Below are 111,446 nucleotides of genomic sequence, written 5' to 3'. Positions count from 1 at the left end.
AGGTGCGCGACATTGGCCCCTGCATCACGCCGATGGCCTATTTCTCCTCGTTCCACCTGGGCGGCTGTGCCGTGGCCATGGTCACGGCCTCGCATAACCCCAATGGCTGGACCGGCGTCAAGATGGGCTTCAACATGCCGCTGACCCATGGCCCGGACGAAATGGCCGAGCTGAAGGATATCGTGCTGAACGGCAAGGGCGAACCCAAGGACGGTGGCGGCTACGAATTCGTGCCCGGGGTCTGGGACGCCTATATGGACGACCTCGTCGGCGATTTTAAGATGTCGCGGAAGCTCAAGGTCGTCTGCGCGACAGGCAACGGGACAGCGGGCGCCTATGGCCCTGCCCTGCTGGAGCGGATCGGGGTCGAGGTGGTCGAAAGCCACAATACGCTCGACTACACCTTCCCCAATTACAATCCCAACCCGGAAGCGATGGAGATGCTGCACGACATGTCCGACACGCTGAAAGCTTCGGGCGCCGATCTGGCGCTTGGCTTTGACGGGGACGGCGACCGCTGCGGCGTGGTGGATGACGAGGGCGAAGAGATTTTCGCCGACAAGGTGGGCGTGATCATGGCCCGCGACCTGTCCAAGATTTATCCGAATGCGACGTTTGTGGCGGATGTGAAATCGACGGGTCTTTTCGCCTCCGATCCGGAACTGAAGGCCAATGGCGTCAAGGCGGATTACTGGAAGACCGGCCACAGCCACATGAAACGCCGGGTGCATGAGCTGGGCGCGCTGGCCGGGTTCGAGAAATCGGGCCATTACTTCATGGCCGAGCCGGTGGGCCGTGGCTATGACGACGGCATGCGCGTCGCCGTGGAGATCTGCAAGCTGATGGACCGCAACCCCGACAAACAGATGTCGGATCTGCGCAAGGCCCTGCCCAAGACCTGGTCGACCCCCACCATGTCGCCCTATGCCTCCGATACGGAGAAATACGATATCCTCGACCGTATCGTGGTGAAACTGGTTGCCAAGGCGGATGCGGGCGAGACGCTGGCCGGCCGTGCGATCAAAGAGGTCGTCACCGTGAACGGCGCGCGGGTGATCCTGGACAATGGGTCCTGGGGTCTGGTGCGGGCCTCGTCCAATACGCCGAACCTTGTTGTGGTCTGTGAAAGCTCCGAATCCGAGGCGGAGCTGCGCACGATCTTCAAGGAGATCGACGATGTGATCCGGACAGAGCCGGGCGTGGGCGATTACGACCAGACGTTCTGATCCGCCTCATTCGTGCGACATGAATTCAGAGCCGGGGCCGAAGGGTCCCGGTTCTTTTATTCCTGTTGGTTTTAAGCCACTTGGGAAAGTGGCCAAAGCAACGTCGAATGATTTGCAAGCCGTAGATCGAGGTCGCCGCAAAGGGCAGCGGTCGGCCGCGGGTGGACGCGAAGCGGCCGCCCAGTGGGGGCGGTCGGCCGCTGCCCGGCGTGCCGCCGGGCGGGTGACATGACCAGAGGACCCTGGAAATTTTTGTGACCCCACATGGACAGCGCCCTGCCCTGTCAGCTCTGCGTGGCCAGCTGGTAGCCCGGCCGGGTCACCGAGCGCACCGTGGTGATGGGGGCCTCGTCAATCCAGGTGGTCCGTTCGATGACCAGCAGGGCCGCGCCCTCCGCCACGGCCATCAGATCCGCCATGCCGGCATCCGCCATGATCGCATAAAGCCGGACATCAAACCGCGAATAGGGCTTGTTCAGCACCAGCCATTCATTGGCGCTTTTGCGGCTCAGATCGATGCCGAGGATCTCCGGCGCCGTCTCCAGACAAATCCAGCGGTCCTCGAAAATATAGGGCTGGCCATCTGACAGGTGGATCGCCTCGACATGCAGCATGTCCCGCGGGTCCGCCACATTGGTTGCGGCGAGGATGGCGCGGGGGGCCGCGACGACCTCCCGCTTCACCAGCTGATAGCCGTAGCGCCCGCCCTTCGCCTCGACCTCGCGCCGGGTGATCGGGATATCCAGCGTTGCACGAACGATGGGGTCGGGGCGCACGCGGGTTCCGCCCTTGCGCCGGCGCTCCACCATCCCGGCGTCAGACAGATCCTGCATGGCGCGCAGCACCGTAGACCGGGCACAGTTCAGCTCTGCCGCGATATCAACATCGCGGGGAAGCCTGTCGCCGGCCGCATACCGGCCCGTCAGGACCCAGTCGCGGATCACGTCTCTGACGTCTCTCCAGCCCTGTCTCTGGTCTTCCATCATCTCTCCTGCGGGCGCCTCCGGGCGGTTGAAGCTGTCCGTTTTGCTAGCGGCCATCGCCTGCAACCCTTGGCAAGCCCGGCTTTTCCAGCTTCGGGACATTGCCCGGATTGACATTTTAAGTACGTACTTATTATTGATATGAGCGATTCATTTCAAGGGCATCTCATGACCGGACGGCAGATCCTCAAAAATGCGACCATCGCCACAATGCAGGGCGCGGGCTACGGGCTGATCCGCGCCGGTGCGATCGTGATGGAGGGCGACAGGATTGTGTGGGTCGGCGTGGAGGCGGATTTGCCCGCGGGACTGACCGGGCCGGCGGAGGACCTCGGCGGTCGTGTCGTGACGCCTGCGCTGATCGACTGTCACACCCATCTGGTCCACGGCGGCAACCGCGCCAAGGAATTCGAAATGCGGCTGGAGGGGGCGAGTTATGAAGAGGTCGCGCGGGCCGGGGGTGGCATCGTCTCCACCGTTTCGGCGACGCGGGAGGCCAGCGACGAGGCGCTGCTGGCCCGCGCCCTGCCCCGGATCGACGCGCTGATTGCCGAAGGCGTCGCGGTGGTGGAGATCAAGTCGGGCTACGGGCTGGATATTGAGACAGAACTGAAGATGCTGCGCGTCGCCCGCCGGATCGGGACGCTCAGGCCGGTGCGGATCGTGACCTCCTTCCTCGGCGCCCATGCCGTGCCCAAGGGGGCAGCGGCCGACAGCTATATCGACGAGATCTGCATCCCGGCGCTCAAGGCCGCCCATGCGGAGGGGCTGGTCGATGCGGTGGACGGGTTCTGCGAAGGCATCGCCTTTGACGTGGCCCAGATGGAACGGGTCTTTGACGTCGCCAAGTCGCTTGGCCTGCCGGTGAAGCTGCATGCAGAGCAACTGTCGCATCTTGGCGGTACGGCACTGGCCGCGCGCTACGGGGCGCTCTCGGCTGATCACGTGGAATATGCGACGGCGGCGGATGCGGCCCTGCTGGCGCGGTCGGGCACCATGGCCGTCCTGCTGCCCGGCGCCTTCTACACGCTGCACGAGACGCAGAAGCCGCCTGTCGCGGCCTTTCGCAGCGAAGGTGTGCCGATGGCGCTGGCGACGGACTGGAACCCCGGGTCGTCGCCCATGGGGTCGCTGCTGCTGGCGATGAACATGGGCTGCACACTCTTTGGCCTGACCCCGGCAGAGGCTCTGGCGGGCACGACAACTCATGCGGCGCGGGCGCTTGGTCTGACCGACAGCGGCGTGATCGCGGAGGGCGCCCGCGCGGACCTCGCCGTCTGGGACATCGCCGACCCGGCGGAGCTGTCCTACGGCATTGGCATCAACCCGCTCTACCGGCGGTATTTCGGAGGCATGGCATGAGCCTTGTTCTTACCCCCGGCGCGACCGGGCTTTCGGTTCTGGAAACGCTCTGGCGGCAGAGTGGCGCTGTGACTTTGGACCCTTCGGCGCGGGCAGCGGTCGATGCGGCGGCGGCGATCGTGCGGGGTGTCGCGCAGGGCAACGTGCCGGTCTACGGGGTGAATACGGGCTTCGGCAAGCTGGCGTCGGTACGGATCGCGCCCGACGACACCGAAACGCTCCAGCGCAACCTGATCCTGTCGCATTGCTGCGGCGTGGGCGACCCGCTGGAGGCCGCGACGGTGCGCCTGATGATGGCGCTGAAACTGCTGTCGCTGGGGCGCGGCGCCTCGGGCGTCAGGTGGGAGATCTGCGCGCAGATCGAGGCGATGCTGACGGCGGGCGTGGTGCCGGTGATCCCCTCGCAGGGCTCCGTCGGCGCCTCGGGCGACCTCGCCCCGCTGGCGCATCTGGCGGCGGTGATGATCGGCTCGGGGGAGGCGCTCTACGGCGGTGTGCGCATGTCGGGCGGGGAGGCGCTGGCGCAGGCCGGGCTCTCGCCCGTCGTTCTGGGCCCCAAGGAAGGGCTGGCGCTGATCAATGGCACCCAGTTCTCCACCGCCTGTGCGCTGGCCGGGTTCTTCGGGGCGATTCGGATGATGCGCGCCTCCGTCGTGACCTCCTGCCTCTCGACGGATGCGATCATGGGCTCGACCCAGCCCCTGCAGCCCGCGATCCATACGCTGCGCGGCCATGCTGGTCAGATCGACGTGGCCTCTGCCATGTCGGCGCTGATGGAGGGCAGCGCGATCCGCGAAAGCCATCGGGAGGGCGATACCCGCGTGCAGGACCCCTATTGCATCCGCTGCCAGCCACAGGTGGTGGGTGCGGCGCTGGACCTGCTGCGGTTCGCCGGGCGGACGCTGGAGATCGAGGCGAATGCCGTGACCGACAACCCTCTGGTGACCGAGGACGGCATCTTTTCCGGCGGGAATTTCCATGCCGAACCCGTGGCCTTTGCCGCCGACCAGATCGCGCTGGCGCTGGCAGAGATCGGGGCGATTGCGCAGCGGCGCGTGGCGCTGATGGTCGACCCGACCCTCAGCCACGACCTGCCGCCATTCCTGACACCCGCGCCGGGGCTGAATTCCGGCTTCATGATCGCAGAGGTCACGACCGCCGCCTTGATGAGCGAAAACAAACATCTGGCGAACCCCTGTTCGACCGACAGCACGCCGACCTCCGCCAATCAGGAGGATCACGTGTCGATGGCCGCCCATGGCGCGCGGCGGCTGAAGCGGATGGTGGAGAACCTGTCGGTGATCCTCGGGGTGGAGGCACTTTGCGCCGCGCAGGGGATCGAGGCCCGCGCGCCGCTGGTCACCGCGCAGCCGTTGCAACAGGTCATGGCGGCGATCCGGGGCGTGGTGCCGGGGCTGAAGGAGGACCGCTACCTCGCGCCGGATATCGAGGTGGCGGCGGGGCTGGTGCGCGACGACCGGCTGGCCGTGGCCGCGGGGCTGGAGCTGGGCGCGTGAGTTTTCTGGAGATCACGCGCGGGGAGAGCCCGCTGGTGCTGGGCCTGCCCCATACCGGGACCGAACTGCCGGAGGATGTGGCGGCCGGGCTAAACGACACCGGCCGGGCGATTGCCGATACGGACTGGCATATCCACGAGCTTTACGCGGGGCTGGCGAAGGGCGTCACAACCGTCCGCACCCGCATCCACCGCTACGCCATCGACGTGAACCGCGACCCCTCCGGCGCGAGCCTCTATCCCGGGCAGAACACCACCGGGCTCTGCCCTCTGACGGATTTCGACGGGCGGCCGCTGTACATGGATGGGCATGAGCCGGACGAGAAGGAAATCGAACGCCGTCGCCTTGCCTATCACGCGCCTTATCATGCGGCGCTGGAGGCCGAGCTGGCGCGGGTCAAGGCGATCCATGGCTATGCGGTGCTTTATGACTGCCATTCGATCCGCTCGGTGATCCCCTTCCTCTTTGACGGCACCCTGCCTGATTTCAATATCGGCACGAATATGGGCCAGACCTGCGCCCCTGAGATCGAATCCGCCGTTCAGGATATCTGTGCAAATGCAGAGGGTTTCACATCGACCCTCAACGGAAGATTCAAGGGCGGCTGGACGACGCGCCATTATGGGCGGCCCACGGACGGGCTGCATGCGATCCAGATGGAGCTGGCCCAGTCGACCTACATGCACGAAAGCCCGCCCTGGGACTATGCGCCGGACCGCGCCGAAGCCCTGCGCCCGCATCTGAAAACCATCCTCGACACCCTGATCCGCTGGAGGCCCGCATGAGCGACCCGCGCAAGAACACCCGTGACGTCTATCCGCCCACCGGGACGGAGATCACCGCCAAAAGCTGGCTGACCGAGGCGCCGATGCGGATGCTGATGAACAACCTGCATCCCGACGTGGCCGAAAACCCGCATGAGCTGGTCGTCTACGGCGGCATCGGGCGCGCCGCCCGGACCTGGAACGATTTCGACCGCATCGTCGCGGGGCTGAAGGATCTGGAGGCGGATGAGACGCTGATCGTGCAGTCTGGCAAGCCCGTCGCCATCGTGCGCACCCACAAAGATGCGCCCCGCGTGCTGATCGCCAATTCCAATATCGTGCCGCATTGGGCCACCTGGGACCATTTCAGCGAGCTCGATAAGAAGGGCCTGATGATGTATGGCCAGATGACCGCCGGGTCCTGGATCTACATCGGCACGCAGGGCATCGTTCAGGGCACTTACGAGACCTTCGCGGAGGCCGGGCGCCAGCATTACGGCGGCGACCTGACCGGCAAATGGATCCTGACCGGGGGTCTGGGTGGCATGGGCGGCGCACAGCCGCTGGCCGCCGTCTTTGCCGGGGCCTGCTGTCTGGCGGTGGAGTGCAACCCCGACAGCATCGATTTCCGCTTGCGCACCCGCTACCTCGATGAAAAGGCGGAAACTCTGGACGAGGCGATGGAGATGATCCGCCGCTGGACCGCCGCCGGAGAGGCGAAATCCGTGGGCCTTTTGGGCAATGCGGCGGATGTCTTTGCAGAGATCCACGCGCGCGGCATCCGGCCCGATATCGTGACCGACCAGACCTCCGCCCATGACCCCGTCAACGGCTACCTGCCGCAGGGCTGGACCATGGCGCAGTGGCGCGAGAAGCGGGAGAGCGATCCGAAAGCCGTGGAAAAGGCCGCGCGGGCGTCGATGAAGGTGCACGTCAAGGCGATGGTCGATTTCTGGAACGACGGTGTGCCGACGCTGGATTACGGCAACAATATCCGGCAGGTGGCCAAGGAAGAGGGGCTGGAGAACGCCTTTGCCTTCCCCGGTTTCGTGCCCGCCTATATCCGGCCGCTCTTCTGCAAGGGCGTGGGCCCGTTCCGCTGGTGTGCCCTGTCCGGCGATCCGGAGGATATCTACAAGACCGATCAGGCGATGAAGGAGCTTTTCCCCGACAATGCCCATCTGCACACCTGGCTCGACATGGCGCGGGAGCGGATCAGTTTTCAGGGGCTTCCGGCGCGGATCTGCTGGATCGGTCTGGGCGACCGGCACCGGGCGGGCCTCAAGTTCAACGAGATGGTCGCGAGCGGAGAGCTGAAGGCGCCCATCGTGATCGGGCGGGATCACCTCGATTCCGGCTCCGTCGCCTCCCCCAACCGGGAGACGGAGGCGATGAAGGACGGATCCGACGCCGTGTCAGACTGGCCGCTGCTGAACGCCCTGATCAACACGGCGAGCGGCGCGACCTGGGTGTCGCTGCACCATGGCGGCGGGGTCGGCATGGGGTTCTCGCAGCATGCGGGCATGGTGATCGTGGCGGATGGTACGGAGGATGCGGCGCGGCGGCTGGAACGGGTGCTCTGGAACGATCCGGCCTCCGGCGTCTGGCGGCATGCCGATGCGGGCTATGAGGAAGCCATCGCCTGCGCCAAGGACCACGGGCTGCGGCTGCCGGGGATCCTTGGGAATTAGGGGGGGACCTGAGGCTCAGGGGGTGCGGCGGTCGCGGAAGAACTGCTTCAGCAGCGCCTCCGCCTCCTGCTCTCCGATCCGGTCGTAGACCTCTGGCACGTGGTGGCACTGGGGATGGGAAAAGACCCGCGCCCCATGTGCCACCCCGCCGGATTTCGGGTCGGAGGCACCATAGTAGACCTTGTCGATCCGGGCGGCGGCGATGACGGCGGCGCACATGGCGCAAGGCTCCAGCGTGACATAGATCGTATGTCCCGGCAGCCGCTCTGACCCCGCCAGGGCGCAGGCGGCGCGGATCACCAGCATTTCGGCATGGGCGGAAGGGTCGGAATATTCCCGCGTGCGGTTGCCGGCGCGGGCGACGACCTTGCCATCGGGCCCGACCAGAACGGCGCCCACGGGGACCTCGCCCCGCTCTGCCGCCGCGCGCGCCTCTGCCAGCGCCTCTTCCATATAGCTGATGAACATGGCCCTTGGTGCCGCAGGATCTGCGCTTCCGCAAGGCTGCGAAACAGGTTACTCCCCGGATATGACCGAGAGCCCCGAAAAACCCAAATCCAAAACGCCACCGGGCGACCGTATCGCCAAGGTTCTGGCGCGTGCCGGCGTGGCGTCGCGCCGCGATGCCGAACGCATGATCGCGGAGGGCCGGGTGAAGGTCGACGGCAAGGTGATCGAAAGCCCGGCGCTGAACGTGACGCCCAAGGCCAAGATCGAGGTCGACGGGCGCCCCATCGGCGGGCCGGAACCGGCGCGGCTCTGGCTTTATCACAAGCCCGCGGGGCTGGTGACGACGGCACGCGACGAACAGGGGCGGCCGACGATTTTTGACGACCTGCCGGCGGATATGCCGCGGGTCATGTCTGTGGGGCGGCTTGACCTCAATTCCGAGGGGCTGCTGCTTCTGACCAATGACGGCGGGCTCAAGCGCAAGCTGGAGCTGCCCTCCACCGGCTGGCTGCGGCGCTACCGGGTGCGGGTGAAGGGCAATCCGACCGATGCGATGCTGGAGCCTTTGCGCGAGGGGATCGTCGTTGACCGGGAGGAATTTCAGCCGATGCAGGTGGTTCTGGACCGCCAGCAGGGTTCCAACGCCTGGCTGACCGTGGGTCTGCGCGAGGGCAAGAACCGAGAAATCCGCCGCGCGATGGAGAATATCGGGCTGAGCGTCAACCGGCTGATCCGCATCTCCTACGGGCCGTTCCAGCTGGGCCCGCTGGCCCCCGGCGCGGTGGAGGAGGTGCGCCGCCGCGTGCTGCGCGACCAGCTGGGGCTGGAGGCCGAAGATGCCCCCGCCAAGCCGCGCCCGGTGCGGGCGGGGCGGGAGGACCGGCGCGGGCCGGGCAAGCAGGGAATGGGCAAGCCGGGGCCGGGGAAACCCGGTCTGGCTAGACCCGGCGCAGGCAAGGCCGGGCCGGGCAAGCCGGGCGCAAAAGCGGGCGGCAAGCCCGGCGGCGCGCCTGGCAAGGGTGGCAAGCCCCGGACGGACAAAACAACCGAGGCCCCGTGGGAGACCGGCGCGAAACCCAAGCTGACCCGCCGCCGCCCAAAGAAGGACTGACAATCAGACGCTTGTGGGCGTCCGAGGCTAGGCAGCCCGCAGCAATGGTGCTAGTCCTACTCGCGACCGGGCTTGTGAACCAAATTGATCGGGCCCATATCGACCGGATACGCCAGAACAGGGGGGCCGTATGACCGGAAGCGGATTGCAAAGGCTGGCATTTTTCCTGCTGGTCGCCTTGATGCTCTACGTCACGCTGACAGCGGCGGGCGTGTGATGGCGCAGCGGTTCGGCGGCGAATTCAGCCCTCAGGGATCCTCCAAACCCGACAGCGGTCAGCCCCCGCGCACCGGCCAGTTCAGCGGCGCCACGCGCACGCGGGCCGGGGGGCGGGTCAATCTTCTGTTCCTTGCGCCCTTTCCCCTGATCTGGAAGGCGTTTGTCTCCTCTCCCGTGCTGATGGCCAGTTATCTGGTTGGGTTCGGCATCCTGATCCTTGCCGCCTGGATGACTCGCGAGGGCATCAAGGCAGAGGAAGCCTATGCCGCGCGCAAGGTCGCCCGCCGGCCGGCCCTGCCGCGCAAGATCCTCGCCTCCGTGTTCACCGGCCTCGGGCTGGGAGCTGTCGGATTTGCCGGGCATGGCGTGGTGGAGGCGGTGATCTTTGCCGTGTTGGGCGGAGCGCTGCATTCCATGGCCTTCGGGCTCGACCCCTTGAAAAACAAAGGGATGGAAGGCGTCGATGAACATCAGACCGACCGCGTCGCCCGTGCGGTCGAAACGGCAGAGGGCCATCTGCAGGCCATGTTTGATGCGATCAAACGGGCGCAGGACCGTCAGCTGGAGGCCCGCGTGATCCAGTTCCAGTCGGTGGCGCGGAACCTGTTCCGGTCGGTGGAAAATGACCCGCGTGACCTGACAGCGGCGCGGAAATATCTGGGCATCTACCTGCAGGGCGCGCGCGATGCGACGGTGAAGTTTGCCGATGTCTATGCACGCAGCCGCGACGCCAAGGCGCGCGCCGATTACGAGGCGCTGCTGACCGACCTTGAGCAGAATTTCGCGGCCCGGACAGAAAAACTATTGTCCAACGACGCCGGTGACATGACCGTGGAAATCGAGGTGCTGCGCGAGAGGCTGCAGCGCGAGGGCATCCGCCCGGAGTAGTTTGACTTAGGCCGGGGTCCGGCCAATCGTATCGGAGAATTCAGATGTCCCAGAATATTCGTGCCAAGGCGGAAGAAACCCTCAAGGAGGTCGAGGCCGTCACCGCCGCCGTCCTGCCGGAGCCGAAACCGGCCGATGCGCTGGTGCCGCTGGCCGATGCCGATGCACCGACCTCGGCTGAGATCGAGAAGCGGCTGATGGAGCTCGACATGGGCGATACCGGGTCGATCGTGCGCTTCGGTTCCGGAGCCCAGGCGGAGCTACAGGAAATCAGCCAGGCCATGCTGCAGGACGTGCGCAACAAGGATGTGGGCCCCGCGGGCGACAGCCTGCGCAATATCGTCACCACGATCCGCGGGTTTTCCGTGTCAGAGCTGGACGTGCGCCGCGAACGCTCTTTCTGGGAGAAACTGCTGGGCCGCGCCGCCCCCTTCGCCAAGTTCACAGCACGGTTCGAACAGGTTCAGGACCAGATCGACCACGTGACCGAGGACCTGCTGAAGCACGAGCATACGCTGCTCAAGGATATCAAGTCGCTCGACCTGCTCTATGAAAAGACGCTGACCTTCTATGACGAGCTGGCGCTTTATATCGCTGCGGGCGAGGAAAAGCTGAAGCGGCTGGACGAGACCGACATTCCGGCCAAGGAGGCGGAGGTGAATGCCGTCCCCGAAAACGAACAGGTGATGAAGGCGCAGGAGCTGCGCGACCTGCGTGCCGCGCGCGACGATCTGGAACGCCGGGTGCATGACCTGAAGCTGACGCGGCAGGTGACGATGCAGTCCCTGCCCTCCATCCGGCTGGTGCAGGAAAATGACAAGTCGCTGGTCACCAAGATCAACTCCACCCTCGTGAACACCGTGCCGCTGTGGGAGACGCAGCTGGCACAGGCCGTGACCATCCAGCGCTCGGCCGAGGCGGCAAGCGCCGTGCGGGAGGCCAATGATCTGACCAACGAGCTGCTGACCGCCAATGCCAAGAACCTGCGCGACAGCAACAAGATCATCCGCGAGGAGATGGAGCGCGGCGTCTTCGATATCGAGGCCGTGAAACAGGCCAATGCCGACCTGATCGGCACGATCGAGGAAAGCCTGCAGATTGCCGATGAGGGCAAACGCAAGCGCGCCGCGGCAGAGGAAGACCTCAAGAAGATGGAGGCGGATCTGCGCGATACGCTGGCCTCGGCCAAGGCGCGCACGACCGGGTCCGGCGACAATATGGCGACCTCGGTTCCGGCGAGCTGACAGGGCTATGGGCGGCATGCGGAAATTCCGGAATTTTCCGCGGATTGCGGTGGTTTGCACTGTCGCATTGCTGGTGGCGGGATGCGAAACCGCCACCCCTGTCTCGCTCAAACCGCATGCCCGCCCGGACACGCTGACGCAGCCTGCGGAGGTTCCGGTCGTCAGCGGCCCCTCTGCCGCCAGCGAGAGCCTGCGCCAATATTACGCCGCCTTTGAGCAGGACCTGCTGACGCAGGGGCTGTTGCGGACGGATGGCGGTGGCGCGGATACGCCCTACACGGCGCGGCAACTTGCGCAGAACTTTGAAGCGATTGCGTTTTTCGATGAATATGCCCGCGGCGCCGGGCTGCGGGCGGGAAACGGCGCCCCCAGTTTTCTGCGGCGCTGGCCGGGCCCGGTGCGTGTCGGGGTTGAGTTTGGGGAGTCGGTTCCGAACGCAATCCGGACCAAGGACCGCGCCACGGTCAGCAGCTATACGGCGCGGCTGGGGCGCCTGACCGGGCATTCGATCACATTTGCGCCGTCCAACCCGAATTTTCATGTCCTGGTGATGGGAGAGGACGACCGGGAACAGGCGCTGCGTCGCATTCGCCAGATCGTCCCCACGATCTCTGCCAGTTCGATGGGCATTTTCGAACGTCTGCCGCGCGCCATCCATTGCCTCGTCGTCGCCTTTTCCGGGACCGAGAACGATGCGGCCTATTCCACGGCCATTGCCTTTGTCCGGGCCGAACATCCCGACCTGATCCGGCGCAGCTGCTATCACGAGGAAATGGCTCAGGGTCTGGGGCTGGCCAATGACAGCCCCTATGCGCGGCCGTCCATCTTTAACGATGACGATGAATTCGCCTTGCTGACCAGCCATGACGAGAAACTGTTGAACATGTTGTATGATCCCCGCTTCCGACCCGGCATGACGCTGGAAGAGGCGCATCCCATCGTCGTGCAAATCGCCGATGAGCTGATGGGCGGATCGAGTTGAGAGAAGGAGAAACGCTATGGGCATTCTGGATTTCCTGAGCGGTCAGTTCATCGACGTCATCCACTGGACGGACGACACCCGCGACACCATGGTCTGGCGGTTCGAACGCGAGGGCCATGAGATCAAATACGGCGCCAAACTGACTGTCCGCGAAGGCCAGTCGGCGGTGTTTGTCCATGAAGGGCAGCTGGCGGATGTGTTCACGCCCGGGCTCTACATGCTCGAGACGAACAACATGCCGATCATGACGACGCTTCAGCACTGGGACCACGGGTTCAAGTCGCCGTTCAAGTCCGAGATCTATTTCGTCTCGACCAACCGTTTCACCGATTTGAAATGGGGCACCAAGAACCCGATCATCGCCCGCGATCCGGAATTCGGGCCGGTGCGCATCCGGGCCTTTGGCACCTATTCGATCCGCGTCACCGATCCAGGCCGTTTCCTGACGGAGATCGTGGGCACGGACGGTGAATTTACCATGGACGAGATCAGCTTCCAGATCCGCAATATCATCGTGCAGGAATTTTCGCGGGTGATTGCCGGATCGGGCATCCCCGTGCTCGACATGGCCGCGAATACCGCCGATTTCGGCAAGCTGGTCGCCCAGGAAATCTCCGGCACGATCGCGGAATACGGGCTGTCCATCCCGGAGCTTTATATCGAGAATATCTCGCTGCCCCCGGCGGTGGAGGAGGTGCTGGACAAGCGGACCTCCATGGGGATTGTCGGCGATCTGAACAAATTCACCCAATATGCGGCGGCGGAGGCGATGACCAAGGCGGCCTCAAACCCCGGCGGCGATGGCGGCATGGGCGCCGGGCTCGGCATGGGGATGGGCATGGCGATGGCCAACCAGATGGCGCAATCGGGCCCCTGGGGCGCGCGGCCCGCAGCCGCCCCTGCCCCGGCGCCCGCCCCGATGGCGCCGCCGCCACCGCCCGTCGAACATGTCTGGCATATTGCCGAGAATGGCGCGACGCAGGGCCCGTTCTCCAAGGCGCGGCTGGGCCGGATGGTGACCGAAGGCGGGCTGACCCGCGACACGCTGGTCTGGACCGCCGGTCAGAACGGCTGGATGCGGGCGGAGGATGTGACGGAGCTGGCTCAGCTCTTTACCGTCATGCCGCCGCCCCCGCCGCCCCCGCCGGGTGCCTGACATGGCCGGGCCGGAGGTGATCCGGTCCGCCGATTGCGCCAACTCTCCGAAAAATGCGGCGGCTGAAGAGCTGGGGCTGGCCCTGTCCGGCGCACAGCCCCTGCTGCGGGAGGCGCTGTCCGATGGGGTGATCTGGGACCGGTCCGGAACATCCCTCAGCGGGGTGGAGGCCGTCGCCTCCACGGCGGAGGCGGTCACGCCGCCCCTGCGGATCCGGATCGAACAGGTCGTGACCCATGGCAAATCCGCTGCCGTCTCCGGCCGGGTCTGGACGGCCCCGGGTCAGGCGCTGCTCTTTTGCCATATGATCCGCTACACCAGTGCGGCCCAGCGGCAGGTGGCGCAGATTGTCAGTTTCGATCATCCTGTGCGGGACTGAACGCTAGCCGAGCGAGCCTTTCCACTGCATGAGCAGACGCAGCAATTCCCCGCTACGGGCGTAGAAGGCAGCGATATCGACGGATTGCGGCGCCTCCCCCCCGGAGCGCCGCGCAATCTGCTGGGAGACGCGGCCCGCCTCCTGCCGGACGGCGCTGTTGAGGCGCTGCACCCGGGGAAGGTAAAGATCGACCGCGCCGCCTTCCGCAATTGGGGTGACGGCACCGCCAAAGCTGAGGCGCGGTCCAGCCGTCCCGGCCGTGACGGCCTGCCCCTGATCCGTCGCGATGGCGGCAGAGCGGATGCGCTGCAGATAGGCGCGATGCGCCAGGATCGCTGAATCTATGTCTGTTCTGAGTTGTACCTTGTCCATATGTCACCAGCCTCACGTCCGGTTTCCAGACAGGATGCGCCCCGAATCTTTATATCTCGTGAACAGGTGCGGCGATTTCGTGGCTGGCCCGGGGTGGCAATCCCGGGACCCGGTGCTATCACTTGGCTGACACGCTGCCGGAGGGTCCCATGGCCGAAACAGACCACCGTTTTCCCTGCCCCAACTGCGGCGCCGATTACCGGTTCGATCCTGTAGCGGGCATGCTGCTGTGCGACCATTGCGGCAATTCCGAACCGCTGACTCAGACCGACGGCCCCTGGTCCGGCGCAATAAAGGAGCTCGACTTCCGCGCCGCCATAGAGGCGCGCCTGCCGGAGGCGGAGATCGAGGAGACGCGCGTCTCCCAGTGCCCCAACTGCGGTGCGCAGGTTGAATTCGACACCGACACCCATGCCAAGGAATGCCCGTTTTGCGCCACGCCCGTGGTCACCGGCACCGGCACGCATCGTCATATCAAACCCAAGGGCGTGCTGCCGTTTTCGCTGACCGAAAAGCAGGCGCATGATGCGATGGCGGACTGGCTGGGCGCGCTGTGGTTTGCTCCAAATGGCCTGAAGGACTATGCCCGCAAGGGGCGCAAGATGGACGGGATCTATGTCCCCTACTGGACCTACGACGCCGATACCAAAAGCCGCTATTCCGGGTCGCGCGGCACGGTCTATTACGTGACCGAAACGGTAATGCGCGACGGCAAGCCGACGCAGGTGCAGGTCCAGAAGGTGCGCTGGACGCCGGTGTCGGGCCGGGTGCAGCGGTTCTTCGACGATATCCTCGTGCTGGCCTCACGGTCGCTGCCGAAGAAATATACCGACGGGCTGCAGCCCTGGGACCTGTCGGAGATGAAGCCCTATGCCCCTGAATTCCTGGCGGGATTCCGGGCGGAGGCCTATCAGGTAGAGCTGGAGGAAGGCTATACCGAGGCCCGCCAGATCATGGACCGCACGATCGAGCGCGACGTGCGTTTCGACATCGGCGGCGACCGGCAGCGGATCCACGGGATCGAAACGCAGGTCTCTGCCGTCACGTTCAAACATGTGCTGCTGCCGGTCTGGATGGCGGCCTACAAGTTCCGGGGCAAGACCTACCGTTTTGTCGTCAACGGGCGGACGGGCCGGGTGCAGGGCGAACGGCCCTGGTCGGCCTGGAAGATCGCGCTGGCCGTGGGTGCGGCGCTGATCGTGGCCGGGGTGGTGGGCTTCCTCTATGCGCAGAACGGGGGCTCCTTTTGACGGATATCGAGATGCTGGAGCGGCTGCTGACGGCCCGCCATTCCTGCCGCGCCTTCCTTGACCGGCCCGTCGCGCCGGAGGTGGTCGACCGGATCGTCACCGCCGCCGGTCGGGCGCCGTCGTGGTGCAATGCCCAGCCCTGGCAGGTGATCGTCACGCGCGGAGAGGAGACGGAGCGGTTTCGCACCGCCCTGCTGAGCGCCGCCATGACCGAAGAAGAGGCGCCCGATCTGCCCGGCCCCGAGGATTACACCGGCGCGCATCGCGACCGGCGGCGCACCTGCGGCTGGCAGCTTTACGAGGCCGTGGGCGTGAAGAAGGGCGACAGGGAGGGGTCTGCCCGACAGGCGCTGGAAAACTTCCGGCTGTTCGGCGCGCCGCATACGGCGATTGTGACGTCGGGACGGGAGCTTGGCGCCTATGGCGCGCTGGATACCGGCGGCTTCATGATGGCCTTCTGTCTGGCCGCGCAGGCGCTCGGCGTGGCGACGGTGCCGCAGGCGGCGGTGGCCTTCCAGTCGCCCGCTGTCCGGCGGTTCTTTGACATTCCGGCGGACCGGCTGATCCTCTGCGCGATCAGCTTCGGCTATGAGGATGCGGATCATCCGGCGAATGCCTTCCGGACCGAACGCGCCGGGCTGGACGAAATCCTGCAGGTGCGCGGCTGATGCGGGCGGTGCTGCAACGGGTGACAGAGGCCTCGGTCACCGTCGAGGGAGAGGTCATCGGGCGCTGCGGACGCGGGCTGATGATCCTCGTCTGCGCCATGAAAGGCGATACGGAGGCCAATGCAGAGACGCTGGCCGCCAAGGTCGCCAAATGCCGGATTTTCACCGACGATCAGGGCAAGATGAACCTGTCGGTGCTGGATGTGGGCGGCGCGGCGCTGGTGGTGTCGCAATTCACGCTGTCGGCCGATACGCGGTCGGGCAACCGGCCGGGATTTTCGACCGCCGCCGGGCCGGAAGATGGCCGTCGCCTCTATGAACATTTCGCCAAGGCGCTGTCGGCGCAGGGCGTGCCGGTGGAGACGGGGCGGTTCGCGGCGGATATGAAGGTCGCGCTGGTGAACGACGGGCCGATCACCATCCCGATGGAATTCTGATCCCGGCGGGGATCAGAGCCGCGCCAGAAGCTCCTGCTTTTTCGCCTCGAATTCGGCATCGGACAGGATGCCGCCGTCACGCAGATCGGCCAGCTTGCGGATCAGGCCGATGATCTCGTCGGCGGATTGGGCGGGCCCTTGCGATGACGGGGTGGGGGCTGCGGCAGGTTCCGGCTCCGTGACCGCCGGTGCAGGCTCAGCCGGTGCGGGCGGAGCCACCTCCACCGGTGCCTCTTCCACCTCCCGCGGCTCCGGCCCCGGTGTGCCGTCGAGCGAGACGCGCGGCAGGTCGGCCAGCCGGACAAGGCCCAGCTGGCTGGTGAAGGTCAGGGACTGGTCGCCGCTCTGCTGCTGAGAGACGCCGCCGATCTGGTGGTCGCCGGTGTCAAAGACCTCTACCTGCCCGCCCAGATCAATGGCCAGCCGCCGCGTCTGGGGAAAGACCGCATAGCGCATATTGTTCTGGGACCCGGCGGAAGACGGCTGTCCCAGTTCCGCAGGCCAGCTGCTGCCCGTGCCCATGCCGGAGACAAAGAGGCTCACGCCGTCGGACTGGCTCTGGCTTTGGCGCGCGGGCGCAACGGCCCGATGGGAGGCCAGAACCTGCGACAGTTCGGAACAGAGCGCGTCGACCTTTGCCTTCAGCCCGTTGTTGAACATGTCGCCGACCATGATCATGCCGCCCTGCGACCACTGCCCCATACCGCCCAGATCGGGGTGGTTGAACTGCGCCTGCGTGCCATTGCCGACCACCAGCGCGGCCAGCAGCGTTTCGACCGCGCCAGCAGAGACGCCATGGCGCGCGGCGATCTCGGATACGAGTCTGGTGCCTTCGGGGGTGAGGCCGGTCATGGGATGATCCCTGTGCTGTCATGTCGGTTGCGTGGTCCGCGCCTATCACCGATCCCCGGCCACGGCCACCTTTATCCCTGCGACCGCAGCCTCCGCCGCCGTGGCGGGCTGACGTCCGGATAAAATTTCGCAACTTTTCGCGTCCGGAGCCGTTAACAACCAAGATTGATTTCACGAAGGACAGAAAATGAACCGGATTATCTACCTCGTTGGCCTGATCGTCATCGTACTCTTCATTCTGGGTTTCCTCGGCCTGCGCTGAGCCTGAGCGGGGCGAACAGACAAGTTCCGCCCCGACGTTGCCCAAACAATCGACACTGGACGGCACGCCCTTGCACAAACCTGCGAGGGCGTGCCGCGTTTCCGGCCTGATCTCATTCAGCCCGTTGTCCAGGGACCCGTGCGGCCATACATGAGCTGTAACCAGGTGAATCGCCGGGCCGAACACCGCAGACCAAAGAGTGCAGATGACCTTCCGACAGCGCCTCAACGACGTTCTCGACCGTGCCGCAACCCGCAATTTCATCACCGGTGTCATCCTGTTCAACGCCGTGGTGCTGGGGGTTGAGACCTCCGATACCGCCATGGCGCAGGCCGGCGGGCTGATTGTCCTGCTGGACCGTATCTGCCTGGCCATCTTCACCATAGAGATCGCGGCCAAGATCTATGCCCGCGGGCCTGCATTCTTCCGGAATGGCTGGAACATCTTTGACTTTGTCATCGTCGGCGTCGCCCTCATCCCGGCGGCGCAGGGGCTATCGGTGCTGCGGGCGATGCGAATCCTGCGGCTGTTCCGCATCGTTTCGGTCGCGCCGACGCTGCGCCGCGTGGTGGAGGGGTTTGTCAGCGCCCTGCCCGGCATGGCCTCCGTTTTTCTGCTGATGGCACTGATCTTCTATATCGCCGCCGTGATGGCCACGAAGCTCTTCGGTGATGCCTTTCCGGACTGGTTCGGGACCATCCTCGACTCGGCCTATACGCTGTTTCAGATCATGACGCTGGAAAGCTGGTCGATGGGAATTGTCCGGCCGGTGATGGAGGTGCATCCCTATGCCTGGACCTTCTTTGTCCCCTTCATCCTTGTGACCACCTTTGCCGTGGTGAACCTGATCGTCGGCCTGATCGTCAATTCCATGCAGGAGGCCCATGCCGAGGAGAGCAACGCCGCCACGGCCGATTACAGGGACGAGGTCATGCGGCGGCTTGACGCCATCGAACGGCACATGTCGGCGCAAAACAGGGCAGATCAGGACCGGGCCGGATGATCACCGGGCCTGTCGGAAATTGCGAACAAATTGGCGATATAATTACGCCGATATCAACATTTTCAGGATAAACGACACAGCCTACCTTTGGCTTATCGCATCACAGAGATGCTGTGACCCAAACATAGGACCCTGACATGAAACGCTTTTTCCTGACCACGGCGGCCATTGCCGCCCTCTCTTCCGCCGCTACGGCCGATGACAATGCCGCCGCCACGGCCGCCATGGCAGAGCTCGCCAAGCTGCAGGCCGACCAGGCCCGGATCGAGAAGAACCTCGAAACCTTCGACACGCTCGATTTCGAGGTCTTCTCCGGCCAGCAGTGGGACCGCCTGCATGAGAGCCATGCCGAGGATATCCTCGTGCACTGGCCCGACGGGCGCACCACCACCGGCATCGACGTCCATATCAATGATCTGAAGAACTTCTTCGTCTTCGCGCCGGACACCCGGATCGAAACCCACCCGATCCGCATCGGTCAGGGTGAATGGACCGGCGTTGTCGGCGTGATCGAAGGTACCTTCTCCGAACCGATGCCGATCGGCGATGGCCAGTTCATCCAGCCCACCGGCATGTCCTACAAGCTGACCATGGCGACCGTGGGCCACTGGACCGAAGAGGGCGTCATGGATGAAGAGTACCTCTTCTGGGACAATGCCGCCTTCTACAAGCAGATCGGCCTGTCTGAATAACAGTCCGGGACCCCGCCGGCCACCGGCCCCGCGCCGGGACCCGACCGTCAGATCGACCGCATCGCCCTACGGGTCATGCGGTCGATCGCGTCGATGATCGCAGTCGCAAAAGCGGCGGGGATGTCATGCCCCATCCCGTCGATCATCAGCAGCTCCGCGCCCGGAATCACCTCTGCCGTGTCCTGCCCGTGAACCGGCAGGATCAGCGGATCGTCCGTGCCATGGATGACCAGCGCGGGCAGGCTTAGCGCCGCCAGCGCCACCCGACGGTCACCCGCGGTGGCCATGGCCGCCAGTTGGCGCGCGCCCCCTGCGGGATCATGGGCACGGCGCCGCTCTTCCGCGATAAACCCGCGCTGTTCAACCGCGTCGAACGGCGCCCCCTGCCCCGCGATCCGCCGGGCAAAGGCGAGGGAGCGCTCCATATAGTCCTCCGGATCCGTCGCCGGGTCGGGGCGCGGCCCGGCCATCAGCGCCATCACCTCCGGCGCCGGTCCCGGCAGATGCGGATTGCCGGTGCCCGACATGATGGAGGTCAGGGTGAGGATGCGGTCCGGATAGCGACAGGCCATGATCTGGGCGATCATGCCGCCCATGGAGCGGCCGACGACATGGGCTTTTGCGATCCCCAGCTCCTCCATCAGCGCCACGACATCCGCAGCCATATCAGGCAGCGCATAGGGAAGCTTTGGAATACGTCCCTGCCGGAGCTCTTCGATCAGCGCGTCAAGAGGCGGGGCTGGCGCGCCGTCCAGATGCGGGGACAGCCCCGCATCACGATTGTCAAAGCGGATCACGCGGTAGCCCCGCGCCGCCAGCCCGGCGCAGAAGTGATCCGTCCAGCGGATCATCTGGGTGGCAAGGCCGGAAATGAGAAGGATCACCGGGGCGCCCTCCAACCCGAATTGCTCATGGGCGAGACGCAGGGGGGGCTGGGTCATTGATATGGTCCTGTCGGGCGCGTTTTCATCACCAGCTATTTATACCCGGGTAAAACTAACGCAAGAGGCAAATCCCATACGCAAAGAAAAAGGGCCGCCAGAGCGGCCCCTCATCGGGAGAAACAAAATTAAACAGACCGGGCAGACAGGCCCGTCAGACCGACACTTCGGCCATCAGCTCTTCCTTCGTCAGCTCGCCCTTGGTGCCGGAGGCCACGACCTCCCCCCGCCGCATGACGTAGAACCGGTCGGCCAGCCCGTAGGCGAATTCGAAATATTGCTCCACCAGAATGATCGCCATATCGCCCTTGTCGCGCAGATATTCGATGACCCGGCCGATCTGCTGGATGATATTGGGCTGGATGCCCTCCGTCGGTTCATCCAGCAGCAGGAGCTTGGGTTTCGTCAGCATCGCCCGCGCAATCGCCAGCTGCTGCTGCTGCCCGCCCGACAGATCACCGCCCCGCCGGTGCAGGAAGTCCTTCAGGATCGGGAAAAGCTCGTAGATCTCGTCCGGGATGAAATGTTCGGACTTGGGCAGGCAGGCATAGGCCGTCTCCATGTTCTCCTCCACCGTCAGCAGCGGAAAGATCATGCGGCCCTGCGGCACGTAGCCGATGCCCTTCTGCGCCAGCTGATGCGCGGGCAGACGGCCCAGATCCTCACCGTCGAGAAACATATTGCCCGACGACCGCGGATGGGTGCCCGAGATCGCCTTGAGCAGCGAGGTCTTGCCCACCCCGTTGGTGCCCATGATGCAGGTGACCTTGCCGGTCTCGGCCGTCAGGTCGATCCCGTGCAGGATTTGCGATTGCCCGTAATGGAGGGTCAGTCCGTCGACATTCAGCATCTCAGCGCCCCAGATAGACTTCGATGACCTGCGGGTTCGAGGTCACGTGATCGAGGGAGCCTTCGGCCAGGACCGATCCCTCATGCAGCACCGTCACCTTGCAGTCGAGGCGGCGGACAAATTCCATGTCATGTTCCACCACGACCACGGCGCGGGTCTTGGCAGCCTCGCGCAGCAGATCGGTGGTATGTTCTCGTTCCGCCAGGGTCATGCCGGCGGCGGGTTCGTCGACCAGCAACAGGCGCGGCTCCTGCGCCAGCAGCATGCCGATCTCCAGCCATTGCTTCTGCCCGTGCGACAGCTCGCCCGATTTGCGATTCAGCTCCTCCGACAGGCCAATCTCGGAGGCCAGCTCCTCCACCCTCCCGCGGTCCTTGAAGGTGGGTTTGTAGAAGAGACAGGGGAAGGAGCCGCGCGGGTTCTTGATGGACATCAGCAGGTTGGCATAGACCGTCTGATCCTCGAACACGGTGGGGCGCTGGAATTTGCGCCCGATGCCGGCCTGGGCGATCTTGGCCTCGTTCATTTTCAGCAGGTTGACTGATTTCTCGCCCCAGATGACCCGGCCCTCGTCGGGGCGGGTCTTGCCGGTCACGATATCCATGAACGTCGTCTTCCCGGCGCCGTTCGGGCCGATGATCGCCCGCATCTCCGCCTCGCCGATCTGGAAGGACAGGTTGCGGATGGCCCGGTAGCCGTCAAACGTGACCGAGACGCCGGAGACTTCTAGCAGAGTTGCCATCTCAGCGGCCCTCCTCTTCCATCAGCGATCCCTTGTCGGGACCGAAATCGGCGCCATGCCGGTCCGGCGCCATGCGCCCCTGCAGCAGGTCAAACAGCCCGCCAACGCCCTTGGGCGCAAAAAGCGTGACGAGCACAAAGCTCAGCCCCAGAAGCACCAGCCACCAGTCGACCCAGTCGATCCGGTAAAAGCCGAGGTTGATCGAGGGCACCAGCCCGCCGGTGAACCAGGTGGAGACCAGCGACACCAGCGCCGCGCCGATGACCGCACCATACAGCCGCCCGCGTCCGCCGATGGCGACCCAGACAGCGAGGTAGATCGAGGCAATCGGCGCCACCTCACCCGGGTTGATGATGCCCGCCTGCGGGTAATAGAGCGCGCCGGCGATGGCGGCGATAATGGCGGTGAAGGTGAAGATGAACAGCTTGTAACCTTCCACCGAATAGCCCAGGAACCGGACCCGCGCCTCATCGTCCCGGATGCCGCGCACCACCGATCCGAACTTGCCAGAGACGACCCAGGCGCAGATGAGGTAGCCCAGCCCCAGTGCCAGGGCGGAGGCCCAGAGGAACCAGACCGAGGTGACGGCCTGCGACGCCTCTACGCCGGGCAGGTTCTGCAGGCCCGAAAGCCCGTTGTTGCCGCGCAGCCCGCTTTCGTTCTGGAAGAGGTAGAGCGAGAGGGCCAGCGTCATCGCCTGCGTCAGGATCGAGAGGTAAACGCCGGTGACGCGGGAGCGGAAGGCCAGCCAGCCGAAAACCAGCGCGAGCGCGCCCGGGACCAGCACCACCAGCGCCAGCTGCGCCACGAGGCTGTCGGCGAAATACCAGATCGGCGGGAATTCCGACGAGCCCACAACCCCGAAGATCTGGGTGCCGATGGCATCGGTGACTTCCTGCGGGGTGGGCGGAATGGCCTGATTGGCCATGGATTGTGCCACGATGAGCTCGGTCCGGGCATACATCAGCCACATGCCGATCATATAGCCGCCCAGCCCGAAGAAGGCGAAATGGCCTAGGCTCAGGATGCCGCAATAGCCCCAGACGAGGTCCATGGCGATGGCGATGAGGCAGAGGCAGAGCGTCTTGCCCAGCGTCTTGACGAAGGAGGTTGAGATGAGGCCCGCGCCGAAGGCCTCGGACATGACCGTCACGCCGATGGTAAAGAGCGCGAGCAGGGCAAGGAAGATCAGCACCGAAGGGTTGCGCAGGATAAAGGGCCTGTTCATGGGCGCGCCCTCCGGGCCGCGTCGCCTGCGGCGGGCGGGGCGGGGGGGCGCTGCCCCCCGTCCTTCGGACTCCCCCCGGGATATTTACGGCAAGAAAAAGCAGAGGCGCCGCTGTCTTCATCTTGGCCGAAGTACTCCCGCCGGAGGCGGCGGAAAGTCGGGGCTTGCGCCGGGAGGTCTGGCGTGGGTGCGGCGTTGGCATTGGCGGGCGGGGGCGTGAGGATCATGGGCTTAATCTCCTGCGGCACGGCCCTTGAGGGCGATGATGCCGCGGGGGCGGAACTGGATGAAGATGATAATGAAGACGATCATGTAGGTCTGGGCCGCCAGCGTGTTCGACGGGTTGAACCATTCGATCCCCTTCTGCAGGAAGCCGATCATGGTGGCGCCCAGCAGGGTGCCCCAGATATTGCCGACGCCGCCGACAACCACGGTCATGAAGCTCTGCACGATGTATTGCTGCCCGAGTTCCGAGGTGACCTGCGCGTAAAGGCCAATGGCCACACCGGCAATCCCCGCGATGCCTGAGCCGAGGCCGAAGGTCATCATGTTCACACGGTCGGGATTGATGCCCATGGACGCCGCCATCTTGGGGTTCTGCGTGACGGCGCGGGTTTCCAGACCGAGGCGGGTTTTCTTCATCAGAAAGAGGAAGAAGCCGAGGAACACCAGCGCCAGCACGAAGATCGCCACCCGGATGTTGGAGATCGCCACAATGTCGTTCAGTGCCAGCTGCCCGTTCAGCCAGTCGGGCGAGGTCAGTGGCCGCGCCTGTGTGCCGAAGATGTTCTTGGCCAGCTGCTGCAGGGCAATGGAAATGCCGAAGGTCGCAAGCAGCGTCTCCAGCGGGCGGGAGTAGAGCCAACGGATCACCAGCCGCTCCATCGCAACGCCCGCCGCAAAGGTCACGGCAAAGGCCAGCGGGATCGCGAGGATGATAGAGACGGTATAGTTGGGGACGATCTGCTGGACCACATAGCCCGTATAGGCGCCCATCATGATGAATTCGCCATGGGCCATATTGATGACGCCCATCACGCCGAAGGTGATGGCGAGGCCGATGGCGGCGAGGAAGTAGATGGAGGCCAGCGAGAGCGCATCAAGCGAAAGGTCGAGAAACTGGTTCAGGCCGACACGCAATTCGATGGAGCGGAGCAGACCCTCTGCCGCTTCGGTCACGGCCGGGTCCTTTTCGGCATAAGCGTCGTAGAAGACGTGGGCGGAGAGCGCCTCGTCCACCTGTTCCACGGTAGCGGCGGGCTGGGCGATACCGGCCTGGATCAGATTGGCATAGGCGCGGTCGCGCTCGGCGGGGTTAGAGAGCGCCTCCACCGGGATGTCGCCGACGCGACCGTCGACGATATTGTCCTGCAGGGTCTGGCGCTGCGCGGCACTGGTCAGGCGCGGCGGGGCGAGATCGGCGCCAATGAGCAGGTCATAGGCGTCTTCGCGGGTGATATCTTTGCCGGGCTCCAGCTGCAGGGCGACATTGGTGCCATCGGGAATGGAGGGCGCTGCCGTACGGGAGGTGGCGAGGATCGGGTTCAGTCGGGCGCGGACGTCCAGCCCCAGATCGCCGCGGAAGGTCTCCATCGCGTCTGTCCGGGCCTCCGTCGTGGCGCCGTAGGCGATGGTCAGCAGGCGTTCGATGCGTTCCTTGCGGGATTTGATGGCCGGGTCGGTCTCATCGCCGATCGACTCGCGCAGGACCTCAAGGTGGCTTTCATTGCCATTGCGTTCCAGCGAGTCGAGCGCGGCGCGGCGGTTGGCCGGATCGGGGTCCGAGAGCTGGAATTTCACCAGGGCGGAGCCCAGAAGCGCCCGGATGCCGGAGTTCGGCTTGATCTGGTCCCAGCCGTCGTCGGGAACCTCGCCGATCTGCTCTCCGGTGGAGAAATCAAAGATGCGGAGGGTGTCGCGGTCGACCTCCTCGGCATAGACAAACAGGCCGGTCTCCTCGTTCACCCACATTTCGCGGGCTTCCCATTTTTCCAGCACCAGCTGGGCGCCCGGCAGGCCGCTGTCGCGGACGGCGGCGATGGCGGGTTCGATGGTTCTGCGGGAGGATTTGACGATCAGCTCGGACTGCTCTTGCAGAAGTTGCTGAACGGGCGCGGCAGCATCCTGGGATTGTGCTGCCGTGGCGGCAAACGTCAGCAGGGCTGCCGTCAGAAGGCGAAAGAACATGAGGGCCTGTCCGGGAAACCGTTCGGAAAATGGCCGGGGCGGAGAGGGAGGCGCCGCCCCGGCAGTTTGCGTGCAACTTTGATCCGGGAAGGGACGGATCAGTAGTTGGACTTCATCTGCACGCAGGTCTTGGTTTCGGTGTTGTACATGCCGCAGCCCAGCTCTTTCCAATCGGATTCGAGCACGGCGGATTCCGGCAGGAAGTCGGTCCAGGCATCGCCCGGAACCGGATCGGTTTCAGACACGATGTCGAACTGACCGTCTTCCATGATCTCGCCGATCAGCACCGGCTTGGAGAGGTGGTGGTTCGGCAGCATTTCCGCCGTGCCGCCCGTCAGGTTGGGGAAGGTCTGACCGACAACCGCATCGATGACCGGATCGGCATCGGTGGTACCGGCGGCCTCAACAGCCTGAACCCACATGTTGAAGCCGATATAGGTGGCTTCCATCGGGTCGTTGGTCACGCGCTCTTCACCGGCGAAGGCTTTCCATGCGGTGATGAATTCCTCGTTCTCCGGCGTATCGGCGGACTGGAAGTAGTTCCAGGCAGCGAGGTGGCCAACGAGGTTGGTGGTGTCGAGGCCCGAGAGTTCTTCTTCACCAACGGAGAAGGCCACAACCGGGATATCGTCGGCGGAAATGCCCTGTGCGGCCAGTTCCTTGTAGAAGCCGATGTTGGCGTCACCGTTGATGGTGGAGATCACGCCGACCTTTTTGCCGTCAGCGCCCAGGGCGACGACGTCAGAGACGATCTTGGACCAGTCGGAGTGACCGAAGGGCGTGTAGTTGACGAAGATATCCTCGGCCGGGATGCCCTTGTCCTTCAGGTAGCTTTCGAGAATGTTGTTGGTCGTGCGCGGATAGACATAGTCGGTGCCGAGCAGGGCGAATTTCTCGACGCCCAATTCTTCCAGGAAGTAATCGGTGGCCGGGATCGCCTGCTGGTTCGGCGCGGCGCCGGTGTAGAAGACGTTCTTGGAGCTTTCTTCGCCCTCGTACTGGACGGGGTAGAAGAGCAGGCCGTTCAGTTCCTCGATCACGGGCAGAACGGATTTGCGGGACACGGAGGTCCAGCAGCCAAAGATCACGTCCACGTCGGAGACGGTGATCAGCTCGCGCGCCTTTTCAGCGAAGAGCGGCCAGTCGGAGGCCGGGTCGACGACCACGGCTTCAAGCTGTTTGCCCATGACGCCGCCTTTTGCGTTCTGCTCTTCGATGAGCATCAGAACGGTGTCTTTCAGCGTGGTCTCGGAAATGGCCATGGTGCCGGACAGCGAATGCAGGACGCCGACCTTGATGGTGTCGTCCTGGGCAATTGCAGCGGTGCTGAGCACGATGCTGCTGGCTGCGGCGCCAAGAATGGAATTTAGAAATTTCGACATAAATCTTCCCCTCTGTCGACGTGCCTTTGGGATCTTCGGATCATCTGCCGAATGTCCCGGGGCACGCTTGTTTTGTCGCCCACATCTCCGTGCCAGCTGCAAATGCGAGGCTGGCCGCCCTGTGTGCGCCTGATCAGCTGTCATCAAAATGTCAGCCTCCGGTATACAGATCTGGGCTGGCCGCCAAAGTTTCGGATCAGGCGGTCAATTTTCTGGCAGAGGCAAGTATATTGCCCGAAAACTACGCAGGTCGCGGCAGCGGGGGCACTGGCGGGTGGCCCCCGAGCGATCAGGCCCAGATTCACGTCCTGTGTCGCCGGGGCCGAGCTGATCCGGTTATGGCTGACCGGGCGCAGATGGGACGAAACAGATCGGCCGTGGTCAGGCAAAGCCGCGACAGAGGCTCCGCCCGCCGTTCCCGTTATGCCGTGGTGCAAAGCGCGGTTTTCAGCGCCTCTGCACAGGCGTCGTCGAACCGGCGGCTCACCGGGCTGTCGGGAACACGGTTGCGGAACCCATGATAGGCGCCCGGCACCATGAGCAATTCACAGGGCACACCCTGGGTGACAAGCGCGGTCGCAAAGGCCAGGTTTTCCGGCGCAAAGAGGTCGATGTCGCCGGTGCCGATCCAGGTCGGCGGCAGGCCGGAGAGATCGGGATGACGCCCGGGGGCAGCCAGACCGGAGGTGCCCTCCAGCCCCGGCGCATGTCCCAGATAGCTCTGCCATCCGAACACGTTGCTTGCCGCTGTCCAGACGTGATGACGCGGGCCATTCCATGGACGGGTCGATCCGGTCCGGTCGTCCAGCATCGGGTAGATCAGCGCCTGAAACCGCGGCTGGATATCGCTTTCGTCCCGCAGGGCAAGCACCAGCGACGCCGCCAGACCGCCCCCTGCGCTTTCGCCCAGCACCGCAATCCGTCCGGTATCGATCTGCATGTCGCCGGCCTGATCCAGCAGCCAGCGCCAGACCGCCCGCATGTCATCCAGCGCAGCCGGAAAGGGATGTTCCGGCGCCTTGCGATATTCCGGGCTGACCACAACGGCGCCCAGATCCCGGCAGAGCTCTGCGTTGCGCAGATGGTTGCCTTCGGGCAGGCCATACATGTAGCCGCCGCCATGGCAGTGCAGTATCGCCGGCCCCGGTTCCTGCGCCGCCTGCGGCGTGTAGACCATCATCCGCGGCAGGCCCGGCACGCGGACTTCGGCCAGGTCGACGCCGGGCACATCGGCCAGCGGCTGGTATTGCGGCGGCTGTTCGCGCCGCATCCGGGCGATCTCGGTCAGGGTCATGTCGACCGTCGGGGTCTGGTCCAGCCCCTGCTGAAGTGTCGAATCAACGCGAAATTTCATTGCTCTCTCCGCCCCGGCCCCGGCGGCGTGACAGGCGGCGGGCCTTTCTGCGACACTGTCCGACGATCCTGAGCGCGTCAATGGGTCCCGCCCTGCCCTTTGTGGTCGCAAGCGTCGGCTTTCGAATGCCGGATGGCGCAGCTAGACTATCTGTCACAGGGAAACCTGAGGTAAACCGAAGTTAGTATTTTTCCGATCGGCAAGGAGCACCGCCATGAGCATCGTCGTATTCGACCCAGACAGCACCGATGATGTGGACTGGAGGGACCGGATGCGGCACCCGGCGGCGGGCGATCCCGAGGCCGGCATGTGGCTGTCGGATACCGAGCCGTCATTCATCGATGTGCGCAAGCTCTGCCAGGAACGTCTGACCCGGCTGCGCGACTGGATGAAGAAGGACGGCTTCGGCGGCGTGCTGCTGTTTGACCCCTACAACCAGCGCTATGCCACCGGCACGCGCAATATGTTCGGCTACTTCCTGCGCAATTCGACCCGCTATTTCTTCGTGCCGGTCGATGGCCCGATCATCCTCTTCGACTATCCGCAGAGCTATCACACCTCCGACACGGAAATGGTGGATGAGATCCGCCCGTCCAAGATCGTCTGGTCCTCGGTTTCCGGCGCGGATGAGGAAACCTCCTCTCCCTTCGCGCTCGAAGTGGCGGATGTGCTGAAAAGCTATGGCCAGGGCTCGATGAAGCTCGGCATGGACCGCTGTTCGCATATCCAGGCAGTGATGCTTGAGCAGGCCGGCGTCGATGTGCGCGATGTGGCGGGCGATATCCTGACCAAGGTGCGCGCGGTGAAAACACCGGAGGAGGTCAAATGCCTCGTCGCTTCCATGGCCGGGGCCGAGGCCGCCGTGTCGGCTGTCCGCGAAGCCATCAAGCCGGGCATTTCCGAAAATGAGCTCTTCGCCGTGATGTATGGCGAGGTGATCCGCCAGGGCGGCGAATTCATCGAAACCCGGCTGCTGAACTCCGGCCAGCGCACCAATCCCTGGTTTCAGGAAACCTCCGGCCGCAAGATCCGTCCCGGCGAACTGGTCGCGCTCGACACCGATACGATCGGCTGTTTCGGTTATTATTCGGACTTCTCCCGCACCTTCCGCTGCGGGCCGGGCAAGCCTACGAAGGACCAGAAGACGCTCTACCGCATGGCCTGGGATCAGGTGCAGCACAATATGGACATCCTCAAACCCGGCATGACCTTCCGCGAAGTGGCCGAGGCCGCCTGGAAGATCCCCGAGAAATACATGGCGCGCCGCTATACCTCCGTCATGCACGGCGTCGGCATGCACGGGGAGACGCCGTTTATCGCCCATATGGTCGACTACAACACCTATGGCCGGACCGGCGTGATCGAACCGGGCATGTGCCTGTCTGTCGAAAGCTATATCGGCGAAGAAGGCGGCAAGGAGGGCGTGAAGCTGGAGGATGAGGTGCTGATCACCGAGACCGGGATCGAACTGCTGTCGCGCTTCCCCTATGAGGAAGAGTTCCTCGACGGTCACGTCTGAGGATAGGCCCGATGCACGAACCCTTCACCCTGCCCCGTGACCGGACGGTTGTGCTGCCCATCGACCTGCAGGAGGAGCATCGGCGCGACGAACGCTACCTTGTCGATGGCTACGCGCAGGTGCTGGCCAATGCGGGTGCCCTGCTCGACACGGCCCGCGCCGAAGGCGTCGCCATCTGCCACGCCGCCTTCCGCCGCGACTTCGACCGCGTGCCCCCCCGCCCGCTGGAGCCGTTGGGCCCCGGCGGCGTGCCGGTCTTCTCCGACCCGGACAATCCCGATATCGCCATTTGTCCGGAGGTCGCCCCCCTGCCGGGCGAGCCTGTGCTGTGGAAAAACGACCTTTCGTGTTTCTCCGAACCGGAGTTCCCGGCGCTTCTCGGCACGCCCGACTGGATCGTGGTCTGCGGCGTCTGGACAGAGGCCTGCGTCGCCGCCACGATCCGCGATTCCATCGCGCGTGGCATCCGCGTGCTGCTGGTAAAGGATGCCGTCGGCTCCGGCACGGCAGAGATGTCGATGACCGGCGTGATCAACCTCGCCAACCGCCTCTATGGCGGCGCGGTCTGCGATACGGAAACCGCACTGGCCCTGCTCAAAGGCGAAGAGCGCCCGGTCTGGCGCCTCGTCGGCTCCACCCCGCTGCGCTACCAGGGCAGCGATATCGGGACGGTGTTCGACTTGCTCTGAGCGCCGGGGCCCTGTCCGGCCCGCCCCTTCATCTTTCCAGAAATACTCCGGGGAGTGGGAGGGGCAGCGCCCCTCCCGGCCCGGCGCCCTCCACGATCAGAGCCGCCTGAGCAGAAGAGGATATCCGCGCCACATGCCGTCGCATCCGGCGGCCCCCGCCTGACGGAGGGTCCGATCAGGCCGCCCGCGGCAGCCGGAAGCGATCCGCATCCGCCCCGGGCTCCAGCAGGCGGCGGAGCTTCGACAGCATCTGTGCCGCGGCCCGGTTCGCTGCGGCCACTTCGTCAGAGGTCGCTGCCCCGCCAAAGCCGCATTGGCAGAAATGCACAACCGTGCCGCCATCCTCAAACCGATCAAAGGTCAGCATAACCTTGACGCCGTTCGAGAATTCCAGCCGGATCAGGGTGTCCTCACGCGCCTCGGCACAGGTGACGACGATCGGCGTATCATCGACGCCCATCTGCCATGCGCTGGTGGCGCCGGTGGCGATCTCGCCGTCCAGCACCTGGGCGGGCCAGAAGCGTGTCAGCATGTCGATATCGGTAAATGCGAGATAGACCTCACGGCGCGGCCGCCGGATCGGCAGCGAAACGCGGGCGACGGCGATAGGTCTGACACAGTTCATAGAGTGGTCCTCCAAAGCGTATCTCGCCAACGCCGGGCCGGGCCGGCGGTTCCCGCCCGTCCGGAAAAACCCGGCTGTCAGTAAAGTGGATCAACCCCGAGGAATGCCATCAGCGCATCGGTCAGGCGCCGCCGCTGCGCCGGCATCCCGGCCAGAGATTGCGCGACAATGCCATAGACCCCCTCCGGTCGTTGGTGGACCAGCCGCGCGGCCAGCGAACACTCCGGAAAGGTCCAGGGGAGTTCTTCGTAGATCACGCCGATCCCGAGGGCGCCAAAATGAACGACCGCGGCGCGGGCCCGGGGGGTGTTTTCATAGTCACGGCGACCCGCAATCAGGATGTCGCCACCGACATCGGAGAGGGCCGCGCCGGATGCAGGCGCCGCAAACACCTGTCGCGACGTGGTCTCCTGCGGGTCCTGCGCAGTATCGTCTGGCGTGGCCTCGCGCGTCCCGGGGCGCAGGATGCTCAAAACCGGCGCACCCGCAGGCAGATGCTCCGTCAGCCCCCTGAGAACCTTCGGCAGCGGGGAGCCGACCTTGCTGCGACAGCTGCCATGCGCGCCCCGGCCCTCGAAGAGATCGAGCCGCGGATCCTGCCAGGCCAACGCCTCCGCCTCAGGCGCCTCCAGCGTCTCGGCGGCGACCAGCGTGCCGCCATAGCGCGACGCGGCATAAAGCGCCGTGTCAAAGGCGCTGTCGTCGTCATCGCGCAGGATGATCCAGGACGGGCCTGCGGGATGACGGGGTTTGCTGACGATGGTCAGCTCCCATTCCCTGGCCTTCGTCACAAACCTCTCCCGTCGCAGGCAGAGGTCCGGATCGGCCACAAAAGCATCCAGATTGCGCCGGATATCGGCATCGCCCGACAGGCCGGGATCAAGGCAGTCGTCGGTCTCTGATGGCGCGGGGGTCCCTTTGGTTTGCGCCGCCTCCCCGCTGTCCTCAGGTGACGCGGTGCCGGGCCGTGCGCGGGGCCGGATCTGACCGATGATCGCGCCCAGCTCTTCCTCCGGCGAATAGGGCCGGGCCGAACCGGCTGCGCCATCCCGACCGGCGGGCCGGGCCGCAGGCGATGGCGGCCGCAACTCGGACGGAAGGCCGGTGGCAGCCCCCGGCAGGTTCAGGGGCGCATCCGGCGCCCGGGCCGGGTTCTGATCCTCAGCTGCGTCCCCGTCCTGCGTCACGCCCTGTGGCCCCGATGCCGGCACTGTTTCCGGGCTTGCCCCCGGCCCCGTCCCCGTCCCCGACTGTGTCGCCGCGTCCGGGGCTGGCCCGGGTTCGGCCCCTGCCCCGGCCTCTGCCCGGGTAGCCGCGCCCTCCTGATCCGGGCCACGCCGCTGCTGCGGCGGCCTGATCCGGCCCAGGTCGTCCGTCGCGTCCGGCGGCACATCCAGTGGCGGCGCAGACGCCGCCCCCGGCACATCCTCTGCCGGATCGTCAGAGGGAAGATCGTCCCGGGTTTCCAGCAACGGTTGCGGTGTCCGCGACGGCGCAGGTGTTGGCGTGGTGGCCGGTCCGGGCAAGGCTGCCGTGCCCTGCTTTGGGAATAGTCCGGCGGCGGAACTGTCGCGCGGGCGGGCGTCCTCCTCGGTCTCTTCGGTCTCTTCGGTTTCGTCAGGCGCTTCGGGTTGCATCGGGGTCTGCGCCGGCCGGACCTGTTGCAGGCCGGGGCCGGGCTCTCCCTGCGCCGCCAGCCGGCCCGCCCCCGTCAGCCCCAGAGCGACGGCCAACAGCATCACCGCCACCGGTCCTGATACGCATCCGAATACCGCCTGCGCGGGACGGGGGGGATGGGTCTTGCTGGGCATCCGTGCGGCCGACTTTCTGACTGTCCGGAACGTCCGCATTCGATGACCTCGGACCGGGCAAATTCCATATTTATTGCAGCCGGGCGACATGGCCTGGGGACGTCCTCCGGTCCCGGGTGACGCGACTGCGAGTCGGAGATTAGAGATTTCAGCCGGTTCAGGCAAAGCCAAAGCGCGGCGGTTCGTCGTGGCGCTTTTTGCGGCTCCGGCAATCACCGAAAGGTAATCTCATTTACTCTCGTTTCCGTTTCCTGCAGCAATTTGACGCCCAAGCGAATGAAACGGCGGGAAACCGCTGGAACTCGGGGCCCGAGGCTCTACTGTCCTGCTGAATGATTTTTCCTCGGGACTCTCAAACATGCCGTTGATACCTGGCTTCGCCGTGGGCCGATCGGTCAGGATGGCCTTCACGGCCGCAGCCATGGCGCTTATCGCCCCGATGGCGGCCCTGCATGCCGCAGAGGTCACGCTCCGTATTCCCGGGGTCACGGCGGATGTGACAGACACTGCGCGCAATGCCTCGCTCTCCCGCGCGGCCGTGGACGAAGGCCGGACAGAGCCGCAGGATCTGGTGGCGGCGGCGCAGGCCGATTACCGCCGCGTTCTGGCCGCGCTGTATGAGAAGGGGTATTTCTCGGCCGCGGTGAACGTCCGGGTCGATGGCCGGGAGGCCGCGAACCTATCGGCCCTTCGTCCGCCAAGGCAGGTCGACCGGATCGAGATCGACGTGACGCCGGGCCCGCGCTTCCGGTTTTCGCAGGCCGAGGTCACGCCCCTGCCTGCCGGGACACCGCCCTATGACGGCTTCGCGCCCGGTGACACCGCCGGCACCGCAATCATGCGGGAGGCCGCCAATGCCGGAACCGAAGCCTGGCAGCAGGCCGGCCATGCCAAGGCCAAGGTCACGCAACAGGACATTACCGTCGATCATGCCCGCGAGTCGGTGGCGGCACGGTTCGGGATCACGCCCGGCCCGCGCCTGACCTTCGGACGCGCGCGCCTGTCTGCCTCCAGCGCCGACAGCAAGGTGCGGCCAAAGCGGATCCTCGCCATCGCCGGCATTCCCGAGGGCGAGGTCTATGATCCCGACGACATCGACACGGCCGAACAGCGGCTGCGGCGCACCGGCACGTTCAGATCGGCAGTGGTGGCCGAAGATGAAGCGATCGGTCCCGGCAATACGCTTGGCACCGAAATCTCGGTCGAGGACAGCAAGCCGCGCCGGGTCGGCGTGGGGATCGAGGTTTCGACCGTGGAGGGGCTGCGGCTGAGCGGCTTCTGGTTGCATCGCAATGCCTTTGGCGGGGCGGAACGGCTGCGGTTTGACGCCGAGGTCTCGGGGATTGGCGGCCAGACCGGCGGCATCGACTACAGCCTCGGAATGACGCTGACCCGGCCGGCGTTCCGGCATCCGGACGCACAGCTGACCTTTGCCGTTCTGGCCGAACATGAGGACGAGCCCAGCTACGTGTCCGACAATATCGAGGCAACCGTTGGTGTCGACCGTATCGTGAACGAACATCTCACGCTGACCTCTGCGGTCGGGCTGCGGTATTCCTATACCGACGATGCCTTTGGCACCCGGGATTTCACCCATATCATCCTGTCGGGCGGGCTAATCTGGGAAAACCGCGACAGCACAACCGACCCGCGGAAGGGCGCCTATGCCGAGGCGGAGATCAAGCCGTTCATCGGCGTCGCAAGTTCCAAGACCGGCGTGCGCACCACGGCAGAGCTGCGCGGCTACCGAGAGCTGGGGGAGCGGCTGGTTCTGGCCGGGCGCGTGCAGACGGGATCGGTCTTTGGCCCCTCCATCGCGGATACCCCGCCAAGTTTTCTGTTCTATTCCGGTGGCGGTGGCACCGTGCGCGGGCAGGGATACCAATCGCTGGGCGTGGGCAGCGGCGCCTCCAAAACCGGTGGTCGCAGCTACGCCGTCTTTTCCACGGAAATGCGGTTCGACGTGACCGATTCAATCGGCGCGGTGGCTTTTGTCGATTATGGATATGTGGCCTCTGACAGCCTTTACGAAAACGGCAACTGGCATGGCGGCGCCGGGCTTGGCGTGCGTTACAAGACGGGGCTCGGCCCGATCCGCGCCGACCTTGCCGTGCCGATCACCGGGAAAATCGACAGCGTCAGCCTTTATGTCGGGATCGGACAAGCGTTTTGAACATCATGAAACATGTCTTTGGCCCGCTTCTGGCCCCGGTTTTAGTGCTCTTTCTGGGCCTGTGTGTCGCGCTGTCGGCGGCGTCGGGCGTGCGCGCGCAGCAGGCCGATGACGGCGAGGGCTACCTGACACGGCTGTTGCAGGACACGCTGTCCTCGGCCGGACGGGAGGTCGACATCACCGGCTTCCGTGGCGCGCTGAGCTCGCGTGCGACGCTGGACCGGATGACCGTCGCCGATGACGAGGGCGTCTGGCTGGAACTGACCGGCGCCGTGCTGGACTGGAACCGCGCCGCACTTCTGCGCGGGCGCGTGGAGGTCGGGGAACTGACGGCGCAGTCGCTCAGAATTCTGCGTGCGCCGGTTTCCGAAGATACCAGCGCAGAGGCCTCGGGCTTTTCCATCCCGGAGCTGCCCGTCTCTATCGAGATCGGACGGCTGGGCATCGACCAGCTGATCCTGGGCGCGCCGATCCTGGGCGAGGAGGCGGTGTTCACCTTTTCGGGGTCGGCCAGCTACACCGACCAGATCGCCGCCGATCTGACGCTGGAGCGGCAGGATCGTGACGGGCAGATCACCCTGAAAACCGATTATGACACCGGCGCAGAGACGCTGAGCATCGATGTCACGGCCAATGAGCCGGCAGAGGGGATCGCGGCGCGCCTGCTGGACCTGCCGGGCCGGCCCGCGCTCGATCTTGAGATCTCCGGCGCGGGGCCGCTCGACGATTTCGCCGCCACGATCCGGCTTGCCTCTGACGGGCAAGACCGGCTGGCGGGTGATGTGACCCTGACCGGCCAGAGCGATGGCGGCCGTGATTTTTCGGCCGACCTGGGCGGCGACCTTACCGCGCTTTTGTTGCCCGAAGCGCGGGAATTTCTGGGCCAGAACGTCCAGCTGACGGCGCGCGGCAACAGCGCCGCGGACGGGGCGCTGCGGCTGGATCAGTTCACGCTCGACAGTGCCGCGCTGCGGCTGTCGGGCGCGCTGGCGCTGACGCCTGAGGGGCGGCCGGCCAGTTTTGACCTGACCGGCGATATCGCCGATGCCGACGGCACGCCGGTCCGCCTGCCCTTCGGCGACCAGATCGACCTGACCCGGGCCGAGATACGGGCGCAGTTCGACGCCGCCGTCTCTGAGGATGTGACGGCGAATGTGCTGGTCTCTGACCTTTCGGTGCCCGATACCACCGTGCAGCAGGCGCGACTGGCGCTGACGGGGCAGATCGTGACCGAGGGCACGCCCTCGGTCGATCTCGATGTGGATGCGGGGCTGGATGGGCTCAGCTTCAGCGATCCGGCTCTGCAACAGGCCGTCGGATCGGATGTCACCCTGACCGCGGGCGTGATCTGGACGGATGGTCAGCCGCTGACGCTCAGCGATCTGGACCTGCAGGGCGATGGCTATGGCACGCAGGTGGATGCGCTCTTTACCCGGGGCGACGGCACGCAGATCATCGACGCGCAGGGCCGGGCCGCCTTTGAGGATCTGTCGCGTCTGGCCGGGCTCGCAGGGACCGACCTGTCCGGCCGGGCCGATCTGGCCCTGACGCTGAATTACGATCTTCTGGGCGGAATGTTCGCGCTGCAGGCCAATGGCGGCACGACCGACCTGGCGCTCGGGATAGAAGAGCTGGACCGGGTGATCGGCGGCGATGCGACCCTCACCGTCGATGTCGCGCGGGACGAAGAGGGCACGCGGATCAACGACTTTGCCCTGTCGAACGCGCAGATCACCATGGCGGCGGATGGCGAACTGGGCAACGAGACGGGCCGGATCGACTACCGCGCACAGCTTGCCAATTCCGGCGCCTTCACCGGGGTGGAGGGCGGGCCGCTGTCCATCGCCGGGACGGTCATCCGCGAGGATGGCGATTTCCGGATATCGCTGGACGGCGGCGGGCGCGATCTGCGCACCGGGCTGGACCAGGTCGACCCGCTGCTTGAAGGGCCGGTTGCCCTGACTGCGCGGGCCAGCATCGGCGACCGGATCATTCTGGACATGGCAGAGGTGTCCTCCGCCGCGATGGCGGTGACCGCCGAGGGCGATCTGACCGAGGGCGCGCGCGATATCACCGCAACCGGCTGGCTGAACCAGAGCGGCATCCTCACCGGTGCCGGGCGCACCGGCGGGGCCGTTTACATCACGGCCCGCGCGGTGCAGTCGGGCGCGGATTACGATATTACGCTGACCGGCACCGGCACCGATATTGCCACCGGGCAGGACATGGTCGACGGGCTGCTGCGCGGCAAGACACAGGTGGAGGCCAGCGCGCGCATCGGCGACCGGCTGATCCTGAACAGCGCGGAGGTGCGCAATGACGCCCTGACCGCCCAGGCGGAGGGCGAGCTGACAGAGGGCGCGCGCGATGTGACCCTGACCGCGCGGCTGGCCAATAGCGGCCGAATCATGGGCGGCACCGGCGGGCCTGTCGATGTGACGCTGACGGCGAAACAGGACGGCACGGCCTATGACCTGAGCGTGGATGCCACCGGAACCAATGTCGCAATGGGTCAGGCCCTGGCCGACAGCCTGCTGCGCGGGCAGACCGTGATCGCGGCGCGCGGGCGCTACGACGACGGCGCGCTGCAACTGGACAGCGCCAGCGTCGACGGCGTGCAGCTGACGGCCCGCGCCTCCGGCCAGGTGTCGGCGGATGCGACGAACCTTGATTTCAGCGCACGGGTGGCCTCGCTTGCGGTGCTGGTCCCGCAGGCCCCGGCCGGGCCGCTCAGCGCATCGGGAACGGTGCGCCAGACCGCAAGCGGGGCGCTTGACCTGAATGTGACAGCCGAGGGTCCGGGCGGCACAAATGCCCGCATTGCCGGCCAGGTGAACCAGCCGGGTGGCGCGGTGGCGCTGACTGTTCAGGGGGCGGCGCCTCTGGCGCTGGCCAATCCGTATATCACGCCGCGCAGCGTCGTCGGGATGGCGCGGTTCGATCTGGCGATGAATGGCCAGCCCGGGCTTGAGGCGCTCTCGGGGCAGGTGGCGATCGACGGGGCCCGGGCGATCGACCCGGAAAGCGGCGTGGCGCTGGAGAATATCGCCGGAACCGTGCAGATGGCCGGCGGACGGGCGAATGTCAGCCTCTCTGCGGCAATGAACGGCGGGCAGCTTGCGATCTCCGGGCCGGTGACGCTGTCGGGCAATTACCCGGCCAATCTTCAGGCCCAGATCAGCAATGTCACCTATGAGATGCCCGGCCTCGCCTCGACGCGGATCAACGGCCAGCTTGCCGTCAACGGCGGCCTGGCCGGCGGCGGCACCGTGACCGGCCGGATCGGCCTGTCCGATACGGAACTGCGGATCCCCTCCGGCGGGTTCGGCGGGGTGGAGGCGATCCCGGAGATGCGCCATGTCAACGAAGACGCGGCCAGCCGCCGGACCCGGTCGCGAGCCGGTCTGATCGGCGAGGATTCGAATTCCGGCGGAGGCGGCTCGGGCGGGCTGAACCTGAACCTGCGGATCGAAACCGATACGTCGATGTTCCTGCGCGGTCGTGGCATCGACGCCGAACTGCGCGGCGGGATGACGGTGCAGGGCACGACAAGTGACGTTCAGCCGGTGGGTCAGTTCGATCTGGTGCGCGGGCGGATGAGCATTCTGACCAAGCGGCTGGATTTCACCGAAGGGCGGGTCCGGCTGGCCGGCGGGTTCGACCCGATTGTCCGGCTGGTGGCGGAAAATTCATCCGAGGAATACGTGATCCAGATTGCGGTCGAAGGCCCGGCCGCCCAGCCGGAGGTGATCTTCTCCTCCCGCCCCGATCTGCCGCAGGACGAGGTCGTGTCGCAGCTGTTCTTTGGTCGCGACATCAGCTCGCTTTCGGCCTTTCAGGCGGCGCGGCTGGCCGTGGCCATCGCCGAGCTGACGGGCAAGACCAGCGGCGGGCTGGTCAGCCAGCTGCGCGAAGGGGCCGGGATCGACGACCTCGACGTGTCCCAGACCGAGGATGGCGAGGCGGCGCTTGCGGTCGGGAAATACATCTCGGACAATGTCTATACAGAGGTCGAGGCGACCAGCGGCGGCAAGACAAGCCTGTCGATCAACCTCGACATATCGTCCAGCTTCACCGCCAAGGGCAAGGTCGACAGCGAAGGCGATTCCAGCCTCGGCCTGTTCTTCGAAAAGGATTACTGAGGCGCGCTGCCATAGGCGATCTGGTCATAGAGATGCCAGGTCGCATGGCCGAGGAAGGGCAGCGCCAGGAACAGTCCCAGGAAGGCCGGCAGTAGCGCCAGGAATGTCAGCAGCGCGATAAGGACGGCCCAGGCCAGCATCGGCAGAGGGGAGCGCGTGACCGTCTGGAAAGACGTGATCATGGCGGTGACAAAATCCACCTCCCGGTCCAGCAGCAGCGGCAGGGAGATCACGGTGATCATGTAAAGCAGCAGCGAAAAGGCCGCGCCCACAGCTGTGCCCACCGCCAGCATGGCCAGGCCATTGGGGGTCAGAAAGACCTCGGCCGAGCTGGAGATATTGGTCATGGTCGACAGCCCCAGGAAGAGCGCAAAAATCATATGCGCCAGGAAAAACCAGAACAGGAACAGAAAGATCACGATGGCGCAGATCGAGGGCAGCTGCCTGCGCGACTGATGCAGGATGACCGTCAGGATGGGGCGCGGGGTCAGTGGCTGGCCGCGTTCGATCCGGCGCGACACCTCGTAAAGGCCGACCGCCGCAAAAGGCCCAATCAGCGGGAAGGACACCGCCGCGAAGATGAGCCAGTAACTTTGCCCTGTCGCGATGGTGATCGCCGCCAGCGCCCAGCCGATCGCCACATAGGTCAGCGCAAAGAACAGCCCCCAGAGCGGGGCACGCCGCATGTCTGATGCCGCCCGCATGATGGCGGTCCGCAATGTGGCGAATGTCACCGGGGCTAATTCCGGCACGCCCAGCGGCGGTGCAACCTGATGAAGTGGTGTAACCGGACTATCCGACATTTGCTGCCCTCCCCTGCGCCACGATAGCAGAGCCGGGAAATCGCCCGGGATCAAGTGTTTGGCGCATGTATGTTTGCCGGTGCCGCGCCAGAGAGGGCCGCAGGGGGGCCATGGACGGACGGCGCCGCGCCTTTCGGTCGACAGGCCAGGCCGGGCCGGACCCACGCATTGCCTGTCGCACAATGTCCGGTAACGCCGCTCGCCGCGCCCCGCCCTGCCCTGTCCTGCCCTGTCGGCCTCTAGGCCTGGTCCCGCAGGGCCGGGCGTTTCCGGGGCCAGCCGGTTTCCGCGTGCCAGCCCTGCGCCAGCTGCAGCACCTCCAGATCGCCCTTCACGGGCCCGACGATCTGCAACCCGATCGGCATCCCCTCCGGCCCGAACCCGGCCGGGACCGCAACCGCCGGCAGGCCAAGAATGGAGGCCGGGATCACGCATTCCATCCAGCGGTGATAGGTGTCCATCGCGACGCCCGCGATCTCCTTCGGATGATCCCAGTCGATGGGGAAGGGCCAGCACTGCGCCGTCGGCATGACCAGCGCGTCGACCTCTGCAAACAGCTCCATGGCGCGGCGGAACCAGCGCGACCGAGTGGCGCTGGCCCTGAGGATATCCCCGGCCGAGAGCGCCCTGCCCTGCTCGATCTCCCAGATCGCGTCGCGCCGGAGCAGAGGGCGGTTCTCCGGCACGTCCAGCAGCGGCCCTTCGGACCCCGCAACGGCAAGGGACCGCAGATCGATCCAGGCCTGCCAGAGCGCCTCTGCCGGGAAAGGCGCGGGCAGCGGCACGATCTCGCATCCCAGCGCCTCAAAGCTCTTCAGTGCCGCCTCGCAATGCGCCAGCAGCCCGTCCTCCATCGGCCAGGCCCCGCCCCAGTCGCCGACCCAGCCGATGCGACGGCCCTTGAGGTCCGCCTTCAGACGGCCCGTCACCCGCGGCGCGTCAAAGGACAGCGGCAGGCGCGGATCGGCCCCCGACATCACGTCGAGCAGCTGGCCAAGGTCTTCTGGACTGCGCGCCATGGGCCCGGCCGTCGCGAGCAGATGCAGATAGAGATCGCCCTCCGATGATGCCGGCACGCGTCCCCGTGTCGGTCGGAACCCGTAGACATTGCCCCAGCCCGCGGGGTTGCGCAGGCTGCCCATCATATCGGACCCGTCCGCGACCCATTGCATGCCGGTGGCCAGCGCAACGGCCGTCCCGCCGGACGACCCTCCGGCGCTGCGCCCTGGTGCATAGGCGTTCTGCGTCGCGCCATAGACCGGATTGACCGTATGACTGCCCAGACCGAATTCCGGCGTGTTGGTCTTGCCGATGACTATGGCCCCCGCCGCCCGCATACGCGCCACAAACAGCGAATCCGTCTCCGCCGGCCCGGCGCCGGCGAAGAGCGGTGATCCGCGGCTGGTTGGAAGGCCCGCCGCATCCGACAGGTCCTTCACGGCCACGGGGATGCCATGCAACCAGCCCTGCGGCGACCGGGTGTCGGCGCTCCGCGCCTCTGCCATCGCCGCGTCGCGATCACGCAACGCCACAATGGCGTTCACGCCCGCGTTCACCGCCTCGATCCGGTCGAAGCAGGCGGCCATGACCTCTGCGCAGGACACCTCCCTTGCGGCAATCAGCTCCGACAGTCGGGTGGCGTCTAATGTGGTCAGGTCCATAAGTCGGCTCCGGTCTTTTTCATAATCTGCGCCCGTCGCGGCCGGAAGGAAAGCCCGGGCCCCGTCGAAATCCCTCCCGTCGCGTTTCGCAACAGGTGACAGAGGGCACCGCCCCGCCTAGGCTGATCCCAGCCGTCGCTGCTGGAGTATCCCGATGATCCGCCTGTTCCCCGCCCTCGCCCTCGCCCTGGCCCTGCCCGCGATGGCCGCCGCCGCCCCCTGCGGCAATACCTCCGCCGGGTTCGATAACTGGAAACGCGCCTTCGCGGCAGAGGCACAGCAGGCCGGGGTGGGCCCGCGCGGGTTACAGGCCCTTGCGGCGGTGCAATATTCCAACGGCACGATCGGCGCCGATCGCAAACAGACCGGCGTCAGATATTCGCTGAACGACTTCATGCGGATCCGGGGCGTCGATGCCATCGTCAATATCGGCCGCAAGAAAAAGGCGGCAAACCCCGCTTTCTATGCCGCGATCGAACAGCGCTACGGGGTGCCCGCAGGCGTCCTGCTGGCGATCCACGGCATGGAGTCGGGCTTTGGGTCGACCTTCGGCAAATACCACGTGCTCAGCTCCAATGCGACGGTGGCCTATGACTGCCGGAGGTCGGAGTTCTTCACCCGCCATCTGCTGGCCGCGCTGACGCTGGTAGACCGCGGCTGGCTCGACCCGAATGCCCGTGGCGCGGCCCATGGTGAGATCGGCCATACCCAGTTTCTGGCCGGCAATGTTCTGGCCTACGGTCAGGACGGTGACGGCAACGGCCGGGTCGATCTCTACAATCTGACCGATGCCATGGCCTCCACCGCCAATTTCCTGCGCCAGAAAGGCTGGCAGCCGGGGCAGAGCTATGCCGAGGGCAGCCGCAATTTCCGCGTCCTGAACAACTGGAATGCCGCAACGGTCTACCAGCAGGCCATCGCCATTGCCGGGGCGCGCATCGACGGCTGAGCCCGGCCCTTACCTGGCACAGATACCGGGCTCAGCCCCAGCCCGGCTCGACCGTCACCGACCAGACAAAGCGCATGGCCTCCTTCGGCGCCAGCGTCACCGTTCCGGGCCTGTCCTCGATGGCCGGCCCCGCACCCAGACGGGCGGCAATCCCATGCCAGGGCTCGATGCAGATAAAGGGCGCGCCGGGCGGCTGCCAGATACCCAGGCGCGGCAGGTTCTCCATCTCAAAGCGCAGCACGGGGCCGCGATCCGCCCCATAGCGCAGCACCGCCCCCGTCCCCTCTTCAAAGACCAGCGCATTGGCCTCGAACAGGGCCGGATCAAGCACCATTTCGCCACCCCGAAACGGCGAGTCCTCGCGCCCTGCCGTCAGCAATCCGTCCGACAGCCGTGTCACCTGCGGGGCCGCGCCGTTCTCCAGCACCACACGATGCGGCAGGCCCTCCGCCCCGGGCAGCGGCCAGCAGAAGGCCGGGTGAAATCCCAGACCGAAGGGCAGATCGACCTCGCCTGGATTGGCCACTTCCGCCGCCACGCTCAGGCTCGACCCCTCTACCCGATGGGTCAGCGACAGCTCGAAATCCCGCGGAAAGACAGCGCGCGTCTCGGCATCCGCCACCAGCCGATGCGTCACCTGGTCCGGCGCCACCGCAACCCGCTCAAAAATCCGGCGCCGGGCAAAACCATGCTGCGACATCCCGGCCCCGGCGCCGCCCACCGATATCCGGTCTTCCGGCGCCCGCCCCACAATGGGGAACAGAACCGGCGATCGCCCCCCCCACCAGGCCGCATCGCCATGCCAGAGCAGCGCCCGCCCCAGATGGCTCAGCGCCTGCATCTCCGCCCCCAGATCCGACACGGCAACACGCAGCTCCTGCGTGCCGATTTCGGTGATCTCCGGTTCCGCCATGACCAAATGCTCCTTCTGCCTCACCCGACCCTGCCACAGGCCGGCTGCCCCAGACCAGAGCCCCCTTCCTCTTGCCCAAAATATCCCGGGAGGTGCGGAGGGCAGCGCCCTCCGCTTCCGCAATCGGCCGCCCGCGCCCCGGCTCAGAACGGCATCGGGCGCAGGGGGGCATCTGAGTGACCCTCCCGCCGCCCCGCGCCCACGCGATCTCCGGAGGAGATCGCAGATATCCTGTGCGGCGCAGCCGCTCCGCTGGATCAGATCAGAGGGATCAGAAAAGCCCGATCAGACTGGCCCGGTCAGACTGGGGGCGTCAGTCTTCCGCCGTGGCCTCGGCGCGGGACTTGCCGGAGACATCCATGGCCAGCGTCGCCGCCATGAACCCGTCCAGATCGCCGTCCAGCACCCCCTGCGTGTCAGAGGTCTCATGCGCCGTCCGCAGGTCCTTCACCATCTGGTAGGGCTGCAGAACGTAGGACCGGATCTGGTTGCCCCATCCGGCGGAGCCCTTGGATTCATGCGCCTCGTTGATCGCCGCGTTCCGGCGATCCAGCTCCAGCTGGTAGAGCCGGGATTTCAGCGCCTTCATGGCGATGTCGCGGTTCTGGTGCTGCGATTTCTCAGACGACGTCACCACGATCCCCGTGGGATGGTGGGTGATCCGCACCGCCGAGTCGGTCGTGTTCACGTGCTGCCCGCCCGCGCCGGAGGACCGGTAGGTATCGATCCGGATGTCCGAGGGGTTCACCTCGATCTCGATATTGTCATCCACCACCGGGTAGACCCAGACAGAGGCAAAAGACGTCTCCCGCGTGCCCTTGCCGAAGGGAGATATCCGGACCAGACGGTGCACGCCGCTCTCGGATTTCAGCCAGCCATAGGCGTTGTGGCCCGAAATCTTGTAGGCCACGGATTTGATCCCGGCCTCGGCGCCGGCTTCTTCGGATTGCAGCTCCACCTTGTAGCCGCGCTTCTCGGCCCAGCGGACATACATCCGCTGCAGCATATTGGCCCAGTCGCAGGCCTCCGTGCCGCCGGCGCCGGCGTTGATCTCAAGGAAGGTATCGTTGCTGTCCGCCTCGCCGTTCAGCAGCGCCTCCAGCTCCTTCTCCGCCGCGCGGGCCTTCAGCGCCTTGAGCGCGGCCTCGGCATCGGCGACGACCTCCTCGTCCTCTTCCATCTCGCCCAGCTCGATCAGCTCGACATTGTCGGACAGGTCCTGCTTGATGCTGTCATGCACGGCGATCTGGTCGACCAGCGCCTGCCGGTCGCGCATCAGCGCCTGCGCCTTTTCCGGATCGTCCCAGAGGTTGGGGTCCTCAACCCGCGCGTTGAACTCCTCCAGCCGGTGCTGGACCGTCTTCCAGTCCATGCGCTGGCGCAGCAGCTCCAGCGATTTCTCGATGTCTGAGACGATGTTCTGGGTCTCTGCGCGCATGGTCCGTCCGTTCCTTGGCTCAAGTGCTGCGTGATAGCGCGAAGGGGCCAGACGGGCAAGGGAGGGGCGGTTCAAAAGCCGGTCATTCCCGCGCCGGACGGTGCACCGCGACCCCGGCCATCACCAGCACCACGCCCAGCCCCTCCTGCCAGGTGGGGGTCTGGCGCAGGACCAGCGCGCCGATCACCGCCGCCATCGCGGGCAGCAGCGCCAGCATCAGCGCGAAGGTCGCCCGCGGCAGCCGCGCCATGGCCAGCTGGTCGCAGACATAGGGGATGACCGAGGAACAGATACCCACGCCGATGCCCGCCAGGATCAGCAGCGGCTGGTCAAAGGCCCGCGCCGCCTGCACCAGACCAATCGGGCAGACCACGACAAAGGCCACGGACATGGCCGCCCCCAGCCGCGCGACGCCATCCACCGCGCCGCCGCGCGACAGCCGGTGGCCCAGCACGACATAGAGCACGAAGAGCCCCCCGTTCAGCGCCGCCCAGGCCAGTCCCACCGGGTCGTTCAGTGCGACCGCAGCGCCGGTCCGCAGCGACCCGAGGCCCAGCAGCAGTGCCACACCGCCGATCGCCAACACCAGCGCCAGCCCGTTGCGCGGGCTGCGCAGGCCCCAGGCGGCCAGAAGGATCGTGCCCAGAAATTCCAGCGCCGCGACCAGCGCCATCGGCAGCCGGTCGAGCGCGAGGTAGAAAGAGGAATTCATCACGGCAAGCACCAGCCCAAGGGCAATAACCAGCCGCCGCTCCGCCCCTCTCATCCGGGCAAAGACCGTCCAGGGTCGGGTCAACGGCGCAAAGACCAGCGCGGCCGAGGCGATGCGGAACCAGGCCACGCCCAGCACGCCCACCTCCGGGAAAAGCAGCACGGCAAAGGCCGGGCCGAGGTAATGGAAGACGGCAGATATGCCGAACCAGAGGTGCGGCGGCAGGTGATCGGCGGGGCGGGAGCCTTGGGGCTGGACAGAGGAGGTCATACCGGCAGTATGGAAGGCAACCTTTCCCAGATGAATGGATTTTGACCATGTCAGATGAGCTATTTGCCTACGAAGAGAATGCTCATGGCCGCAATCACCTTCGATCCGCGGAACCGCTGCTCGATGCAAGGGACCTCGCGATTCTCGACCTTCTGACCCGCGATGCCCGGCTATCGCGGGCAGAGATCGCCCGGCGCATCGGCCTGTCGGCCCCGGCGGCAGGCGAACGCATCCAGCGGCTGGAGGAGGCGGGGATCATCACCGGCTATCACGCCCGGATCGACCCCGCGCGCCTTGGCTATGCGCTGACGGTGATCATCCGCGCCCGGCCCAGCCCCGGCCGATTGTCGGAAATGGCCAAGGCCATCGCGATGAGCCCGGAGATCACCAGTTGCGACCGGGTCTCGGGCGAGGATTGCTTCATCGCCCGGGCCCATGTCCGTTCGGTCTCCGAGATGGAGGTGGTGATCGACCGGCTGATCCCCTTCGGGTCGACCAATACCGCGCTGGTGCAGTCGCAGACGGTGCCGGACCGCCCCCTGCCCCGTCTTACCCGCAGATAGGGCTCAATACAGCCCGCCGGAGCTGAGCGTGCCAAAGGTCGCCTTGGGTCCAACCACGGCCTTGCGCCCGCTGGAGGTCGTGACCTCGCGGATGGTCCCGCGTGCCTCTTCGAACAGGGGCAGATCGGCGCCCATGGCGAAACCACCGTCAAAGGTGATGCCAAAGATCGGCTCTTCGCCATCGCGGAAATATTCCGCCACGACATTGTCACCCGACGCGCCGTCAGGCAGCCGCGCCCCGGTGAACCGGTCGATATTGATGAAATGGCCGCCGGGGGGCACGCGGAACTTGCCGCCGCCGTATTTCTTGATCGCCTCACTCATGAAGCGTTGAAACACCGGGCCGCAGAACCCGCCGCCCGAGGCGCCACGGCCCAGCGGTTTGGGATCGTCATAGCCGATGTAACAGCCGGCGACGACGCTGTTGGTAAAGCCGATGAACCAGACGTCCTTGGCATCGTTGGTGGTGCCGGTCTTGCCGGCCGTGGGCACCGGCAGATTGACCGTCGCCGAGGCCGTGCCGCGCTGCACCACGCCCTGCATCATGGAGGTCAGCTGATAGGCGGTGATGGCATCCATCACCCGCGCCCGGTCCGACACGATCCGCGGCGACAGATGCCGCGACACGTTCGGATCAGAACATTCGACGCAATCGCGCTGATCATGGCGATAGATCGTCTTGCCGTAGCGGTCCTGCACCCGGTCCACCAGCGTCGGCTCCACCCGTTCGCCACCATTGGCGAACATCGCATAGGCCGAGACCATCTTGTAGAGCGTCGTCTCCTCGGAGCCCAATGCATTGGCGAGGTAGGGGCCCATGTTCTCATAGACGCCAAAGCGTTCGGCATAGGAGGCAACGACATCCATGCCGACCTCCTGCGCCAGACGGATGGTCATCACGTTCCGGGACCGTTCAATGCCGGTCCGCAGCGGCGTGGGACCGTAGAACTGATGGCTGGCATTCATCGGGCGCCACATGCCCTGCGGCGTGTCGATCTCGATCGGGGCATCGACGATAATGGTCGCCGGCGTATAGCCGCTGTCCAGCGCCGAGGCATAGACAAAGGGCTTGAAGCTCGACCCCGGCTGCCGCCGGGCCTGGGTCGCCCGGTTAAAGACCGAATTCTGGTAGCTGAAGCCGCCCTGCATGGCGATCACCCGGCCGGTGTTGACGTCCATGGCCATGAAACCGCCCTGCACCTTGGGAATCTGGCGCAGGGTCCAGCGGATAAAGGCGCCGCTGTCGTCGTCGGTCATGCGCCGGACATGAACAACATCGCCGATCGAAAAGTTGTCGTGGAAATTGCCGCTCATCCAGCGGATATCCTCACGCGGGACGACAAAGGGCTCCGCCTCCGTTTCCTGCACGCCCTCGATCCCGAGGCGGATTTGCTGATCGCCGACCTCAAGCACGACGGCCGGATACCACTGGCTGTCGAGCGTGACGTCGCGCGCGACGCGGACGTCGGACAGAGCGGCACGCCAGGCCTCTTCGGTTTCCAGATTGGCGGGGTCGATGGTCTTGCCCGTGCCGTTCCACCGGCCCAGGCCCCGGTCATATTGCTCCAGCTGCCGTTCCAGGCTGTGGGCGGCGATGACCTGCATCTCTGGGTCGATGGTGGCGCGTACGGTGAAGCCGCCGGTAAAGAATTCGCCCTCACCAAAATCGCGCGACAGCTGACGGCGGATTTCATCGGTGAAATAGTCGCGCGGCGGCCGTTCGACGCGATAGCTCTCGAAGTCGCCATTCTGAACCGACCGCATGGGCAGCGCCACTTCGTGCTCGTAGACGGCATCCGTCAGGTAGCCGTTCTCGCGCATCTCGCGCAGCACGTAGTTGCGGCGCTCCAGCAGCCGGTCGTGATTGCGCACCGGGTGGTAATCCGACGGCGCCTTGGGCATGGAGGCCAGCATCGCCGCCTCATGCGGGGCCAGTTCGGACAGGGATTTGTTGAAATAGGTCTGGGCGGCGGCGGCCACACCGTAGGAGTTCTGACCGAGGAAGATCTCATTCAGATAAAGTTCAAGGATCTTGTCCTTGGGCAGGGTGTCCTCCAGCCGCGCGGCCAGGATGATTTCCTTGATCTTCCGCTCGATCCGGCGGTCGCCGGACAGCAGGAAGTTCTTCATCACCTGCTGGGTGATGGTGGAGGCGCCGCGCACATTCCGGCCCTTGGATTTCACCGCCTCGACCATGGCGGCCAGGATGCCGCGGGTGTCATAGCCGGCATGGGTGTAGAAATTCTTGTCCTCGGCGGAAATGAACGCCTCTTTTACCAGGTCCGGAATTTCATCGGCAGGGGCGAACAGGCGACGCTCGACGGCGAATTCATCGATGATCTTGCCTTCGGAGGAATAGATCCGGCTGATCGTCTTGGGTTGATACTGCGCCAGGCTCTCATGGCTGGGCAGATCCCGACCATAGACCCAGAAGACCGCGCCAATAGACAGGGCGATCACGGCGGCACCCATGGTCAGGAACGAAAAGATCGTGCCGAAGAATGAGAGAATGAATCGAAGCATCCGGTCCTCGTGTTTGCGGCCTAGTATACGCTGTGCTGTCGCGGGTCAAAACACGATGATGTTGCTGGCGGCAAAATATCTCCCGACGCCGGGAGTGCCGGTCACTGGCGGATCAGCGGCCGCAGCGCCAGATCCTCCTGGTGCCAGTCGGCGATGGCGGCGGCAAGCGCCTGCGCAAATTTGTCGAGAAAGGCCGGATCGGACAGGTTGGCCCGGTCACCGGCGGATGACAGGAACCCCACCTCGATCAGAACCGATGGGATATCGGCCGCCTTGAGCACCGAAAAGTCGGCGGCGCGCAGCGCATGGGCATTGAGCGGCGCCCCGGAGGCCCGGATCCGCGTGGCCAGCGCCTGGGCCAGCCGTGCGGTTCGCGGGACGGTTTCCTGCCGCGCCAGATCCATCAGCACGCCGGCCACCACATCATCCTTGCCGGTCAGATCGACGCCGGACAGCAGGTCGTCCCGGTCGTGCCGCTCTGCCAGTTTTTCCGACGCCTCGTCGGAGGCGGTGTCCGACAGGGTATATATGACCGCCCCGTCGGCGCGGCCAAAGGCCAGAAAATCGGCATGCAGGGACAGAAACAGGTCTGCCCCCTGTTCATGGGCCATGGCGACACGGCGTTCGAGCGGCACAAAACTGTCCTCCGTCCGGGTCAGGACGGCCCGGGCCTCGCCGCTGCGTCGCAGTTCATCGCGCAGCTTCCGGGCAAGCGTCAGCATAAGCTCTTTTTCCACCAGCCCGCCCTGCACGGCGCCGGGATCGATGCCGCCATGTCCGGGGTCGATCATGACGGTGAGCGGGTGATCGGCGGGCGGCCGTTCCGCCGTCGCCGCAGGAGCGGGGAGATCGAACCGCGGGTCGTTCGGCGCCCCCGCCGTGGCGCGGAAGCGGTCCGGCTGATCTGGCGAAAACGTCACGTTCAGCCTGGCAGCGCCACTGTCCGGATCGACCTTCATCGAGGAGACGCTCAGCCGCATCGGCGCGGCAAGGGTCAGAACCAGCCGGCTCCAGCCCGGGCGGAAGCTGCCAAACCTCACATCGGTCAGCCGGGGGCTGCGGCCCAGATCACCGGGGGTCAGCGCGCCCCAGTCGATTTCACGAAAATCCAGCACGATCCGCCAGGGATCGTCGAGGTGGAAAACCCGCCATGGAACGCCCTGGCTGAGCGCGAGGGTCAGCTCAAGCTCCGTGCCCCGGTCCTGAAAGCCGCTGTTCCCCGCGTCGATCTGTGCCAATGCCGAGAAGCCCGGCATGCCGTCCGGATCGGCGGATTGCGCCACCGACGGCCCGGCCAGCCCGGTCATCGCCAGCCAGATCAACATTACAACCGCGGGAAATCTGCACATGTTCGAGCCCGTATCCCGGCCTGTCTCCGGCCGCTTCGGCGACAATCTAGGCCAGGGCGATGCAATTGGAAATGGCTGGCGTAGGAGGCCCGCCGAGATGGCGGTCCGGAAGAGCCCGCCCGGCAGGTATCGGTAAGACCTGGATGGCGATCCCTGAAGGACTCGAACCCTCAACCTGCTGATTAGAAGTCAGCTGCTCTATCCAGTTGAGCTAAGGGACCGCTGGGCCGCCTTGTCCGGCATTTGCGCCGCTTTGGCAAGCGTCGCGACGGCGGGGGCGCTGCCCCCGCACCCCCGGAGTATTTCTGGAAAGATGAAGGGGTAGGATGGGTGCTTGCACCCATCGCGGGTCAGTGCGTCCAGACCTGACGGCGGGATGTGGCGAAATTCTCGCCGTAGCCGCCGGGCCGGATGTTCGCCTTGCGGCTCTGCGGGTCCTGTACGACGGCGTCGATACCATGTGCCCTGGCGTATTCCAGCGCGTCTTCCCTGGTGGCAAAGCTCAGCCGGACCTGCGCCTGGGTATCGGCATTGGACGTCCAGCCCATCAGAGGATCGACTTCCCGTGCGGTGTCCGAGACAAAATCCAGCACCCATTGCTTTGACTTGGCCGTGCCGGATTGCATGGCATTGCGGGCGGGGCGATAGATACGTGCGGACATCGGCTGCTCCTTTTGACCCGCTGCTTATCCGCCATGACGGCGGCGCAGGCAAGGAAAACCGGTATCAGGCACGGGACAGCTGTGCTTGGCAGGGGAACGCCACGGGCAGATGCCAGAACCGCGGGAGCGAAGGGTGGGTAAGGAGCGATCCCGGCGCCATGACCCGTGGCGTTAAAGAAATATTCCCACGTCACCTTAATTTCGGCAATAAGAGAAATTCAGCCGCAATCGCCTCGTCCACGAGAGGATAAAGCAGTTTCAAGGCGCTAGGCATAATCCGCGAATTGCGCAAGCATGGCATTACATCTTTGGAAAACGCGTATTTCGTGTGCCCGCCACCCGAGCGACCCGTTCATTCGATTCGATCCGCGGGCGAATCCCCGCAATAATCGTGATAAATTACGCGTATTCCGTGCGCCGATGCAATCTCGCCTCTGAGTTGATTCGCGAACTTCTGTTCTTTCTGAATAGTTCGCTCAATTTGCCTGAGGCGACGTCCGGCAGCTGTTCCTGACATGTTGTGACAGGAGGCGGGGTTGATCCTGACGCCGGCTGCGCCAAAATCCTGTACGACCCCGGAGAATCATCTGATGACACCTGCCTCCACCTCGGCTTTCCCTCTGCAGCAGGAGGATGTGCGTGCCCGGCCCAAGCTGGAGGGCGGCAAACGGCTGGTCATGCAGACCTCTTTTGATCCGGCGGGGGACCAGCCCACCGCTATTGCGGAGCTGTCGCAGGGCGTAATTTCGGGTGAACGGGATCAGGTGCTGCTGGGCGCGACGGGCACCGGCAAGACCTTTACCATGGCCAAGATCATCGAGGAGACGCAGCGCCCGGCGATCATCCTTGCGCCCAACAAGACGCTGGCGGCGCAATTGTACGGGGAATTCAAGGGCTTCTTCCCGGAGAATGCCGTTGAGTATTTCGTAAGCTATTACGATTACTACCAGCCGGAGGCGTATGTGCCCCGGTCGGATACGTATATCGAGAAGGAGAGCCAGATTAACGAACAGATCGACCGGATGCGCCATTCGGCCACCCGGGCGCTGCTGGAGCGGGACGATGTCGTGATCGTCGCCTCAGTCTCCTGCATCTACGGTATCGGCTCGGTCGAAACCTACGGGGCAATGACGCAGGATCTGAAGGCCGGCGGAAATTATGACCAGCGGCAGGTGATTGCCGATCTGGTCGCGCAGCAGTACCGGCGCAACGATCAGGGGTTCCAGCGGGGGTCGTTCCGGGTGCGCGGGGATTCACTGGAAATTTGGCCCGCCCACCTTGAGGACCGCGCCTGGCGGCTGTCCTTCTTTGGCGAGGAGCTGGAGGCGATTCAGGAATTCGACCCGCTCACTGGCACGAAGACCGACACGTTCGACCATATCCGGGTCTATGCCAACAGCCATTACGTGACGCCGAAGCCGACGATGCAGCAGGCCGTTGTGTCGATCAAGAAAGAGCTGAAGGAGCGTCTGGCGCAGCTGGTGAACGAGGGCAAACTGCTGGAGGCGCAGCGGCTGGAGCAGCGCACGAATTTCGATATCGAGATGCTGGAGGCCACTGGCGTCTGCAACGGGATCGAGAATTATTCGCGTTACCTGACGGGCCGCGCGCCCGGGGAGCCGCCGCCGACGCTGTTTGAGTTCATCCCCGACAATGCCATCGTCTTTGCCGATGAATCCCATGTGTCGATCCCGCAGATCGGCGGCATGTACCGGGGCGACTACCGGCGCAAATTCACCCTGGCCGAACATGGCTTCCGCCTGCCGTCCTGCATGGACAACCGCCCGCTGAAGTTCGAGGAATGGGATGCGATGCGGCCGCAGTCGGTCTATGTCTCCGCCACGCCCGGATCATGGGAGATGGAGCAGACCGGCGGTGTCTTTACCGAGCAGGTGATCCGGCCGACCGGGCTGCTCGATCCGCAGGTGGAGATCCGGCCGGTCTCCATGCAGGTGGACGATCTGCTGGACGAGATCCGCAAGGTCACGGCGGATGGCTACCGCACGCTGGTGACGACGCTGACCAAGCGGATGGCGGAGGATCTGACGGAATATCTGCATGAACAGGGCATCAAGGTGCGCTACATGCATTCCGATATCGACACGATAGAACGCATTGAAATCCTTCGGGATCTGCGGCTTGGCGCCTTTGACGTGCTGATCGGCATCAACCTGCTGCGCGAGGGGCTCGATATCCCCGAATGCGGTCTGGTGGCCATTCTGGACGCCGACAAGGAGGGCTTCCTGCGGTCCGAAACCTCGCTGATCCAGACCATCGGCCGGGCGGCGCGGAATGCCGATGGCCGGGTTATCATGTATGCCGACCGCATCACCGGCTCGATGGAGCGGGCGCTGGCCGAAACCGACCGGCGGCGCGAAAAGCAGGTCGCCTATAACGAGGAGCATGGGATCACCCCCGCCACGGTCAAGAAGAACGTGGAGGATATCCTCGCCGGTCTCTACCAGGGCGATGTGGACATGAACCGCGTCACCGCCAAGGTCGACAAGCCGATGCATGGCGCCAATCTGCAGGCCCATCTGGACGGGCTGCGCGACGCGATGCGCAAGGCGGCGGAGAACCTCGAATTCGAGGAGGCCGCGCGACTTCGTGATGAGGTCAAGCGGCTGGAGGCGGTCGATCTCGCCGTGTCCGATGACCCGATGGCACGTCAGGCGGCGGTGGAGGCCGCGTCGGAGGCGGCCGTCAAATCCCGCGGCCGGTCCACGGCGGGGCGCCCGGGGCAGCGCGGGGGCAATGTGCAGCGGCGGAAGAAGCGGTAGGTGCTGGACCTGTCGGCAGGGTCAAGTCATCTCTACCCCGGGGCGCGGCTCAGGGTCATCTCCGGGGACGGGTCCGACGCGGTCATCCGCTTTGCCGACGGGACATCCGCCCGCGCCGAAGTGTCAGGAGACAGGCTGGCGGTCGAAGCACATGTGACCGGGGCAGGCACCCGGATCGGCGCGAAGGTCTGGCGCTTGACGCCCGAAGACGACGGGTATCGTGTCAAAGCCCGGGAGGTCTGAAGGCCCACTTTGCCGCAAGCCGCTCGCTTTTCCCGCGGGCCGAAACGACCGGGCCTGCCTCAGTCAAAGATCATCTTGCCAATCAGCAGGACAATGGCCGAGCCAAGCAGTGCGGCCAGAACCAACGCCAGAACTCCGCCCGCGGCAAGGCCAACGACCCCGAGCGCCGCAAGGACAATGGGAAGCGCGACCGCTCCGGCCAGCCCGAGCAGCGCGTATCCCATACGGTTGCGCCCGGCCACCGACCCCGCGATGAACCCGGCCAACAGACCGATGACCGCCAAAATGGCAAACATGGTCACACCAATTCCCTGCAGAAGCTCTTCCATCCTGTTCTCCGATGCCGACGACAATGTTCTCCTGGATTAACTGAAACCGCGCCTATCCGGTTCCCGACACCGCGGCGTGGTCTGTTAAGGTCGGGAATTCCTGACTTTCCGTTGCGTCAGCGACGGGCGAAATTTGCAGCACGTCGGGTGCCGTATTCCGGGGCCTGCTATTTCAGGAAAACAAGATGTTTCAGACTTTCTACGGGATCATTTTCTCCCTTCTGACGGCGATTGTCGTCATCGCCGCTGACCTGCTGATCAAAATCGCCGCCGAATCCGGAGAGCGGGTCCTCAGTACATATATGGCCGCCGGGTCAGCGCTTTATGTGCTGTCTGCCGTCATGTGGTTTTTTGCCATGCGGCATATGCCACTGGGGCATGCCGCGGTCGCCTATTCCATGTTCACCCTGATCGGGCTGTTCGTGATCGGCATCACGCATTTCGACGAACCGCTGCAGTGGCGGGAGGGGGTCGGGATCGGGCTGGCGCTGATGGCCATGGCGATCATGCTGACCTGACCTTGGTCGCGGCTGCCCCGCCGGCATTAACCACGACCTGCGAAACCGGGCCGGTTTATCCTTTCGGACAGGTCCCGGCCGGGTCCTGTCGGTGTATATCTGTGCCAACGGCGGCAGAACGGTCGCCCTGATCCCCCTATGACAGACCACGGTGTGGGCCGGTGCAGCCGGCCGCCGTCTGCGCCGACCTCCGCCCCCGACGGAAAGGCCCGGCGCTATGCGTATTCTTATTACCGACTCCACCTGGAACATGGCCATCATCGGCCGCAATCTGCGCGACGCCGGGTTCTATGTGACCGAAGCGGCGGATGGCGACGACATCCTCGAATTTCTCAAGACGTCTCAGCAGGATGCCGTGGTGTTGGACGTTGACCTGCCGCATATGACCGCTTGCGAGCTGCTGCGGCAGATCCGCCGGGTCGATCCGCATATTCCCGTCTGCATCGGCGCCAAAAACTGGTCGGAGGCGGATAGCCTGAAAGCGCTGATCGCGGGGGCGGATGACACGTTCACCTTTGATCATGATGAGGCCGACGCCCTGCCCGCCCGGCTGCGCGCCTATGTCCGGCGCGTTGCGGGCTTTGCCAGTTCCGAGGTCACGGTCGGCGACCTGCAGATCGATATTGACCGGCAGGTGGTCCGGTTCGGTGATCTGCCCATTCGCCTGACCCGGTTGGAATATGAGCTGGTGGAGACCCTCGTTCTGCGCGGCGGCGCGCTGATTACCCGTGACGACATCATGGTACAGCTCTATGCGTTTCAGGATGAACCGGATGCCAAGATCATAGATGTCTATATCTGCCGGATCCGGGCCAAGCTGATGGCCGCAGGTGCCAGCCACAATTTCATCTCGACCGCCTTTGCGCAGGGCTACAGATTATGTGCCCAGCCCATTCCAGAGCGGGCCGTGGCCGCCTGACACTGGCCTGCCCGCCGCTCTGATTGCCGATCCCTCCTGCAAACACCCGCCGGTCTCTCTCCTGGCGGGTGTTTCCCTTCGCCCGTTAAGACTTGATTAACTTTCCGCCCATGAAATTGCCCTGCCGGAACCGGGGGCAAGGGACATGCGCTTGGCAGGTATGCTTTGTGTCTTGTGGGGCTGGCGATGGCTGTCCTTGTCGGGACGCAGGCCGGGACTGGACGCTGAACGGCACGCTCGATCTGCAGGCCGGCGCCCGCCCGGATATCGGTTTGCGGCCGTCGCGGGGCCTGCCGCCGCGCGCCGACCGGCGCCTGCCCCTCTCGGCCGGTCTGGCGCAGGAGCGGCGGCGGCTCTACGCGCTGGCCGGGCTGTCGGTGGGGCGCGGCCTGACACTGCGCAACGGGCTGCACCTTGACCTTGGCGTGGCGCAGAGGGTTGTCGGGGCGCGCGACAATGAGCTGAAGGTCGGGATCTGGCACCGGTTCTGATGCGGGGGGCGCTTGCGACCGGCTGCGGACGCCGCTACCACAGGGAATGACCAATCCGATCCGCCCTACCGATGACGACGCGCGCAGGCTGGCGCGCGACCTGCTGCAGCAGGCCGATCACGCGGCGCTGGCCGTCATCGCGCCGGAGACGGGAGCACCCTCTCTCAGCCGTATCGCGATGGCGCTGGACCCGGCGGGCTGGCCGGTGTCGCTGGTCTCGACCCTCGCGGGGCATACACGGGCGCTGGCGGCCCGGCCGGAGTGTTCGCTGATGGTCGGAGAGGTGGCCGACCGGGGCGATCCGCTGACCCATCCCCGGCTGACCTTGCAGGCCCGCGCCCATCCGGTGATGCGGACGGATGCCGGGTTTGACGCGCTCAGGGCGCATGTGCTGGCACTGCGCCCCAAGACGAAACTGTACATAGATTTCGGCGACTTTCACTTTATCCGGTTTGAGCCGCTCGAAGGTTTTCTGAACGGCGGATTTGGCCGGGCTTTCCAGCTCCGGCCAGAGGACCTGCTGCCGGGCTGACCTCTGCGGGCGCCCTCTGGCCGTGTCGCCTGCCAATGCGCGATTACAGCGGGTTATCCATCCGGATGTTCAGCCTGACCTTGCCTTTGGCGGAACTGCCCCAGTGCAGCTGCACCTGATCGCGGTTGGACCCATGTTCGGTCGAAACATAGGGCATGTCGTGGACGGAGCCGCCCGATCCCGACGTGATCGCCCCCACGGCCACCAGCGCCTCGACCTGCTGGGCCCAGCCGTCAAAGGGCAGACGCTCCGCCGTCGACACCGTCCATGTGGCCGCGGCGGAATTCTGGCTGTGTTCCACCGACACAGGGTTCACCGTCTGGGTCGTGACCAGATTGAAGGCGTTGTTGGAAAACGCGATGTTTTTCATCCGGCTCATATCGAGGCTGGCGAATGAGGTATCGACGCTTTCTACCCGGTCCGTCGAATCGCCAATGATCCGGAAGAGGTTGCCGCTGACGGACATACCGTTGATGAAATGCCCGGGGCCATAGGGTTTGACCACAATAAAGGTGAACCAGGGCGCGACATGGCTCCCCAGAAAGGTGTTGTCGTTAATGGTCATCGCCGAGAAGCTGAGTTCGGAGGCGAAGTCCGGCGACTGGTCGTGTTCATTGCCCCATTCGATAAAGCAGTTGTCGACGTAGTTCCCGGTAAAATTCAGCCGGCAGGAGGGCGAGGTCACGATCAGCCCGGCGGTGCGGACGGCGTTTGCCTGCCCGTCGCCCTGGAAAAAGTGGTTTCCCGCAAACAGGCAGTTGTCGCCTGCGATCACGGCGAAATGGCGCATATGCTGCGACCGGCAATCCCGAATCTTCAGGTCGTTGGCATTGGCGTTGAACCCGATGGAGACCCGCTCGTCGCTGTCTTTGGCGCTTTCGTCCGAATTGAACTGGCAGCGGTCCAGCATCATCCCCTGGTCGCCTGACCCGTGCGATGTGATCCCGCGGTCCCGGGGGCGGGTGAAAAAGCAGTCGCGCATCGTCACGACCGATCCGGCAGGCGCCAGCAGGATGGCCGAACAATCGCCCCAGCACTGGAACTCGATTGAATCGAATCCAAGTTTGTCGATCTTTGAGAAGCCGCTGAAATCCAGCAGGTATTTGAACCGCTTGAAGGTGAAATTCTGGGTCCCGGCCGCGTCATAAAGCGGCCGGCTGAGTGTGATCTGACTGGCCCCGGTGTTTTTGGCGGTGACATAGACCTCTCGCCCGACGCCATTGCCGGTTACCAGCGATCCCACGGCAATCGCGCCGATATTGGCCACGCCGGTCAGTGTGAGCGGGGTGTTTTCGGAATAGCTGGCCTGAGCGGTCACCGTATCGGTGTCAAAGGCGCTGCCGGCGACACATTCGAACTGCCCGTTCCGGATCACCCGCCGCGTCGCGTAGGAGGATTTGTTGGGCACCGCCGCCTGCATGTCGATGGGGGCGGTCACGCGCACACGGCGCCCTCCCATATCCAGGCTTTCATGGTCGGTATTGTTCAGAAGCGCCTGAAATGCCTTGCGAAACCCCTCCTCCTCATCCTTGAAGGCCTCGATGTAGCTGGGAAGGTCAAAGTTCCGCGTCATCGCCAGAATGCTGCCGGTCGGCATGCTGAGCATGCCTTCGCAGCGGACCGGATTGTCCAGCGTGACATCCTCTGTCAGCCGGAATGTCCCCTGGGGGATCAGGATGGTCCGCCCGTCCGCATCAGCATCGGCGGCATTGAAGGCCGGGGCGTCATTGGTCACGCCATTGCCAACCGCGCCATAGTCGCGGACATCGACCCAGCCCATCATATCCCTGAGAAAGGCGGAGGTGATATCTTCGATAACCACATCGTCGATCCGCACGGTACCGCCGGTCGCGCCGGTCAGGTCCAGGCCGAAATAGCCGTATTCCGGTTCGGTGCCCCAGATCATGTCGACACCGGACCGGTTGCCGCTGCCCACGATGGCCGAAACCTCGACCACCTCTCCGTAAGCGTCGAGGCTGACAGAGGGGCCGGTTTCGACCAGCCCCCCGACATGAACGTCGTTATTGCGCCCGGCCCAGCCGGCAATCCGGACATCCGGCAAAGCGCCGGACACGGCCTTGATGCGGATACGTATGCGCAGGTAGCACCCCGGCAGGATCGGCGTCCGCCCCATATATCTGAGCTTCTGGGTGGCACTGGATTTGAGAAGCTCCAGACAGCCGCCAAAATCCTGATCCGCCGGTACGATCGCCGCATTGGGAGAGCTTGCATAGGTGTCAGAGCCGGCGGTGCCATCCTGGCTCGACCACTGCCCCAGCCCCGCCTCGAAAGCGGGCGGCATGAAAAGAATTCCCTCGGTAATCGCCTTGTTCATCGTGTGCCTCTTGTCCCTGGTCTGGCGGGGGCCGGAGGGCCCGCGCAGGTTCAGAGGCAAGAGGTATTACCGGAGTGTTAACAAAACGCTGGGCCAGCGCGCGCCGCCTGCGCCATACACGCAACGGGTGACGCAGTCAGACCGCAGGCATCGGCGCGCGGGTGAAGGTTACGCCGTTGATTTTCCAGCCATCTTCCGTCTCGATCATCTCGTAATCAAGCGTGTGGGCCATGCCTTTGCCGTCGATCACCTCGACCCGCTGCAGGCGTTTTCCGCCCTCCTCCCGCAAATCCAGAAGGCGCACCCGGCCCGGATCGCGGACCATCGGATAGCCCTGTTCGACCATGCGGCCGAAATTACCGGGGGTCCGGAAATAACCTTTGATCATCGGGCTGGCATAGGAAAAGGCCTGCTCCATATCATCGGCGCGAAAGGCCTCAAACTGGCGCAGGACGGTGTCTCCCGGCCCGACCGACTGTGCGGTCAGCGGGGCGGGAAAGAGGCTCAGGACAAGCATCATCAGGGCGATCAGGCGCATGGTATCCTCCGTTCACATCATCAGATACGGCGCCCGGCCCGAAATGGTTTCATCGCCGGCGCGGCGTCACTTCATCAGCTGGCGGAAGGCCCGTTTCAACCGCGGCACGGCGTTGGCCTCGTAACAGCGACCATGGGCGAGGATCACCCGTTCCGGCTCGTGCCGCAGCATCCAGTCGACATGCCCCCGGATATCGATCTTGGACCGCTTGAAGGTCGCCGCAATATCGGGCGGCGTCCGGCCGTCCGGCGTGCGGATCCCGATCAGTTTGACCACCCAGGCCATATACCAGGGCAGATGTCGCGGGTCGAAATTCTCGATCAGATCGGTCACGATCAGGGTTCGGCTCGCATGGTGAAAGAAGACCACCTCGCTCAGCAGCGACGACCCGGTCACCAGCCGGAACGCAATCCGGTTGGCCCAGTCCGGCCCCGTCGCATTGGTCAGAACGCGATCCACCCGGATGGGCACCCGGTAGCGCGCCGCCCGTTTGTCGACGCCGGGCGCCGCCCAGGTCACCGCATCGGGCCGCACCGCCTGCCACTCATGCACCGAAGCATAGTGAATGTTATTCGGCGCCACGATATGGCGAATTGGCCCGATCTCCTCGATCTCGGCCAACAGGTCGTCGGTCAGCCGGATCGGCGAATGCAGCCACATGCCGCCATCGGCCAGCCGCACCACCGTCATCCGGGTCGAGAACGGCATGCCGTAGAACCGGATATGCGGCCCGTCCGCGATCCAGATATTCTGGCCAAACGGCTTCAGCTTGTTAAGCGGCTCATACCCTGTCGCCATGACATACCCCCGAAGACCGGGCCCGCCCCCGGCTTCATCTTTCCGGAAATACTCCCGCCGGAGGCATCGCCCCGCAAGGGGCGACTTTGCGACATATCCGCCGGGACGTGGCGTCAGCCCAGCTTGCCGGCCAGCCCCGCCTCGATCAGCGCGATGGTATTCTCGACGCCGTAGAGCGCGATGAACCCGCCAAAGCGCGGCCCCTGCGACGCGCCCAGCAGCACCTCGTAGAGCGCCTTGAACCAGTCGCGCATCGGGTCGAACCTGTCACGGCCCACGTCAAAGACCACCTGTTGCAGGGCATCGCCATCGACCGGACCGTCGTAGGTCTTCAGACTGTCGCGCAGCGCCTCCAGCGCCTCGCGCTCCTGATCCGTGGGCGCGCGGAAGACCTTCTCCGGCTTCACGAAGTCATTGTAGTAGCGCACCGCATAGCCGGCGGCGGCATCGAGCTGCGGGTTGGCCTCGGGCGTAGCGTCCGGCGCATAGCGGCGGATGAACCCCCAGAGGGTTTCGGTATCCTCGGCGCCTGCGACGGAGGCGAGGTTCAGCAGCATGGAGAAGGGCACAACCATATCCGAGGCCGGCACATCGCCATTGTGGATGTGGAAGACCGGGTTCGCCACCTGCTGGTCGATCGTCTGGCCGGGATAGGCGCGCAGCTGCTGGTGATATTCGTCCATCGCCTTGGGGATGACGTCAAAATACAGCCGCTTGGCCGTCTTGGGCTTGGCGAACATGAAATAGCTCAGGCTCTCGGTCGAGGCATAGGTCAGCCATTCATCGATCGAGATACCGTTGCCGGAAGATTTGGAGATCTTCTGGCCCTTGTCATCAAGGAAGAGCTCATAGGTGAAATGCTCGGGCTTGCGGCCGCCGAGGATCTCGCAGATGCGGTCGTAGATCGGCGTATTGGTCGAGTGGTCCTTGCCGTACATCTCGAAATCGACGTCGAGCGCGGCCCAGCGGGCGCCGAAATCGGGCTTCCACTGGAGTTTGACGTTGCCGCCGGTGACGGGCAGAGTCCATTCGCGGCCGTCCTCATCTTCGAAGGTGATGGTGTAGTCGTCGCGATTGACGGATTTCATGGGCACGTAGAGGACGCGGCCGGTCTCGGGATGGATCGGCAGGAAGATCGAATAGGTCTGCTGCCGCTCTTCCCGGAGCGATTTCAGCATCACCTTCATCACGTCGTCGTATTTCTCGACCGCCTGTTTCAGCACGGCGTCGAACTGGCCGGATTTGTAGAATTCCGTGGCCGAGTAGAATTCATATTCGAACCCGAAGGTGTCGAGGAAACGGCGCAGCATGGCGTTGTTGTGATGGCCAAAGCTCTCGAATTCCTCGAACGGGTCGTAGACGGAGGTCAGAGGCTTCTGGATATCCTCGCGCAGCCGGTCCTGATTGGGGACGTTGCCGGGGATCTTGCGCATGCCGTCCATATCGTCCGAAAAACAGATCAGACGGGTCGGGATGTCGGAGATGACCTCAAAAGCGCGGCGGATCATCGTGGTCCGCAGCACCTCGCCAAAGGTGCCGATATGCGGCAGGCCGGAGGGGCCGTAGCCGGTTTCGAACAGCACATAGCCCTTTTCGGGCGGTGCCTTTTCATACCGTTTGAGCAGCACGCGCGCCTCTTCAAAGGGCCAGGCCTTGGACGTCATACCGGCGTCGCGCAGATCGCTCATTTTGGTCTCCATTGATTCACGGATGCGGGGGGCTGCCTCGCAAGGCCCTCTCTCTATTGCTACGGCCGGAAAGCGTCAATATTCTGCGCCGCGACATGATTTTTCTCCGGAGCGTTCGGATGACAGAGAGCGATATCGATATTGCGGGCGAGCTGACGCCGCTGACACCGCAGGATTGCCTTGTGGTGCTGATGGTGGCGGTCTCTGCCTCCGACACCACCGTGCGGACCTCCGAGCTGATCAAGATCGAGAGCCAGGTCAATACGCTGCCGATTTTCGGAGAGTTCGATATCGACCGGCTGGCGCCGCTGTCGAACCTCGTCTTCGATCTGTTCTCGGAAGAGGACGGGCTGGATGCGCTGTTCGGGTTGATCCGGGACAATCTGCCCGACCGGCTGAACGAGACGGCCTATGCGCTTTGCTGTGACGTGGCCGCGGCCGACGGGGCGATCCGGCAGGGCGAGCTGCGCATGCTGGAAGAGATGCGGGACGAGCTGAACATCGACCGTCTGCATGCCGGCGCGATCGAGCGGGGCGCACGGGCGCGGCATATGACGCTCTGACCTTTCGGCGGGGGATCGCCGGTTGCGGGGTTTCGCCGGTCTTTCGGGATCACGGATGGTTGTTTTGCGCGGGGCGAGGCCCCAGTTGCAAAGTTAACACGTGAAGAAACCCGGACTGAGACCATGAAAAACAGACCTGTCCTTGTCGTCGGCCTTGCGCTGCTCTGCGCGCTGCCCGTGATCGGAACCTTCCTCGATGCGGAGACGCAGGGGGAGCAGGTGGTGCGGGCACAGACCGATATCACGGCGCAGACGCGGGCCTATTGAGGGGTTGGCGCCTCTTCTTTGCCAGATCCGGAAGTCGGGTAGAGGTAGAGCGAGGAGGGCAGCGGCCGGCCGCGGGTGGCTGCGAAGCGGCCGCCCGTCACGCCAGAGGCGTGCCTGGCTGAAGCGGCGCACCTGCGGTGCGACGGGGCGGTCGGCCGCTGCCCGGCGTTGCCGCCGGGCGGCTATTTCGATCTGAGCTCCGATCCTTCTGACCTCGACAGGCGGGGGACATCCCCTACCCGAACGCCGCCACACCCCAGCGCTGCAACAGGGCCTGCTGCAACAGTCGGGAATTGCGGTTCCAGGTCCAGCCGCCGTCGGGGCGTTCGCGCTGCGCCTCTGTCAGGGCGTCACGGCGGGGCACATCGGCAGTGAGGATGGCAAAGGCCATGTCGCGCCCTTCGCGGGTCTGCGCATAGCCCGCGAGGGTGGAGACGAAGTTCAGCGTGCCGGTCTTTGCATGCACCGATAGCGGGTGGTTCTTCATGACCTTGTAGTTCGTATCCCGCATCTCGATCACCTTGAGCAGCGGGCGCAGGCGCTGGCGGGCCAGCGAATGGTTCAGCGCCATGACAAGGTCGCCGGCGGTGGTCCGGCTGTCATCGCCAAGCCCCGAGTGGTCGACCATTTGCGTCTTGGTCATGCCCAGGCGCTCGCGCGCCCATCCGGACATGATCTGCGCGCTGTCTTTGAGATCCCGCGGGCGTCCGGAATATTTCGTTGTCGCGGACAGGCCCACCATCTCGGCTGTGAGGTTGGTGGAGTATTTGAGCATGTCCTTCAGGATGGTTGTCAGCGGAGCACTGTTCCGGCTGACCAGAACCCGGCCCTGCGGCAGGATATCGGTCACCTGCGGCGCGGCCAGGGTCACGCCTTCGGCCTGAAGCAGGCTGCGGAACACCTCTCCGGCGTAGAGTTCGGGCTTGCGCACCGGCAGCCAGCGCGACCCGCCCTTGCCCAGCCCCGACAGCGCCACGGTCCAGTTGTCGGTCCCGCCGCTGTCCTCGTAGGTGTAGAGCGGGGCGCCACGGTCCACGATCCGCATCCGGGCCATGGCCACGGCCGGGCGCACACGGTCAGACCGGGCATCCATTGTCGTGCCCCAGCCATTGCCGGCACGTTTCCATTCGAAATGAACCCGGTTGAAATTGAGCGCCATGCCGGAGACGGAGGGGTTGTAGCCGACCTGTGGCGGCTGGAGCGCGTCGATCTCGTCGTTGTAGGGCAAAGCCCCGCCCCAGACCAGGAACCTGCCTTCGACCCGCTTTAGCCCGGTATTGGCGACCGAGCGGGCCAGCGATACGAGGTTGTCGGTCTCCAGCGTCGGATCGCCGCCGCCCTGCAGGATCAGATCGCCCTTGAGCACGCCGCCCGCGACCTCTCCGGTCACGGTGACGGCGGTTGTGAAGGTGTGATCGGGGCCCAGCGTGTCCAGCGCAAAGAGCGAGGTCAGCGCCTTGGCGACGGAGGCGGGTGGCAGAGGTGCATCGGCGCCGAAGGATTCCAGCTGCTGGCCGGTCTCCGCCTCGGCCACGGCGCAACCGACCTGTCCGGTCAGCTTTGCCCTGGCGACAACCTCTGAGACCGGGGCGACCTGGACGGGGACCGAGCCGGGGCGCGGCACCGGGCGGAGCGAGGTCGCGGGGGCTTCGGCAAGGGTACGGGCGGGGGAAAGCGCCGTCGCGGTCAGCCCTGCGGCAAACCCGGTGATGAAGCGGCGGCGTCCGAGATATCGACTCATGGCGGCACGTTAATATCTGAGGGGTCGGCGCCTCAAGAGGGTGTTGAGGGAGGCGTTGGTTGCTGTGACCAATCGCCCCGGTTTCGCAGCACTGTTGACGATATGGAAACCATCGGCACGTTCACGAAACACCAGGCCGGGGCGGTGGCGCGGCCCAGCAGGATCGAGCCGTTGCCGGGGATGCGGAAGCGGCGGTAGATGCGCGCAGCCTTGGAGATACGGGCGGAGATACGGTCCCCCGGTCGGGCCAGCACGCCCACCGGGAAAGTCTCCATGATCCACCGCCAGTCCTGCCACTGGTCAAACTGGACGAGGTTGTCGGCCCCCATCAGCCAGACGAAATGCACGCCCGGATAGAGCGCCTTGAGGCGGCGCAGCGTTTCGGCCGTGTAACGGGTGCCCAGCTGCGCCTCGATATCCGTGATGGTGACGCGGGGGTGGTCCATGACGGTGCGGGCGCGGGCGATCCGGGTTTCCAGCGCGGCGGGCTGGCGGGCCTTGAGCGGGTTGCCGGGGGTCACAAGCCACCAGACATGGGTCAGGCCGAACCGGCGCATCGCCTCCAGCGTGATATGGGCATGCCCTTCATGGGCCGGGTCGAAGGATCCGCCCAGCAATCCGATCACTTGCCCGGGCGGGGCCTTGGGTAACGCGTGCCGCATGGCCCTGCGATACCTGAATTTTCATCCCAGACCAAGTGCTTGCGTAAGTACGCTGCAGGACTGCGTCACGCCTCTTCGCCGGGGTCCGGGTCAGCTCCGCTGAGGAAGCGGCTGACGAAGTCGAGCGCCGGGATATTGTCGCCCACCACTTTGACGAAGACGAGGAAGGGCACGGCCATCAGCGCCCCCGCCACGCCCCAGAGCCAGGCCCAGAAGATGACCGCGACGAAGACCGCCGCCGCATTGAGGGACAGATGTCGACCGACCAGCACGGGCGTCACCATCTGCCCTTCGATCGAGGTCAGCATGAAATAGACCAGGGGGGGAACCAGCGCCTCTCCCACCGAATTGAAGGTGATGAGCGACACGGCGGCGACCGCCAGCATTCCGACGATGGCACCCAGATAGGGCAGGTAATTCAACAGGAACGCGGCCAGACCCCAGATGATCGGATAGGGCACGCCCAGCAGGTACATGGCGCCCCCGATGGCCACACCGAGGCAGAGGTTGATGACCGTAATCGCGCCGAGATAGCGCGATATCTGACGTTCGATATCATGGCTGATCCGCAGGGCCTTCTTCTTGTCGCCGAAACGGTCGAAGCTCTGCACCAGCTTGTGCTGGAACATGTCGCCGGAGGCGAGCAGGAACATGGCCAGCAGCAGGGCGATGATCAGCGCCGTGCCGGTCCCGGCGGCAGAGGCGACGGCGGTTTCCAGCATCGAAGGGTCATCGACGAGGATCGTGGTGACCTCACTGTCGGTGGCGGCCTCCCGTTCGCCACTCGCCATGTCCTGAATATTCTTTTCTGCCTCCTGCACCTGGCGAACCTTGTCGGCCAGATGACCAAGCTTGGCCTCGGCCTCCCGCTGGATGGCGGGCATGGAGTCCATGAGGGTCGAGGCGGGGCCGCTGAGGAGATACAGGCCGAGGGCGGAGCCGATGCCGATGGTGAAGATGATCGTCACGGCGGAGATGCCGGTGGGGATGCCGATACGGGCCAGCCAGCGCACCAGCGGCGACAGGGTCAGGGCGATCAGAAAGCCCAGCACGATGGGCAGGACCACCACCTTGGCCAGAGAGATCGACCAGAAGAAAAACAGCAGCAGCAGACCGGCCAGCAGATATTCGATGCGGCGGAGGGCCTTGAGACGCAGCGCCTCTGCCTCGGTTTCAGAGCGGGCCGCGTCGGATGCCCCCTGCGGCGGGTTGAGATCGGCCCTCTGGTTCACATTGTCCCCCTGTGCATGATTGCGAACGGCGGGATGGCGCCGAATGTTCCCTCGGCCTGCAGGGTTTTTTGGCATTTGTCGCAGATTCCCGGGGCAAACAGGCGATGCAAAGGCAGGGTTGCCCGCAGATGGCTTCCGTCATGGTTGTGCGGCGGGCGAGGCTGGAGCGCAGACGGGTCTGCGCCATGGGTGCGCCGTCTTCCGGCCCGGCACCTTTTGCGCCGGGATCATCAGTGCGTGACCGCAGCCCAGTTTCGCTGCCCCCAAGCTCCTCTCGTCACGCAGAACCGCTGCAGCCGGTTCTCACACCGGGCTCTGCCCGCCGGTGCTGTGGCCTGTCGCCCTCCCGAAAGGAGACGATAGATGACCGATACGACCCAAGACCGCGCCACGCGCAAGTGGCAGTTCCCCGACCCGATGGTCATGATCTTCTACATCCTGCTGCTGGCGAGCCTGCTGACGCTGATCGTGCCCGCCGGCAGTTACGAACGCGAAGAGGTGGGGGGCGCCACGCGCGTCGTGCCCGACAGCTTTGCCTATACGCCCAGTGACGGCGGATTTTCGATTGGCGGGGCGGTGGATTTCCTGTTTTCCATCTTCGTCGCGATCCCGCGCGGGCTGCTGGATGCGGCGCCCTACCTCTTTATCGTGTTCATTGCCGGCGGGCTGTTTCATACCATGACCAAGAGCCAGGCGATGGAGCATGCCATCGGCACGATGGTGAAACATATCGGGCTGGAGCGGCGCGGGCTGATCATCTGGCTGGGCACCTATTTATACGGGCTGTTCGGGATCGCCGTGGGGTTCGAAAACAATATCGCGCTGGTGCCGGTGGCGATGATCATCTCTGCCACCATAGGCTACGGCAATGTCGTGGGGGTCTGCATGGCCGTGGGCGGCATTGGCATCGGCTTCGCCCTGTCGCCGATCAACCCTTACACGGTGGGGGTGTCGCAGACGATTGCCGATCTGCCGCTGTTTTCCGGCGCGATCTACCGGCTGATCCTGTGCCTCGCCTCGCTGTCGCTGCTGGCGCTCTATATCACGATGTATGTGGTCAAGCTGAAGGATGCAGCACCGGAGGCGGGCGGTGCCGGGCTGTCGAAGGACATCTCCGAATACCACATGCGCAAGAGCGACAAGATCATCATCGGGGCCTTTGCGCTTGGCATCGTTGTGATTGCGGTCTGTTCCTACCTTTCGGGGACCGGCACGCTGGGCCGGCCGTGGTATATCAACGAGATCGCGGCGGTTTTCCTGATCATCTCGGTCGTGGCGGCGGTGGCCTCGGGGATGAGCGCCAATGACTACGTCGCCAATATGATTGAGGGGGCGTCCAAGGTGACCGGCGGGGCGCTGGTGATCGGGCTGGCGGCATCGATCAAGATCATGCTGGACGATGGCGGCATCATCGACACGATCATCTACGGGCTGAACGCCACCGCGCAGGCGGTGCCCCTGCAGCTGCTGGCGCCGGTGATGAGCGTGATCCAGGGGGTGATCAACTTCTTCGTGCCCTCCGGATCGGGGCAGGCGCTGGTGACGATGCCGATCCTCGTGCCTTTGGCCGACCTCACGGGCATGTCGCGGCAGCTGATGATCATGGCGTTTCAGGTCGGTGACGGGCTGACCAACCTGATCGTGCCGACCTCTGGCGGGACGCTGGCGATGCTGGCGCTTGGCGGGGTGAGCTATCCGCTGTGGATGAAGGTTTTCATGCCGTTCATGGTGATCGTCTACCTGCTGTGCTTCGCCTTTCTGATCGCGGGGCATTACATCGGGTATTGATCACGTCTCGCCTTAATCTCGTCGGGTCGTGACTGCGGAGAGGCCGGGGGCGCTGCCCCCGGACCCCCGGAGTATTTTTCGGAAAGATGAAGGGGGGCGGGGCGCGGCGGCGATTGCTCCGCCCCTGCCCTTTCGGTATGGGGGGCCAACTGGGATTTTCTGAAGGGAGCGCTTTAATGGCCGCCTATCAATATGTCTATCACATGTCCGGTGTGTCCAAGACCTATCCGGGCGGCAAGAAGTGCTTTGAAAACATCAATCTGAACTTCCTGCCCGGGGTTAAGATCGGCGTGGTCGGCGTCAACGGCGCCGGTAAATCGACGCTGCTGAAGATCATGGCGGGCTGGGACAAGGATTTCTCCGGCGAGGCCTGGCATGCCGAAGGCGCCAAGGTCGGCTACCTGCCGCAGGAGCCTGAGCTGGACCCGGCGCTGGATGTGCGCGGCAATGTCATGCTGGGCGTGGCGGAGAAGAAGGGCAAGCTAGACCGGTTCAACGAGCTGGCGATGAACTATTCCGACGAGACCGCCGATGAGATGGCGCAGCTGCAGGATGAGATCGACAGCCAGAACCTGTGGGATCTGGATGCGCAGATCGACATCTCCATGGAGGCGCTGCGCTGCCCGCCGGATGATGCGGATGTGACGACCCTGTCGGGCGGGGAGAAGCGGCGCGTGGCGCTCTGCAAGCTGCTGCTGGAGCAGCCGGACATGCTGCTGCTCGATGAGCCGACCAACCATCTGGATGCGGAGACGATCGCCTGGCTGCAGCAGCACCTGATCGACTATAAGGGCACGATCCTGATCGTGACCCACGACCGGTATTTCCTGGACGATATCACCGGCTGGATCCTGGAGCTGGATCGCGGGCGGGGCATTCCCTACGAGGGGAATTATTCCTCCTGGCTGGAGCAGAAGGCCAAGCGGCTGGAGCATGAGGCCAAGGAAGACAAGGCCAAGCAGAAGACGCTGGCGCGCGAGCTGGAATGGATGCGGCAGGGCGCCAAGGCCCGGCAGGCGAAATCCAAGGCGCGGATCCAGGCTTATAACGAGCTGGCCGACCAGTCGGAGCGCGAAAAAATCACCCGGGCCCAGATTGTCATTCCGGCGGCGCAGCGGCTGGGCGGCAAGGTGATCGAGGTTGAAGGGTTGCACAAGGCCATGGGCGACAAGCTGCTGATCGAAGATCTGAGCTTTTCGATTCCGCCGGGGGCGATTGTCGGTGTGATCGGGCCAAACGGCGCCGGCAAATCGACGCTCTTCAAAATGATCACCGGGCAGGAGACACCGGACAGCGGGTCGATCGAGATCGGCGATACGGTGGATCTGTCCTATGTCGATCAGTCGCGCGACGATCTGAAGGATGGCGAGACCGTCTGGGAGGCGATCTCCGGCGGCGCTGAGATCATCCAGCTGGGCGATGCGCAGGTGAATTCGCGGGCCTATTGCGGATCGTTCAACTTCAAGGGCGGTGACCAGCAGAAGAAGGTGTCGCTGCTGTCGGGCGGGGAGCGGAACCGGGTGCATATGGCGCGGCTGCTCAAAGCCGGGGGCAATGTGCTTTTGCTCGACGAACCGACCAACGATCTGGACGTGGAGACGCTGCGGGCGCTGGAAGATGCTTTGACGGAGTTTGCCGGCTGTGCGGTGGTGATCTCCCACGACCGGTTTTTCCTGGACCGGATCTGCACGCATATCCTGGCCTTTGAGGGGGATGCGCATGTGGAGTGGTTCGAGGGGAACTTCGAGGATTACGAAGAGGACAAGAAGCGGCGGCTGGGGCCGGATGCGGTTGAGCCTAAACGTCTGAAACACAAGAAATTCGTTCGTTAAGGGCGGGTTTCCGGGTTTGTCCGGGGCGCGGGGTGTCCGGGGATTTGGGGATGGGTGGAACCACCCATCCTACGGGGCCTGGAATGCGTGGGTTTGTCCGGCGAAGAGGGGGCAGGAGCGCCGGTCGGATATGCGGCGTCAGCCGTCGATCTCTCCATACCGGCCATCCTGCTGACCACCCTGCCAGTCCGGGTCAACAAGCCCCGCGCGGATATCGCGATGGATGGAGGACCAGGGCCAGTCGGCGGCGCGCGCGACATAGCCGTGCTTGACCGGATTACCCCAGCAATACCGGATATGGGTCAGGTAATCGGCCTCGTCCCGAATGCAGTGTTCCCAATAGCGCCGTTGCCACACCCCGCGCTCCTGTTTGGCGGTGAGAGAGGGGCGGCGAACGCCGGGTGGGCAGCCGCGACTGAAGCTGGACTTGATCAGGCGCCAGCGGGTCGGGAAGTCGTCATCCGCCGGTGGCAGGGTCCAGACGCAGTGCAGGTGGTTGGGCAGGATGACAATGGCATCAATTTCGGCCCGGCGGAAGCTCAACACCCTGTGGAACGCGAGGCGCAAGTCATCCACCCGGTCCGTCAGCGTCGTAGCGGCGCGGTTGGCGAGGGCGAGGGTGAAGAAATAGCTGGCACCGGGATGGCGGAGGCGGCGGTAACTGGTCATGCCGAAGGGTGCCGCAGGTATGGTTAAGGTCCGGTGAACACTTGCACCGGGAAGGGGGCGCGGGCCGGTCCTGCGGCGCCGCCTGCGTAGGATGGGTGATCTCACCCATCCCGGGGGCAGCGGGCGGGATGGGGAAATCCTGCCATAGCGATCCCCGCAGCGCGCAACCTCTTCCCAAATGAATTGAAACCTGTCACACAGATCGCGCTTTACGATCTCTACCGACCCTGCTGTTTCTCGTCATCGGCTACAGTCTTCGCTAGACAAAGTTAGCCACAGCCGTCGCATTCCGCGGGCGGCGAGATAGACAGGAGACCACGGATATGGCCACTGGCACCGTGAAATGGTTCAACACCACCAAAGGCTTCGGCTTTATCGCCCCCGAGGGCGGCAGCAAGGACGTTTTCGTCCATATCTCTGCTGTCGAACGCTCCGGCCTGACCGGGCTGAAAGACGGCGCGAAGGTCAGCTTCGACCTCGAATCGGGCCGTGACGGCCGTGAGAGCGCGGTGAACCTCGCGCTGCTCTGAGCCGCTGCCAGAGCTTTGACATGAAAAACGCCGCCTCGGTTTCGAGGCGGCGTTTCCTTTGGGCCGGATAAGAACGCCGGGGAGGGTCGGCGTCCTGACCGGTCAGCCCTCGTTATCGGTGGGCGTTGCGCTGTCGGATTGCTGCAGCATGGCGACAATCCGGTCATTGAGCGCCGGATCGGCCTGCGCGGCCTGTCCGATCTCGTTATAGGTGGCCAGGTCGATCTCGCCGGTGGCCTCGACGGCCGCGGCCATCTGCTGATTGGCTTCCTGCGCAATCTCCTGCTTGTCCGCATCGGTGTCGGCGGCCTCGATCTGCGCCAGGTAGCCGCTGCGCACCTCCTGAACCTTCACGGTCGCGTCGACAAAGCTTTGCAGCTCGGCGTCGGAATAGGCGGTGTCGGGCGTCTGCGCCCCGGCCGGGTCCGACGCTGTGGTGCCCGACTGGGCAAAGGCCGCCGCGGGGGCGACTGCCAGGCCGAGCATGATGGCGGTTCTGGTCAGGGTGGATGCAATTGTCATTTTGTCCTCCGGACTGTGGTTGATCACAACACAGGAAGCCTGCGTCTGGGGGGTAAGCTATGCGGGCAGAGAACTGGTACAAGCCGTTGGAAAACAAACAGCAAATTCCAGCCTGAATGCGTGGCCAAATGCGGCGGAGCCTTGCCGTCCGCGGGTTTTCGCCGGGTTGGCCGCGGGCCTGACGCAAGAGTGAGCCGGGTCTCGGAGGATGGCGTTAGGGCATGCTGGCCATTCCGGTCCGGCCGATGCATTGTGGCGCTGCGTGACGTCGTACCCTGTGTGATCCCGTAATCAGTGCTGTTGTGGCCGGGATGTCTGTCCCGGACCCGAGACGCCCCAAGAACAGGCAACGCCAAGGAGCCCGCCCGCATCATGAATGTGCTGTCGATGACCGTTCTGTGTCCGACCCGGCAGTCGGCAGAGGAAATCGCCGAGGCGCTGCTGTCGCACCGTATCGCCGCCGCAGCCAGTATCGGCGGTGCGGTGCGTTACCAAAGTCTGGGTCCGGACGCGGGGACCATGGCTGAGGCGGTTCCGCTCTCCGTTCAGACCCGGCCCGATCTGAAGCAGCGTGTCGAGGATGCCATCCGGAGGCGTCATCCTTCCGAGGTGCCGCATATCCGGTCGCGGCTGGACGAGGCGACAAATGATTTCGCGCAGCTCGTTGCGGAAGTGACCCGCAGGTCCGGCGAATTCACGTCAAATTGACCAGATCGCGTGGCTTGAAGGTCACAACGGCGGTGCCGATATATAACAATCTGGGGATTCCCGGCATTACGAATCATTTTGTTCGTGTCAAAATCCGCAACAATTCCAGATTGAAAGGCTGCCATATCATGACCACCCGTCGCGCATTTCTGACCTCAGGCACTGCGGCTGCCGCGGCCGTGGCGCTGCCTCTTCCGGCGCTTGCCTATACGCCCCCCAAAAATCTGATGCCGCAGAACGTGCGGATCGCATCCCAGTACCAGCCCGGCGAGATCGTCATCCTGCCCCGCGCCTACTACCTGTATTATGTGACAGCCCCGAATGAGGCGCGCAGATATGGTATCGCCGTGGCGAAACCGGGGCTTGGATATCAAGGCGTTGCCACGATCAAACGCAAGGTCGAATGGCCGACCTGGCGCCCGACCGACGACATGATCGAACGCGATCCCGCGCATTACGGCCGGTTTAAAGGCAACCAGGAACGGATGGAGGGCGGCCCCGGCAACCCGCTGGGCGCACGGGCGATGTACCTCTTTGAGGGCAGCAAAGACACCTATGTCCGCATTCATGGCACGATCGAACCGCAGTCGATCGGCCGCAATGCCTCATCCGGTTGTTTCCGAATGATCAACGATCACGTCATCGACCTGTATAACCGTGTGCCCCTGGGAACAAAGGTGACGGTGCTGCAGAGCATCTGAGTTTTCTGCTCTGACATGATGCCGCCGCGCAGACCCGGGTCGCGCGGCGGTTTTGCTTTGTCCGGATATGCCGGTCAGACGCTGCGGGCCCAGTCCACAATCGCCGGGGCGGGCATGGCACCGGACTGGCGTTTGCGCTCCTTACCGCCGGCAAAGCCGACCATGGTCGGGATGCCGCGGATATTGTAGGTCGCGCCGGCCTTGGGGTGGTCTTCGGTGTTCAGCTTGACCAGCCGCGCGGTCGGGCCCAGTTCCTGCGCCGCCTTGGAGAATTCCGGTGCCATCATCCGGCAGGGCCCGCACCAGGGGGCCCAGAAATCCACGACCAGCGGCAGGTCGTCATTGCGCGCGGCCTTCTGCAGGGTGGCCAGATCAACCTCCACCACCTTGGGTGACAGCAGTTTCGCGCCGCAGGTGCCGCATTTGGGGCCCGCGGTCAGCCGATCCTCGGGGATGCGGTTCACCTGCCCACAGTCGAGACAGGTCAGTTTCTTGGCGGACATCGGTGCTCTCCGGGATACATTCAGCTCGCTATATGTGACCGCCCCGCATGTTTGTGAATGGGTCGGGCAGGAAATTCTGCGCCCGATGCTGGCAAATCAGCCCGTCCCGATTATGATTTGTTCAAAGCTCCTGTTCGGTTCTGATGCGCCTTTTCCTGCCTCTCGTTTGTCTGGTCCTTGCGGCCTGCTCTGCCCTGCCCCCGCCTGATGAGGCGGCCGAAACGCCCCTGTTGCATGACGGGCGCGCCGTCAAAGGCGTGAAGGAGGCGGTTGTGGTCATCCCCGGCGCGCTATCCTCTGTCGGCGTGTACGATGCGGTTTTTGACTGGACCCTGCCGCATGGCACCTTCATCGCCTATCGCTATCCCGGTGTGGACGGGCTGCCGCTGGACCACCGGATCGATATCGAAGGGTCAGGAGAGATCATCGCAGAGGCGCTGAACCGGCTGGGTATCCCGAAGGTGCATCTGATCGGCTATTCGACCGGCGGCCCGATCGCACTTGAGGCCGCGCGGCGGATGAAAGCGCCCGATGTGGACGTGGCGCTGCTGTCCACGGCCAGCGATGCACCGGCGGCGCTGATCGCCACGGCGGAGGGGGTTGTCGACATGCTCAAGGCGATGATCCGGCAGCATGGCGGCGGCGTGGACGAGACGCTGATCGAGAATTATCGCACCCTGCTTTATGGTCGGAAGCATTTCACAGAGGCGGAGCTGGCAGAACGGTCGCGTCAGCTGGCTGCGCTGCAACGGGGCCATATCGTGAAGCCGCCGAACAAGATGACGCTGGCGCATACCTCTGACCTGATGACCTGGGTTCTGAAGCGGCCGGAGGAGCTGAAGGGCGTCCATATCGGGTTTTTCCACGGCACGGAGGATTCGATCTTTTCCGAGGCGCGGACGAAGCGTTTTGCCGCCCGGATCCATGCGGATGAGTTTCACAGCTATCCCGGCCAGGGGCATCTGCTGTTCGTCACCGATCCGGGGCTCTGGGACGATATCCGGACCTTCTTCGGGCTTGCGGGCCGGGGCTGATCGCTTATGCAGGCAGGCATGGAATATTACGACGTAATCGTTGTCGGCGGCGGCCCGGCAGGCGGCGCTGCGGCGCATGTGGCGGCGCGGGCGGGGCTGCGGGTGGCTTTGGTCGACCGGCACCGGTTTCCGCGCGAAAAGCTCTGTGGTGGCGGGTTCACCGGGCGCAGCTACCGCTATTATCAGGAGATTTTCGGGGCGCCGATTGCGCCGGAGATCATCCTGACCAAGCGGGCGGTGGAGTTTCACGCCTATGGTGAGCGGATCGGGCGACTGGACCCGATCCCTGATATCCACATGACGATGCGGCGGGATCTGGATGCGTCGATGGTGGCGCATGCGCTGGCCTCCGGTGCGGCGGATCTGACCGGCACCGGGTTGGCGGAGGTCGTGGCGGAGGAGAACCGCGTTGTTCTGACCGACGGGCGGTCGCTGGGCTATGGCGTGCTGATCGGGGCGGACGGGGTGAATTCGCAGGTCGCGCGGAGCCTTTACGGCCAGGCCTTCAACCATGACACGATCGGCTTCGGGCTGGAGATCGAGGGGCCGGTGCCCGACCCCGACGCGCCGGTGCGGATCGATTTCGGGGCGGCGGAATGGGGCTATGGCTGGAACTTCCCCAAGGAGGGCTCGGCCACTATCGGGATCGGCGGGGTGCACCGGCGGAACCCGGATATGAAGGCCGGGATGGCGGCCTATATGGCGGAGTTCGGGCTGGGTGACGAGTATCGCGTGAAGGGCCAGTTCCTGCCCTTTGGCGATGTGCGGCGCAAACCGGGGCGGCTGAACGTGCTGCTGGCCGGGGATGCGGCGGGGCTGGTCGATCCGATCACCGGCGAGGGGATCGCCTATGCGATGAAATCCGGGGCTCTCGCCGCAGAGGCGGCGGTGGAGGCGATTGCCGCCAATCATCCGCCACGTGCCCTGACGCTCTACCGGCAGAAGCTGCGGCCCATTCACACGGCGATGTATCATGCGCGCTGGATCCGGCAGATCATCTTTCACAAGGCGTTCCGCAAGACCTTCGTGCGGGCGTTCCGCGGGTCGGGCACGCTGCGCCACCAGTATTTCCGGCTGATGGCCGGGGAGATCGAATATGGAGAGCTGGCGGCGGCGACCTTCCGCAAGGTGCCACGGTTCGTGATGCGGACGGTGACGGGGCGGTAGAGCTCGCGTGCCGGAGACCAAAGCTGGCTCATGAAGCGGCCACGGCCGATCAAAAGACCGGCCCGGTGGTACGCCGGGTAGCGGGTGTCCGCCCCGTCGCACCGCAGGTGCGCCCTTCAAAATTGGCACGCCTCTGGCGTATCGGACAGCCTCTGCCCTTCTCCCCGACCACAGCAGGCGCGTTTGCCGCGATAGTGGCGGTAGGATCAGGCCCCGCCCTTTGCCCGCTCCATCAGCTCCACCACCCTCGGGCCGATCTGATCCACGATCAGCTTCACGCCCTCGGCATTGGGGTGGATGCCGTCGCCCTGCATGTATTTCAGGTATTTCGACGGATCGGGGTCGCCGCCCGTCAGGCCGGTAAAGAAACTGGGCTCGTAGAGCGTGCCGTACTCTTCGGCCAGGTCCGGGTAATTGGCGTCGAAGCTCTGCTTGTACTCCGCCCCGTAATTACCGGAGGCAGGCAGGCCGATCAGCAGCATCTCGACACCCGCGGCCTTGCCGGCCTCCAGAATGCCGGAGAGGTTCTTGCGCGTCTCTGCCGGGTCGAGGCCGCGCAGGATGTCATTGCCGCCCAAAGTGACGATCATCGCGTCGATATCATCGGCCAGCGACCATTCCACCCGCGACAGGCCGCCCCTTGTCGTGTCGCCCGACACACCGCCGTTCACCACCTTGGCCTCATGGCCATGTGCGGCCAGCCAGCGCTCCAGCTGCGGCACGAAGCCTTCGCCATCGGGCAGGCCGTAGCCCTGGGTCAGGCTGTCGCCGAGGGCCAGAATGCGCATGTCCTGAGCCATGGCCGGAACCGCCATCAAAGTCAGGAAAATCAGCGTGATCGCCTTGCGGGTCAGGTGTGAGGGCCCATATGACCGAAGGTGCCGCAATGCAGAGAGATGTTTCATGACCGACCCTGTTCTTTCCCTCACCGATGCGCGGCTGACCCTCGATGGAAATGCCGGGCCGGTGGAGATCCTGCGGGGGATCACCCTGTCGGTCGAACGGGGGGAGACGCTGGGGCTCATCGGGCCGTCTGGGTCGGGCAAGTCGTCGCTCCTGATGCTCATGGGTGGGCTGGAACGCGCCACCGGGGGGCAGATCGCGGCGCTTGGCCAGGATCTGACGGCGATGTCAGAGGATGCGCTGGCGCGGTTCCGCAGGGATCATATGGGGGTGGTTTTCCAATCCTTCCACCTTATTCCGACGATGACGGCCCTGGAAAATGTCGCGACGCCGCTGGAACTGGCCGGTGTCGCCGATGCCTTTGACCGGGCGGAGGCAGAGCTGGCCGCCGTTGGCCTTGCCGCCCGCGCGGGCCATTACCCGGCGCAGATGTCGGGCGGTGAACAGCAGCGGGTGGCGCTGGCACGCGCCTCCGCCCCGCGGCCCGATATCCTGCTGGCGGATGAGCCGACGGGCAATCTCGACGGGCCCAATGGCGCGGCGATCATGGACCTGCTCTTTGGTCTGCGGGACCGGCACGGGTCGACGCTGGTGCTGGTGACCCATGCGCCGGAACTGGCGGACCGCTGCGACCGGGTGATCCGGCTGCGCGACGGTGTGCTGGATATGTCACACGCGGGCGGGGTTCCGGCGTGAGTTTTTCGTCCGATGTGAGGCTGGCGGCCCGTTTTGCCAGCCGCGAGCTGCGCGGCGGGTTGTCGGGGTTCCGCATCCTGCTGGCCTGTCTGGCGCTTGGCGTGGCCGCCATCGCCGGAGTCGGGACAGTCCGGTCTGCGATAGAGGCCGGTTTGTCGGAGGAAGGGGCGGCGCTGCTGGGCGGCGATGCGGAGGTGTCGTTCACCTACCGGTTCGCGACAGAAGAGGAGCGCGGCTGGCTGGCGGAGACGGCCGCGCAGGTCTCCGAAATCGCCGATTTCCGGTCCATGGCCGTGGTGGGCGACGACCGGGCCCTGACGCAGGTCAAGGCGGTGGATGACCTCTATCCGCTGGTGGGGTCGGTGGAGCTGGCCTCCGGCGGCACCTTGTCAGCGGCGCTGGCCTGTGATCCCGACATGCCCTGCGTGGTGGCAGAGGCGCTGCTGACCGACCGGCTGGGTCTGTCGGTGGGCGACGATCTGACGCTCGGCGCGAAAGCCTACAAGCTGGGCGGCATTCTGGAGCGGGAGCCAGACAGTGCCACGCAGGGCTTTGGCCTCGGCCCCCGTCTGATCGTGAGGCGGGCCGATCTGGAGGGTGCGGGGCTGCTGGAGCCCGGCACATTATTCGAGAGCCATTACCGGATGATCCTGCCGGAAACGGCGCCGCTTGATACGGTCAAGGCCGCGGCCGAGGACCGGTTTGCCGACAGCGGGCTGCGCTGGCGCGATGCGCGCAACGGCGCGCCCGGCGTGGCGCGGTTCGTCGACCGGCTGGGGGCGTTTCTGGTGCTGGTGGGGCTGTCGGGGCTGGCCGTCGGGGGCGTCGGGGTCTCTGCGGCGGTGCGGGCCTATCTGGCGCGCAAGACCGGGGTGATCGCGACGCTGCGGACGCTGGGCGCGACCCGGCGGGTGATCTTCCTGACCTATTTCCTGCAGATCGGCGCTTTGGCGGTTGTGGGCATCCTGCTGGGGCTAGTGCTGGGCACGCTGGTGCCGCTGGGCTTTGCCCCGCTGATCGCCGACCAGCTGCCGGTGCCGGCGCGGTTCGGCCTCTTCCCCGGCACGCTGGCAGAGGCTGCGTTCTACGGGCTGATGACGGCGCTGATCTTCACGCTCTGGCCGCTCGCCCGGACGGAGGAGATCCGCGCCGCCACCCTCTTCCGCGATGCGCTTGGCGCGGGCCGCGCCCTGCCCCGCTGGCCGTTTCTGGCGGTCATCGCGGGGCTGCTGGCGGTTCTGGTCGGCGCGGCGGCGGTGTTTTCCGGCACGTGGGAGCTGACGCTCTGGACCGCCGGGGGGATCGCTTTCGCGCTCTTCCTGCTGACGCTGGCGGGGCTCGGGCTGAAGTGGATCGCGCGGCGGGGGCAGAGGGTCGCGCGCGGGCGCGCCGCGCTCCGATGGGCGCTCTCGGCTGTGGGCGGACCACGGAGCGAGGCGCTGCCGGTTGTCCTGTCGCTGGGGCTGGGCCTGTCGGTGCTGGCCGCCGTGGGCCAGATCGACGGCAACCTGCGCGGCGCCATCACACGAGAACTGCCGGACCGGGCGCCCTCGTTCTTCTTTGTCGATATCCAGCGCGACCAGATCGACGGGTTTCTGGACCGGGTGGAGCATGATCCGGCCGTGTCCCGGGTGGATCACGCGCCGATGCTGCGGGGCATCATCACACAGATCAATGGCCGCCCGGCGAATGAGGTGGCGGGCGATCACTGGGTGCTGCGCGGCGACCGGGGCGTGACCTATGCCGGCACCCAACCCAAGGGCACCAAGATCACCGACGGCATCTGGTGGGGCGAGGGCTATGACGGGCCGCCACAGATCTCGCTCGCCGCCGAAGAGGCGGGGGAGATGGGGATCCAGCTGGGTGATGAGATGACCGTCAATATCCTCGGGCGGGACATCACCGGGACGGTCACCAGCTTCCGGGAGGTCGATTTTTCCACCGCCGGCATGGGCTTTATCATGGCGATGAACGAAACCGCGCTCTCGGGCGCGCCGCATAGTTTCATCGCCACGGTCTATGCCGAGGAACCGGCGGAGGCCGCGATCCTGCGTGATGTGGGCCGCGCCTTTCCCAATGTCACGGCGATCCGGGTGCGGGATGCGATCGATCAGGTGGCGCTGCTTCTGGGCGGCATCGCCTCGGCCACCTCCTGGGGCGCGGGGGCGACCTTGCTCACGGGGTTCCTCGTGCTGATCGGCGCGGCGCTTTCGGGCGAGCGGGAGCGGGTCTGGGAGGCGGCGGTGCTCAAGACCCTCGGCGCCACTCGGGGCCGCATCCTGACGAGCCTCGCGCTCAGATCGGCACTGATGGGCGCGGGTGCCGGGCTGGTGGCGCTCGCCGCAGGGATCGCCGGGTCCTGGGCGGTGGTGCATTTCGTGATGGAGGGCGACTTTGCCGTGATCTGGCCCTCCGCCATCGGCATCGTGCTGGGCGGGCTGATCGCCAATCTGGCGGCCGGGCTGGCCTTTGCCTGGCGCCCGCTGGCGGCCCGGCCCGCGCGGGTGCTCAGGGCGCAGGACTGAGCCTCAGATCGCCGAAGGGTGACGCGCCAGCGGCGTGACCTCACAACTCATGAAGGGAAAGAGCGGCAGGTTCTGCAAGATCTCCTGCAGCTCATCGTTGGAGCCCACGTCAAAGAGCGAATAATTCGCGTATTCCCCCACGATCCGCCAGAGCCCTACCCATTTGCCCTGCCGCTGCAGATCCTGCGCATAGGCCTTTTCCCGCGCCTTGATCTCCTCAAATTCGGCGGCGGGAATGTAGGTCGGAACGGTCACATCCATACGCACCATGTAAAGCATTGCGGCCTCCTCAGTCTGCCCAGTCAGGGTGGGACCGTTCAGGCAGGCGCGCAACCCCCTGCTTCATCTTTCCAGAAGTACTCACCGGCCCGCCCTCAGGGTCGCGGGACGCGGGAGGTTATTCCGCCGCCTCGGCATAGTCTGACATCGGCGGGCAGGTGCAGGTCAGGTTGCGGTCGCCCCAGGCATTGTCGACGCGGTTGACCGGCGGCCAGTATTTGTCGACGCGGAAGGCGCCGGGCGGGAAGCACCCCTGTTCGCGGGAATAGGCGCGGTCCCAGTCGCCGACGAGGTCCTCGACCGTGTGGGGGGCGTGGGCCAGCGGGCTCTGCTCATGGTTCAGCTTGCCGGATTCGACATCGGCGATCTCCTCCCGGATGGCGAGCATGGCATCGCAGAAGCGGTCGAGCTCGGCCTTGGTCTCGGATTCCGTGGGCTCCACCATGAGGGTGCCGGCGATGGGCCAGCTCATGGTGGGGGCGTGGAAGCCACAGTCGACGAGGCGCTTGGCGATGTCGTCCACGGTCACGCCATGATCCGCAAAGGGGCGGGTGTCGAGGATGCATTCATGCGCCACCCGGCCCTGCGGCCCCTTGTAGAGGATATCATAGGCGCCCTTCAGCCGCGCCGCGATATAGTTGGCGTTGAGGATGGCGACGCGGGTGGCCTGGGTCAGCCCCTCCCCGCCCATCATCAGGCAATAGGCCCAGGAGATCGGCAGGATCGAGGGCGAGCCATAGGGCGCGGCGGAGACGGCGCCAGTGCCGTCTTGCGCGGGGTGGCCGGGTAGGTGCGGCACGAGGTGATGCTTCACGCCAATCGGGCCCATGCCCGGGCCGCCACCGCCATGCGGGATGCAGAATGTCTTGTGCAGGTTCAGGTGGGAGACGTCGCCGCCGAGATCGCCAGGCCGCGACAGGCCCACCATGGCGTTCATGTTCGCCCCGTCGATATAGACCTGTCCGCCGTGGTCATGCACGATCTTGCAGACTTCCTTCACCGTCTCCTCGAACACGCCATGGGTGGAGGGGTAGGTGATCATGGCCGCCGCCAACTGGTCGGCATGTTCATGGGCCTTGGAGGCGAAATCCTGCAGGTCGACATCGCCGTTGGCCGCCGATTTGATCGGCACGACCTTCCAGCCGACCATCTGAGCCGAGGCGGGGTTGGTTCCATGGGCCGACATGGGGATGAGGCAGACATTGCGGTGCCCCTCGCCATTGGCCACGTGGTAATTGCGGATCGTCAGCAGGCCGGCATATTCGCCCTGCGCGCCGGAATTGGGCTGCATGGAGAAGGCGGCATAGCCGGTAATCGCGCAGAGCTTGGCCGAAAGATCGGTGATGAGCTGGGTATAGCCTTCGGCCTGATCGGGCGGGCAGAAGGGGTGCAGCGAGTTATAGGCATCCCAGGAGACCGGGATCATCTCTGCCGCCGCGTTCAGCTTCATTGTGCAGGAGCCCAGCGGAATCATGGCGCGGTCGAGCGCGAGGTCGCGGTCCGACAGGCGGCGCATGTAGCGCATCATCTCTGTCTCTGCCCGGTTCATGTGGAAGATCTCATGGGTGAGGTAGGGCGTCTCGCGGATGAGCTTTTCCGGCAGGTCATAGGCCGGTGTTTCGGGGACCGGGGCGGTGAGGCCGAAGGCGCGCCAGACGGCGGCGATGGTCTCCCCGGTTGTGGTTTCATCCATGGCGATGCCGATGCGGGTGTCACCGACGCGGCGGAGGTTCAGCCCCTCCTCCACCGCGGATTTCAGGATGGCGCCCTGGAAGGGGCCGACCTCCACCGTGATCGTGTCGAAGACCTTTTTCGGGAAGACGTCAAAGCCCGCCTGGCGCAGCCCCTCCGCCATGGTGACGGTGCGGGCGTGAATGCCCTGGGCGATGGCCTTGAGCCCGTTGGGCCCGTGGAAGACTGCGTACATCGACGCCATGACGGCCAGCAGCGCCTGTGCGGTGCAGACGTTGGAGGTCGCCTTTTCGCGGCGGATATGCTGTTCGCGCGTTTGCAGCGACAGGCGATAGGCGCGGTTGCCGCGCGCGTCGATCGACACGCCGACGATGCGGCCGGGCATCGACCGTTTCAGCGCGTCCTTGCAGGCCATATAGGCGGCATGGGGGCCGCCGTAGCCCAGCGGCACGCCAAACCGCTGGGTGGAGCCGACGGCGATATCGGCGCCCATGGCACCGGGTTCCTTCAGCAGGCAGAGCGCCATCGGGTCGGCGATCACGATGCCAAGCGCCTTGGCGGCATGCAGCGCCTCCATCTGCGGGGTGAAATCGCGCAGCACGCCATTGGTGCCGGGGTACTGGAAGATCGCGCCGAAGACCTTGTCGGCGTCGAGGTCGGAGGGGCGGCCGGTGATGACCTCGATCCCCAGCGGTTCGGCGCGGGTGCGGATGACGTCGATATTCTGCGGATGCAGGGCCTCATCGACAAAGAAGGTCATGGATTTGGATTTAGCGGCGCGTTGCGCCATGGTCATCGCCTCCGCCGCGGCGGTGGATTCGTCGAGCAGGGAGGCATTGGCGATGTCGAGCCCGGTCAGGTCGCAGATCATCGTCTGGTAGTTCAGCAGCGCCTCAAGCCGGCCCTGGGAGATCTCGGGCTGGTAGGGCGTGTAGGCCGTGTACCAGGCCGGGTTTTCAAAGATGTTCCGTTTGATCGCGGGGGGCGTGATGGTGTTGTGGTAGCCCTGACCGATGAGCGAGGTCAGGACTTTGTTCTTGTCCGCCACCTTGCGCATATGGGCCAGCAGCTCTGACTCCGACAGGGGTTTGCCGAAATCGAGCGGCTCTGCCTGACGGATGGACTTCGGGATGGTCTGGTCGATCAGATCATCGAGGCTCTCCGCGCCGATGGTCGCCAGCATATCCGCCATCTCTGCCGGAGAGGGGCCGATGTGACGGCGGTTGGCGAAATCATAGGCGTCGTAATCGGTCGGGGTGAAGGTCATCTCGGGTCTTTCCGGTCAGGCGGTTGGGCAAGCGGTTCGGGCGGGGTCGGTCGTGATTGGCGGAACTCTGGTCCGGCGCCCCTGCCCCGGGGTGGCGCCCGGTCGCCTGCGCGAGTTTTTGTAAGGGCGACCCGCAGCGCGCATCGCCCCTACGGCATCAGGAGATCATGTCCTGATATTCGGACTCGGTCATGTAGTCGTCCATCTGGGACTTGTCCGAGGGCTTGATCTTGAAGAACCAGGCATCGCCCAGCGGGTCGTCGTTGATCTTGCCCGGATCGTCGACCAGCGCCTCGTTCACCTCGGTGATCTCACCGTCCAGCGGCGAGAGGATGTCGGAGGCGGCCTTGACCGATTCGATGACCACACATTCGTCGTCCTTGGAGACTTCGGTGCCGACCTCGGGCAGTTCGACAAAGACAATGTCGCCCAGCTGTTCGGCCGCGTGTTCGGTGATGCCGACGACAATCTCGTCGCCCTCTTCGCGCAGCCATTCGTGTTCTTCGGTGAATTTCATTTATGTGGTCCCCTGGACGGTCAGCGTTTGAAATTGGCGGGGGTGAAGGGCAGCGGCGCGGTGTCGATCGCGGCGCGCTTCCCCCTGAGCTCCGCAGACAGAGTGGAGCCGGGCGCGGCCATGTCAACGGGGACATAGCCCATGGCGACGGGCCCCTGCACGGTCGGCCCGAAAGCGCCGGATGTGATGGCGCCGATCTGTGCGGTGCTGTCGTCGGTGGCGAAAAGCGGCACGCCTTCGCGCATGGGCGCACGGCCCTGCGGTTTCAGCCCGGTGCGGCGGCGTTTCGGCCCGTCTTTCAGCTCTGCCTCGATCCGGGCGGCGCCGGGGTAGCCACCGGCGCGGTCGCCGCCGGGGCGGCGAACCTTCTGGATGGCCCAGGTCAGCGCGGCCTCCACCGGGGAGGTCGATGTGTCGATGTCATGGCCATAGAGGCAGAGCCCGGCCTCCAGCCGCAGGCTGTCGCGGGCGCCAAGGCCGATGGGCAGGACAGTGTCATCGGCCAGCAGCGCGCGGGCGAGATCCCCGGCGGCGCTGACGGGGACGGAGATTTCATAGCCGTCCTCGCCGGTGTAGCCGGAGCGGGAGATCCAGCACTCGGCCCCCAGCAGGGGCAGGGTCCGGACATCCATGAAGGTCATCGCGGCGACATCGGGGTTGAGCTTGGCCAGCGCGGCCTCTGCCCCCGGCCCCTGCAGGGCGAGGAGGGCGCGGTCGGTGATCTCCTCTACCTCCACGCCGGGCATGGCGGCGCGCATATGGGCAATATCGTCGGCCTTGCAGGCGGCATTGACGACGACAAACAGGTGATCGCCGCGGTTGGCAAACATCAGATCGTCGAGGATGCCGCCCTGATCGTTGGTCAGCAGGCCGTAGCGCTGGCGGCCTTCCCTGAGGCCCAGCACGTCGACAGGCATCAGCGCCTCAAAGGCCCGGGCGGCGTCGCCATGCAGGATCACCTGCCCCATGTGCGAGACATCGAAGAGACCGGCGGCGGCGCGGGTGTGCAGATGTTCCTTCATCACGCCGGGGGCGTATTGCACGGGCATTTCATAGCCCGCAAAGGGCACCATCTTGCCGCCCAGCTCGACATGCAGGTCATGCAACGGAAGTGATTGCAGCGTCTCGTCCATTCCCGTCCTTTCGGCCCGGCTGGAAAAGACCGGGCATCGGCTGGCGCGCCATCCGCGCCGCGATGCCCCCTCTGTCCTTGTGCCTGAGATCGCTATCCCTTCGGCGGGCGCGGATGCGCCACTCTCCAGAGTCTCGTACCGCAGAGGTCCTCGGGCCTGAGAGTTTCCGGGGCGGTTGCTCCTTCGGCACCGGCTTTGCCACTTGGGCGCGCCGGTTCTCCCTGCTGCGGTACGATGTGCATAGCGCGGGCCGCGGGCCCACGCAAGGGTCAGGCGGTGGCCCGGGCCCCATTGCAGCCCACAGGCCGTGTGAGCATGGCCATAAGCCCGTTATTTCCGCAGACGAGGTCCGAGAGGGCGACTTCGCCCAGCGTCAGATAGAAGGTGTCCATCGCATGAGCGATCGCATCCCGCAGCTTGCAGGTATCATAGAGAGGACAGGTATTGTCGTTCTCATCGAAGCATTCGGTGACAGGCACGCCTTCCTCCATCGTGCGGAAGACCTCACCCACCTTGATCTCCTGCATCGGACGGGACAATCTGAGGCCACCGTTCCGTCCCCGCTGCGTATGAAGAAAGCCCAGTTGCGCCAGACGGTTCACAACCTGTGCCAGATGGTTCTCTGACGTATTGCATGCCTCTGCGATATGCGATTTCGTGACAAGTTGACCGTCATTGACGCCGCAATACATGAGGACCCGCATGGACAGATCTGCCCGTTTGGTTAAGCGCATCTCCTCGCTCCCATTTCCATTAGATTCCTTACCCGGGGCGCAACTTACAGCATGTATACATCAATGCAAAACATGAATTGCGCATATATACATAGGGAGAGTACCGATGCCGTATGACCCTTATTTCTTTGGCTATGGAAGCCTTGTGAACACGGCGACACATGTCTATTCGCGCCATTTCCCGGCCCGTCTTGACGGTTGGCGGCGCGTCTGGCGGCATACGCCCTTTCGCGAAATGGCTTTTCTGACTGCCGAACCATACGATGGCGTATATATAAATGGTTTAATCGCAGCCGTTCCGAATGCCGACTGGATTGCGCTGGATGCGCGCGAAGAAGGCTATGACCGCGTGCCGGTTAATACCGGCATTTCCCATTCCGCAGAGGATGCGGGGGACATTGCGGTCTATCACATTCCGGTCGACAAGCACGGACCGGCGGATGGCGCGCGGTCCATCCTGCTGAGTTACCTCGACGTCTGCGTTCAGGGATATCTGCAGGTCTTCGGAGAGGACGGCGGGCAGCATTTCTTTGACACCACGGCCGGATGGGACGTGACGCCGGTGCTGGATGACAGGGCCGCGCCGCGCTACCCGCGCAAACAGGTGCTGACGGCAAAAGAAACCGCGTTTGTCGATGCGCAGCTCGACCGGCTGGGCGTGCGTTTCACCGACGGGTGAAGCAGGGGTGCCCGGGGCCTGAAATCGGCCCCGGCGCCCGATCTGGCCCCCGATGCGGCCCGGTCCGGCTCAGAAGCTGCGCGCGCGGATCACCTGCATCAGCGGCAGCAGGGCGGACATGTCCGGCCCCCTCTCCTGCCCCGTGACGGCCTTGCGCAGAGGCATGAAGAGACCCTTGCCCTTGCGGCCGGTCTTCTCTTTCACCTCGGCGGTCCATTTACCCCAGCTTTCCGTATCAAGCGGGCCTTCGGGCAGCAGCGGCATGGCCTGACGGATGAAATCGGCATCCTCGGGATCGACCATCGGCTCGGCGCCGTCGCGCATCAGCGCCCACCAGCTGTCGACCTCCTCCAGCACGGTGATATTGTCACGCACCACGGTCCAGAACGCCTCGGCCTTATCGTCGGGCACGCCGGCCTGGGCGATACGCCCCTGTACATCGGACAGCGGACGCGTTTGCAGGATGCGGGCGGTCAGCGGGAAGAGGTCCTTTTCGTCGAACTTGGTCGGGGCGGAGCCGAAATGGCTCAGATCGAAGCCTTCGATCAGTTCGTCGATGGAACTGCGCAGTTCCACCGGCTGAGACGATCCCAGACGCGCCATCAGCGAGAGCAGCCCCATCGGCTCCACCCCCTGCGCCCGGAGGTCACGCAGGGAGAGCACGCCCAGACGTTTGGACAGCGCCTCGCCCTGCGGGCCGGTCAGCAGCGAGTGATGGGCAAAGGCCGGCGGCGTGGCACCAAGCGCCTCGATCATCTGGATCTGGGTCGCGGTGTTGGTCACGTGGTCCGAGCCGCGCACAACATGGGTCACGCCCATGTCGGTATCATCCACGACAGAGGCCAGCGTATAGAGCACCTGACCATCCGCACGGATCAGCACCGGGTCCGACACCGACGCCGCGTCGATGGAGATGTCGCCAAGGATACCATCGGCCCATTCGATGCGCTGCTGGTCCAGCTTGAACCGCCACACGCCATTGCCACGCTCCGCCCGCAGCTTGTCCTTTTCCGTGTCGGACAGGGCCAGCGCGGCGCGGTCATACACCGGCGGCTTGCCCATATTGAGCTGTTTCTTGCGCTTGAGGTCCAGTTCGGTGGGCGTTTCAAAGGCCTCGTAGAACCGGCCCATCTCACGGTATTTGTCCGCGGCCTCCGCATAGCGGTCGAGGCGCAGAGACTGCCGTTCGACCCGGTCCCAGTGCAGGCCCAGCCAGTCGAGATCCTGCTTCAGCGCGTCGACATATTCCTCCTTCGAGCGCTCCGGATCGGTGTCGTCGATCCGCAGGATGAAGGTGCCGCCCTGCTTGCGGGCGATGAGGAAGTTGAAGAGCGCGGTGCGCAGGTTGCCGATGTGGATATAGCCGGTGGGCGACGGGGCAAAACGGGTGACGGTCATTGCGGGCTCCTGAAGTCCCGCGCGCTTTGTCACAGGTGGCGCGAAATGTCCATCGCGCCGGTCGGTCATGGATCAGGGCCCGCAAGGGGTATGACCGCGGGCCCTGACTTTCCGGCATCTCCCGTAGGGATCAGAAGAGAGAGCCGAAAACCTCGGCCAGAAGGCCGTCATTGCTGGTGTCTTCGTCCTCTTCCCATTCGGGACGCGGGCCGCAGTCGCAATCGTCCGCGGCAAGGCCGCCCAGAAGGTGTTCGACCGCGCCGCTGGTGTCAGAATTGTCCGGCGTATTGTCGTCGTTCAGCAGGTGATCGACGGTGCCGCCATCGCCCAGCAGTTCGTCGAGCGTGCCGCCTTCGGCCAGCAGGTTGTCGACCAGGCCTTCATTCTCCGACCCGTCCGGCTGATCGTCGCCCGTCAGCACCTCGTCCAGAATGCCGCCGTCACCGGCCAATTCGTCGAGGATGCCGCCCTCGGCCAGAAGATCGTCGCCCAGCCCCTCCGTTTCGGAATGATCGGGCTCGTCATCGCCCGTGAGCAGGTCGTCGATCAGGCCACCGTCACCGGCGATGTCATCCACAAGCCCGCCGTCTTCGGTCAGGCCGGCATGGTCCCCGTCCAGCCCGATCATGGCGGACACTTCGGCCATGACATGCACGCCGATCTGGCTGCCGTCACCCGCCGGGTCGCCGTCGTCACAGGTGTCGCCGGTCAGGACGCCCAGCGTTTCGTCCACCGTGCCGTCCGGGCCCAGCAGGTCCGCGACCAGCCCCTGGTTTTCGGGCGCATCGGCGTCGGGGTCGTTGTCGCCATGCAGGATGTCATCCACCGTGCCGCCATCGCCAAGGAGTTCGTCAACGAGCCCCCCGTCGGCCAGGATATTGTCGACGGCGCCCTCATTGTCTGACCCGTCTGCTTCATTGTCGCCGGTCAGGAATTCGTCGAGCACGCCGCCGTCGCCCGCCAGCTCATCCACCAGCCCGCCTTCGGAAAGCAGATTGTCGGCGAGGCCGGAGGTTTCGCTGCTGTCTTCTTCGTCATCGCCATTCAGGATCTGATCCAGCGCGCCGCCATTTCCGGCGATATCATCCAGCAATCCACTGTCATGGGTCAGGGTTTCGGGATCCAGCGTAACCGTCGAATGATCGTCGGCCCCGTTCTGAAACGGGGACTGGAACAACTTGATTTTGAGTCCGAACATGGCGGGCTCCTCCACTTGTTAAACTTCCACAAACCAGCCCGTCGCAAACCGCAGCGACGGACGCCGACAGGCAGACCTGCCGTCCCAGTCAGGGTCACAGATCGCAGCCCGGCAGGCGAGATCCCGCCGCCAAACGCTTATTTTCGGGAATGGAAACCGATTGCCACATTTCCCCGGCGCGGCGTCGGCCTATCGCCGGAAATACCAAGGGTGACGTTGGGTTACGAATTGTGGCAGATCATGAGAATACGCAATCGCAACAACAGCGTTGCAAAAATCGCTGTGATCCACTTGGCCTGGCTATTGGATGCGAATGATGGCCAAAGCGTGGCCACAGCGGCCACAGGTCATAGAATCAGACCGGTGTATCGTTGCGCAGAAAGGTCAGATAATGGGGCGTTCGCCCCTCTCGCAGGGCCTTTTGTTCATAACGCGTGGACAGCCAGTCGTCCCATGGCTGGCGCCAGTCGGAGGGGGATTCGGCCTGCCAGTCGAACCCGTGGCGCGGCACCTGCTGCAGGGTCTGGCGCACATAATCCGGAATATCAGTGGCAACCCGGAAGACGGCCCCCGGCTTCAGGACCCTGGCCAACGGCACCAGATGTTCGGGCGTGACAAAGCGGCGGCGGTGGTGCCGTTTCTTCGGCCAGGGATCGGGATAGAGCAGGAAGGCGCGAGACACAGACGCCGCAGGCAGGACGTCAAACAGGTCGCGTGCATCGCCCGGATGGACCCGCAGATTGTCCACGCCGGCCTCGCGGATCTTGCCCAACAGCATGGCGACACCGTTGATATAGGGTTCTGCCCCGATGAGGCCGGCCTGGGGGTTCGTTGCCGCCTGATGCACGAGGTGTTCGCCGCCGCCAAAGCCGATCTCCAGCCAGAGGTCGCGATCCCCGAAAAGCGCGGCCAGGTCGAGCGGGGACCGGTCCGGGTTCTCCTCCCATCCGACGGCGCCGGGAGAGAGGCCGGCGAGGTCCTCCTCAAGGTAGGTTTCCTGCGCGGGGCGCAGGGTCTTGCCCTTGAAGCGGCCGTAGAAATTGCGCCAGGGGGCGCCGGAGGGGTGTTTGTCGGTCATGCGCGGGCTTTTCAGCGCTGCGCCGCGTGGCGTCAAGCCTGTGGCTGCGACTTGGCCGGATCAGGCAATGGCGCGGACAATGTGGATCCCGGCGGGAATGGCAAACCCTGAAGGCCCGTCGAAGGGCATGAGATCGCTGCGCAGCCGGTCCATGATGGCGTCCAGATCGGCCTCGCCTGCCGATTTCTCCTGCAGGAGGCGGGTCATGGGGCCGATACGACGGGTCATGCGCAGTGCCGCCTCCAGATCGTCGAGATGCAGGTGAATTTCGGCTGGCGTCACCGAGATATCAGAATATCCGGCCGCGCTCAGAATACCGGTCACGCGGGCCGGGTCCCGGAAAGCCATGGGGCCGGGTGCGTCCGGGTCTGTCGCCTCTGCCGGGCCCAGCCGGTCGGTTGCGGCGACCATGGGCAGGCGGAACCACATATTGTCCGCGGGCCCCTGCCAACAGGCAAAGACCAGCGGCGCGCCCGGACGGGTCAGCGACCGGATATTGGCAAAGGCCGCGACGGGATCGGCAAAGAACATCACTCCGAAGCGAGAGATAACCTTGTCGAACGGCGCGGCGCCTGGCCTGTCGGTCTGCACATCGGCCAGCTGGACCGTGGCGTTGGGCAGTGCCGCCGTCTTGATCCGATCGTTGGCGAGGTCGACCAGCGGCGCAGATATATCGAGGCCAAGTACCGTGCCGCCGGGGCTGACCATACGGGCCGCCGCGAGGGTTGTCGCCCCGGCGCCGCACCCGACATCAAGCAGGTTTTCGCCCGGTGAGGGCGCGGCCCGTGCCAGAAGCAGATCAGCCGCTTCGGCATGCAACTGGTCGAGCTCTGCCTGAAATTCCACCCACATCCGGCCCGGCGTTTCGTTCCAGTAGGCCCGCTGATTGTCGTTGGACGTCGTCATGGTCGTCCCCTTTCGGTGGTGCCAGCCTAAGGCGAATGAGCAGTGGGCCAAAGCAAAACCCGTGCGGGTTGCGATGCGGGGACAATTCAGGCCATGCGCTGATCAAATGAGCGCCGCCGGGGTATCTTCAGGGCCTGGCGTTCCCCTTGGCCCCGGACGGTTGACTGCCCCCGACCGGGTCGACGACTACCGCTTCCGTTCCGGGGAAGGGTGAACCAGACCGCGGATCACACGGCCTTTTTCAGCGCCTCGACAAGGTCGGTCTTTTCCCAGGAGAAGCCGCCGTCCGCATCGGGCTTGCGGCCGAAATGGCCATAGGCGGCGGTGCGCTGGTAGATCGGCTTGTTCAGTTCCAGATGCTCACGGATGCCGCGCGGGGTCAGATCCATGACCTTCGCCACGGCCTTTTCGATCTCCGCCTCGTCGACATGGCCGGTGCCGTAGGTGTCGGCATAGATCGAAAGCGGTTTGGAGATGCCGATCGCATAGGAGAGCTGGATGGTGCATTTTTCGGCCATGCCCGCGGCGACCACGTTCTTGGCCAGATAGCGCGCGGCATAGGCGGCGGAGCGGTCCACCTTGGTCGGGTCCTTGCCCGAGAAGGCGCCGCCGCCATGCGGGGCCGCGCCGCCATAGGTGTCCACGATGATCTTGCGGCCGGTCAGGCCCGCGTCGCCATCGGGGCCGCCAATGACGAACTTGCCGGTCGGGTTGATCCAATATTCGGTATTGGCGGTCAGCCATTCATTCGGAATGACCTCCCGGATATAGGGCATGACCAGCTCGCGGATATCGTCGGAGGTCTGGTTTTCGTCGTGGTGCTGGGTCGACAGCACCAGCTGCGTGACCTCCACCGGCTGGCCGTTTTCATAGCGCAGAGAGACCTGAGATTTCGCATCCGGGCCCAGCGTCGGTTCGGTCCCGTTCTTGCGGACCTCGGCCAGACGGCGCAGCATTTTATGCGCAAACTGGATGGGCGCGGGCATCAGGTCTTCGGTTTCGGTCGTGGCATAGCCGAACATGATGCCCTGATCGCCGGCGCCTTCGTCCTTGTTTTCCGCCGCGTTCACGCCCTGGGCGATATGGGCGGACTGTTCGTGCAGGAGGTTGGTGATCTCCACCGTCTCATGGTGGAACTTGTCCTGCTCGTAGCCGATGTCATTGATACAGGCGCGGACAATATCGTCCATGTGGCCCATGTATTCGTGCAGCTTCTGCTGATCGGCCAGCCCGACCTCCCCGCCGATGACGACGCGGTTGGTGGTGGCAAATGTTTCGCAGGCGACCCGCGCTTGGGGCTCCTCGGCGAGAAGGGCATCGAGGATCGCGTCCGAGATACGGTCACAGACCTTATCCGGATGCCCCTCGGATACGGATTCCGAGGTGAAGATGTAGTTCTTGCGGGTCATGAAATGTGCTCCGATAGATGCTGATCCGCGCCGTCAGGAAGCCGTTGGAGCGGAAGGTCGTTTTGGGGTAGACGCCCCACCTTGGCGCGTCAACGCCTTATTGTTTAGAAGTTTCGCGCCCGTGGCAAGGCGATAGCTGCAAGCCCAATAATCAGAAGGGCGATGAGGGGCAGATCGCCGAGGCGTGCATAAAGTGTTTCCGGTCGCGCCTCAGGCAGGGGCTGGTCGCTGATCCCGGCGGTGCCAAGCGCCATGCGGCCGCTCACCCGCCCGGCCGGATCGATCATGGCGGAGATGCCGGTATTGGCGACCCGGATCATCGGCAGGCCGAATTCCACCGCCCGGAGCCGCGCCTGGGCCAGATGCTGATAGGGGCCCGAAATTGTCCCGAACCAGGCGTCATTGGTGATGAGCAACAGGACATCCGGCCGTTCCGGCGCGGCGCGGATATCGCGGGGGAAGACGCCTTCGTAGCAGATCAGCGGCAGGGCACGGCCAGCGCCGGGGATATCGACCAGATGGGCGCCCGGACCGGGGGAAAATCCGTTGCCGTCGCGGGCTGCCATGCCACGGATGCCCAGCTGGCCAAGGATATTGCCGAAGGGGACATATTCTCCGAAGGGCACAAGGTGGTGCTTGTCATAGACATCGGCAATCTCACCTTCGGGGTCGAGAACAACCAGAGCGTTGCGGATTTCGCGCCCCTCCGCGCGGTTGATGCCAAAAACGGTGGCGCCAGGGGCCGCGGCTTCGGCGATGACGGGCATCAGGTGCGGCACGTCGTTCAGCCAGGCGGGCACGGCCGTTTCCGGCCAGACGGTCAGCGCATGATCACCCGGACTGGCAGAGAGGTCGAGCAGGCGCTGGAAATGCGCAGGCGCTTTGTCGCGGTCCCATTTTTCATGTTGAGGCACGTTGGGCTGGACCAGACGGATGATCGGACGGCCCTCTGTCTGTGCCGGTGGCGGGGTCAGGGTCCATCCGGCCAGCATGGGCAGGGCAAAGCAGGCGCCCCAGACCGCCAGCCGTTTCGGACGAAGACAAAGCGGCAGGGTGGCCGCGGCCGAGGTGACGATCAGGCCCAGCAGGATCGCGCCGCCCAGCGAGGCCAGTTGCAGCGCCGGGCTGGCGATCAGCGCGTGGCCCGGCAGGGCCCAGGGAAAGCCGGTAAAGATCCAGCCCCGCAGCGCGCCAGTCAGCGGCAGCACCAGCGCCGTCGCGCTGGCAAACCGCCAGCCAGTGGCAGGAGCGATGACACGCGCAAGCAGGCCAGCGAGGCCCCAGAAGATCGCCATGCCCGCGCCCATTCCGACCAGCGCAAAGGGGGCCATCCAGCCGTGGCGCGCGATATCGACCAGAAAAGGTTCCACGATCCAGCTGAGCGCCAGCCCGAAATAGCCACAGCCCCCCGCCCACCAGAGCCAGCCGGTGCGGCGCGGCGAGAGGTCGGTCATGGCGATCCAGGTGATCGCTGCCAGGCCCAGAATTGTCAGAGGCCAGAGATTCAGCGGCGCCTGTCCCAGTGCCGCCACCGCCCCGGCCAGGGCGGAGATGAGCATCCGGCGGCGCAGGCTCAGCCCGGCGAGCCGGGCCAGGCCCAGATCAAGGCGCGACATGGGTCAGGTCACTGCGCGGCGAGGTTCGCCGCATCCTCTTCGCTGCGATCATCGGCGTCGGTCAGGCTGTCTTCGCCCTCCTCTGCCAGACGGACGCGCAGGCGCTTGATGCGGCGCGGGTCGGCATCGACCACCTCGAATTCATGGCCCGCCGGATGCAGCACGACCTCGCCCCGGGCGGGCACGCGGCCGGAGAGCATGAAGACCAGCCCGCCCAGCGTGTCGATCTCTTCCTCGTCGACGCTTTCATGCGCGGTGAGGGAGACGCCGGTTTCCCCCTCGAACTCCTCCAGCGGGGTTTTGGCGAGGGCGAGATAGGCGCCGGTCTTTTCACGCGACCAGAGCTTGTCCTCGTCGACGTCATGCTCATCCTCGATCTGCCCGATGACCTGTTCGATCAGATCCTCGATCGTGACGAGACCATCGACCCCGCCGTATTCGTCGATGACCAGCGCCATATGCCGCCGTTCCGTCTGCATCTTCTGCAGCAGCACGCCGATGGGCATCGACGGCGGCACAAACAGAAGCGGACGCAGCATGCCCTTCAGCGTGAACCGGGTGGTCTTGCCGTTGAAGCCGTATTTCAGCGAGAAGTCCTTCAGATGGACCAGCCCGATCGGCGTATCCAGCGTGTTCTGATAGACCGGAAGCCGGGTCATGCCACTGTCGCGAAAGACCTTCACCAGCGCATCGCGGGTGATATTCGCAGGCACGGCCACGATTTCCGCCTTTGGAATCGCCACGTCTTCCACCCGCATCCGGCGCAGGTTGATCATGCCGTGCGACGTTCGCGGCGTCATCTCGGACTGGCTGGGCGCCACCTCTTCGGATGCGGTGGCGGGGGAAGTGCGACCGAACAACCGGGACCAGAACCCCCCTGTCCGAGGCTGCGTCCGGTTCTCGTATTGTCTTAGCCCTTCGGGCAGCGCGCCATGCGCCGCGTTAGAAGAGCCGTCAGTTTTATCGCCCATCGTTCCTTACCAAATGTCGCCCTGCCGATCGGTACCCGAATCGATTTGGCGGCCGGGAATGTTCCCAATCAGATCCCATATGGGTCGGGGTGACCCATTTTGCCAAGTATTTCCGACTCGATTCCTTCCATAAGGGCGGCATCGGGGTCGGTTTCGTGATCATAACCCAACAAATGCAACACTGCATGAACGACGAGATGCGTCACATGCTGCATGAGCGGTTTTCCCGCATCCTCTGCCTCCCGGACGCAGGTTTCATAGGCGATGGCGATGTCGCCCAGCTCCGGATCGACGCCCGGGTCGGGCAGATCGGGGGTGTCGCCGGGGGTTTCGACTCCGCGTTCCTCGGACGGCCAGGACAGGACATTGGTGGGCCGGGGTTTGTCCCTGAATTCGCCATTGAGCTCTGCAATACGCGCGTCATTGCAGGCGAGGAGGGAGATTTCCCAATCCTCCGGTTCAAGGCCCAGATGGGTCAGCGCCGCCATGGCCGCGGCCTCGGCCACGGGGTCAATCCCGGTCCAGCGGTCGTCTTCTATGAGGGTGTCCACGATCATGCGCTGTCAGGTACTGCCTGTCGCCGGTTCGGGCAAGCGGCTGCGCGATAGTTAGCTTATGTTCTAAGTTTTGACTTGCGCGACTCAGGCTGGCGCGAATAGTTAGGATTATGGCTAAGCATGATCCCTCCCTCGACCACGTCTTCACCGCGCTCGGCGATCCGACCCGGCGCGCGATCCTTGAACATCTGTCGCACGGCCCGGCCTCCGTCTCGGAACTGGCGGCCCCATTCGACATGGCGATGCCCTCCTTCATGGCGCATCTGAAAAAGCTGGAGGCGGCGGGCATGATCGCGTCGGACAAGGCCGGACGGGTCCGGACCTGTGCGCTGGTTCCCGGCGCCTTTGCCCCGGCGCGCGACTGGCTGACGGCGCAGAAGGCGCTGTGGGAGGCGCGGCTCGACCGGTTCGACGCCTTCGTCACCCAACTTTCCAAGGAGCAGACCAAATGACCTTCACGCCGAACCCCGAGACCGACCTGAGTTTCACCCGCACCCTGCCCGCCTCCCGCGATCTGGTCTGGGCCTGCTGGACCGATCCGAAGCTGTTGAAACAGTGGTTCATGCCGGCGCCGCATTTTGTGGAGGAGACGGAGATCGACCTGCGGCCCGGCGGCATCTTTCGCACCCGGATGAATGTGGATGGCCAGATCATGGACAATCCCGGCGTCATACTTGAGGCCCTGCCCGGCCGCCGGCTGGTCTTTACCGATGCCTATGCGCCGGGCTGGGTGATGAACCCGCAGGCCTTTATGACCGCGATCCTGCAATTCTCCGACGTGGAGGGCGGCACGCAATATGACGTGCTTGTGCGACACGGGTCGCCGGAGGCAAAGGCCAATCACGAGAAGATGGGCTTTTTCGACGGCTGGGGCCAGGTGGCCGATCAGCTGGGTCGCTCTGCCCAGGCGCTGGCCGGGCCCAAACCCGACCATGAGATCCTGCTGACCCGGCAGGTGGATGTCCCCCCTGCCCTCGCGTGGAAAGCCTGGACCGACCCGGCGCTGCTGCCGAAATGGTGGGGGCCGGATGGCTATCACTGCGAGACGGAGAGCATTGATCTCCGCCCCGGCGGGCACTGGCGGTTCACCATGATCGGCGGCGGTAAGCGCTATCCCAATCTGCATGAATTCGGGGAGATGGTCCCGGAGACAAGGCTCACCTACAAGCTCAGCGGCTTTGACGACATGCACCACCATGCCGACGTGGTGGTCGATTTCACGCCGGAGGCCGGGGGGACGCGGGTCACCATGCGGATGACGATGGTAGACTCGACCGCTGCGGCCGCGCTGGACTTCGGTGCGCTTGAGGCGGGATACCAGACGCTGGCGTCGCTGGAGACCCTGATGCGGACCGCATGAGGGGAGGTTCCTGCAAGACTAACTGACCTGTACCGGTGATCCGGGTCCTCCAAGGGGGCCCCGGGGCCCGCCGCGATAGCAGCAGGCCGCCCGGATGGATTTACCCCTTGGCTTCGTCTGCCTCGTAGGCCTCGATGATCGCAGCGACCAGCGGGTGGCGCACGACGTCTTTCGAGGTGAAGTAGTTGAAGCTGATCTTGTTGATCCCGCCCAGCAGACGTTCGGCATCCTGAAGGCCGGAGGGCATGCCGCGCGGCAGGTCGACCTGGCTGCGGTCGCCGGTGATCACCATGCGGGAGCCTTCGCCAAGACGGGTCAGGAACATCTTCATCTGCATGGTCGTGGCGTTCTGCGCCTCGTCCAGCACCACAAAGGCGCGGGACAGGGTCCGGCCGCGCATGAAGGCCAGCGGCGCGATCTCGATCGTCTTTTCCTCGAACAGCTTCTGCAGCTGCTTTGATGGCAGGAAATCGTTCAGCGCGTCGTAGAGCGGCTGCATATAGGGGTCGACCTTGTCCTTCATGTCGCCAGGCAGGTAGCCGAGCTTTTCGCCCGCCTCCACCGCCGGGCGGCTGAGGATGATCTTGTCGACCATGCCCTCGATGAACATCGACACGCCGACGGCTACGGCGAGGTAGGTCTTGCCGGTCCCGGCCGGGCCGATGCCAAAGGCCATTTCGTGCTGGAAGAGGTTGCGAACATAGGCTTTCTGCGCCTCCGTCCGGGGTTCGACCATCTTCTTGCGGGTCTTGATCTCCACCGGGCCGCCCTTGAACATCTCCATCTGGCTGCCATCCCGGGTCGCCTTGCCCTCGCCGTCGGGCATGCGGAGCTCGCGGTCGATATCGGCGGGTTCCACCGACCGGCCGGCCTCCAGCCTGGCATAAAGGGCTTTCAGAACCTTTACCGCGGTTTCGGCGGCGGGCTTTTCGCCCATGGCGACCAGATGGTTGCCGCGCCGCAGGATCTGGACGGCAAGCTTCTGTTCCAGCTGTGCGAGATTGCGATCGAACTCACCACAGAGTTCGATCAGGAGGAAGTTGTCGGGAAATTCGACTGCGACTTCAGCCATGGGTTCGTTGGTTGCGTCTCGGGGGGGCAACAAGGTGGTGGCCAATCAGCTCTCCTGGGGTCTGGTTTGAAGAATATGGGCACGGGGGCCCGGAATGCAAAATGCCGCAGGCGAAAACCTGCGGCATTTCTTGGTGTGATATGGGGTGTGGCCCTGCATCAGCCGGTAACCTGGGTTCCGGTGGTGGGCGAGTTGGGGTCGGAGATATCGCTGCCCCGTTTGAACCCGCCGGTCGCCGTGTTGGGCGGCGCGACGCCGGAGCAGACCGGCTTGCCATAGGGATCGAGCCGCTGGGAGAGGTAGCCTTCCACCCCGTCGTCGATGATCCAGTGGTCACAGCCATTGGGGTCCACCCAGATGCCGGCCTGCAGCTGGCTCAGGTGTTTCTTGCCGAACCCGCGATCGCGGCCCTTGTCGTCGGGTGTGACCAACGGGTGATCGCAGGCCGCGGCAAAACCCAGCATGGACAGGCCGAGGATGATTCTGGTCAGTTTCATGTCCCGGTTTCCTTACTGAATGCAGATGATTTCGACGCGGCGGTTCTTGGCCATGCCTGCCGCCGAGTTATTGGCCGCGGCCGGCATGCGTTCGCCATATCCACGGACATCAGCAATACGCGCCCCGGTGGCGGCGGCCACCTGTGCCACCGCATTGGCGCGGTTGTAGCTCAGGCGCATGTTATATTCGTCCGAGGCGCGGCTGTCGGTATGGCCGGCAATAATGAAGGCCGTCGCGGTGGAGGACTGGAAAAACTGTGCCAGTCGCTGCTTGTTCGCCGGGCTGATGTAGTATTTGTCCGTCGCAAAGAACTGGTCTGTCTGCATCACGCCGCAGACGTTGCCGCGGTGACAGACCGGGATACCCTGGCGCGTCGTGTGGGGGCTCATGTAGCCCTCCAGACCGTCATCCATCACCCAGTGTTCGCACCCGTCCGGGTCGACCCAGATGGTGGGGATATATGTTTCGTTATAGCCCTTGCCCTGGCTCAGGGCGGGCGCCGCGGCGCCGGCGATGACAAAGGCAGCGGCAGCAAGGCCCTTCATCAGCTTACCTGCAGTTTCGGCTACTCTCTTCACCACGATTTCCCTCTTTTATCCCCCTGAGCCCCACCCGTCCGACATATGCGACGCGAACCGGGTTCAGCGATGTTGGTAAGGCTCACTTTAACGCTTTGACGTGGCTTGTGAAGAAAATTCCACCACATATGGTAGGCACGTGATGGAAAATTCACATTTCATGCGGTTGTGCCCCAGCACTTTTAACCATTCACCGGGCGATTGAACCGTTTTTTCCGGTCTGGGCGTCGGTCAGTGGAGAATGAGCTTGCGCCCCGGCTTGGCCAGATAGACCGCCGAGTCGTAGTAGATCTTCAGCATCTCGGCCTTCATGCCGTCGGGGTGCCCGACCAGCGTGGCGTCGCGGCAGATACGTTCGCCAATGGCGCGGGCCGTGGCATAGTCGTAGCCGATTTCATGCAGATCATCGAGGAATATGGCATTGGGCCGGTCCCAGATCACCTCTTTCCACGGGCCCCGGAAACAGCTGACATGGATGGCATGTCCGGTCTGAGGAAAGGTATAGACATAGCCCGCAGTCTTGGGGGCGACATGGGCCATGGCCCCCGTCGCCAGCCCGAGCGACATCGCGGCCAGGGCAAGAATCGTCTTCATGGAAGAACCTCTGTTACGGCGGGACGGATTGCCGTCCCATTCATGTTCCGCAAACAAAGGTTAATGTGAAACTGGCATTTTTCGGGCCACGATTCTGTGAGGCGCGGGATTCCGGGTGAGGTCAGGAAACAATACTACCCGGGCCGCAGCTTTGTTGCCGAAAGACCGCCTGAAAATGGCGCGATTGCAGGGGCGGGTCAGACGAGCACGCCAGAAAGGGAATTCGGGCCGCTCTCAACGATTCGCACCCGTGCCAGATCGCCGGGTTTGACGGCGTCGGAGGTCACATGCACCGCGTGCAGGTAATCCGATTTGCCCACCATTTGCCCCGGCAGGCGTCCGGCGCGTTCAAAGAGCACGCCAATCTCGCGCCCGACCATCTCGTCCTGCACAGCCCGCTGCTGGCGGGTGATCAGCGCCTGAAGCTCCTGAAGCCGGTCGGAGGCCAGCTGTTCGTCGACCTGCGCCCGTTCCGCTGCGGGCGTCCCCGGTCGGGTCGAGTATTTGAACGAAAAGGCCTGACCATAGCGGACCTCTTCGATCAGGCGCAGGGTGTCGCGGAAATCTTCGTCCGTCTCCTCCGGGAAGCCCACGATGAAATCGCCGGAGATCAGGATATCGGGCCGCGCCGCCCGGATCCGGTCGATCAACCGCAGATAGCTGTCGCGGTCGTGGCTGCGGTTCATCCGCTTGAGGATACGGTCCGATCCGGACTGCACCGGCAGATGCAGATAAGGCATCAGCTTGTCGCAGCGGCCATGGGCGTCGATCAGATCGTCGCTCATATCATTGGGATGGGATGTGGTGAAACGGACGCGGGCCAGCCCGTCCATCTCTGCCAGCTGCCAGATCAGCCGGGCGAGCGACCAGTCGCGGCCATCGGGCCCCTGCCCGTGATAGGCGTTGACGTTCTGGCCCAGCAGGGTGATCTCCCGCACGCCACGCTCGACCAGATCGCGGGCTTCGGCCAGAACGCGGTCCACGGGACGGCTGACCTCGGCGCCCCGGGTGTAGGGCACGACGCAGAAGGCACAGAACTTGTCGCAGCCCTCCTGCACGGTCAGGAATGCGGTCGGGCCGCGCTTGGCCTTGGGGCGGGCCTTGAGACGGTCGAACTTGTCCTCTTCGGGGAAATCGGTGTCGATCACCTTTTCCGAACCCGCGCGCGCTTCCATCTGCGGCAGGCGGTGATAGCTCTGGGGCCCGACAACCAGATCGACCATGGGCTGGCGGCGCATGATCTCTTCCCCCTCGGCCTGAGCCACGCAGCCCGCGACACCGATCTTCAGATCGGGCTTCGCCTGTTTGAGGTCCTTGTAGCGGCCCAGTTCCGAATAGACCTTCTCCGCCGCCTTTTCCCGGATATGGCAGGTGTTAAGCAGGATCATATCCGCCTCGTCCGGCGCATCGACAGTGACATAGCCATTGCCGCCCAGAGCCTCCGACATGCGTTCGCTGTCGTAGACGTTCATCTGGCAGCCATAGGTCTTGATGAAGAGCTTTTTCGGCTGGGACATGGCAGAGGCCTCAGGCAGATACGGGGGCGAAACAGGGCGCAGCCCTAGCGGAAAGACAGCCTGCTTGCAATGCAGCGCAAAACCACCGACCCTGTCGGGACGTCCAGAAGAGCCGAAAATGCACTACCTCTCCCTTACTGAATTCCTGCGGTCGGGCACAGCGGAACTGGCGCGCGGCCCTGTTGCGCTGATCTTCTGCGAGGATGACGTCGAGATCCCGGCAACCCTGACGCACCACCTGGCGGCAGGGTTCCGGCGCGTGCTGGCCTTCATGCCGCCGGACATTGCCCTGCCCGACGCGGTCGCCCAGCAGGTGATCCGGATCGATCACGATCTCGCCCGGGGCGACACGCTGACCGACGCGGTCAACCGGATCATCCCGCAGGCGGCCGGGCAGTGGCTATATTACTGCTACAATACCGAATTCCTGTTCCACCCGTTCTGCGAAACACGATCCATCGGCGAAATGCTGGCCTTTCATACCGAAGAACGCCGCGCCGCCATGCTGACCTTTGTCGTCGACCTCTATGCCGGAGATCTCGATGCGCAGCCCAATGCGGTCAGCCTCGACGATGCCTTCCTGGACCGCTCGGGCTATTACGCGCTGGCCAGAGAAGATGCCGCCAATGGCTGGGCGCCAAAAGACCGGCAGCTGGATTTCTATGGCGGGCTGCGCTGGCGATACGAAGAACACGTGCCCTATGCCCGCCGCAAGATCGACCGTGTGTCGCTGTTCCGGGCGCGGGACGGTCTCCGGCTGAGAGAGGATCACACCTTCTCCGACGAGGAATACAACACCTATTCCTGTCGCTGGCATCACAATCTGACAGCGACGATCTGTTCCTTCCGGACGGCCAAGGCGCTCAAGCGCAATCCGGGCTCGACCTTCGAGATTCAATCATTTCTCTGGCACAATTCCGAACGCTTCGACTGGAGCTCGCGCCAGCTGCTGGACCTAGGCCTGATGGAACCCGGCCAGTGGTTCTGAGCGCGCTGACGACACGGCTGCTGACATCCAGGGATGCGGCGGAGTGGCGCAAGCTCCGCGCGGAGGCCGTGCGGCTTTATCCCGATGCCTTCCTCACCACCGAAAGCGAGGTCATGGCAGAAAGCGACACTGCGGTGGCGACCCGGCTCGACGGCGGCGGCTCCTACGGGCTCTTTCACGGTGAAAAACTGGTCGGTTTTGCACGCATGGGGCAGAGCCGCCTCGCCCGAACCCGTCACAGGGGTTATATCGGCGGCTTCTACGTGCGACCGGACTTCCAAGGCACCGGCGCAGCGCAGGCGCTGATGCAGGGTCTGATTGCAGCTTGTCCGGACCGCGGCATCTGGCAGCTGGAACTATTTGTCAACGCAGTCAATCATCGCGCAATCCGCTTCTACCAGGCGTTGGGGTTCCAGAAGGAAGGCCACCTGCCCAATGCCGTCACCGGGCCCGAAGGCCCGGTGGATGACTGGTTCATGGTTATGGATCTGCGGCGGATCGATCGTAAGCGCTGACCGGGCCTCCTGCCCGGCCGGATCAGCCGAAATCCTCCCGGACAATCCGATCTTCTGCGACACCCAGGGTCAACAGGGCGTCCTGGATATCGTCAATCATCGCGTCAGGGCCGCAGACATAATATGTTCCGGTTTCCGGCTCGATATGGTCGGCCAGAAACTGCTGATCGATACGCCGCGGGACAATGCCCTTCCCGGGGCTGCCATCTTCTGTCACGCAGAAAACCGTCTTCAGCCCTTCCATCTGCTCCAGTTCCTCGCGCAGGATGATGTCCTCCGCGCGGGAATTGGAAAAAAGCAGCGTGCACCCGGCCAGCGTGCCCTGACGCTTCAGCCGCTGCCGCAGAATGGCGATGAAGGGCGTGATCCCGGCGCCCCCGGCAATGAACCAGCCCGGACCCTCATCCTGGAGGGCGCCCCAGGGCGCGCCCAGAATGACCCGGTCACCTGCCTTCATCCTGGCAATCTGCTCCGTCACCCCGTCATGCTCGGGGTAGGATTTGATGACAAACCGCATCGCCTCCTCCCCGGGCAGGGAGACAGGCGTGAAAGGCCGTGCCTCGTCCCGCCAGCCATCGCGGTCCAGCGCCAGATCAAAAGCCTGACCGGGACGGCAACTCAGCCCCTCGGGACAATCGAACCACAGATGGTGGGTGTCCGGCGTCACCGGGGCGATCTTTTTCAGGGTCAGGGTATGCGGCATGGTCGGTCTCCTTTTCAGGAAAACCACAAGCCGGGGATGAGAGTTCCCCGGGTTTTTTCTTGCCGGAAATATCCCCGCCGGAGGCAGATGCGATTTTGCCCTGCAAAATCGCCGGTATCATGTGCGCCGCGCAGCGGCGCTCCGTTTTACAGGTTCTCGGGCTGCGGCATGCCCAGGACATGGTAGCCGCCGTCGACGCGGATGATCTCTCCGCTGGTAAACGCACCGGCATCCGATGCCAGGTAGACCGCCGTTCCGCCCACGGCATCCAGCGTCGCATTGGCGCGCAGCGGCGCATTGGCCTCGGTCTGGCGGAAGGTCTTGCGGGCGCCGGAAATAGCCGCGCCTGCCAGCGTCTTCATCGGCCCGGGAGAGATCGCATTCACCCGGATGCCATCCGGTCCCAGGTCATTGGCCAGATACCGCACCGCCGATTCAAGTGCGGCCTTGGCCACACCCATCACGTTATAGTAGGGCGTCACGCGGGTCGACCCCTGATAGGTCAGGGTCAGGATGGTACCGCCCGCGGTCATCAGGGGGGCGGCGCGACGGGCGATCTCGATCAGCGAATAGCAGGAGATATCCAGCGAGTTCTTGAAATTCTCCCGCGAGGTATTGATGAACCGCCCCGCCAGCTCGTCCTTGTTGGAATAGGCCACGGCATGAACAACAAAATCCAGCCGGTCCCATTTCGCCTTGAGCTCCGCAAAACCTCGGTCCAGCGAGGCATCATCCGTGACATCCATATCAACCAGCGTGGTCACGCCCACGCTTTCGGCCAGCGGGCGCACGCGCTTGCCAAAGGCCTCGCCCTGATAGCTGAAGGCCATCTCGGCTCCGGCCTCTGCCATGGCCTTGGCAATTCCCCAGGCGATGGACCGATCATTGGCGACCCCCATGACCAGCCCGCGCTTGCCCTGCATCTGTCCTGTCATGGCGCTTACCCGTTATAGCGGCTCAGTAGCATGGACCCGTTGGTCCCGCCGAAGCCGAAGCTGTTGGTCATCACCGTGTCGAGGCCCGCGTTCTCAACCAGCGCGGTGGCGATCTCGCCCGGCCGGATCCCGTCCAGCAGACTGTCCACATTGATCGACGGGATGATGAAATCGTCGCGCAGCGCCAGCAGGCAGAAGATCGCCTCAAGCGCCCCGGCCGCGCCCTGGGCATGGCCCGTCATCGACTTGGTGGAGCTGACCGGCGGCACCTTGCCTTCGCCAAAGACACGCCGCACCGCGTCGACCTCAGTGCCGTCACCGGCCGGCGTCGAGGTGCCGTGGGCGTTGATGTAGGAGACCTTGCGGCCTTCCGGCAATGTCGACAGGGCAAGGTCCATGGCGCGCTCCGCACCCTCGCCGGAAGGGGCAACCATGTCGACCCCGTCCGATGTCGCGGCAAAGCCCGTGACCTCGGCGTATATCTTCGCGCCGCGGGCCTTGGCATGCTCCAGCTCTTCCAGCACCACCATACCGCCGCCGCCGGAGATGACGAAGCCATCGTGGCCGGCATCAAAGGCGCGGGAGGCTTTCTCCGGCGTGTCGTTAAACTTGGAGGACATGGCACCCATCGCGTCGAAGAGGCAGGAGAGCGACCAGTCGAGCTCCTCTCCGCCGCCGGCAAACATGACATCCTGTTTGCCCATCATGATCTGTTCGGCCGCATTGCCGATGCAATGCAGGGAGGTGGAGCAGGCGGAGGTGATGGAATAGTTGATGCCCTTGATCTTAAAGGCGGTCGACAGGTTGGCCGACACGGTCGACGACATCGCCTTGGGCACGGCAAACGGCCCGATCCGCTTGGTCGCGCCGGATTTCAGCACCGTCTGATGCGCTGCGAACAGCGCGGAGGTGGAGGGCCCGCCGGACCCGGCCACAAGCCCGGTGCGCGGGTTCACGATGTCTTTTTCCTCAAGCCCGGCATCCGCGATGGCCTGGGTCATGGCGATGTAGGAATAGGCGGCACCCGGCCCCATGAAGCGCAGGGTACGCTTGTCGATCAGCTCTGCCGGGTCGATCTTGAGCGTGCCCGCAACGCGGGACCGGAAGCCGTATTCCGCCATCTCCTCGGAGGCGACGATTCCGGATTTGCCCGCCTTCAGCGATGCTGTGACTTCCTCGGCGTTGTTGCCGATCGAGGAGACAATCCCAAGACCGGTGACGACAACTCGGCGCATGGCGCCCTCCCCTACCTCTGGTCAGCTCTCGGACAGAACGACCTTCATGTCCTTCACCACGTAAATTTCCTCGCCGTCCGCTTCAACCCTGCCATTGGCGACACCCATGGTCAGCCGGCGGGTCTGCAGCGCCTTGGTGAAATCGACGTAATACGTCAGCATCTTGCGGTCCGGCCGGACCATGCCGGTCAGTTTGACCTCGCCCACGCCGACAGCCATGCCCCGCCCCGGCCAGCCGCGCCAGCCAAGGTTAAACCCGGTCAGCTGCCAGAGCCCGTCCAGACCGAGGCATCCCGGCATGATTGGATTGCCGGGAAAATGGCAGTCGAAAAACCAGAGGTCCGGAGTGATATCGAATTCCGCCACCACATGGCCTTTGCCGAATTCGCCGCCATCCGCGGAAATATCGGTAATTCGGTCCATCATCAGCATCGGCGGTTCGGGCAGCTGCGCATTGCCCGGTCCAAAAAGCTCGCCGCGGGCACATTTCAGCAGCTCCTCCCGGTCGAAGCTGGTCGGATAGGTGGTCATACGCGGCGATCCCTTTCGACGCTCTCGAAAATCCTCGCCCCCTCTATCACCCGCTTTGCGCGGCATGCAAGGGTGCAGCGCCGGGGTTGCGCCCTGCTGGTCCTCTCGTACCCTCGACCTGACCGGAACGGCGGGAGGGCCACCATCAGCGGGATCCGGTTGAATCCCAAGCCGCAAAGCGCTTATAGTGTCTCCTGACGTCAGGATTGGTGAAAATGAGCAATAGCACGGCCACCAGAGGAGTTTCATGGTTGACCGACGGCGGGCTGCGCCCGACGCGTCAGCGCGCGGCGCTGGCTGAACTGCTGGTCGGGGATGGCAAAAACCGTCACGTCACGGCCGAAAGCCTGTTTGCCGCCGCCCAGGACTGCGGCCAGTCGGTGTCTCTGGCCACGGTTTACAATACGTTGCGGGCCTTTTGCGAGGCCGGGCTGATGCAGGAAATCACCGTCGACGGGTCGAAAAGCTACTTTGACACCAATGTCGGCGATCACCCGCATTTCTTCTGGGAAGACACCGGACATCTGACCGACGCCCCGGCGGAAGAGCTGGAAATCCGGCGGCTGCCCGAAATTCCCGAAGGTGCGGAGCTTGCCAAGGTCGATGTCGTTATCCGGCTGCGCCGCCGCTGACGCCTGCTTGCACTGCGGCACGGATTTGCCCGCATCGGACGGTGCCGGTCTGGATAAGTGCCCTTTCCTCTGATGCCTGTCGGTGATTATCTCGGGCTGGGGAGGGTCCCATGCCAATTTCCACCTGTGTCTTCGATGCCTATGGCACCTTGTTCGACGTCGCCGCGGCAGCGCGGGCCGAAGCGGAGCGGGCCGGGCCGGGCCGGTTTTCCCAGCATTGGCCGCGTATTGCGGAAGACTGGCGGCGCAAGCAGCTGGAATATTCGTGGCTGCGCGCCATCGCCGGACATCACTGCACGTTCTGGGAGGTGACGCAGGACGCGCTGGACTGGGCGCTTGAGGCCGCCGGCTTTGACGATCCGGATCTGCGACAGCGCCTGATGGAGCTCTACCGCGTGCTGGACTGTTACCCCGAAGTGCCGCAGATGCTGAGGCAGTTGCGTCTGCGCGGAATGCGCACGGCGATCCTGTCCAACGGTTCTCCGGACATGCTGGACAGCGCCGTGGCGTCGGCCGGGATCGGGGACCTTCTGGATGATGTCCTTAGCGTGGAAAGCGTGCAGATCTTCAAACCGGCGGCCGCGGTCTATGATCTTGTCGGCACCCGATTCGGCTGCGCCGCCGCCGATGTGCTGTTTGTATCGTCGAATGGATGGGACGCGGCGGCCGCCAGCGCCTATGGCTTTCACACAGTCTGGGTAAACCGGCGCCAGGAGCCGGTCGACCGGCTGTTCGGGCGGCCGGATGCCATTTTGCCCGAGTTGAGCGGGATTCCCGAGCTGGAGGTTCTTTCATGAGCTTTTTCGAAACGTCAGACGGCATGTCTCTTTACTACGAGGATGCCGGGGCGGGTGTGCCGGTGCTCTGCCTGTCGGGGCTGACCCGCACTGTGCGGGATTTCGATTTCGTGGCGCCGCATCTGCGCGGGGTGCGGATGATCCGGATGGATTACCGGGGGCGCGGAGATTCGGACTGGGGCGATCCCACCAGCTACACGATCCCGCGCGAAGCCCTGGATGCGGTGGAGCTGCTGAACCATCTGGGTGTGGACAAGGCCGCTCTTTTGGGGACGTCCCGCGGTGGTCTGATCGCACTGGTTCTGGCTGCGACGGCCAGAGACCGGCTTATGGGGGTGGCGTTCAACGACATCGGCCCGGTGGTGGAAACGGGCGGGCTGGACGTGATCATGGGGTACCTCGGCGTTCATCCTCCCTTCGCCACGCTCAGGGATATGGCACTGGCGCGACAGGACGATCCGGATTTTCCCGGCGTGCCCACGACCCGGTGGGAAACCTTCCTGTCGCATAATCACACCGAGACGGCGGAGGGGGTTCGCATCGGCTATGATCCGAAACTGCGCGATGCGGTCGCGGCAGGGTTCGGTCAACCGGCCCCCGACCTCTGGCCGGTCTTCGACATGCTGGCCGATCTGCCGCTGGCGGTCCTCCGGGGTGCCAATTCCGACCTGCTGAGTGCGGAGACGGTGGCCGAGATGGCCCGGCGCCATCCCGGTCTGATCCAGGCCGTGGTGCCCGACCGCGGCCATATCCCTTTCCTTGACGAACCCGAAGCGCTGCACGCGCTGACCGACTGGCTGGAGGCCCTGAAGAAATGAATATCGACATGATCCGCGCGTCTGCTGAGCGTGCACGGGGCCATATCCGGCGCACGCCGCTGCTGTCCTCGCCCTTTCTGGACGAGATCGCGGGGCGCCGGGTCTTTATAAAGCCGGAATGCCTGCAGATGACCGGCAGCTTCAAGGCGCGCGGCGCATGGTCGGCGCTGTCGGGCATGGACCCGGAACAGCGGGCACGCGGGATCATGGCGTATTCGTCGGGCAACCATGCGCAGGGCGTGGCCTGGGCGGCGACCGCGCATGGCGTGCCCTCCGTCATTCTGATGCCGGCCGACGCGCCGGCGCTGAAACGGGCGAATACGGCTGCTCTGGGTGCGGAGGTGGTGCTCTATGACCGAGCGACAGAGGATCGGGAGGCGCTTGGCACCGCGCTGGCCGAGGAACGCGGGCTGACGCTGGTGAAACCCTATGACGAGCCGCTGGTGATCGCCGGTCAGGGCACCACGGGGCTGGAGATCGCCGAACAGGCCGCCGAGGCCGGGATCGAGGCGGCAGAGGTGCTGGTCTGCTGCGGCGGGGGCGGGCTGACCTCCGGCATTGCGCTGGCCTGCGAGGCGGATGCGCCGGGGCTGGTCGTCCGCCCGGTAGAACCGCAGGGTTTTGACGATGTGAAACGGTCGCTGGAGGCCGGGGCCATCCAGCGCAACAACCGGATGGAGGGATCGATCTGCGATGCGATCGTGACGCCGCAGCCGGGCGATCTGACCTTCCCGATCCTGTCGCGGCTCTGCAAGACCGGCATCGCGGTGACGGATGAGGAGGCGCTGATGGCCATGGCGCAGGCCTTCCTGCGGCTGAAGATCGTGGCGGAGCCGGGCGGGGCCGTGGCGCTGGCCGCCGCGCTCTATCATCCTGAAGAGCTGGAGCGCGATACGGTGATCACCGTCGTCTCGGGTGGCAATGTCGACCCGGCGGTGTTCACGCGCGCGCTGGCCCTGCTGCCGGAGGCGAGCTGATGTATCTTGACGAGATCGAGGCTGGGTTCAGGTTCACGACACCGTCGCATGAGATGACGGAGGCGCAAATCCTTGAATACGCCCATGTCTACGACCCGCAGCCCTTCCATATCGACAGGGAGGCCGCCAAGGCCTCCATCTACGGCGGGCTGATTGCCAGCGGCTTGCAGACCTGCGCGATCTGTTTCCGGCTCACTCTGGCGGCCAATATTTTCAATGAGGCCTCGTTGGGCTCGCCCGGAATGGACCGGCTGCGCTGGCTGAAGCCGGTGCGCCCCGGTGACGTGCTGACGGTGGAGGGGCGTGTGACTGCCGTTGCCCGCTCTGCCTCGCGTCCCGACCGGGGGCGGATCGAGGTGGATTACGTGGGGCGCAACCAGAACGGAGAGGATGTGATCAGCTATTCGATCACGCATATGCTGAAGTGCCGGCCCTGAGGAGAGGCCAATTGTTCGACGCATTTAATTGACATAGACAATTATTTTTCCGAGTATTGTGGCGCGAACGGGAGGAGTTCATGCGTACACAGGTTGCCATTATCGGCGGCGGGCCTTCGGGGTTGCTGCTGTCGCAGCTGCTGCATGGTGCCGGGATCGCTTCGGTGGTGCTGGAACGGCAGACGAAAGACTATGTGCTGGGACGTATCCGGGCGGGTGTTCTGGAACAGGGCATGGCCGGGCTGATGCGCAAGGCCGGCGCTGGCGCCCGGATGGAGGCGGAAGGGTTTGTCCACGAGGGCACGCAGATCGCCTCCGGTCCGGAGATGTTTCGGGTCGATTTCGCCGCGCTGACCGGGACGCCCGTGCTGGTCTATGGCCAGACGGAGGTCACGCGGGATCTCTATGCCGCGCGGGAAGCCGCGGGCGGGGAGATCGTTTACCGGGTCGAGGATGTGGTGATCGACGGGGCCGATACGCAGGCGCCCGGCGTGAGCTACACCGTCGACGGGGCTCGTCAGAGGCTGGCGTGTGATTTCATCGCCGGATGCGACGGGTTCCACGGTGTGTCCCGGCCAACCATCCCGGCCAGTGTCCGGCGCGAGTATGAGAAGGTCTATCCCTTCGGCTGGCTGGGCATCCTGTCGGAAACGCCGCCTGTGGATCACGAGCTGATCTATTCGAATTCGGAGCGCGGGTTTGCCCTCTGCTCCATGCGGAACGCGCAGCTGTCGCGCTATTACATCCAGTGTTCGCTGACCGACCGGCCAGACGACTGGACCGATGCCGCCTTCTGGGACGAGCTGAGGCGACGCATCCCGGAAGAGACGGCTGACCAGCTGATCACCGGCCCGTCGATCGAGAAATCCATCGCGCCGCTGCGCAGTTTCGTGACCGAACCGATGCGATGGGGCCGGCTGTTTCTCTGCGGAGATGCGGCGCATATCGTGCCGCCGACGGGCGCCAAGGGGTTGAATACGGCCGCCAGTGACATCCACTATCTCTTCGAGGGGCTGCGGGAGCATTATCTGGACGGCTCCGACGAGGGGATCGACCGTTACTCCGAACGTGCGCTGCTTCGGGTCTGGAAGGCCGAACACTTCAGCTGGTGGATGACCAACCTGCTGCACCGTCTCCCGGATCAGACGGCGTTCGATCTGAGGATGCAACAGGCCGAAATCGCCTTTCTGCGGGACAATCTCTCTGCGCAGAAGGTCATGGCCGAAAACTATGTGGGATTGCCTTACTGATGCAGATTGCCAAGCTTAACGATATCGCTGTTCATTTCACAGACGAAGGCGACCCGTCGGGCGCGCCGGTGGTCTTTGCCAATTCGCTGGGGACCGATCTGCGGCTCTGGGACAAGGTGCTGCCGATGCTGCCCGCCGGGCTGCGGCTGATCCGCTATGACAAGCGCGGGCACGGGCTGACCGGCGGCGGGCCTTCGCCCTATTCCATGGGCACACTGGTGCGCGATGCGGAAGGGCTGCTGGACCATCTGGGGGTGCGCGATGCGCTGTTCGTGGGCCTGTCGATCGGCGGCATGATCGGCCAGGGACTGGCCGTCAAACGCATGGACCAGGTGCGGGCGCTCGTGATCTCGAATTCCGCCGCCAA

General features: G+C 64.7%; 106 protein-coding genes, 1 tRNA gene and 3 riboswitches (2 of these 110 cut by a window edge). Of the genes, 51 read left to right on the top strand and 56 right to left on the bottom strand.

The window, feature by feature from the left end:
- Nucleotides 1-1,226 carry the 3' portion of a phosphomannomutase/phosphoglucomutase gene (locus ACRARG_RS14835; protein ID WP_432690789.1) on the top strand. The gene continues 271 nt to the left of window position 1, outside the view, so only the last 1,226 of its 1,497 coding nucleotides appear in the window; the start codon falls outside the window, past its left edge; it ends in the stop codon at nt 1,224-1,226.
- Nucleotides 1,227-1,510: 284 nt separating this feature from the next.
- Here the strand turns inward: ACRARG_RS14835 and ACRARG_RS14830 are convergent, their stop codons facing one another.
- Nucleotides 1,511-2,266 (bottom strand): GntR family transcriptional regulator, encoded by a 756-nt coding sequence (locus ACRARG_RS14830; protein ID WP_432690788.1) that lies wholly within the window; start codon nt 2,264-2,266, stop codon nt 1,511-1,513.
- Nucleotides 2,267-2,377: 111 nt separating this feature from the next.
- On the opposite strand from ACRARG_RS14830, the gene hutI reads away from it, so the two are divergent.
- Genes hutI through hutU form a run of 4 tightly spaced genes read left to right on the top strand, consistent with a single transcriptional unit; the run spans nt 2,378 to nt 7,543 of the window.
- Complete coding sequence (hutI, locus tag ACRARG_RS14825; RefSeq protein ID WP_432690787.1) at nt 2,378-3,571, top strand: imidazolonepropionase; 1,194 nt, start codon at nt 2,378-2,380, stop codon at nt 3,569-3,571.
- Nucleotides 3,568-5,088, top strand: coding sequence for a histidine ammonia-lyase (hutH, locus tag ACRARG_RS14820; RefSeq protein WP_432690786.1), 1,521 nt, complete (start codon nt 3,568-3,570; stop codon nt 5,086-5,088). The genes hutI and hutH overlap by 4 nt, the downstream gene beginning before the upstream one ends.
- The gene (hutG, locus tag ACRARG_RS14815; RefSeq protein WP_432690785.1) at nt 5,085-5,873 is read left to right on the top strand and encodes an N-formylglutamate deformylase; all 789 of its coding nucleotides are present in this window, start codon (nt 5,085-5,087) and stop codon (nt 5,871-5,873) included. The genes hutH and hutG overlap by 4 nt, the downstream gene beginning before the upstream one ends.
- Nucleotides 5,870-7,543 carry a urocanate hydratase gene (hutU, locus tag ACRARG_RS14810; protein WP_432690784.1) on the top strand — a complete coding sequence of 558 codons (1,674 nt, stop codon included), beginning with the start codon at nt 5,870-5,872 and terminating at the stop codon, nt 7,541-7,543. Before hutG ends, hutU begins: the two co-directional genes overlap by 4 nt.
- 15 nt (nt 7,544-7,558) lie before the next feature.
- On the opposite strand, the gene ACRARG_RS14805 is transcribed toward hutU, so the two are convergent.
- The gene (locus ACRARG_RS14805) at nt 7,559-8,011 is read right to left on the bottom strand and encodes a nucleoside deaminase (protein ID WP_432690783.1); all 453 of its coding nucleotides are present in this window, start codon (nt 8,009-8,011) and stop codon (nt 7,559-7,561) included.
- A gap of 61 nt (nt 8,012-8,072) precedes the next feature.
- On the opposite strand from ACRARG_RS14805, the gene ACRARG_RS14800 reads away from it, so the two are divergent.
- From ACRARG_RS14800 to ACRARG_RS14775, 6 genes are all read left to right on the top strand, one after another.
- Complete coding sequence (locus ACRARG_RS14800; RefSeq protein WP_432690782.1) at nt 8,073-9,104, top strand: pseudouridine synthase; 1,032 nt, start codon at nt 8,073-8,075, stop codon at nt 9,102-9,104.
- Nucleotides 9,105-9,320: 216 nt separating this feature from the next.
- Nucleotides 9,321-10,211: a 5-bromo-4-chloroindolyl phosphate hydrolysis family protein gene (locus tag ACRARG_RS14795; RefSeq protein WP_432690781.1), complete on the top strand. Its 891-nt coding sequence runs from the start codon at nt 9,321-9,323 to the stop codon at nt 10,209-10,211.
- 44 nt (nt 10,212-10,255) lie between these two features.
- On the top strand, nt 10,256-11,455 hold the full coding sequence (locus ACRARG_RS14790) for a toxic anion resistance protein (RefSeq protein ID WP_432690780.1): 1,200 nt from the start codon (nt 10,256-10,258) through the stop codon (nt 11,453-11,455).
- Nucleotides 11,456-11,504: 49 nt separating this feature from the next.
- Nucleotides 11,505-12,437, top strand: a complete 933-nt coding sequence (locus ACRARG_RS14785; RefSeq protein ID WP_432690779.1) for a DUF2927 domain-containing protein — start codon at nt 11,505-11,507, stop codon at nt 12,435-12,437.
- Nucleotides 12,438-12,453: 16 nt separating this feature from the next.
- A complete protein-coding gene (locus ACRARG_RS14780) occupies nt 12,454-13,593 on the top strand; it encodes an SPFH domain-containing protein (RefSeq protein WP_432690778.1) in 1,140 nt (379 codons plus the stop codon).
- Nucleotide 13,594: 1 nt separating this feature from the next.
- Nucleotides 13,595-13,972 carry a hypothetical protein gene (locus ACRARG_RS14775; RefSeq protein ID WP_432690777.1) on the top strand — a complete coding sequence of 126 codons (378 nt, stop codon included), beginning with the start codon at nt 13,595-13,597 and terminating at the stop codon, nt 13,970-13,972.
- A gap of 3 nt (nt 13,973-13,975) precedes the next feature.
- On the opposite strand, the gene ACRARG_RS14770 is transcribed toward ACRARG_RS14775, so the two are convergent.
- On the bottom strand, nt 13,976-14,344 hold the full coding sequence (locus tag ACRARG_RS14770; protein WP_432690776.1) for a hypothetical protein: 369 nt from the start codon (nt 14,342-14,344) through the stop codon (nt 13,976-13,978).
- Nucleotides 14,345-14,493: 149 nt separating this feature from the next.
- On the opposite strand from ACRARG_RS14770, the gene ACRARG_RS14765 reads away from it, so the two are divergent.
- The 3 genes from ACRARG_RS14765 to dtd are packed head-to-tail and all read left to right on the top strand — an operon-like array spanning nt 14,494 to nt 16,699.
- Entirely contained in the window at nt 14,494-15,594 is a 1,101-nt protein-coding gene (locus ACRARG_RS14765) for a TFIIB-type zinc ribbon-containing protein (RefSeq protein ID WP_432690775.1), read from the top strand.
- The gene (locus ACRARG_RS14760; RefSeq protein ID WP_432690774.1) at nt 15,591-16,262 is read left to right on the top strand and encodes a nitroreductase; all 672 of its coding nucleotides are present in this window, start codon (nt 15,591-15,593) and stop codon (nt 16,260-16,262) included. Before ACRARG_RS14765 ends, ACRARG_RS14760 begins: the two co-directional genes overlap by 4 nt.
- On the top strand, nt 16,262-16,699 hold the full coding sequence (gene dtd / locus ACRARG_RS14755) for a D-aminoacyl-tRNA deacylase (RefSeq protein ID WP_432690773.1): 438 nt from the start codon (nt 16,262-16,264) through the stop codon (nt 16,697-16,699). Before ACRARG_RS14760 ends, dtd begins: the two co-directional genes overlap by 1 nt.
- A gap of 12 nt (nt 16,700-16,711) precedes the next feature.
- Here dtd and ACRARG_RS14750 read toward each other — a convergent pair whose 3' ends face one another.
- Nucleotides 16,712-17,551 (bottom strand): SHOCT domain-containing protein, encoded by an 840-nt coding sequence (locus ACRARG_RS14750; protein ID WP_432690772.1) that lies wholly within the window; start codon nt 17,549-17,551, stop codon nt 16,712-16,714.
- Nucleotides 17,552-18,018: 467 nt separating this feature from the next.
- Between ACRARG_RS14750 and ACRARG_RS14745 the strand changes: the two genes are divergently transcribed.
- The gene (locus tag ACRARG_RS14745) at nt 18,019-18,816 is read left to right on the top strand and encodes an ion transporter (protein WP_432690771.1); all 798 of its coding nucleotides are present in this window, start codon (nt 18,019-18,021) and stop codon (nt 18,814-18,816) included.
- 137 nt (nt 18,817-18,953) lie between these two features.
- Nucleotides 18,954-19,508 carry an ester cyclase gene (locus tag ACRARG_RS14740; protein WP_432690770.1) on the top strand — a complete coding sequence of 185 codons (555 nt, stop codon included), beginning with the start codon at nt 18,954-18,956 and terminating at the stop codon, nt 19,506-19,508.
- 47 nt (nt 19,509-19,555) lie between these two features.
- On the opposite strand, the gene ACRARG_RS14735 is transcribed toward ACRARG_RS14740, so the two are convergent.
- The 7 genes from ACRARG_RS14735 to ACRARG_RS14705 form a co-directional block, all read right to left on the bottom strand.
- Nucleotides 19,556-20,449, bottom strand: coding sequence for an alpha/beta fold hydrolase (locus tag ACRARG_RS14735; RefSeq protein ID WP_432690769.1), 894 nt, complete (start codon nt 20,447-20,449; stop codon nt 19,556-19,558).
- A 154-nt stretch (nt 20,450-20,603) separates the two neighbouring features.
- Nucleotides 20,604-21,299: an urea ABC transporter ATP-binding subunit UrtE gene (gene urtE / locus ACRARG_RS14730; protein ID WP_432690768.1), complete on the bottom strand. Its 696-nt coding sequence runs from the start codon at nt 21,297-21,299 to the stop codon at nt 20,604-20,606.
- A 1-nt stretch (nt 21,300) separates the two neighbouring features.
- Entirely contained in the window at nt 21,301-22,041 is a 741-nt protein-coding gene (urtD, locus tag ACRARG_RS14725; protein WP_432690767.1) for an urea ABC transporter ATP-binding protein UrtD, read from the bottom strand.
- A gap of 1 nt (nt 22,042) precedes the next feature.
- A complete protein-coding gene (urtC, locus tag ACRARG_RS14720; RefSeq protein ID WP_432690766.1) occupies nt 22,043-23,269 on the bottom strand; it encodes an urea ABC transporter permease subunit UrtC in 1,227 nt (408 codons plus the stop codon).
- A 231-nt stretch (nt 23,270-23,500) separates the two neighbouring features.
- The gene (urtB, locus tag ACRARG_RS14715; protein WP_432690765.1) at nt 23,501-25,456 is read right to left on the bottom strand and encodes an urea ABC transporter permease subunit UrtB; all 1,956 of its coding nucleotides are present in this window, start codon (nt 25,454-25,456) and stop codon (nt 23,501-23,503) included.
- 98 nt (nt 25,457-25,554) lie between these two features.
- Complete coding sequence (gene urtA / locus ACRARG_RS14710) at nt 25,555-26,838, bottom strand: urea ABC transporter substrate-binding protein (protein WP_432690764.1); 1,284 nt, start codon at nt 26,836-26,838, stop codon at nt 25,555-25,557.
- Nucleotides 26,839-27,259: 421 nt separating this feature from the next.
- On the bottom strand, nt 27,260-28,192 hold the full coding sequence (locus tag ACRARG_RS14705; protein ID WP_432690763.1) for an alpha/beta hydrolase: 933 nt from the start codon (nt 28,190-28,192) through the stop codon (nt 27,260-27,262).
- Between the two features lie 214 nt (nt 28,193-28,406).
- Between ACRARG_RS14705 and ACRARG_RS14700 the strand changes: the two genes are divergently transcribed.
- Together ACRARG_RS14700 and ACRARG_RS14695 are read left to right on the top strand one after the other, a co-directional pair.
- A complete protein-coding gene (locus ACRARG_RS14700; protein WP_432690762.1) occupies nt 28,407-29,711 on the top strand; it encodes a M24 family metallopeptidase in 1,305 nt (434 codons plus the stop codon).
- An 11-nt stretch (nt 29,712-29,722) separates the two neighbouring features.
- Nucleotides 29,723-30,400: an isochorismatase family protein gene (locus tag ACRARG_RS14695; protein ID WP_432690761.1), complete on the top strand. Its 678-nt coding sequence runs from the start codon at nt 29,723-29,725 to the stop codon at nt 30,398-30,400.
- A 175-nt stretch (nt 30,401-30,575) separates the two neighbouring features.
- Here the strand turns inward: ACRARG_RS14695 and ACRARG_RS14690 are convergent, their stop codons facing one another.
- A complete protein-coding gene (locus ACRARG_RS14690; protein ID WP_432690760.1) occupies nt 30,576-31,025 on the bottom strand; it encodes an SRPBCC domain-containing protein in 450 nt (149 codons plus the stop codon).
- Between the two features lie 77 nt (nt 31,026-31,102).
- Complete coding sequence (locus tag ACRARG_RS14685) at nt 31,103-32,764, bottom strand: hypothetical protein (protein WP_432690759.1); 1,662 nt, start codon at nt 32,762-32,764, stop codon at nt 31,103-31,105.
- 430 nt (nt 32,765-33,194) lie between these two features.
- Here ACRARG_RS14685 and ACRARG_RS14680 point away from each other — a divergent pair, with 430 nt between their 5' ends.
- Both ACRARG_RS14680 and ACRARG_RS14675 read left to right on the top strand, forming a co-directional pair.
- Nucleotides 33,195-35,009, top strand: a complete 1,815-nt coding sequence (locus ACRARG_RS14680; protein ID WP_432690758.1) for an autotransporter assembly complex protein TamA — start codon at nt 33,195-33,197, stop codon at nt 35,007-35,009.
- 5 nt (nt 35,010-35,014) lie between these two features.
- Nucleotides 35,015-39,151 (top strand): translocation/assembly module TamB domain-containing protein, encoded by a 4,137-nt coding sequence (locus ACRARG_RS14675; RefSeq protein ID WP_432690756.1) that lies wholly within the window; start codon nt 35,015-35,017, stop codon nt 39,149-39,151.
- Here ACRARG_RS14675 and ACRARG_RS14670 read toward each other — a convergent pair.
- Together ACRARG_RS14670 and ACRARG_RS14665 are read right to left on the bottom strand one after the other, a co-directional pair.
- Nucleotides 39,145-39,954 (bottom strand): DUF2189 domain-containing protein, encoded by an 810-nt coding sequence (locus tag ACRARG_RS14670; protein ID WP_432690755.1) that lies wholly within the window; start codon nt 39,952-39,954, stop codon nt 39,145-39,147. The two genes, ACRARG_RS14675 and ACRARG_RS14670, sit on opposite strands and share 7 nt — an antisense overlap.
- Nucleotides 39,955-40,193: 239 nt before the next feature.
- Nucleotides 40,194-41,615: an amidase gene (locus tag ACRARG_RS14665; RefSeq protein WP_432690754.1), complete on the bottom strand. Its 1,422-nt coding sequence runs from the start codon at nt 41,613-41,615 to the stop codon at nt 40,194-40,196.
- A gap of 154 nt (nt 41,616-41,769) precedes the next feature.
- Between ACRARG_RS14665 and ACRARG_RS14660 the strand changes: the two genes are divergently transcribed.
- Entirely contained in the window at nt 41,770-42,564 is a 795-nt protein-coding gene (locus ACRARG_RS14660) for a lytic murein transglycosylase (RefSeq protein ID WP_432690753.1), read from the top strand.
- A gap of 31 nt (nt 42,565-42,595) precedes the next feature.
- Here the strand turns inward: ACRARG_RS14660 and ACRARG_RS14655 are convergent, their stop codons facing one another.
- The 3 genes from ACRARG_RS14655 to ACRARG_RS14645 form a co-directional block, all read right to left on the bottom strand.
- Nucleotides 42,596-43,477 carry an aldose 1-epimerase family protein gene (locus tag ACRARG_RS14655; protein ID WP_432690752.1) on the bottom strand — a complete coding sequence of 294 codons (882 nt, stop codon included), beginning with the start codon at nt 43,475-43,477 and terminating at the stop codon, nt 42,596-42,598.
- 313 nt (nt 43,478-43,790) lie between these two features.
- Nucleotides 43,791-44,915, bottom strand: coding sequence for a peptide chain release factor 2 (gene prfB, locus ACRARG_RS14650; protein ID WP_432690751.1), 1,125 nt, complete (start codon nt 44,913-44,915; stop codon nt 43,791-43,793).
- Between the two features lie 82 nt (nt 44,916-44,997).
- The gene (locus ACRARG_RS14645; protein WP_432690750.1) at nt 44,998-45,897 is read right to left on the bottom strand and encodes an EamA family transporter; all 900 of its coding nucleotides are present in this window, start codon (nt 45,895-45,897) and stop codon (nt 44,998-45,000) included.
- Nucleotides 45,898-45,944: 47 nt separating this feature from the next.
- On the opposite strand from ACRARG_RS14645, the gene ACRARG_RS14640 reads away from it, so the two are divergent.
- Nucleotides 45,945-46,460: an Lrp/AsnC family transcriptional regulator gene (locus ACRARG_RS14640; RefSeq protein ID WP_432690749.1), complete on the top strand. Its 516-nt coding sequence runs from the start codon at nt 45,945-45,947 to the stop codon at nt 46,458-46,460.
- A gap of 3 nt (nt 46,461-46,463) precedes the next feature.
- Here ACRARG_RS14640 and ACRARG_RS14635 read toward each other — a convergent pair whose 3' ends face one another.
- The 4 genes from ACRARG_RS14635 to ACRARG_RS14620 all read right to left on the bottom strand — a co-directional run bounded on the left by ACRARG_RS14635 (nt 46,464) and on the right by ACRARG_RS14620 (nt 50,994).
- Entirely contained in the window at nt 46,464-48,983 is a 2,520-nt protein-coding gene (locus tag ACRARG_RS14635) for a penicillin-binding protein 1A (protein ID WP_432690748.1), read from the bottom strand.
- Between the two features lie 101 nt (nt 48,984-49,084).
- The gene (locus ACRARG_RS14630; RefSeq protein WP_432690747.1) at nt 49,085-50,308 is read right to left on the bottom strand and encodes an N-acetylmuramoyl-L-alanine amidase; all 1,224 of its coding nucleotides are present in this window, start codon (nt 50,306-50,308) and stop codon (nt 49,085-49,087) included.
- Between the two features lie 168 nt (nt 50,309-50,476).
- Nucleotides 50,477-50,553, bottom strand: a tRNA-Arg gene (locus ACRARG_RS14625).
- A gap of 129 nt (nt 50,554-50,682) precedes the next feature.
- Nucleotides 50,683-50,994 (bottom strand): ETC complex I subunit, encoded by a 312-nt coding sequence (locus ACRARG_RS14620; RefSeq protein ID WP_432690746.1) that lies wholly within the window; start codon nt 50,992-50,994, stop codon nt 50,683-50,685.
- Between the two features lie 590 nt (nt 50,995-51,584).
- Between ACRARG_RS14620 and uvrB the strand changes: the two genes are divergently transcribed.
- Nucleotides 51,585-53,774: an excinuclease ABC subunit UvrB gene (gene uvrB, locus ACRARG_RS14615; RefSeq protein ID WP_432690745.1), complete on the top strand. Its 2,190-nt coding sequence runs from the start codon at nt 51,585-51,587 to the stop codon at nt 53,772-53,774.
- Nucleotides 53,775-54,017 (top strand): hypothetical protein, encoded by a 243-nt coding sequence (locus ACRARG_RS14610; protein WP_432690744.1) that lies wholly within the window; start codon nt 53,775-53,777, stop codon nt 54,015-54,017. It begins immediately after the preceding gene.
- Nucleotides 54,018-54,076: 59 nt separating this feature from the next.
- Here the strand turns inward: ACRARG_RS14610 and ACRARG_RS14605 are convergent, their stop codons facing one another.
- Nucleotides 54,077-54,346: a GlsB/YeaQ/YmgE family stress response membrane protein gene (locus ACRARG_RS14605; RefSeq protein WP_432690743.1), complete on the bottom strand. Its 270-nt coding sequence runs from the start codon at nt 54,344-54,346 to the stop codon at nt 54,077-54,079.
- A 185-nt stretch (nt 54,347-54,531) separates the two neighbouring features.
- On the opposite strand from ACRARG_RS14605, the gene ACRARG_RS14600 reads away from it, so the two are divergent.
- From ACRARG_RS14600 to ACRARG_RS14585, 4 genes are all read left to right on the top strand, one after another.
- The gene (locus ACRARG_RS14600; protein ID WP_432690742.1) at nt 54,532-54,864 is read left to right on the top strand and encodes a DMT family transporter; all 333 of its coding nucleotides are present in this window, start codon (nt 54,532-54,534) and stop codon (nt 54,862-54,864) included.
- Nucleotides 54,865-55,081: 217 nt separating this feature from the next.
- Complete coding sequence (locus tag ACRARG_RS14595) at nt 55,082-55,783, top strand: response regulator transcription factor (RefSeq protein ID WP_432690741.1); 702 nt, start codon at nt 55,082-55,084, stop codon at nt 55,781-55,783.
- A 167-nt stretch (nt 55,784-55,950) separates the two neighbouring features.
- Complete coding sequence (locus ACRARG_RS14590) at nt 55,951-56,274, top strand: hypothetical protein (protein ID WP_432690740.1); 324 nt, start codon at nt 55,951-55,953, stop codon at nt 56,272-56,274.
- A gap of 46 nt (nt 56,275-56,320) precedes the next feature.
- The gene (locus ACRARG_RS14585) at nt 56,321-56,806 is read left to right on the top strand and encodes a HugZ family pyridoxamine 5'-phosphate oxidase (protein ID WP_432690739.1); all 486 of its coding nucleotides are present in this window, start codon (nt 56,321-56,323) and stop codon (nt 56,804-56,806) included.
- A 43-nt stretch (nt 56,807-56,849) separates the two neighbouring features.
- On the opposite strand, the gene ACRARG_RS14580 is transcribed toward ACRARG_RS14585, so the two are convergent.
- From ACRARG_RS14580 to ACRARG_RS14565, 4 genes are all read right to left on the bottom strand, one after another.
- Nucleotides 56,850-59,141: a glycosyl hydrolase family 28-related protein gene (locus ACRARG_RS14580; RefSeq protein WP_432690738.1), complete on the bottom strand. Its 2,292-nt coding sequence runs from the start codon at nt 59,139-59,141 to the stop codon at nt 56,850-56,852.
- Nucleotides 59,142-59,277: 136 nt separating this feature from the next.
- Complete coding sequence (locus ACRARG_RS14575; protein WP_432690737.1) at nt 59,278-59,679, bottom strand: DUF4864 domain-containing protein; 402 nt, start codon at nt 59,677-59,679, stop codon at nt 59,278-59,280.
- Nucleotides 59,680-59,745: 66 nt separating this feature from the next.
- Nucleotides 59,746-60,477: a DUF4336 domain-containing protein gene (locus ACRARG_RS14570; protein ID WP_432690736.1), complete on the bottom strand. Its 732-nt coding sequence runs from the start codon at nt 60,475-60,477 to the stop codon at nt 59,746-59,748.
- 113 nt (nt 60,478-60,590) lie between these two features.
- A complete protein-coding gene (locus tag ACRARG_RS14565; protein ID WP_432690735.1) occupies nt 60,591-62,165 on the bottom strand; it encodes a lysine--tRNA ligase in 1,575 nt (524 codons plus the stop codon).
- Between the two features lie 119 nt (nt 62,166-62,284).
- Between ACRARG_RS14565 and ACRARG_RS14560 the strand changes: the two genes are divergently transcribed.
- The gene (locus ACRARG_RS14560) at nt 62,285-62,728 is read left to right on the top strand and encodes a tellurite resistance TerB family protein (protein WP_432690734.1); all 444 of its coding nucleotides are present in this window, start codon (nt 62,285-62,287) and stop codon (nt 62,726-62,728) included.
- Between the two features lie 123 nt (nt 62,729-62,851).
- Nucleotides 62,852-62,995: a hypothetical protein gene (locus ACRARG_RS14555; RefSeq protein ID WP_432690733.1), complete on the top strand. Its 144-nt coding sequence runs from the start codon at nt 62,852-62,854 to the stop codon at nt 62,993-62,995.
- Nucleotides 62,996-63,230: 235 nt separating this feature from the next.
- Here ACRARG_RS14555 and dacB read toward each other — a convergent pair whose 3' ends face one another.
- The 3 genes from dacB to ACRARG_RS14540 form a co-directional block, all read right to left on the bottom strand.
- The gene (dacB, locus tag ACRARG_RS14550) at nt 63,231-64,736 is read right to left on the bottom strand and encodes a D-alanyl-D-alanine carboxypeptidase/D-alanyl-D-alanine endopeptidase (protein ID WP_432690732.1); all 1,506 of its coding nucleotides are present in this window, start codon (nt 64,734-64,736) and stop codon (nt 63,231-63,233) included.
- 32 nt (nt 64,737-64,768) lie between these two features.
- Complete coding sequence (locus ACRARG_RS14545; protein WP_432690731.1) at nt 64,769-65,398, bottom strand: nicotinate-nucleotide adenylyltransferase; 630 nt, start codon at nt 65,396-65,398, stop codon at nt 64,769-64,771.
- Nucleotides 65,399-65,463: 65 nt separating this feature from the next.
- The gene (locus tag ACRARG_RS14540; RefSeq protein WP_432690730.1) at nt 65,464-66,630 is read right to left on the bottom strand and encodes an AI-2E family transporter; all 1,167 of its coding nucleotides are present in this window, start codon (nt 66,628-66,630) and stop codon (nt 65,464-65,466) included.
- Nucleotides 66,631-66,993: 363 nt separating this feature from the next.
- Here ACRARG_RS14540 and ACRARG_RS14535 point away from each other — a divergent pair, with 363 nt between their 5' ends.
- Both ACRARG_RS14535 and ettA read left to right on the top strand, forming a co-directional pair.
- A complete protein-coding gene (locus ACRARG_RS14535) occupies nt 66,994-68,418 on the top strand; it encodes a YfcC family protein (protein WP_432690729.1) in 1,425 nt (474 codons plus the stop codon).
- Nucleotides 68,419-68,594: 176 nt separating this feature from the next.
- Complete coding sequence (gene ettA, locus ACRARG_RS14530; protein ID WP_432690728.1) at nt 68,595-70,250, top strand: energy-dependent translational throttle protein EttA; 1,656 nt, start codon at nt 68,595-68,597, stop codon at nt 70,248-70,250.
- A 138-nt stretch (nt 70,251-70,388) separates the two neighbouring features.
- Here ettA and ACRARG_RS14525 read toward each other — a convergent pair whose 3' ends face one another.
- Nucleotides 70,389-70,919, bottom strand: coding sequence for an REP-associated tyrosine transposase (locus tag ACRARG_RS14525; RefSeq protein ID WP_432690727.1), 531 nt, complete (start codon nt 70,917-70,919; stop codon nt 70,389-70,391).
- A 323-nt stretch (nt 70,920-71,242) separates the two neighbouring features.
- Here ACRARG_RS14525 and ACRARG_RS14520 point away from each other — a divergent pair, with 323 nt between their 5' ends.
- Nucleotides 71,243-71,449 carry a cold-shock protein gene (locus tag ACRARG_RS14520; protein WP_432690726.1) on the top strand — a complete coding sequence of 69 codons (207 nt, stop codon included), beginning with the start codon at nt 71,243-71,245 and terminating at the stop codon, nt 71,447-71,449.
- A 102-nt stretch (nt 71,450-71,551) separates the two neighbouring features.
- Here ACRARG_RS14520 and ACRARG_RS14515 read toward each other — a convergent pair whose 3' ends face one another.
- A complete protein-coding gene (locus ACRARG_RS14515) occupies nt 71,552-71,971 on the bottom strand; it encodes a DUF4168 domain-containing protein (protein ID WP_432690725.1) in 420 nt (139 codons plus the stop codon).
- A gap of 372 nt (nt 71,972-72,343) precedes the next feature.
- Here ACRARG_RS14515 and cutA point away from each other — a divergent pair, with 372 nt between their 5' ends.
- Nucleotides 72,344-72,679, top strand: a complete 336-nt coding sequence (cutA, locus tag ACRARG_RS14510) for a divalent cation tolerance protein CutA (protein ID WP_432690724.1) — start codon at nt 72,344-72,346, stop codon at nt 72,677-72,679.
- 128 nt (nt 72,680-72,807) lie between these two features.
- A complete protein-coding gene (locus ACRARG_RS14505) occupies nt 72,808-73,380 on the top strand; it encodes a L,D-transpeptidase (RefSeq protein ID WP_432690723.1) in 573 nt (190 codons plus the stop codon).
- A 74-nt stretch (nt 73,381-73,454) separates the two neighbouring features.
- Here ACRARG_RS14505 and trxC read toward each other — a convergent pair whose 3' ends face one another.
- A complete protein-coding gene (gene trxC, locus ACRARG_RS14500) occupies nt 73,455-73,883 on the bottom strand; it encodes a thioredoxin TrxC (RefSeq protein ID WP_432690722.1) in 429 nt (142 codons plus the stop codon).
- Nucleotides 73,884-74,026: 143 nt separating this feature from the next.
- On the opposite strand from trxC, the gene ACRARG_RS14495 reads away from it, so the two are divergent.
- On the top strand, nt 74,027-74,917 hold the full coding sequence (locus tag ACRARG_RS14495; protein ID WP_432690721.1) for an alpha/beta fold hydrolase: 891 nt from the start codon (nt 74,027-74,029) through the stop codon (nt 74,915-74,917).
- Between the two features lie 18 nt (nt 74,918-74,935).
- A complete protein-coding gene (locus tag ACRARG_RS14490) occupies nt 74,936-76,084 on the top strand; it encodes a geranylgeranyl reductase family protein (RefSeq protein ID WP_432690720.1) in 1,149 nt (382 codons plus the stop codon).
- 206 nt (nt 76,085-76,290) lie between these two features.
- Here the strand turns inward: ACRARG_RS14490 and ACRARG_RS14485 are convergent, their stop codons facing one another.
- Complete coding sequence (locus ACRARG_RS14485; protein ID WP_432690719.1) at nt 76,291-76,989, bottom strand: arylesterase; 699 nt, start codon at nt 76,987-76,989, stop codon at nt 76,291-76,293.
- On the opposite strand from ACRARG_RS14485, the gene ACRARG_RS14480 reads away from it, so the two are divergent.
- Both ACRARG_RS14480 and ACRARG_RS14475 read left to right on the top strand, forming a co-directional pair.
- Nucleotides 76,988-77,683 (top strand): ABC transporter ATP-binding protein, encoded by a 696-nt coding sequence (locus tag ACRARG_RS14480; RefSeq protein WP_432690718.1) that lies wholly within the window; start codon nt 76,988-76,990, stop codon nt 77,681-77,683. The two genes, ACRARG_RS14485 and ACRARG_RS14480, sit on opposite strands and share 2 nt — an antisense overlap.
- Entirely contained in the window at nt 77,680-80,208 is a 2,529-nt protein-coding gene (locus ACRARG_RS14475) for an ABC transporter permease (RefSeq protein WP_432690717.1), read from the top strand. The genes ACRARG_RS14480 and ACRARG_RS14475 overlap by 4 nt, the downstream gene beginning before the upstream one ends.
- Before the next feature lie 3 nt (nt 80,209-80,211).
- Here ACRARG_RS14475 and catC read toward each other — a convergent pair whose 3' ends face one another.
- The 5 genes from catC to ACRARG_RS14450 all read right to left on the bottom strand — a co-directional run bounded on the left by catC (nt 80,212) and on the right by ACRARG_RS14450 (nt 85,830).
- Complete coding sequence (gene catC / locus ACRARG_RS14470) at nt 80,212-80,487, bottom strand: muconolactone Delta-isomerase (RefSeq protein WP_432690716.1); 276 nt, start codon at nt 80,485-80,487, stop codon at nt 80,212-80,214.
- 118 nt (nt 80,488-80,605) lie between these two features.
- Nucleotides 80,606-83,446, bottom strand: coding sequence for an aminomethyl-transferring glycine dehydrogenase (gene gcvP / locus ACRARG_RS14465; protein ID WP_432690715.1), 2,841 nt, complete (start codon nt 83,444-83,446; stop codon nt 80,606-80,608).
- Nucleotides 83,447-83,603: 157 nt separating this feature from the next.
- Nucleotides 83,604-83,963: a glycine cleavage system protein GcvH gene (gene gcvH / locus ACRARG_RS14460; protein WP_432690714.1), complete on the bottom strand. Its 360-nt coding sequence runs from the start codon at nt 83,961-83,963 to the stop codon at nt 83,604-83,606.
- A gap of 20 nt (nt 83,964-83,983) precedes the next feature.
- Nucleotides 83,984-85,096 (bottom strand): glycine cleavage system aminomethyltransferase GcvT, encoded by a 1,113-nt coding sequence (gcvT, locus tag ACRARG_RS14455; protein WP_432690713.1) that lies wholly within the window; start codon nt 85,094-85,096, stop codon nt 83,984-83,986.
- A 69-nt stretch (nt 85,097-85,165) separates the two neighbouring features.
- A riboswitch (glycine riboswitch) is annotated at nt 85,166-85,227 on the bottom strand.
- 3 nt (nt 85,228-85,230) lie between these two features.
- Nucleotides 85,231-85,330: riboswitch (glycine riboswitch) on the bottom strand.
- 35 nt (nt 85,331-85,365) lie between these two features.
- Nucleotides 85,366-85,830: an RrF2 family transcriptional regulator gene (locus ACRARG_RS14450; RefSeq protein ID WP_432690712.1), complete on the bottom strand. Its 465-nt coding sequence runs from the start codon at nt 85,828-85,830 to the stop codon at nt 85,366-85,368.
- Nucleotides 85,831-85,936: 106 nt separating this feature from the next.
- Here ACRARG_RS14450 and ACRARG_RS14445 point away from each other — a divergent pair, with 106 nt between their 5' ends.
- Nucleotides 85,937-86,509, top strand: coding sequence for a gamma-glutamylcyclotransferase family protein (locus tag ACRARG_RS14445; protein WP_432690711.1), 573 nt, complete (start codon nt 85,937-85,939; stop codon nt 86,507-86,509).
- Between the two features lie 69 nt (nt 86,510-86,578).
- Here the strand turns inward: ACRARG_RS14445 and gltX are convergent, their stop codons facing one another.
- From gltX to ybeY, 8 genes are all read right to left on the bottom strand, one after another.
- Nucleotides 86,579-87,907, bottom strand: coding sequence for a glutamate--tRNA ligase (gene gltX, locus ACRARG_RS14440; RefSeq protein WP_432690710.1), 1,329 nt, complete (start codon nt 87,905-87,907; stop codon nt 86,579-86,581).
- Nucleotides 87,908-88,037: 130 nt separating this feature from the next.
- Nucleotides 88,038-89,105 (bottom strand): hypothetical protein, encoded by a 1,068-nt coding sequence (locus tag ACRARG_RS14435; protein WP_432690709.1) that lies wholly within the window; start codon nt 89,103-89,105, stop codon nt 88,038-88,040.
- Between the two features lie 355 nt (nt 89,106-89,460).
- A complete protein-coding gene (gene trmB / locus ACRARG_RS14430) occupies nt 89,461-90,183 on the bottom strand; it encodes a tRNA (guanine(46)-N(7))-methyltransferase TrmB (protein WP_432690708.1) in 723 nt (240 codons plus the stop codon).
- A 60-nt stretch (nt 90,184-90,243) separates the two neighbouring features.
- Nucleotides 90,244-91,089, bottom strand: a complete 846-nt coding sequence (locus tag ACRARG_RS14425; protein WP_432690707.1) for a class I SAM-dependent methyltransferase — start codon at nt 91,087-91,089, stop codon at nt 90,244-90,246.
- Between the two features lie 227 nt (nt 91,090-91,316).
- A complete protein-coding gene (gene metK, locus ACRARG_RS14420) occupies nt 91,317-92,498 on the bottom strand; it encodes a methionine adenosyltransferase (RefSeq protein WP_432690706.1) in 1,182 nt (393 codons plus the stop codon).
- A 6-nt stretch (nt 92,499-92,504) separates the two neighbouring features.
- Nucleotides 92,505-92,554: riboswitch (SAM-SAH riboswitch) on the bottom strand.
- A 48-nt stretch (nt 92,555-92,602) separates the two neighbouring features.
- Nucleotides 92,603-94,114, bottom strand: coding sequence for an apolipoprotein N-acyltransferase (lnt, locus tag ACRARG_RS14415; RefSeq protein ID WP_432690705.1), 1,512 nt, complete (start codon nt 94,112-94,114; stop codon nt 92,603-92,605).
- Nucleotides 94,115-94,122: 8 nt separating this feature from the next.
- Nucleotides 94,123-95,085 (bottom strand): hemolysin family protein, encoded by a 963-nt coding sequence (locus ACRARG_RS14410; protein ID WP_432690704.1) that lies wholly within the window; start codon nt 95,083-95,085, stop codon nt 94,123-94,125.
- Between the two features lie 68 nt (nt 95,086-95,153).
- On the bottom strand, nt 95,154-95,642 hold the full coding sequence (gene ybeY, locus ACRARG_RS14405) for an rRNA maturation RNase YbeY (protein WP_432690703.1): 489 nt from the start codon (nt 95,640-95,642) through the stop codon (nt 95,154-95,156).
- Nucleotides 95,643-95,752: 110 nt separating this feature from the next.
- On the opposite strand from ybeY, the gene ACRARG_RS14400 reads away from it, so the two are divergent.
- Both ACRARG_RS14400 and ACRARG_RS14395 read left to right on the top strand, forming a co-directional pair.
- Nucleotides 95,753-96,094 (top strand): ArsR/SmtB family transcription factor, encoded by a 342-nt coding sequence (locus ACRARG_RS14400; RefSeq protein WP_432690702.1) that lies wholly within the window; start codon nt 95,753-95,755, stop codon nt 96,092-96,094.
- Nucleotides 96,091-97,002, top strand: a complete 912-nt coding sequence (locus ACRARG_RS14395; RefSeq protein WP_432690701.1) for an SRPBCC domain-containing protein — start codon at nt 96,091-96,093, stop codon at nt 97,000-97,002. Before ACRARG_RS14400 ends, ACRARG_RS14395 begins: the two co-directional genes overlap by 4 nt.
- Nucleotides 97,003-97,102: 100 nt before the next feature.
- Here the strand turns inward: ACRARG_RS14395 and ACRARG_RS14390 are convergent, their stop codons facing one another.
- The 5 genes from ACRARG_RS14390 to miaB form a co-directional block, all read right to left on the bottom strand.
- On the bottom strand, nt 97,103-98,074 hold the full coding sequence (locus ACRARG_RS14390) for a PhoH family protein (RefSeq protein ID WP_432690700.1): 972 nt from the start codon (nt 98,072-98,074) through the stop codon (nt 97,103-97,105).
- Nucleotides 98,075-98,232: 158 nt separating this feature from the next.
- Nucleotides 98,233-98,571: a hypothetical protein gene (locus ACRARG_RS14385; protein ID WP_432690699.1), complete on the bottom strand. Its 339-nt coding sequence runs from the start codon at nt 98,569-98,571 to the stop codon at nt 98,233-98,235.
- Between the two features lie 12 nt (nt 98,572-98,583).
- Nucleotides 98,584-99,117: an OmpA family protein gene (locus tag ACRARG_RS14380; protein ID WP_432691374.1), complete on the bottom strand. Its 534-nt coding sequence runs from the start codon at nt 99,115-99,117 to the stop codon at nt 98,584-98,586.
- A 264-nt stretch (nt 99,118-99,381) separates the two neighbouring features.
- Nucleotides 99,382-99,744: a hypothetical protein gene (locus tag ACRARG_RS14375; RefSeq protein WP_432690698.1), complete on the bottom strand. Its 363-nt coding sequence runs from the start codon at nt 99,742-99,744 to the stop codon at nt 99,382-99,384.
- Nucleotides 99,745-99,941: 197 nt separating this feature from the next.
- Complete coding sequence (gene miaB, locus ACRARG_RS14370) at nt 99,942-101,261, bottom strand: tRNA (N6-isopentenyl adenosine(37)-C2)-methylthiotransferase MiaB (protein ID WP_432690697.1); 1,320 nt, start codon at nt 101,259-101,261, stop codon at nt 99,942-99,944.
- 118 nt (nt 101,262-101,379) lie between these two features.
- Here miaB and ACRARG_RS14365 point away from each other — a divergent pair, with 118 nt between their 5' ends.
- Both ACRARG_RS14365 and ACRARG_RS14360 read left to right on the top strand, forming a co-directional pair.
- Nucleotides 101,380-102,249, top strand: a complete 870-nt coding sequence (locus ACRARG_RS14365) for a glycosyltransferase family protein (RefSeq protein WP_432690696.1) — start codon at nt 101,380-101,382, stop codon at nt 102,247-102,249.
- The gene (locus ACRARG_RS14360) at nt 102,240-102,764 is read left to right on the top strand and encodes a GNAT family N-acetyltransferase (RefSeq protein WP_432690695.1); all 525 of its coding nucleotides are present in this window, start codon (nt 102,240-102,242) and stop codon (nt 102,762-102,764) included. Before ACRARG_RS14365 ends, ACRARG_RS14360 begins: the two co-directional genes overlap by 10 nt.
- A gap of 22 nt (nt 102,765-102,786) precedes the next feature.
- On the opposite strand, the gene ACRARG_RS14355 is transcribed toward ACRARG_RS14360, so the two are convergent.
- The 4 genes from ACRARG_RS14355 to fabA all read right to left on the bottom strand — a co-directional run bounded on the left by ACRARG_RS14355 (nt 102,787) and on the right by fabA (nt 106,168).
- Nucleotides 102,787-103,467, bottom strand: coding sequence for an FAD-binding oxidoreductase (locus tag ACRARG_RS14355; protein WP_432690694.1), 681 nt, complete (start codon nt 103,465-103,467; stop codon nt 102,787-102,789).
- Nucleotides 103,468-103,613: 146 nt separating this feature from the next.
- Nucleotides 103,614-104,402 (bottom strand): enoyl-ACP reductase FabI, encoded by a 789-nt coding sequence (locus tag ACRARG_RS14350; protein WP_432690693.1) that lies wholly within the window; start codon nt 104,400-104,402, stop codon nt 103,614-103,616.
- Nucleotides 104,403-104,407: 5 nt separating this feature from the next.
- Nucleotides 104,408-105,637: a beta-ketoacyl-ACP synthase II gene (locus tag ACRARG_RS14345; protein ID WP_432690692.1), complete on the bottom strand. Its 1,230-nt coding sequence runs from the start codon at nt 105,635-105,637 to the stop codon at nt 104,408-104,410.
- A 21-nt stretch (nt 105,638-105,658) separates the two neighbouring features.
- Nucleotides 105,659-106,168 (bottom strand): bifunctional 3-hydroxydecanoyl-ACP dehydratase/trans-2-decenoyl-ACP isomerase, encoded by a 510-nt coding sequence (gene fabA, locus ACRARG_RS14340; protein WP_432690691.1) that lies wholly within the window; start codon nt 106,166-106,168, stop codon nt 105,659-105,661.
- Nucleotides 106,169-106,383: 215 nt separating this feature from the next.
- Between fabA and irr the strand changes: the two genes are divergently transcribed.
- The 7 genes from irr to pcaD form a co-directional block, all read left to right on the top strand.
- Nucleotides 106,384-106,800, top strand: coding sequence for a Fur family transcriptional regulator Irr (gene irr / locus ACRARG_RS14335; RefSeq protein WP_432690690.1), 417 nt, complete (start codon nt 106,384-106,386; stop codon nt 106,798-106,800).
- Nucleotides 106,801-106,910: 110 nt separating this feature from the next.
- Nucleotides 106,911-107,597, top strand: coding sequence for a haloacid dehalogenase type II (locus tag ACRARG_RS14330; RefSeq protein WP_432690689.1), 687 nt, complete (start codon nt 106,911-106,913; stop codon nt 107,595-107,597).
- Entirely contained in the window at nt 107,594-108,415 is an 822-nt protein-coding gene (locus ACRARG_RS14325; RefSeq protein ID WP_432690688.1) for an alpha/beta fold hydrolase, read from the top strand. The genes ACRARG_RS14330 and ACRARG_RS14325 overlap by 4 nt, the downstream gene beginning before the upstream one ends.
- The gene (locus ACRARG_RS14320) at nt 108,412-109,392 is read left to right on the top strand and encodes a threonine ammonia-lyase (protein ID WP_432690687.1); all 981 of its coding nucleotides are present in this window, start codon (nt 108,412-108,414) and stop codon (nt 109,390-109,392) included. Before ACRARG_RS14325 ends, ACRARG_RS14320 begins: the two co-directional genes overlap by 4 nt.
- Nucleotides 109,392-109,829 (top strand): MaoC family dehydratase, encoded by a 438-nt coding sequence (locus tag ACRARG_RS14315; protein ID WP_432690686.1) that lies wholly within the window; start codon nt 109,392-109,394, stop codon nt 109,827-109,829. Before ACRARG_RS14320 ends, ACRARG_RS14315 begins: the two co-directional genes overlap by 1 nt.
- 80 nt (nt 109,830-109,909) lie before the next feature.
- A complete protein-coding gene (pobA, locus tag ACRARG_RS14310) occupies nt 109,910-111,079 on the top strand; it encodes a 4-hydroxybenzoate 3-monooxygenase (RefSeq protein WP_432690685.1) in 1,170 nt (389 codons plus the stop codon).
- Nucleotides 111,079-111,446, top strand: partial view of a 3-oxoadipate enol-lactonase gene (gene pcaD / locus ACRARG_RS14305; protein ID WP_432690684.1) — the beginning only. Its footprint extends 421 nt past the window's final position; only the first 368 of its 789 coding nucleotides appear in the window; the start codon lies at nt 111,079-111,081; the stop codon falls past the right edge of the window. Before pobA ends, pcaD begins: the two co-directional genes overlap by 1 nt.

The sequence above is a fragment of the Pseudooceanicola profundi genome (genome assembly GCF_050897955.1).
GTDB lineage: Bacteria > Pseudomonadota > Alphaproteobacteria > Rhodobacterales > Rhodobacteraceae > Pseudooceanicola.
This window is presented reverse-complemented; position numbering and strand designations above follow the sequence as displayed.

Excerpts from the sequence above, each read along its gene's own strand:
- ACRARG_RS14740 (WP_432690770.1), top strand. The coding sequence starts at position 18,954 with ATGAAACGCTTTTTCCTGACCACGGCGGCCATTGCCGCCCTCTCTTCC.
- ACRARG_RS14640 (WP_432690749.1), top strand. The coding sequence starts at position 45,945 with ATGTCAGATGAGCTATTTGCCTACGAAGAGAATGCTCATGGCCGCAAT.
- ACRARG_RS14690 (WP_432690760.1), bottom strand. The coding sequence starts at position 31,025 with ATGAACTGTGTCAGACCTATCGCCGTCGCCCGCGTTTCGCTGCCGATC.
- ACRARG_RS14520 (WP_432690726.1), top strand. The coding sequence starts at position 71,243 with ATGGCCACTGGCACCGTGAAATGGTTCAACACCACCAAAGGCTTCGGC.
- ACRARG_RS14695 (WP_432690761.1), top strand. The coding sequence starts at position 29,723 with ATGCACGAACCCTTCACCCTGCCCCGTGACCGGACGGTTGTGCTGCCC.
- ACRARG_RS14660 (WP_432690753.1), top strand. The coding sequence starts at position 41,770 with ATGATCCGCCTGTTCCCCGCCCTCGCCCTCGCCCTGGCCCTGCCCGCG.
- ACRARG_RS14645 (WP_432690750.1), bottom strand. The coding sequence starts at position 45,897 with ATGACCTCCTCTGTCCAGCCCCAAGGCTCCCGCCCCGCCGATCACCTG.
- ACRARG_RS14450 (WP_432690712.1), bottom strand. The coding sequence starts at position 85,830 with ATGCGCTTAACCAAACGGGCAGATCTGTCCATGCGGGTCCTCATGTAT.
- ACRARG_RS14445 (WP_432690711.1), top strand. The coding sequence starts at position 85,937 with ATGCCGTATGACCCTTATTTCTTTGGCTATGGAAGCCTTGTGAACACG.
- ACRARG_RS14595 (WP_432690741.1), top strand. The coding sequence starts at position 55,082 with ATGCGTATTCTTATTACCGACTCCACCTGGAACATGGCCATCATCGGC.
- ACRARG_RS14585 (WP_432690739.1), top strand. The coding sequence starts at position 56,321 with ATGACCAATCCGATCCGCCCTACCGATGACGACGCGCGCAGGCTGGCG.
- ACRARG_RS14780 (WP_432690778.1), top strand. The coding sequence starts at position 12,454 with ATGGGCATTCTGGATTTCCTGAGCGGTCAGTTCATCGACGTCATCCAC.
- miaB (WP_432690697.1), bottom strand. The coding sequence starts at position 101,261 with ATGTCCCAGCCGAAAAAGCTCTTCATCAAGACCTATGGCTGCCAGATG.
- ACRARG_RS14700 (WP_432690762.1), top strand. The coding sequence starts at position 28,407 with ATGAGCATCGTCGTATTCGACCCAGACAGCACCGATGATGTGGACTGG.
- ACRARG_RS14485 (WP_432690719.1), bottom strand. The coding sequence starts at position 76,989 with ATGAAACATCTCTCTGCATTGCGGCACCTTCGGTCATATGGGCCCTCA.
- ACRARG_RS14375 (WP_432690698.1), bottom strand. The coding sequence starts at position 99,744 with ATGAAGACGATTCTTGCCCTGGCCGCGATGTCGCTCGGGCTGGCGACG.
- catC (WP_432690716.1), bottom strand. The coding sequence starts at position 80,487 with ATGCTTTACATGGTGCGTATGGATGTGACCGTTCCGACCTACATTCCC.
- ACRARG_RS14570 (WP_432690736.1), bottom strand. The coding sequence starts at position 60,477 with ATGGCGACAGGGTATGAGCCGCTTAACAAGCTGAAGCCGTTTGGCCAG.
- ACRARG_RS14805 (WP_432690783.1), bottom strand. The coding sequence starts at position 8,011 with ATGTTCATCAGCTATATGGAAGAGGCGCTGGCAGAGGCGCGCGCGGCG.
- gcvP (WP_432690715.1), bottom strand. The coding sequence starts at position 83,446 with ATGACCTTCACCCCGACCGATTACGACGCCTATGATTTCGCCAACCGC.
- prfB (WP_432690751.1), bottom strand. The coding sequence starts at position 44,915 with ATGCGCGCAGAGACCCAGAACATCGTCTCAGACATCGAGAAATCGCTG.
- ACRARG_RS14400 (WP_432690702.1), top strand. The coding sequence starts at position 95,753 with ATGGCTAAGCATGATCCCTCCCTCGACCACGTCTTCACCGCGCTCGGC.
- ACRARG_RS14545 (WP_432690731.1), bottom strand. The coding sequence starts at position 65,398 with ATGCGGCACGCGTTACCCAAGGCCCCGCCCGGGCAAGTGATCGGATTG.
- ACRARG_RS14505 (WP_432690723.1), top strand. The coding sequence starts at position 72,808 with ATGACCACCCGTCGCGCATTTCTGACCTCAGGCACTGCGGCTGCCGCG.
- ACRARG_RS14620 (WP_432690746.1), bottom strand. The coding sequence starts at position 50,994 with ATGTCCGCACGTATCTATCGCCCCGCCCGCAATGCCATGCAATCCGGC.
- ACRARG_RS14435 (WP_432690709.1), bottom strand. The coding sequence starts at position 89,105 with ATGTTCGGACTCAAAATCAAGTTGTTCCAGTCCCCGTTTCAGAACGGG.
- ACRARG_RS14410 (WP_432690704.1), bottom strand. The coding sequence starts at position 95,085 with ATGGGCGATAAAACTGACGGCTCTTCTAACGCGGCGCATGGCGCGCTG.
- ACRARG_RS14515 (WP_432690725.1), bottom strand. The coding sequence starts at position 71,971 with ATGACAATTGCATCCACCCTGACCAGAACCGCCATCATGCTCGGCCTG.
- ACRARG_RS14525 (WP_432690727.1), bottom strand. The coding sequence starts at position 70,919 with ATGACCAGTTACCGCCGCCTCCGCCATCCCGGTGCCAGCTATTTCTTC.
- ACRARG_RS14830 (WP_432690788.1), bottom strand. The coding sequence starts at position 2,266 with ATGGCCGCTAGCAAAACGGACAGCTTCAACCGCCCGGAGGCGCCCGCA.
- hutU (WP_432690784.1), top strand. The coding sequence starts at position 5,870 with ATGAGCGACCCGCGCAAGAACACCCGTGACGTCTATCCGCCCACCGGG.
- pobA (WP_432690685.1), top strand. The coding sequence starts at position 109,910 with ATGCGTACACAGGTTGCCATTATCGGCGGCGGGCCTTCGGGGTTGCTG.
- ACRARG_RS14765 (WP_432690775.1), top strand. The coding sequence starts at position 14,494 with ATGGCCGAAACAGACCACCGTTTTCCCTGCCCCAACTGCGGCGCCGAT.
- dacB (WP_432690732.1), bottom strand. The coding sequence starts at position 64,736 with ATGAGTCGATATCTCGGACGCCGCCGCTTCATCACCGGGTTTGCCGCA.
- trmB (WP_432690708.1), bottom strand. The coding sequence starts at position 90,183 with ATGACCGACAAACACCCCTCCGGCGCCCCCTGGCGCAATTTCTACGGC.
- ACRARG_RS14330 (WP_432690689.1), top strand. The coding sequence starts at position 106,911 with ATGCCAATTTCCACCTGTGTCTTCGATGCCTATGGCACCTTGTTCGAC.
- ACRARG_RS14705 (WP_432690763.1), bottom strand. The coding sequence starts at position 28,192 with ATGAAATTTCGCGTTGATTCGACACTTCAGCAGGGGCTGGACCAGACC.
- ACRARG_RS14380 (WP_432691374.1), bottom strand. The coding sequence starts at position 99,117 with ATGAAGGGCCTTGCTGCCGCTGCCTTTGTCATCGCCGGCGCCGCGGCG.
- ACRARG_RS14685 (WP_432690759.1), bottom strand. The coding sequence starts at position 32,764 with ATGCTGTTGGCCGTCGCTCTGGGGCTGACGGGGGCGGGCCGGCTGGCG.
- ACRARG_RS14390 (WP_432690700.1), bottom strand. The coding sequence starts at position 98,074 with ATGGCTGAAGTCGCAGTCGAATTTCCCGACAACTTCCTCCTGATCGAA.
- ACRARG_RS14320 (WP_432690687.1), top strand. The coding sequence starts at position 108,412 with ATGAATATCGACATGATCCGCGCGTCTGCTGAGCGTGCACGGGGCCAT.
- ACRARG_RS14580 (WP_432690738.1), bottom strand. The coding sequence starts at position 59,141 with ATGAACAAGGCGATTACCGAGGGAATTCTTTTCATGCCGCCCGCTTTC.
- metK (WP_432690706.1), bottom strand. The coding sequence starts at position 92,498 with ATGACCCGCAAGAACTACATCTTCACCTCGGAATCCGTATCCGAGGGG.
- ACRARG_RS14665 (WP_432690754.1), bottom strand. The coding sequence starts at position 41,615 with ATGGACCTGACCACATTAGACGCCACCCGACTGTCGGAGCTGATTGCC.
- ACRARG_RS14365 (WP_432690696.1), top strand. The coding sequence starts at position 101,380 with ATGCACTACCTCTCCCTTACTGAATTCCTGCGGTCGGGCACAGCGGAA.
- ACRARG_RS14675 (WP_432690756.1), top strand. The coding sequence starts at position 35,015 with ATGAAACATGTCTTTGGCCCGCTTCTGGCCCCGGTTTTAGTGCTCTTT.
- ACRARG_RS14480 (WP_432690718.1), top strand. The coding sequence starts at position 76,988 with ATGACCGACCCTGTTCTTTCCCTCACCGATGCGCGGCTGACCCTCGAT.
- ACRARG_RS14770 (WP_432690776.1), bottom strand. The coding sequence starts at position 14,344 with ATGGACAAGGTACAACTCAGAACAGACATAGATTCAGCGATCCTGGCG.
- dtd (WP_432690773.1), top strand. The coding sequence starts at position 16,262 with ATGCGGGCGGTGCTGCAACGGGTGACAGAGGCCTCGGTCACCGTCGAG.
- urtE (WP_432690768.1), bottom strand. The coding sequence starts at position 21,299 with ATGCTGAATGTCGACGGACTGACCCTCCATTACGGGCAATCGCAAATC.
- ACRARG_RS14655 (WP_432690752.1), bottom strand. The coding sequence starts at position 43,477 with ATGGCGGAACCGGAGATCACCGAAATCGGCACGCAGGAGCTGCGTGTT.
- fabA (WP_432690691.1), bottom strand. The coding sequence starts at position 106,168 with ATGACCACCTATCCGACCAGCTTCGACCGGGAGGAGCTGCTGAAATGT.
- ACRARG_RS14325 (WP_432690688.1), top strand. The coding sequence starts at position 107,594 with ATGAGCTTTTTCGAAACGTCAGACGGCATGTCTCTTTACTACGAGGAT.
- ACRARG_RS14800 (WP_432690782.1), top strand. The coding sequence starts at position 8,073 with ATGACCGAGAGCCCCGAAAAACCCAAATCCAAAACGCCACCGGGCGAC.
- irr (WP_432690690.1), top strand. The coding sequence starts at position 106,384 with ATGAGCAATAGCACGGCCACCAGAGGAGTTTCATGGTTGACCGACGGC.
- ACRARG_RS14495 (WP_432690721.1), top strand. The coding sequence starts at position 74,027 with ATGCGCCTTTTCCTGCCTCTCGTTTGTCTGGTCCTTGCGGCCTGCTCT.
- ACRARG_RS14635 (WP_432690748.1), bottom strand. The coding sequence starts at position 48,983 with ATGCTTCGATTCATTCTCTCATTCTTCGGCACGATCTTTTCGTTCCTG.
- ACRARG_RS14735 (WP_432690769.1), bottom strand. The coding sequence starts at position 20,449 with ATGACCCAGCCCCCCCTGCGTCTCGCCCATGAGCAATTCGGGTTGGAG.
- ACRARG_RS14605 (WP_432690743.1), bottom strand. The coding sequence starts at position 54,346 with ATGGAAGAGCTTCTGCAGGGAATTGGTGTGACCATGTTTGCCATTTTG.
- ACRARG_RS14350 (WP_432690693.1), bottom strand. The coding sequence starts at position 104,402 with ATGACAGGACAGATGCAGGGCAAGCGCGGGCTGGTCATGGGGGTCGCC.
- ettA (WP_432690728.1), top strand. The coding sequence starts at position 68,595 with ATGGCCGCCTATCAATATGTCTATCACATGTCCGGTGTGTCCAAGACC.
- ACRARG_RS14355 (WP_432690694.1), bottom strand. The coding sequence starts at position 103,467 with ATGCCGCATACCCTGACCCTGAAAAAGATCGCCCCGGTGACGCCGGAC.
- ACRARG_RS14795 (WP_432690781.1), top strand. The coding sequence starts at position 9,321 with ATGGCGCAGCGGTTCGGCGGCGAATTCAGCCCTCAGGGATCCTCCAAA.
- ACRARG_RS14575 (WP_432690737.1), bottom strand. The coding sequence starts at position 59,679 with ATGCGCCTGATCGCCCTGATGATGCTTGTCCTGAGCCTCTTTCCCGCC.
- ACRARG_RS14395 (WP_432690701.1), top strand. The coding sequence starts at position 96,091 with ATGACCTTCACGCCGAACCCCGAGACCGACCTGAGTTTCACCCGCACC.
- urtB (WP_432690765.1), bottom strand. The coding sequence starts at position 25,456 with ATGTTCTTTCGCCTTCTGACGGCAGCCCTGCTGACGTTTGCCGCCACG.
- ACRARG_RS14745 (WP_432690771.1), top strand. The coding sequence starts at position 18,019 with ATGACCTTCCGACAGCGCCTCAACGACGTTCTCGACCGTGCCGCAACC.
- ACRARG_RS14490 (WP_432690720.1), top strand. The coding sequence starts at position 74,936 with ATGGAATATTACGACGTAATCGTTGTCGGCGGCGGCCCGGCAGGCGGC.
- urtA (WP_432690764.1), bottom strand. The coding sequence starts at position 26,838 with ATGTCGAAATTTCTAAATTCCATTCTTGGCGCCGCAGCCAGCAGCATC.
- ACRARG_RS14775 (WP_432690777.1), top strand. The coding sequence starts at position 13,595 with ATGGCCGGGCCGGAGGTGATCCGGTCCGCCGATTGCGCCAACTCTCCG.
- urtD (WP_432690767.1), bottom strand. The coding sequence starts at position 22,041 with ATGGCAACTCTGCTAGAAGTCTCCGGCGTCTCGGTCACGTTTGACGGC.
- ACRARG_RS14560 (WP_432690734.1), top strand. The coding sequence starts at position 62,285 with ATGACAGAGAGCGATATCGATATTGCGGGCGAGCTGACGCCGCTGACA.
- urtC (WP_432690766.1), bottom strand. The coding sequence starts at position 23,269 with ATGAACAGGCCCTTTATCCTGCGCAACCCTTCGGTGCTGATCTTCCTT.
- ACRARG_RS14750 (WP_432690772.1), bottom strand. The coding sequence starts at position 17,551 with ATGACCGGCCTCACCCCCGAAGGCACCAGACTCGTATCCGAGATCGCC.
- ACRARG_RS14315 (WP_432690686.1), top strand. The coding sequence starts at position 109,392 with ATGTATCTTGACGAGATCGAGGCTGGGTTCAGGTTCACGACACCGTCG.
- uvrB (WP_432690745.1), top strand. The coding sequence starts at position 51,585 with ATGACACCTGCCTCCACCTCGGCTTTCCCTCTGCAGCAGGAGGATGTG.
- ACRARG_RS14425 (WP_432690707.1), bottom strand. The coding sequence starts at position 91,089 with ATGACGACGTCCAACGACAATCAGCGGGCCTACTGGAACGAAACGCCG.
- hutI (WP_432690787.1), top strand. The coding sequence starts at position 2,378 with ATGACCGGACGGCAGATCCTCAAAAATGCGACCATCGCCACAATGCAG.
- ACRARG_RS14790 (WP_432690780.1), top strand. The coding sequence starts at position 10,256 with ATGTCCCAGAATATTCGTGCCAAGGCGGAAGAAACCCTCAAGGAGGTC.
- gcvT (WP_432690713.1), bottom strand. The coding sequence starts at position 85,096 with ATGGACGAGACGCTGCAATCACTTCCGTTGCATGACCTGCATGTCGAG.
- trxC (WP_432690722.1), bottom strand. The coding sequence starts at position 73,883 with ATGTCCGCCAAGAAACTGACCTGTCTCGACTGTGGGCAGGTGAACCGC.
- ACRARG_RS14670 (WP_432690755.1), bottom strand. The coding sequence starts at position 39,954 with ATGTCGGATAGTCCGGTTACACCACTTCATCAGGTTGCACCGCCGCTG.
- ACRARG_RS14630 (WP_432690747.1), bottom strand. The coding sequence starts at position 50,308 with ATGTTGATCTGGCTGGCGATGACCGGGCTGGCCGGGCCGTCGGTGGCG.
- lnt (WP_432690705.1), bottom strand. The coding sequence starts at position 94,114 with ATGTCGCGCCTTGATCTGGGCCTGGCCCGGCTCGCCGGGCTGAGCCTG.
- ACRARG_RS14555 (WP_432690733.1), top strand. The coding sequence starts at position 62,852 with ATGAAAAACAGACCTGTCCTTGTCGTCGGCCTTGCGCTGCTCTGCGCG.
- hutH (WP_432690786.1), top strand. The coding sequence starts at position 3,568 with ATGAGCCTTGTTCTTACCCCCGGCGCGACCGGGCTTTCGGTTCTGGAA.
- gcvH (WP_432690714.1), bottom strand. The coding sequence starts at position 83,963 with ATGAAATTCACCGAAGAACACGAATGGCTGCGCGAAGAGGGCGACGAG.
- ACRARG_RS14535 (WP_432690729.1), top strand. The coding sequence starts at position 66,994 with ATGACCGATACGACCCAAGACCGCGCCACGCGCAAGTGGCAGTTCCCC.
- cutA (WP_432690724.1), top strand. The coding sequence starts at position 72,344 with ATGAATGTGCTGTCGATGACCGTTCTGTGTCCGACCCGGCAGTCGGCA.
- ybeY (WP_432690703.1), bottom strand. The coding sequence starts at position 95,642 with ATGATCGTGGACACCCTCATAGAAGACGACCGCTGGACCGGGATTGAC.
- ACRARG_RS14565 (WP_432690735.1), bottom strand. The coding sequence starts at position 62,165 with ATGAGCGATCTGCGCGACGCCGGTATGACGTCCAAGGCCTGGCCCTTT.
- ACRARG_RS14385 (WP_432690699.1), bottom strand. The coding sequence starts at position 98,571 with ATGAAACTGACCAGAATCATCCTCGGCCTGTCCATGCTGGGTTTTGCC.
- ACRARG_RS14680 (WP_432690758.1), top strand. The coding sequence starts at position 33,195 with ATGCCGTTGATACCTGGCTTCGCCGTGGGCCGATCGGTCAGGATGGCC.
- gltX (WP_432690710.1), bottom strand. The coding sequence starts at position 87,907 with ATGACCGTCACCCGTTTTGCCCCGTCGCCCACCGGCTATATCCACATC.
- ACRARG_RS14345 (WP_432690692.1), bottom strand. The coding sequence starts at position 105,637 with ATGCGCCGAGTTGTCGTCACCGGTCTTGGGATTGTCTCCTCGATCGGC.
- ACRARG_RS14600 (WP_432690742.1), top strand. The coding sequence starts at position 54,532 with ATGTTTCAGACTTTCTACGGGATCATTTTCTCCCTTCTGACGGCGATT.